Below are 115,343 nucleotides of genomic sequence, written 5' to 3' on the forward strand. Positions count from 1 at the left end.
TCACATCGGTGTTCTCCGCAGTGTTCACATCGGTGTTCTCCGCAGTGTTCACATCAGTGTTGTCCGCAGTGTTCACATCGGTGTTCGAAACAACGACCGTGAATGAGACTTCGTCTGTAGACTCTTCGTCGTCGTCGCCATCGGTGGCAACGGCAGTATGAGGGCCTTCGGTCAGGCCCTCAAACGTAGCCGTCCACTTGCCGTCGTCGCCAACAATGACTTCCTGAGCCGCTGCATCGTCGCCGTCGAGAGTCACAGTTATGGTCTTACCTGGCTCTGCCGTACCGGAAACATCGACAGGATCACCCTCGGTAAATTCCTGTCCATCAGTTGGTGTTTCAATGACCACGGGGGCTTCAGCTGGCGCTTCGTCCGCTGCGCGGACTTCCGAACGGGCGAAAGATACCTTGTTCGCAGCTTCGCCCATTGCTGGCAATAGCTCTACTGACAAAGCAGTGACAAAGTCACCCTCCTCAGTGGAGTCAGGATCGCTATTTGGATCGTCAATTACCGTGGTTCCCTGCTCGTTGACGGTAATCTCAACGATTTCGTTAAGCACACCCTCGATAACTGGTTCCAAAGGATCCGTAACGCCATCAACTACTCCGGTAATAACTCCTGGCAATCCGTCGATAACTGGGTTAACTACGGTACCCAATGCGTCGCCAACTACGCTTACAACACCTGCAGTCAATGGGGTGATCAGCGAGCCTAGATTCAAGCCGGCCAGTGTCAAGTCAACATTGGTAGTAGGTTCTTCTGGTACCAGCCCCAGGAAGCTGGCAACGCTGCCTTCCACCGTCGCCGTACCGTCGGCGAGTGGAACGAGCAAGCTAGCTTCCAGACCGAGGTTGACCACAATGTCAATCTGATCAAGTGAAGCAACAAGGCTATCGCGAAGATCAGTGACCAAGTTCGACAGTGCGAGAGTAATCTCGTCTGCGATTTCTTGAACAGCCGTGGCGCTTAGCACTTCATAGTTGGCCGGCTTGCCGTTGAGCCCACCGGTGGTGATCTTGGACAGATCGACGCTGATGTCACCCGTACCGAGGTCAATGCTCACCAAGCCGGTATCCGAGGTAATAACACCCGTGAGGATGTCATCCTTGACTTGCTGCAGTGCAGCGTCGACGCCATTGAGCGCAACCGTGGAATCGGTGACACCAATGCGGGCCAGCGGGCGCAAATCAATATCGATCGCGTCAAGACCCGAAGTGATGGTGCCAAGCACACCATCGGAGGACAGAGCCGTGTTGAGCGTAGTGCCCAGACCATCAACGACAGTTCCCAACGAACTGGTCAGACCGCCAACAGCAGGGCTGCTAACGGTTGCAGTGGCACCAGCAACCAAGTAGTCAGTCGACAGGGTTCCGTCAGTCTTGTCGGCCTTGGACCCGAGGGCGCCGATTTCCAATGATGCTTCATCTACAAGCTGGTCAGTTAGCCCGCTGACTTGCAGCTGATCCAAAAGCCTAGTTAAATCAACATTTGCAGTCATCGCGCCAGAATTTGCCGAATCGACGGCAATCGTTCCGTCCGAGCTAACTGCACCAGCTGCTGATTTTGCGCTTGTGGAGCTAGGTGCCTCAGCATACGAGCTGAGCAATCCGGCTTCGCCCAGTGTCAGAAGTCCTGACCCATCGGCATTTATGAGCGGAAGTGCGCTTAGCCCCGAACCCAGGTTCAGGTTCAAGGCTCCCAATGCCTCAACATTCAGCGGGTTATGCTTTGCATCTGGTGAGCTCGGATTACCCGCGTACGCGAACCCCGCATCCGCAACAGGAATGTCTAGAAGATTTAGATCGAGAACTCGTCCAAGAGCCTCGGAGTCATCGGTCGGTGCCGCATACGCGGCTGTCACGGTCGGCGCCACGAACAGGCTGGCCACTACCGCCCCAGAAAGTACGCGCCGTGCCGTGCGGCGGCCGGTTCCATTCGATGGTGGCAAATTATGTGTTTGCACCAATGTCCTCCAAAAGTTGGTTGTGATCTTGAAACCCTTGTTAAAGTCCCTATTTGACTCTACGGAAGGGGCCCATCTACTCACAGGGTTCTTTCAGCTATTTCTTGGCATACTCAGGTCAAATTTTTTGACCAAACGGCCATTTTTGTTAGCTTTCAGGTCATACCGGCCAGTAATTTATTATCTAATTTTTGTATGAATTCATGTTGATACCGGACTTGACCTATGAATTTACCAAAGGTTCCTATCCGAACCATCCTGATTGTTGTCAAATTGTTACCTATCAAGCAAAACAACTTGGCTAACTGGTTATAAACTGGGCTCACCTGCAGACGACTAGCTAAGCAGGGGTACGGTTGGGGTTTCCGACCAGGTTTGTAGCTCTGTTGAGGACGAGGTTTCTTGAATGTCGCGCATTCGCGTTCATCTGGCCGATAGTGATTATTTCTCGCGCGCGGGCATATCCGCAGTTCTATCCACCACGGAGGACTTCGATCTAGAAAAAGTCACAGACACTCTGGGGGACGCCGTCACTGGTGCGCTCGAACAGAAGCCAGACGTCATCCTGCTCGAGTCGACGTTAGAAGGCCAGGACCTGTACAGCGCCATTCGCGAGATAACTGAAGCAACGCCAAAAACCAAAGTCGCCGTCATGGCTGCGCGCTACAAGCGCAGCGAACTCGCCCAGGCCTACGATGCCGGTAGTGCTGCTCTCATTTCCAAGAGCTCAATTAGCTCAGAATTGCCTTGCGCACTGCGAATGCTTGTTGCGGGCTACCAGCTTTTTGCAGCACCAACCGATGGTTGGGAGCCGCCCTCACGAGTGACTCGCCGCTCAATTCATCAAGAGGCATTCCGTGAACTGGGAGACCGGGATCGCGGATTAGTTCGCCACGTTGCGGCGGGCCTGACCAACGCTCAAATTTCGCGTCTTGCCCATATCTCCGAGGGATCGGTCAAGCTTCATCTTGCCCGTGTCATGGACGAGCTCAGCGTTTCAAATCGCGTTCAGTTGGCAGTCATTGCGGCCGAAGCGGGCCTCGTTACGTCGGCTGATCTCAAAATCGCTTAATACACCGTACGCAGCTGGCTGGCGGGGATCCACATTTCTTCGCCATCGCGATCAATCCGGCGCCAAGCACCCTGACGCGCCACGATAACAACTGCAGTGTCCGCAGGAAGAATGCGTACGAGCGAGTAGTGGTCGCCCGGTCCGCGACGGGCATTAAGACGAATTGTGGTGAGCGCCCGCTGATTGGGTACGGCGATCAAACCGCCCTTGGCAGGTCGCGAAGGGATCTCCTGCAAATACATGCTGGGAACCCAGCCTAAAAGCTTGCCTGCCTGAACCTGCGACCATAGACCTTGCTGAAGCATGGAACGTACCTTGCTTCCCTGGTCAATGACCTTGAGAACCGGGTAACCGGTCCCGCTGCCCTTGCGCAAGTTCAGAGTGGCCGTGGTGACATGAGTGGCCTCAATCAGTGAATAACGCGAGAGCACAGGTTCTGCATACTCGGCGTCTTCGTCGGCAACGACCGGTTCATCAAAAACCTCAGGAATTGGCTCCAGGTAAATCTCCGGCAGCCAACCGTAGGTTGCGTGAACAAAGACATGAGCCCATGAGCCTTTGACTTCGATGAGGGCAAGTTCAGTACCGTGGGCAAGATTGCTCTGAACAACATAGTGCCGACCTGCGCCTTTGCGCAGTTTGAGCGAGGCAGTCGTCCGATGCGTAAGTGCTACTGACGACGTCAAAGCCGATTTTTGTGGTAAGCCCACTTGGTTCACGACCACCTCAAATGAAAACTTAGGGAAGCAACCAACGGTTGCTTCCCTAAGTTTATTCCATTTTTAGAAGATGCGTGCTTCTTAGTCCGCTAGTCGCCGGAAGAACGCGAACCGAGCTCTGCATCCAGACGCAGGAGGCCACTTCCATCGTTGCCAATTAGCTTCACGCGATCCAGAATTTCAGAGACGGTTGCTTCTTCCTCAATCTGCTCGTCGATAAACCAGTGCAGCAATGGCAAAGAGTCGATGTCGCCTTCGGTCTGAGCCAGTCGGTACAGTTCGCGAATTGCTTCGGAGACTTTCTGCTCATGAGCCAGCGAAGCGGCAAATGCGTCGGCGACGTTCTTGACATTCACTTCTGGCGCTGGCTGTTCGCCAATCTTCGGGTGAGCTGAACGGTCGGTCATGTGCGTGATGAACTTTTCTGCGTGGACGATTTCCTCGCCAGCTTGCGCACGGAACCAGCCAGCAATGCCGGGAAGGCTCATGACGTCCATTTCAACTGCCAGCTGACGGTACACCGTCGCTGCGGTTAGTTCGAGAGTTACCTGGGTGCTGAAGGCTTCTGCCAGTTTTCCTGTAAGATCCATGTCTTTAGACTAGGACTCTTTTGCCAACTTGTCACCGAAGTTTGGACACACTTAGTCCAACTTGAATTAGGGAATCACCCCACGTTGACAGCAGGTTAACCTAGCCGATGCTAAAAAAGGTTAGGTAAACCGAAGCCAGCTTAATTACCGGTTCAGCCCAGCACGACGCAGCGCTTCTGCCATCGCAGTATTGCCCGATGCCGCAGATTTAGGTTCTTGATTCCCCTGCCTGCGGTTTTGGCCGCTGCGATTCTGCCCATTGCGAGCGCCAGAAGCGCCGCCGCCTGCATGCCGACGCTCTCGCGGGGCAGCACCTTTGGCCGATTCACCGGCCACCGGCAATTCATCATCCAGACGCAGGGTTAGTGAAATGCGTTTGCGTGACGTATCGACTTCCAGGACCTTTACCTTGACGATCTGCCCGGAACTGACCACTTCGCGTGGATCAGAAATGAAATTGGTGCTCATCGCCGAGACGTGAATGAGTCCGTCCTGATGAACGCCCAAGTCAACGAAGGCGCCAAATGCAGCGACGTTGGATACGGTGCCTTCCAGAATCATTCCCGGCTTGACGTCGCTGATGGTTTCAACACCTTCCTTCAGCGAGGCCGTGACAAACTCGCCACGAGGATCTCGAGCTGGACGACGCAATTCAGAAATCACATCTCGAATGGTGGGCTCCCCGAATTGCTCGGTCACAAAGTCCTGGGGCTTCAGCTCTTCCAGCCTGCGCCCCTGCTCCTCGGCGGTTTGCTGCAGAGTCTTGGCCAATGCATAGGCTTCCGGGTGCACCGAAGATGCATCCAGCATTTCCTTGCCTCCGGTGATACGCAAGAAGCCGGCGCACTGTTCAAATGCCTTCGCGCCCAAACGTGGCACCTTCAGCAGGTCCTTGCGCGTGGCAAACGGACCATTAGCATTTCGGTGATCAACAATATTCCGGCTCAACAGCGGTCCAACTCCGGCGACCCGCGACAGCAACGCTGGCGATGCCGTATTCACGTCAACGCCCACCGCGTTTACACAGTCCTCAACCACAGCATCCAACGCACGATCCAGCTTCGACGCCGTGACATCATGCTGGTACTGGCCGACACCAATGGACTTCGGATCAATCTTGACCAGCTCCGCCAGCGGATCTTGGAGGCGGCGTGCAATCGACACCGCTCCGCGCAGGGAAACATCCATTCCGGGCAGCTCCTGGCTGGCCAGCTCGGATGCGGAGTAGACAGATGCTCCAGCCTCGGAAACGATCACCTTGCTGATCCCGGAGCCGCCGAGCACCTTGATGACTTCAGCTGCCAATCGATCGGTTTCACGCCCAGCTGTTCCGTTGCCTACGGCAATCAGGGTTGTGCCATGCTTCTTAGCCAGCTGGGCCAAGGTGGCCACCGACTCATCCCACTTCTTGGCAGGGGCATGCGGGTAGATCGTGGCTGTCTCAACAGGCTTTCCGGTGAGGTCGACTACCGCAACCTTCACACCCGTACGCAGTCCCGGATCCAATCCCAGAACGGCCTTGTTTCCCGCGGGTGCTGCCAACAAGACGTCGCGAAGATTCGCCGCAAAGATCTTAACCGACTCGTCTTCCGCTGCTTCAAACAGCCGTGAACGCAGGTCTGACTCGAAGCGCGTGAGCAAACGGGCCTTCCAAGCCAAGCGAACGGTTTGGGAAATCCAGGACGCCGTGGCCGCACCCGCTGGTACGTTCAGGCCCAATGAAGCGGTTATGGCGTTTTCGAAACCCTGGCGTGCCTGGGCCAGAGCATCCTCGTCACGCGGATCTGCTTCAGCCAGCTGGAGGTTCAGGACTCCCTCGCGTTCACCGCGCAAGAGCGCCAAGACTCGGTGCGAAGGCAGTCGATCCAGGCTAGCAACATAGTCCAAGTAGTCAGAGTATTTCCCCTGGCCTTCTGCGGTGGCAGTGCTGGAAACGCTGGCATTGATCTTGCCCTTGTTCCAAAGGCGTTCGCGAAGTTCGCTTGCGAGCACCACATCCTGGGAAACTCGTTCGGTCACGATGGAGCGTGCACCGGAAAGAACATCAGCTTCGGTAGCGAATCCTGCCTCTGCATTGAGGTATCCGGCGGCAGCCTGCAGCGGATCAGTGTCCGGGGTGGAAAGCAATAAGTCCGCCAACGGTTCCAAGCCTGCTTCGCGGGCAATCTGCGCCTTGGTGCGACGCTTGGACTTGAATGGCAGGTAAATGTCTTCGAGTTCAGCTTTAGTGGTGGCTGCGGCAATCGTGGCGGAAAGCTGCTCGCTCAGCTTGCCGGACTCATTGATCGCGTCGAGGATTGTGGCGCGGCGATCTTCTAATTCACGCAGGTAGCGCAGGCGTTCTTCGAGCAAACGCAATTGGCTGTCGCTGAGCATGCCGGTTGCTTCTTTGCGATAACGGGCAATGAACGGAACCGTTGATCCCGAATCGAGTAGTTCTACGGCTGCCTTGATCTGCCAGACGGCGACCGTGGATTCAATGGATAGCTCCTGAGCCAGCTGGGCGACGATTCGCTGTTGGATGGCACGGTCATTGCTGGTGTTCTTCTGCTCGCTGCTCACCGATCCATTGTGCCTCACTGGTTACAAAGTTCAGATGATCGACTCGGTTGGCATTCAGCAGAAATTCAACATTAATGGTTAGGATTTAGTTCCATGGGGAAAGTTAAAGTTCGTAAGGCAGCAACACTGTTTGCCATCACATCGGTGGTGGTGCTCAGCGCCGGATGCTCCGTCGTCCAGGACACGGCGTCGAGCGCAGCCAATCAGCTCACGGATGCCGCTAGCAAGGAGATTGTTCGCCAGGCCTGCGCTCCAATACAGGATGGCACCATTGACTCCAGCGAGCTGCGTGTCTTGTCTTCCATCGTGAAATCAGTCGATGGCGGCGGACTGCCCGAAGAGATGGTCCAGGTACTTAACGACCTCGCTGATTCCGGCGACCAGGCTCCTGTCGCTTTGCAGGACCGGCTCAAGGAAGCTTGCGACAACGCTGCAGCTGAAAGCAACTGACTGCGCCCCGGCCACTATTCCGGTGTTCTAGACTTTTCTCATGGTTGAGATTCCCACCAGCGGCAAAGTCAGACTCGATGCCTGGTTGTGGTCCGTGCGAATTTACAAAACACGATCCGCAGCGACGGCTGCGTGCCGCGCAGGTCACGTGCGTTTAAACGGCGACCCCGTCAAGGCTTCGCAGACTGTCGCTGCAGGTGACCGCGTCCGTGTGCGCAAAGATGGATTTGACCGTAACCTTGAAATCACGGGCCTGCTTTCCAAGCGCGTTTCAGCTCCGGTGGCCACCAAGTGCTACTTGGACCATACCCCGCCCCGAGAACGCGTCGTCATACCGCAGGTTCCGGTGCGCGAACGCGGCGCCGGGCGCCCCACCAAGAAGGATCGCCGCGAAATGGATCGCTTGCGCACTTCCTGGCAGGAGCCCGACACCGAGCTGTAGTTCCCCACAGCACCCGCGTCTAGGATAATTCGATGGCTGGAACCTCAGCCTCGAAATCAAAGATTTGCGAGTAGAACGCCAACGAGCTTTCCAGCGCCCGCACAATATTTTCAGACTTTCTGAAGCCATGCTGTTCGCCTTCAAAAAGGATGTACGCATGAGCGATGCCTCTTTCGGCGAGCGCATCAGCGACCACCTGCGACTGAGCTGGCGGAACCACTTTGTCTTCATCTCCCTGCAGGAGCAAAACCGGGCAGGAGATCTTTGAAACGTGGTTGATCGGTGCGCGCTTCTCGTAGAGATCCGCAGCCTCCGGATATGGGCCGACCAGCGAGAACATGTATTGGGATTCGAAGTCGTGCGTGTCTTGAACCAGCCCCACCAAATCGGAGACGCCGTACCGGCTGATGCCAGCGGTAAAAACATCCGAGAAGGTCAATGCGCACAGTACGGTCCATCCTCCGGCGCTTCCGCCTTCGATGCCAATGCGTGCCGGGTCAGCAATCTTTTGTCCGACCAAGGCATGGATTACGGCGACCGTATCAGAAACGTCAACAACGCCCCATGCTCCACGCAATCGGTTGCGGTATTCACGGCCATATCCCGTCGAGCCACCGTAGTTCACGTCCACCACGCCAATGCCACGCGAGGTGTAATAGGCCACCGCTGCACTCAAAGTCGCCGAGGCCTGGCTGGTTGGTCCGCCGTGGACAAAGGTGACGAAGGGTGGCAGTTCACCGTCCATCCCCGCCATGCCGTCTTGGGCTGGACGATAGAGCAATGCGTGCACCGACTGTCCGGCAAGGTTCTTGCATTGGAATTCTTCAACAGATGGCAGCATTCCTGCTTCTGGCAAGTTCTCCATGGACCGGGTCACCGCGTGGTGTTCCAAGGATTCGAGGTTGATCAGGGTGATCTCTTCGCCATGGGTCATCGATGAGGTTCCGGCCAACAGCCAGTCATCGTTGACGGCAAATGGCCGGACACGGGTGAAAGGCAATTCAAGATCGTCTAATCCCCCGGTGTCCGAATGCACACGGGCCAGGGACGTGGTTCCAGTTCCGTAGGAGCACAACAGGGTGTGTTGATTCTCGACCAGGTACCAGCTGGTCCCGACCTGCCATAAGGGTCCGGCGAATTCTGCCGGGCGGTCAACAAGGCGAGTGGTGCGCGAAGAACCGTTTTGGTACACATAAGGGTTCCACCAGCCGCTGGCATCGGAGATGAATGCCAGCCGGTCATCGTCCAGCCATTCGGGCTGCATGACAGATTCTTCTGCTCCGCCGGCAATCACTTCGCTCTCCAGCATTCCGGTTTCGGTGAATCCAGCCAGGTGCAGAGAGGTGGAATCCCAAGGCATGTTCGGATGCTCCCAGCTGATCCAGGACAGCTTCTGGCCGTTGGGGCTGAGCCGCGGGGCAGCCACAAATCGCGCAGGTTCGCTCAGGATCCTAATGCTGGAGAACTCTTGAGCTGCCCTGCCGTCTAGCGGGATTTGCACGATATGGCGCACGGGCTCGCCGCGAAGGTCTTCCATGATGGCAAGGATGCTGCCCTCGGGGCCGCGGGTGAATTCTGCAAAGCGCAGTTGCGGGTCGCCCTCGACCGTGCTGGCCGGGGTCAACGGCACCGGTTGATGCTCGCCAATGCCCACCGTGTACACACGTTGGTCGGCAAAGTTGGAGAAGATGATCTTGCCGGCTCCCGATTCGTCCAGCATCCAGCTGGAGCCGCCATATTCGTGAACCCGTGAGCGGACGTTATACGGTGCATTGACCAGTTCCTTGCCGTGTTGGCCATCGGTGCCGTATTCCACCAGCGTGATCCGGCCGCCTTCCGCGGGGCGCCCTTCCTGGACAATGACGTGGTCTTTGAAGAAGCAGGCGCCGCCTAATGGTTTAGTCCCCGCTGCGACGTCTTGAGCCGTGATTGATGAGGGCCAGGATCCATAAGGTAAGTGCATAGGCATATTCTTGATCCTAGCGATCTTTGGGTTGCAGAACGACCCTCCGAAAGTATGATTCCGACGAGCTGGGATAAAACGATGAGCAAATATGCCGTGTTCCTCCGGGGCGTGAATGTTGGCGGCGTCAAGGTGCTGATGAAAGACCTCGCGCTCCTGCTTCAGGACGGTGGGTTCAGCGACGTCAAGACGCTGCTGGCTAGCGGTAACGTGGTGCTCGCCTCCGACATTCCGGATCCGTTGATGATCCAAGGCCGGTGCAATGATCTCTTGCGCGCGTACTATCAGCGAGAAATCCCGACCCTTGTTTTCACCAAAAAGGAAATCGAGGACTTGGCTGGGCCATTCGGGCTGCCGTTGCCCGAACCCGTGGAGCAGCATCATGGTTATCTCACCTTGTGCCATACCGTGCACGATGCCCAGGAGCTGTGGCAGGCCATCCAGGCCCTGGATGATCCGCGCGACTTCTTGGTCACGGGTCGTGCAGTGCAGTGGATCGCATCCAAGGGAACCAGTACTACCGATCCCGTGGCGAAGCTGGTCCAGGCCCAGGCCAAGCTACGGGTTCTGACCACCCGGAACCACAACACCCTGGTCAGGATCGCTAAGATTCTTTGCTGATCGGCACTTCGGGTAATAATTGGTCATTGACCACACGTCGCCGACCCCGCTTGAGGCACTGGAATGTACATCCTGATTGAACTCGTCGGTATTTTCTTCTTTGCCGTGGCAGGATCCTTGATGGCCGCCCGCAGGGGATTCGATATTTTGGGATCTGCCTTCCTCGGCGGAGTGTGCGGCTTGGGCGGAGGGCTGGTCCGCGACGTGATTCTCAATCAGTCGCCGGCAACCTTTGAACACCCGATCTATTTTGTACCTCCGGTCTTGGCCGCGCTGTGCGTCTATGCGTTCACGCCCGCCGTTCAGAAGCTGCACCGCCTGGTTCAGCTTTTTGACGCTGCCGGGCTGGGCCTGTTTTGCGTGACTGGGACGTTGAAGGCCCTGGAGCATCAGTTCAATCCGGTGACGGCAGTGTTGCTGGGCGTGATCACCAGCGTTGGCGGTGGACTGCTGCGAGACGTCATTTCCAATGTGACTCCAGACCTCTTCAACCCGCGCGATATCTACGCGCTGGCTGCCATGGTGGGATCTGGGCTCACCGCCATTGCGTGGCATCTGGGATTCATGAGCGTTCCGGTGGGTGCGGCGATCGCGGCGTTGGCGTTCCTGATTCGTGTGGCGTCTCTGCGTTTTGGCTGGTCGGTTCCACTAGCTGCCGGCCACTGGCACCGTGCCCATCAGAATCCTCCGGCACCGGATGGTCCCCAACGACACTTCTAGGCGGGCAGCTGCGGATGCTTCTGGCTTCTCAGTCAATGCGCTCGAGCTTGCCCAGATCTTCGGTGCTCGGGGAATCGTCTTCGATAGTGTGTGGCGGGTTGATGATCACCGCGCCGATGAGCATCACAACAACACAGCCAGCGAGCATTGAGAATGCTGCGCCCCATGAATCCGTGGCCTTTTGCACCAGCCCAAAGAGCATCGGCACAATGGCCGCGCCGGCGTAGCCCAGGCCCTGGGCAAAGCCCGAGAGCACGCCCGAACCGTAGGTGGTGCGTGAACGCAGGTTCATCATCAGCAAGGCGATGGCAAACGTTCCCTGGCCCAGTCCGGCGGCGCAAACCCACAGTGCAGTGTTGTGGGTTGGCGACAGGAAGATACCCAGGTGTCCGATGATCCAGCAGACAGTGAAAATCAGCACCGCGACAATCGGGTTTTTCAGCCGGGGAATCCACAGTGGAACCAGTAGGCTTACTGGCAGGCCGAGGATGGCAAACAGGGCCAGCATATTTCCTGCGGTCAATTCGTCGAGGCCACGATTTTGCAGGTACGGCGGCAACCACGTGAAGTACACGTAGGTTTGAGCTGAGTTGCCGGCAAGGTAGATGGCAAGGCCCCAGGCGACTTTGGATTTCCATGGATTGATCTTGGCAATGGGGTGTGAAGCCCCGCTCGCATTGACCGGGTGTTCCGGACGTGTGACGCCACGATCGGCAAAGAGCTGCACCATCCACGGGATCAGCACGAGGCTGGAGAGCAGCGCCCAGGAACCGATGGAGATTTTCCAGTTGCTCAGGTTGGCCATCGGGACTGAGAATTGCGGCGCCATCCAGGTTCCGATGGCCAGCATCGTGACATAGCCGCTGGTGACCAGTCCGATTCGCTCTGGGAAATATTTCTTCACCAGCGGCGGCAGAACCACGTTGCCCATGCCGTAGCCGGCAAGGGTGACAATCGACAGCGCCAGGAATGAGTACACCTCAGGCATGAAGACACGTGCCAGCTGGCCCACCACAGCCAGCGCCAGCGAAATGATCAGCGTCTTTTCCAAGCCGAAGGATTTGATCAGCCTCGGGGTGAGCAAGCCGAAAATCGCAAAGGCGATCGGTGCCAGCATGGCCAGCAATCCCGTGGTGAATTCGGTGAAGGGAATGTCGGCTTCAATGCGGGCCAGCAGCGGTGACACCGAGACAACAGCGGCGCGCAGCGATAGGGCCAGCAGCAGGATGCCAAGTAAAGCCCCAATCCGTCCGCGGATGGAGGTAGCAACGCTGTCTTTCGCCATTGAAGTCTCTCTGCTCAGTGTTCGTTGAGATTTCCCAACTTTTTTAGTGTTGAGACCAACTGTAGTAACCGATCGAGCTCACCATCAAAATTACGCTGATACCACGTGCCCGGAAGCGAGAGTTCAGCATAGAGCCCTTCACCGGTGAGCATGACCAAATGAGCCAGGTCCTTGCTGCCGACGTCATCGAGAATGCCCCGGTACCAGCGCTCGTTGGTGCTTTCAATTTTCTCTGTGGCATTCACGACTCCTGCCTGAGCCAATCGGTGCAGGGCGACCAGATGACGGTCTAGTTCCGTGTCCACTTCCGCGCTCGTACGGATGAAGTAGGCGGCCCCTCCTTCCTCCGCGCTGCTCATGGCTTCCACGTCTCGCGCTATATGCACTTCAGTCTCTTCGATAACGGCTTCAGCCAGTGCATCTTTGGAAGCGAAGTGGTAGAGCAGGCCTCCTTTGGAAACTCCGGCACGAGCCGCGGTGGCATCCAGCGTCGCCGCGCGCTCCCCTTCTTCGCATAGCAGCGCAATATAGGCGTCCAGCACTTTGCCGCGGGCAGCTGGTGGGCGGGCCATGGTTCTCCGTTCTTTTAAGTGGTGAGCGATTTAACCTTATCGCCAATTGTAACTATACCGTCCGGACGGTATAGTTAACGGGAGTGGTCATCTCCACCGTCCAATCACGAAACCCCAAAGGGTGAAAGCCATGAGCTCAAACATCTCCGAACGCGCCACGGTTCTCAGCAAGCCGCGCCGCTGGGCGGCGTTAGCTGTTCTCATCTTCCCGGTCCTGCTCATTTCCGTGGACAACACCGTCCTGTCATTCGCAGTACCCGCCATTACCGCCGCGCTCTCCCCCAGCGGCAACCAGCTGCTGTGGATCATCGATATTTATCCTCTGGTCCTGGCTGGCCTTTTGGTTCCAATGGGTTCATTTGGCGACCGCATCGGCCGGCGCCGGCTGCTATTGATTGGCGCCACAGGATTCGCCCTGGTCTCGGCCGTCGCGGCCTTTGCCACCAATGCCGAACAGCTGGTCGCAGCCCGCGCACTGCTCGGCATCTTTGGTGCAATGCTCATGCCGGCAACCCTGTCGCTGATCCGCACCATCTTCCCGGACGCCACCGAACGCCGTGCTGCCGTCGCGGTTTGGGCGGCGGCATTCTCCGGTGGCGCGGTCCTAGGCCCGATTGTCGGCGGCCTGCTGCTGGAGCACTTCTGGTGGGGATCCGTCTTCCTGATGGCCGTGCCAATGCTATTGCCATTGCTGATCGGAGGCCTGATGCTGGTACCTGAATCCAAGGACCCGAATCCGGGACGCGTTGATCCGCTGTCAATTGTGTTGATCATTTTCGCCCTGTTGCCCTTCACCTACGCTATTAAGTCCTTCACCACCGCGCCATGGTTTGTCCTGGTGGCTGCGGTGGGCGTGTCTGTAATTTGCGGTGTGGCCTTTGTGCGCCGCCAGCTGAAGCAAGAATCTCCGATGCTCGACGTGCGCCTGTTCAAGAATGCTCCTTTTTCCGGGGCCTTGATGGTTAACCTCATCGGAGTATTCTCGCTGGTCGGTTTCATTTACTTCGTCTCCCAGCACCTGCAGCTGATCGCCGGTCTGAGCCCGATTGAAGCCGGGCTGTGGATGACTCCGGGGCTGGTGCTCACCATGCTCTTCGGGCTGGTCGCCGTCGCCCTCTCCCGCCGCTTCGGATCGCCGAACATCATGGCTGTGGGCCTGGTTTTCTCGGCCATTGCCTATTTGCTGGTCATGGTGGCTGGCGAAGGCTCCAACGCCGTCCTGCTCATGGTGGCGTTCGCGCTGCTGGGAACCGGCATCGGCATGACAGAGACGCTGTCCAACGACATGACCTTGGCTGCTGTTCCTGAGTCCAAGGCTGGGGCCGCATCAGCAATTTCGGAGACGGCGTATGAGATCGGTTCGGTCTTGGGCGTGGCAGTGCTGGGCACGATCTTGAATTCCGTGTATTCCTCGAAGCTGCTCGTACCCGGTTCGCTGACGCCGGAGCAAACCGAACTGGCCGGCGAAACACTCGGCGGGGCGCATCAGGTGGCTTCGTCCCTGAATGGCAGCGACGCGCAAGCGCTCATTGAGTCTGCCGCGCAGGCCTTCGACCACGGTGTATTACTCACCTCGAGTATCGCCAGCCTGTTGTCATTGGTGGCTGCAGTTCTCGTATTGCGCGTCATCAAACCGGCAATTCGGTGAACTCAACGAACCACTTAACCAAATTTTTGATTAATTGGTTCAAAGTTATTCAATTGTTGACGGCAAACACGTAGGCTAGGCAGAGTAGTTCCAAAGTAATTCGCGAAGTACCCGTTAGAAGTATGTGAATGTCGAACCACCTCGGTTGACGCGAGCCCCCTTCTAGACGTGAAGTGAATGACTTGGCTGCTTCGCAAGAATAGCTGTCCTCCACGGGCTGCAGCACTTGCGTAGATTACAACCAAGCTCGCCAATAAAACTGGCGAGGAACGTCTGAAAGGACCAAAAAGTAATATGGCAACCGGAATCGTAAAGTGGTTCAACGCTGAAAAGGGCTTCGGCTTCATCGCTCCAGACAGCGGAGACCCAGATGTCTTCGCTCACTTCACCGCCATCCAGACTCAGGGCTTCCGCACCCTGGACGAAGGCCAGAAGGTCGAGTTTGAAGTTGTAGAGGGTCCAAAGGGTCTGCAGGCTGCAGACATCCGCGCTCTCTAAAGAAGGTCTTTGGCTAACGCCTGACTTTTCAAATGATGGTCACCCGCGCTGTGGGTGACCATCTTTTTTAAATTGAGGCAGTCACTTCCCGGAATACTTTATTGCACACGCTGGTTACATTAAATGTGAAGCTTTCTATTCTGGATCTTGCCCCGGTCGCTCCCGGGCAAAGTATTTCCGACTCTTTCAAGTCCTCCGTCCGCCTGGCGCAAACTGCTGAACGCCATGGCTATGAACGCGTCTGGTATGCCGAGCACCACAACATGCCAACCATCGCCTCCAGCGCCACCTCGCTGGTCATCAGCCACGTAGCCCATCACACAGAAACCATTCGGCTGGGTTCAGGTGGCGTCATGCTGCCCAACCATTCTCCTTTGGTGATTGCTGAACAATTCGGCACCTTGGCCTCCATCTACGGGGATCGCATCGATTTGGGCCTGGGGCGCGCGCCGGGCACCGACATGACCACGTTGCGCGCACTGCGCCGCGAACCTTCGGCCGCCGATTCCTTCCCCCATGATGTTCTGGAGCTCCAGGCCTACCTGGCTGGCGAGTCGCGCATTCCCACGGTGCAGGCAACCCCGGGCGCAGGAACCAACGTCCCCCTGTACATCCTGGGATCCTCGCTATTTGGCGCAAAGCTCGCTGCCCAGCTGGGCCTGCCCTACTCCTTCGCCTCCCACTTCGCTCCTACAGCCCTGCATGAAGCGATCCGCGTCTACCGCGAGGAGTTCACCCCGTCGGCCCAGCTGGCCGAGCCTTACGTCATCGCTGGGGTCGGTGTAGCCGCAGCGGAAACCGCCGAGAAGGCCCATGAAGTGCTGAACGTTGCCAAGCGTCACCGCGTGGCCAGCTTCCTGGGCCGCAATGCCAAGAAAGACTTCACTGAAGCAGAAGTAGATATGCTCATGGACACTCCCCAGGCGGAGCAAATCCTCGACATGATGCGATACACGGCGGTGGGCACCGGCGAGCAGGTGGCAGACTACCTTCAGCACTTCGCCACAGCCGCTCAGGCAGATGAACTGATTACCATCCATTACCCCACTGAAGAGCAAGACCGGCTGGACTCGGTCATGATCACGGCTGAAGCCAGTGCGTTGGCCGCAGCCAAGTAGGTCGTTAAAGCACTATGTCCCGGCAATTTGCCGGGACACAGTGTTTTAAGGCTAGTTTTTGGTGCGCTGTGAGGCGATAGCCCACAATCCCAAGCCGGCAGCCAGCACCGAGCAGCACATAGCGAAAACCAGAATGCTGGCTTCTTGGCCGAAGACTCCCACAGCCCACCCCAGGGCAATCACGGGAACTGCGCTGCCAAGGTAGGTCACCAGGTAAATGGTCGACACCGTCTGGGCGTGTTGCCGGTCGCTAACGGCATCGACTGCCCGGCCAAAGGCCGTTCGGAAGCTCATTCCCTGGCCTAATCCAAGAATCACCAAGGCCAGCAATGCGAGGAACAACAGTTTGTGTTCAGCGGCTACCGCGAGCAAGACGGTTGATACTGCCATCAGGCCCAAACCTGCGGGCAATAGTTTTGCGCCGCCACGCACCACCACTTGCGAGAGCGCCGAGACGCCCAAAGGCAGCCCGGCAATTAGCCCGATGATCCACAGCCCATCCAGGTCAAAGGCTTGCGCAAAGTATCCCGGAGCGAGCGAGAGCACAAATCCGAAGATTGCGAAGCTCAAGAAGCCCACCATAGCGGCCAGCCAGAATTGAGAACGCGCGGTGCTGGGAATGCCCAAGCGCCGCGGCGCCAGCGCCTTGCCGCGCTGGCCGCGTTCAGCCATGGCGATTGCCGGTCGGGCCTGGAGTGTGCTCAGCGGAATCATCACCAGCACTAGGAGCACCGCCTGGAGCATGAACACGGTGCTGCGCCCACCAGGAAGGTCAGCCAGCAAGCCGCCCAGAACCGGGCCGAAGGCCACGCCGCCGGAAGAAGCCAGCAGGGTGAAGCGCGATGCCCACTCAGGCTTAGATGGCAGCAGCTCGCGCAGCGCGGCGGCACTGGCACCAGTTGCCAGGGCCACACCGGCTCCTTGCAGTCCGCGACCGATGCACAGCTCGAGAAGGCTGGAAGCCGAACCGAAGACGAAGGTTCCGGCAAGGGATACGAGCACTGCGATCACCAGGGCGGCACGGCGGCCGATGTGATCGGACCAGTGGCCCACGGTGCACAAGAAGAACATCAGCGAGCAGACGTAGCTGGCGAAAGCGATGGTCGTTCCCATCGCGCCAAGGTGCAGTTCTGCCTGCAGTGCCGGATACAGCGGGGTGGCGAGGTTGGCTCCCACCAACAGCAGGAAACTGACCGCTACCGTGATGACCAGCCGTGTGGTTAATCCGGGATTCCAGGATAGGGTGCGGTGTCGCATGGGCTGCATGCGCAGTTCGCTGATAACTGACACGTTCACTCCCGGTATCAAATTAGCTGAGGCCTCGGCGTCCAGGATCCTCCTGAAAAGTTTTTTACCGGTGGAGCCACTCGCTGCCCCACCGGTGAGTTGAGCGTTCTGCTTGAGTTTGTCTACTGCAACAGATCGTTCTTTCACTAATATCTCTGCTTTCAAAGCAAGCCGAGTGAATTCTTGCTAGAATTTGAGCAGTTTGGTCAAAATAGTGGCCTTCGAGAGCGCCTGGAGTGAGCATATAGTGCGATTAGACGACGTAGACCTCAAAGTACTTCTCGCCCTCATCAAGGATCCTCGCATCCAGATCTCTGAACTAGCTGATGAGGTTGGCATTGCCCGCAACACCGCACAGTCAAGGTTGCGCCGCCTGCAGCGTTCGGAAATTCTGCGTGATGGCGGACGGGACATCGACCTCGCCAAGCTGGGTTATGACGTACTCGCCTTTGTCACCTTGGAAGTTAATCATCGGGACCTCGATACGGTGATCACCGCGCTGCGGCAGATCCCCAATGTCCTGGAAATCCACGAGACCTCGGGGCGTGGCGATGCCTGGGTCCGGCTGATCGCCACCGACACCCACCAGCTGCAGTCTGCACTGCGTCAAATTTTGCGCATCAAAGGCGTCACCCGTTCGGAAACCACCTTCGCGTTGCACACTCATTTGGCCTATCGCGCCTCTCCGCTGCTGGAGCACTATTCCGAACACGATCATTAATAAGTCATTCACTCTCTGACTGATAAAACAAGACTTTCGTTTCGGGTTTTACGGTCCTACGCTGGTGCTACGAGAAGTCACGAGGAGAATCCCCCCGACTTCCTGGCGGATCCCTCGTATCAGCGAAGGAGTACGTCATGAGCAGGGAATTTGAACCGACAGAGTTCGCGCCGGAATTCGGCAACGACATCTATGAGCCAGATGACGGCCGTGATTCACAGGCCTACGAGGGCTCCAGCGACATGCCAGAGACCATGCGCAATCATGACCCGCTGGCGCAGCGCCAATACCTCTATGATGACGATCTGGAAACCGAAGAAGATCTGGATAATGAATTCCCCAGCGATGATTCGGAAGACGGTGAAGACGAGCGGTTTGAACCAGAGGACGAAGACTAGCGTCGCGGCTAAGCAAATCTTGGGCTAAAGGCCATAGACTTTAGAAGTGATTAATCCAGTTCACCTGCGCACCCTGCTTGAAGTAGTCGCGCATCGTTCCTTTGCCACGGCCGCGACACGCCTCGGCTACACGGCCAGCGCTGTATCCCAGCAGATGACAGCGCTGGAACGCAGCACCGGGACTACCTTGTTCGTCCGCGGTGCACGTTCAATCACCCCCACCCCGGGAGCCATGCGCATGGTCCGCCACGCAAAGCGCGTGCTGACCGACCTTGACGCACTCATGGCCGATGTCGCCACGATCTCTACCGATGCCACGGACCTTGAGGAAATCAAGCTGGGCATCTTCCCTTCGCTGGCAACCTATGCGCTGCCGCAGATTCTCAAAGCCCCCGATTGGGCCTCCCTGGGCGTCAACCTGCGCTTGTGGATCGGCGAACCGCAGCAGACCGTCGCCGGCCTGGGCACCGGTGGCGATCTCGATCTGGCCCTGATTTTCCAGGTAGGGCCTGGCGGGCTGTCCTGGCCGGCCTCGCTGGAACGCACCTGGCTGGGTGATGACCAGTTCCGCGTGGTGATCCCCGCTTCATGGCCCATTGCCGACGACTCCCAGCTCACCGTAGACCAGCTGGCAGAGTGGCCGTGGATCTTCCACCACCCGGGCACCTCGGATGCGACATTGATTTCCCGGCTGTTCTCCTCGTACAACATCCATCCCCAGGTGGCAGCCTACTGTGATGACTTCAACGCCTCGCTAAGCCTGGTCTCCTCGGGACTCGGTGCGGCACTGGTCCCAGACCTGGCCATGGCCAATGCCCCCCAGGGAATCCGCATTGTCGACGCCCCGGAAATCCGCCTGGCGCGTTCCATCTTTGCGTTGAAGCCAGAAAATTCGAAAAAGCCGAAAGTCGCACTGGTCCTGGACCGCCTAGCCCAAATCCTGGCCCAGTAGTTCTCGCCCGTTCCGCCGGCACCACAGGTGCCCGATCATCTACGAGGAGTCAACCGTGGAATCTCGTCGCGCGCCCGCCGACACGGCAACGAATGTTATTTCCCGCGTCTATGGCCCCATCGGCCACATCGAGCTGGATCGGCCGGCCAAGCTGAACGCGCTGACCCTGCAGATGCTCGCCGAACTGACCCGCGTGCTGGCTGCATGGGCCGAGGATTCCTCGATTTCCCTGGTCCTGCTGACCGGTCGCGGCGAACGGGCCTTCTGCGCCGGCGGGGATATTGCCGATTTCCATCGCGCCATCACCACCGGAAGCCATCAGGAATTCATCGACCTGCTGTCCATGGAATTCGATCTGGATTACCTGATCTCCAGCTATCCCAAACCACTGATCAGCTTGGCTCACGGCATCACCATGGGCGGCGGTGTGGGCCTGGCTTCCCATGCACCGGTGCGCTTGGCGACTTCCAGCGCCACCATGGGCATGCCAGAAGCGAAAATCGGTTATACCCCCGATGTGGGTGGAACACATTTGCTGGCTAACGCTCCCGGGCATTTTGGCGAGTACTTCGCCATGAGCGCAGCCTCCTTTACCGGCGCCGATGCGGTCTACCTCGGGTTTGCTGATGTCGTGGTCACCGATTCCTTCGCGGAAAATATCCTGGACGAGCTCGATGAGCTGGTGGGGCTGTCCGCCGCAGAAATCATCTCGGCCATCGAGGTACTGCATGGCGCCCCGGAATCCCATGCCTTGGAACTGAGCCAGGGCTGGGTGGATCACGCCTTCAGCGCCGATAGCCCGCAAGAGGTGCTCGAACGGCTGGAGCAGATGGTGCACCCGGCAGCACGGCAGGCAACCGGATTGCTCTTGGCCAACTCGCCCTCCAGCGTGAGCTCGGCGTTCTACACGGTGCGCCAGGCGCGCGCCGAGCAAGACCTCCGCTCGGCGCTCGACCGGGAATTGCGCATGGCCCGCCATCTGATGCATCAGCCCGATCTTGCCGAGGGCATCCGTGCCCAGGTGATCGACAAGGACCGCAACCCGCGCTGGTCACCTGCCGTCATGAGCGAAGTCGATCACCGCGGATTGCGGTTGCTGGCCGAAGGCTCGCAGGCCTAGCTATCGGCTCCGGGCTTGCCTTCGGGACGGGTGACATCTGCATGCACCGGGCGGACCTTGGCAGAATCCTTGGGCTCGACGCGTGGTGCGCTGACGGCATCTTGGGGTTCGCGCACCGTGGCCGGTTCGATGCCGACGCCCTGGGGCACTTCAAAGTGCAGTGGCGCGTGCTCGCCGAAGTGGTCGGCATCGGCTTCTTCCCAATCCTCTTTCCACGATCCTGGGGCGTTCTCCAGTAGTTCACCGGGGCGCAGCCAGTGGAAGAGCGTGGCGTAGGAGCGTGTGGACTGCAGGTTCACGCGTCGACGGAGCATTCTCGTATTCAGCTGGGTTGGGCTGCTCAGTCCCATGGACGCCATGATTTGCGCGCATTCGGTCACCGTCAAGCGGTGGTAGTTGTAGACTCGGTGCCCCTTGTCCTCGACATCCAAGGCACGCATCAGCCGCTTGTTCTGGGTAGCGACGCCTACCGGGCAATGGTTCGTGTGGCATTGCTGCGCTTGGATGCATCCGGTGGCCATCATCATGGAGCGCGCCGAGAACGTGAAATCCGCGCCCTGGATGAGCCTTTTGATGATGTCGGACCCATTGGCAACCTTGCCGGCTGCGGCCACTCGGATTTCATCGCGCAATCCGGCACCCACCAAGGTATTGTGCACCAGCATCAATCCCTCGGTCAGGGGTGCCCCCACATGGTCTTCATACTCCAGCGGCGCCGCTCCGGTACCGCCTTCAGCACCGTCCACAGTAATGAAGTCAACAAGAATCCCGGTCTCCAGCATGCCTTTGCAGATGGCCATCACGTCGGTTCGGGAACCAACGCAGAATTTGATTCCCACTGGTTTTCCGCCGCTGAGCTCGCGCAGCCGTGCAACAAAGTGCATCAGTTCGCGCGGGGTGGAGAATTCTGCATGGCTCGCCGGCGAGATGCAGTCCACGCCCATGGGAACATCCCGGGCTTCGGAGATTTCCGAGGTGACCTTGGCAGCCGGCAACACGCCACCCAACCCCGGCTTGGCCCCCTGGGATAGCTTGATGGTGATGCCTTTGACGTTCTCGTGTTGGGCTTTCGCGGCGAACGTCTCGGGATTGAATCGGCCTTCCGGTGTGCGGCAGCCAAAGTAGCCTGAACCGATTTCCCAGAACAGATCCGCCCCGTATTCCAGGTGGTATTTGGTCAGTCCGCCTTCACCTGTTTCGTGGACGAACTCGCCCATTTCTGCGCCCTTGTTCATTGCCAGGACGGCGTTGGCCGACAATGAGCCAAAGCTCATGGAGGAGATATTCATCAGTGAAATCTCATAGGGCTGGGTACATTGGCTGGAGCCGACCTTGACGCGAAATTGGCTGGTTGGCGGTGCCACCGGAGCGGCAGAGTGCAACAGGTATTCGTGGCCCACGGCATTCACATTGCGTTCGGTGCCAAAGGCCTTGTGGCTGTCGGCGCCCTTGGCCCGCGCGTAGACCAGGGAACGGGTGTCGCGGTCAAAGGGCTTGCCATCGGTGTTTCGTTCGATGAAGTACTGCTGGATTTCCGGGCGGATGAATTCGAAGAGATAACGTGCATGCCCGACAATCGGGAAGTTGCGCAGAATTGCATGCTTTTTCTGCACAAGGTCATGAACCCCCAGCAGAACCAGCAGTCCGGTCAGAGCCACCACGATCCACCAGACCCAGCCGCCAGAAGTACTGGCCAAGATCGCGGTGACGACAAACCCGGTAGCGAGCACGCCGAGGAACAGGAGAACCACACTTCGCATCATGATGCGAGCCTAGTAGTCCAGTGCGCCCTTGTCAGGCATTTAGCCCGGCAAGATCCGGTCCACCTCGCGAATGGCCATCTGGGAGAAGAGCGAATCTTCTTGGGCCAGCAGTTCGGCGGCATTGCCGCGTTCGGCAACAACGCCTTCATCGAGGACCACGATCTGCTGTGCCTGCCCGACCGTGGCGAGGCGGTGGCTGATCATCACCACGGCCATTCCATGTTGGCGGCGGCGTTCAACTGCCTCCAGCACACGTTGCTCGGTGGCGGCATCCAGCGCGCTGGTCGATTCGTCCAGGATCAGGACAGCTGGTTCGCGGATCAGCGCGCGGGCAAGCGCCAAGCGCTGGCGTTGCCCGCCCGATACTCGTGCGCCGCGGTCACCGAGCCGAGTGTCGAGACCAGACTTTTGCTGGGCTAGCCAAGTCCCCAGGCCCAATTCTTCCAGCACTGCCAGCAGCTGGTCGTCGTTGATCTCCTTCATGCCCAACAACAGGTTATCGCGCACGGTGCCGCGCACGGTCAGCGCCTCCTGTGAGACGAGGATGACCCTGCTGCGCAGTTCTTCAAGGCTCGTCGCGGTGATGTCGACACCGCCAAAGCTGATGGTGCCGGTGTATTCCAGTGCACGCACCAGTGCTGAGGCGACTGAAGATTTTCCTGAACCGCTGGCACCAACCAGAGCCACAGCTTCGCCGGGGCGCAAAGCCAGATCTACACCCTGCACCACGCTGCTCGAACCGTAGCTGATCCCGAGCCCCTGGATTAATAGCTCACCGGTTTCCGGCAACGCCTCGGGGCGTGCAGGGCCGGTGACCGCTGGCTTGCGGGTAGCTGTGGCGTGCAGCCGGCGAGCGCTTGCCAGCGAATCCTGCAACCCGAGGATGAATCCATCTACGGCGCGGACTGCTTCGAATGAAGGGACGAGTGCACAAGACAGAATCACCAGCACACCCAGTTGCCCCTGGGTGCCAAGGACAATGAACAGCGCAAGCAGGGTGCCCCACATGATCATCTGGGTCAGGGCAGCTCGGACAGCCGTGATCTTTCCCGTGCTCAGCGCAGCGGTGCCCGCTTCGCTGGTGCTGTCGCGTAGCCGTTGCATGGTCTTGTTGCCAGCGTGGAAGCCATGGAGAACCTCTACACCGGCCAGGGATTCGGCGAGTAGCTGGTTTTGCACACCGCGGGCCTCGGCGATGATAGTTGCATCAGAACGCAGGGTGCGCACGCCAAAGACGGGGATAATGACACCAATGAGCAGGTATGCGCCAAGCACAATCAGCGCTGGCTGCTCTCCAAACTGGGTCCATGTTGCCCACGTGGCTACGGCACTGACCACTACCGCTGACACCGCGGGCGGCAGTGTGTGGGCAAAGAATACTTCGACCTTGTCGATATCGCTCGTGGCTCGCGCTAGGAGGCTTCCAGAATTCTTGGTGGCTGCGCTAAAGGGTGCTTGGTGTTCGAAGGCGGCATACATTCGGCGGCGCAGGCGTGCCAGGGAGAGGAACGCAACCCGGTGGCCGACATATTGTTCCAAATAGCGCAGTACGCCTTTGGCCAGGCCCAGAATAATGATGAGTCCAGCCATCCATCCCGAGTCCAGGAACTGCAACGCCACGAGATCCTGCAAGTCGAGGATTTTGACCACCCCAGCGCCGGCCAGGACATAGATGCCAAGTGAAATCAACCTGGTCAGGCAGGAGAAGATGCTGGCCAGCGCCAGTGGCGCCAGCAGATCTTTGGTGGTTCCAATCAGCCAGAAGATGGTGGCAGCCGTGTGCTTCCTGTCGCTATTCATGCTTGCCCCTCCTCAATTGGATTCAGGCCGCTGGATTGCAACCTTGCGGTGCGCTGGTTCAGATTTTGAATGGCGTCCTTGAGATACCCTTCTCGCACAAGGAGCTCTTGGCGCGGGCCTGCTTGAATCACTCGTCCGTGGTCCATGACCACCACATGGTCATAATCGGCCAGTAATCCCAAACGATGGGTGACGGTGATGATCGTGGTGGATGGGTCCAGTTCACGCAGAGTCTGGATGATGCCGGCTTCGCTGTGCACGTCCAGTGCGCTGGTGGGTTCATCAAGCAGCAGAATCGGCCGGTCGGCTAGCAATGCTCGGGCCAGAGACAGGCGCTGGGCTTGCCCTCCGGAGAGCCGGGCGCCACCCTCGCCAAGCTGCTGGTCGAGGCCCTGCGGTTGTGCTGCGAGCCAGGTATCCATTCCAACCTGCTTGATGGCAGCGAGCAGCTGGCTGTCCGTGGCGGCCGGGGCTGCCAGGTGCAGGTTTTCGCGCAGGCTCACGCCAAAGAGCGTGGCCTGTTGTTCAACGACGGCACTGTTGGCCTTGAGAGTGGCTGGTCCCATGGGCTGGCGCCCATCATGGATTGTCCCCGAGGTGGATTCGAGTTGCCCTTGGAGCACGCGGATCAAAGTGCTCTTGCCGCTGCCCGACGCCCCAATGACAGCTGTGCGGGAACCTGCGGGGAATCGCAGATTGATGTCGTCCAAGGCAAGGTCGCTGCCGCTATAGCTGGCGCACAGATGTTCAATGAATAATCCGTTGCCAGCGAGGTTCACCCGCAGCGGGTTGGCCATGGACGGATGCATTGAAATGTCTTCAATTTCGGCCAGCTTTTTCTCCGCAGCTTTCCCGGTCATCCCGACGTAGAAGAAGCTGCCTACATAGTTCACCGGAGCCAACATCAGGTAGCTCAGGATGACGAGTGCTACGGCAGATCCCGGCGGGATGGCCCCGCTGCCCGCACGCCACCACGCCAGCAGCGAGGCGCTGGCCAATAACAGCACGGCAAAACTGGAATCAATGACCAGGAGGATCAGCTGGTTTCGGGCCAGCAATTTCATGACCTGTTGGCGCACCTGCTCGGTGGCCGTGTTAATGGCCTTGCCCATCCAGGAACTGCCACCGTTGAGTTTGAGCATGTTCAATGAGCGCAGCGCATCCAAGAAAGTGGCTGAGAGGATGCCTTGGGCCCTGCGGTATTGTCCGTTGGCTGAACCGAAGCGACGTTGAAAACCAAGTACGATCACCGGAACCAAGGCTGTGGGAATCACGAGGAGTATCGCGCTGAGCGGGTCGACAAAGAACGCGATGAACATCAGGATCAATACCGGGGTGGCCACGGCGGCACTGGCTGGCCCGATGAAACTCGAACGATACTTCACCGATCGTTCCACCGAATCCATGGCTGCGTGCACCAGCTCCCCTTCGCCGACACGGCGTACGGCCAAAGGGCCAATGGAGAGGTAGTGCTTGAGCAATTTGGAACGTTGAAAGCTAGTCAGTGCTTGGCTGTCATGGGAGATCACGACGGGGATCAAGAAGGTTGCGATAAGCAAAGCCAGCAGTTCACCGGCCACGCCGATATACCATTGGGCGTCTAATGATGAGCCGGTGTGCAGCCGGTCAAATCCCTGGCCCAGCAGGACCACAAACCCCGCGGTTCCAGCGGCGGCAATGAGGCTGAGCGCCACCACGATTGCAGTTGCTGCCGAAAAAATTCCAAAGACCCTACGCACATCACTATCCTAGGACAGATCCGGTCCTGCCTTGCGGAGCGCTTGTCACACATTGCCGGTGGCGCGGAAAGTAGGCGAAACTGTAAGGCATGAGCACTTCGGAGCTGAAACAGCGCCCCCATTCCGTCACCCTGCGATTCCTCGCGGCCCCGACTGACGTAGATGTCACCGGGATCGTTCCTGCAGGCACCGTTCTTGAATGGGTTGACAAGGCAGCCTATGCGGCCGCCGTGGGTTGGTCTTCCAGCTATTGCGTTACCGCGTACGTGGGCAACATACATTTTGCAGACCCTATCCATTCGGGCGACCTGGTGGAAGTCACCGCATCGGTGGTTTATACCGGTAGCAGCTCCATGCATATCCATACCGAAGTGTCCTTCCAAGACCCTCGTGAATTGCGCCCGGTGGCATCCAGCAACTGCCTGGTGATTTTTGTTGCCGTCGGTGACGACGGCAAGCCAACTCCGGTTCCCGGCTTCATGCCTGGAACGCCGCGGGAAATCGAACTGCGCGAGAACGCTTTGGCGCGCATCGATATCCGTGAACAAATTGTTGCCTCGATGAAGGACCAGCAGTACACCGATGAAGGCACCGCTGAACGCGTGACCCTGCGTTTCATGGCTTCGCCTACCGATGTGAACTGGGGCGGCAAGGTGCACGGTGGCATGGTGATGAAGTGGATCGACGAGGCCGCCGAACTGTGTGCCGCGCGGTACTGCCATCAGGAGACGGTCGCCGTCTTCTCCGGTGGAATTCGCTTCTACCGCCCGTTGCTCATCGGGCACTTGGTGGAAGTGGAAGCGCGCTTGGTCTATACCGGCAATAAGGGCATGCATATCGCTGTCCATGTGCGTTCGGGCGACCCCAAGACCCGGGAAATGAACCTGACCACCTACTGCCTGACCGTGATGGTGACTCGCGACGAGACCGGCACCGCGGTACCGGTGAAGCCATGGGTTCCGGTCAGCGCCGAGGACCAGCGTTTGTGGGATCACGCCCGTGAACTGATGGCCATCAGGGCCAATGCTCCTGGCGGGTATACCCCGGTCCACCTCGTGGAATCGAGCGCCTCGTGAGTGATCGCTTGCCCTTCGTAAAAGTTTGCGGTCTTTCCACCGCTCAGGATGTCCAGGTCGCGGTCCAGCACGGCGCCGATGCTATTGGCTTCGTGCTCACGACGAGCGCCCGAGAGGTGACTGCGCAACAGGCCGCACAGCTAGCTTTCCTGGTCCCAGAAGGCATCGCCACCGTTGCAGTGTTCCACACGGAGGATCTGCCAACGGTGCTCCAACGGGCCACGGAAGCTAAGGTAGGCTGGGTCCAGCTGCATGGCCAGCGTTCTGCCGAAGATGTGAATCTTGCCCATGCTGTGGGTTTCAAGGTCATCCGAGCAGTCCGCCGCGATGCAGTCGCAGAGGAGTTCGCCGATTGGGGCGAGGACCTCTTGCTCATTGATGCCTCGGTTCCCGGCAGCGGCAAGAGCTGGGATTATGCTGCGGTTCGTGAATTGGCAGCCGGTCGCCGCTGGCTGGTGGCTGGCGGGCTGAATCCGCAGAACGTCGTCGAGGCTTTGGCGCTCTCCGAGGCTACAGGAGCCGATGTCTCCTCGGGGGTTGAATCCTCACGAGGTGTCAAAGATCCTGCGCTGATTGCCCAGTTTATCGACGCCGCCAAGGGAGCCTAGGTTTCAATTGATCCAGTTGTGCGGGGCAGGCTTGCGCGAACCTGGCAGGGCGCCCTGCTCGCGCCACTGGTGAATCCACTCCGGCACCACGCGATCTTCAGGAACTTCGAGTCCCACCGCAGCCAAGATCTCTTCATTCGAAACGGCGCCCTTTTTAGAGGTCATGCGGGTGGCGATATACGCGCGGGCATAGATCTCGCCGTTGACGACGATGCGCTGTTCAAAGTAGATGCACTTGTCGTCCAGCCCCAGCAGTCGAGTCTCTTGAGAGAATTTGGCGCCCAGGCGCACCGATTTGCGGAAGGTGATAGTTTCGGTCTGCACCACCGGGGTCCATTTGTTCTTGCGCATGATGTCCCAGACGCCGGAGCGGAACATCAAATCAAACCGGCCCAGGTCGAAGATCGAGAAGTACATCCCGTTATTAATATGGCCGGCGAAGTCGATGTCGGTCAGGGTGGCTCGCATATTCACCGAGCTGGTGTCGAATATGGAGAGTCTGGTGGCTTTTTTGCTCTTCAAAAAGACCATGAGGATTCGGAAGATCATATGCATACCATCACATTACCGTTGGGTAACATTTCTGCCTAGCCCACTGGCGCATTCCCCTCGTCCATTGGCGTAAGTCTTGCGGATCATGCCTGCAGCGGGGCAACACGGTAGGGTCAAAGTGCTAGATCTGTTTAACTCCGCCTAGGATTTCGATGCGCAGACTTCCCGATATATTGCACCGACGCCTTTCCTCTTTGCCGCCGGCCGACTGGGAGCGCCCGGCACCGGAGCCCAAAGGGTTGCGCAGGGATGCGGTACTCGCACTGGCCTTCCTGCTTTTTGCGTTGCTGATGCAAGAGCTTGTCCTGTCATTGACCGAAAAGCAGGATGCAGTTCAGCGGCCGCTCGCCTTCCTCATCTTGGCTGCGTTGATTCTTCCCCTCATGTTCCGCCGACGTTGGCCCATTCCAATGATGCTCTTCAGTTCCGTCGCCTTCATTGCCAGCGGCACCTCGGAAACCTATACGGTCGGCATGCAGCTCTGCGCCCAACTTGCCTACTTCTTGGGGATTTACACAGCAGTGACGTGGGCAAAGAATCGGCGGGCGTTGTGGATATCGATGACGGTCGTGCTTCTGGCCATGGCTGTGTGGATTATCGTTTCGCTCTTCACCTCTGATCTCTTCGCGGCAACCGGGATGAGAATGGTCGATGATCCCGCGGGACTTTTGCCAGTGGACATCGCCTATTCCCTCTACAGCTTCCTCATGAATCTGATGTACTTCGGTGGCGCAATTTTTCTCGGCTTGATCAGCTGGTCCAATGCCTACTCCAACGAAATCGTCAAGGAACAAGCCCAACGCATAGCAGACCAGGCACAGCAATTAGCTGATCGAGCAGTCAACGAGGAGCGGCTCCGCATCGCCCGCGAACTGCACGATGTCATCGCCCATCACATCGCTTCGGTGGGCGTACAAGCCTCGGCCGCGCGCCTCGTTCACGACCGAGATCCCGACAAATCCCTGGAGCTCATGCGTGGCATCGAAACCTCCGCACGTAGCGCGGTGCAAGAAACTCGCTCATTGCTCGGGGTGCTGCGTGAAAACGACATAAATGAAGCCGCTCCAGAATCCGCAGACGGAATCCGGACCCCGGAACCCTCCATGGCTCGTATTGAAGAGCTGGTGACAGCCAACAAGCTTCACGGATTGACAGTAGTTCTTTCACGCGATGAACATGAAGCCGGTTTCGTTGATAGCTTGCCTGCTGGCCTCTCACTTGCTCTCTATCGCATCAGCGGTGAAGCGCTGGCTAACGTGCGTCGCCATTCCACGGCGCATACGGCCACACTGTCTGTGCGTTCAGGATCGGATAAAGAAGGCATGTGGGTTGAAGTCGAAGTGACCGATGATGGGCGCCCGCGGCCAGATTCGCCTGGCAGTGGATTCGGATTGCGAGGCATCAGGGAACGAGCGAACTTGCACCACGGGCTGGTAGAAATCGGACCGCGTATTCCGCGCGGCTGGCGCACCCGGGCAAGACTACGAGTTGTCACTCAAACAGATTCAAGGATGATGTCATGAGCAAGATTTCAGTAGTGATTTGCGATGATCAGCCGTTGATCGTCTCGTCCCTCAAACTCATACTGGAAACAGACGATCACATCGAAGTGGTGGGCACTGCCAATAATGGCGTAGCAGGTGTAAAGATGATCCAGTCGATGAATCCGGCTCTGGCACTGATGGATATTCAAATGCCGCAGATGGACGGCATCGAGGCTACAACCAAGATCATTGGCCATACTGACACCAAGGTCATCGTTCTGACGACCTTCAATCGCGACGATTATCTATTCGATGCCATGGATGCCGGAGCCAGCGGATTCCTGTTGAAGAATAGTGAGCCCGAGATGCTCATCAATGCAGTGCATCAGGTGGCAGCCGGCAACGGGCTGCTCTCCCCCGAAGTCACTTTGAAGCTCATCAAAGGGCGAACACCCAAGGCCCTCGACGCGGCCGAACAATCTTCAAATCCTGAGTCTGGACGGTTGAAGGAACTTACCGAACGAGAACTTCAGGTTCTCGGCGAACTGGCCAAGGGCAAAAACAATCAGGAAATAGCCGCCACGCTGTCGCTGTCCGAAGCCACGGTCAAGACGCATCTGTCTAATCTTCTAGCCAAGCTCCACCTGCGCGATCGTGTTCAAGGAGTTCTGTTTGCGTACCGTGCTGGACTCATCCAATAGTTTGAGCCTTCAGATTGATCACTCAGCCTGGCTCTTTTCCTAAGCTGATGAATACAAAGATTATTCGGCAGAGGAAATCATGCTTGAGTTGCACAACGTCTCACGATCATTCTCCGACCACCAGGTACTAGAAGATGTCAGCTTCACCGTACCCGGCGGTGCCCTAACAGGATTCGTTGGCGCCAACGGAGCCGGCAAAACCACCAGCATGCGCATCATCATGGGATTGCTGGCGGCCAATACGGGCACAGTCACCCTCAACGGCATAGAACTGTCCTCGGATACACGACCGAATTTCGGATACATGCCCGAAGAGCGAGGGCTGTATCCCAAACAGCCTGTTATAGATCAACTCGTGTACCTAGGACAGCTGCACGGATTAGGAAGAACCACCGCCCGTTCGCGCGCGATGGAGCTCTTGTCGCGGTTCGGCCTGGAGAACCGGGCCAAGGCCAAGCTGGAGTCGCTGTCATTGGGCAATCAACAAAGGGTTCAGGTAGCGGCATCGCTCTTGCATGAGCCTGATGTCCTGATTCTGGATGAGCCCTTCAGCGGGCTTGATCCCATCGCCGTGGATGCCATGAGTTCAATTCTGCGCGACTACGCTTCGCGCGGCGTTCCCGTTCTCTTCTCATCGCATCAGCTGGATTTGCTGGACGTATTAGTGGACCACTTGGTGATCATACAGAATGGGAAGATTCTGGCTGATTCTTCAGCCGATGACCTACGTGCTTCGCAGGCCTCACGCCACCGCATTTCTTTGGGTTCCGATGCAGGCTGGCTGCGCAACGAACCAGGTGTCAGCGTGCTCGACATTTCCGGGCCGGACGCCTTGGTCAATTTTAATTCCGAAACCACGGCACAACGAATACTCGCACGAGCCATGGAGCGCGGTCCCGTAGCCGAGTTCTCCATCTATCGTCCTTCATTGGCCGACATCTACAGGGAGATCATCCGATGAAATCCGCTACCCCGGCATGGCTGATCGTCACCCTGCGAGAAGTCGAAACGAAATTACGCGACAAAGCTTTCGTTATCACCACCATCGGCACATTGGTAATCATCATCGGATCGATTGTCGTCTCCAGCGTTCTCGGCAGCCGTGGTACAGAATTCTCGGTAACAGCTACCGACGAGTCCAGCTATCAAGTGCTCACCCAAGTCCAGAAAGACAAACCGGACGATGTCTCGCTGCGTATTGCCCAATTCACCGAACAAGAAGCACGGCAACAACTTAGCGATGGCGACCTCGACGCGATGCTGTCCAGCCGCAATGATGGGCAAGCCTATTCGCTGACCGGCTTTGACGAAGTTGATGACCAGCTTCGCCAATTGGTTGCCGACGGTGTCGACACTATGCTTACTGAGCAGGTCCTTTCATCCGCAGGGCTGAATGCTGCGAGCCTGCCTTCTGCAGATGCCTTGAAGGTGTCCCAGCTTCAAGGTGATGCCGGCCGCAATTCAATGGTCAAGGCCATGGGATTCCTCTTTTCCTTCCTTTTCTACATGGCCGCGTTGCTCTTCGGCATGCCTATCGCCAACTCCGTGATCGAAGAGAAACAGAACCGCGTGGTGGAGATCCTTGCCAGCACCATCCAGCTACGCCAATTGTTGGCCGGAAAAATCGTTGGAAATGTCATTCTGGCGATGATCCAGCTCTTGGTCTTCCTCAGCGTTGGGCTGTTGGCGGCGTATCTGTCGCCCTTGGAGATCCCGTTCCTCGGTGTTGTTTCCCAGGTTGCCGGATGGTTTGTGGTCTTCTTCTTTGGCGGATTCCTGGTCTTGGCCGGCATCTGGGCCGCACTTGGATCGTTGGCAACGAGAACCGAAGACCTGCAGCAATCCAGTGGCCCAGTGGTCACCGTTCTCATTGCGGTGCTGTTCATCGGTCTGTACGCCAAGGACGGCTTCTTGGTTGCGGCCTCCTACGTTCCTATCGCCTCCTCCGTAGCCATGCCCATCCGGTTGTTATCCGGCGAGGTTGCCCTGTGGGAGCCAATCCTTTCATTGGTCATCCTCTTGGCCACCTGCTGGGCAGTATTGCTCTTTGCAGAGAAAATCTATCGCCGGGCAGTGATGCACACCGGTGGTTCCCTGACTCTGCGCAAGGCAATGAAGCTGGAAGTCTAGAACCACAAGATTTATTGCCGGAGCCCAGACCGCTTCAGAACAGCGGGAACGAGAGCCTACCCAAAATTAGCCAATTCTGGGTACCTCGTATTCGTTCGGAACCCGATTAGCCGCTCCAAAAGCAATGCCGCTCCAAAAACCGTCTTCTCGTTCCACGGCTGTCCAACAATTTGGACGCCAACCGGAACGTTGCCGCGGCCAATTCCGCACGGAATATTCAAGACTGGCCGATGATTAGCCACATTGAATGGGCTGGTCATGTGCCCCTCCCAATAGTGCGCCAGATGTTTTCCAGACATGTCAAGGCCATGAAGGTAGTTCCCCTCCGCCGATAGATAATCAACTGCGTTTGTCGGGCAAAGCAGAATGTCGACTTCGCTCATGGCCGTAGAGAGCTGCGAGTTGAGAAGAGCATCTTTCCGCAAGGATTCCAATAGCGGTACCGAACGTGCCTGGTCCAGAGCATCGCTGATGAACTGATCTGTGTAGGCGGCACGGGGCTTGCTGGAATTACCGATCGCTTCAACCATCGCCGGGGCAAGAATATGCCCAAAGTGGGCAAATGTAGTTTCGCGTATTTGCCCAGTAGACCATGGCAGTTGAACTTCGAGCAGATTGAAACCGGAGTTCTTGAGGTTCTCAACCAGTTCGTCAAAAGCAGCTAGCACGGATTCAGCTACTGGGTAATCACCTAAATTGCAACTGAAGCCGATGCGCAACTGCGAAGTTTGGAGCTCGCCAACCTCAATAGGAATTCCAGATGGGCCCCAGGAGTTGGCATCCGCGGCATGCGTTCCGCTTATCGTGGCAGCCATCAGCATGACATCAGCTACGGTACGCCCCATCGGTCCATCGCCACGATAGCGGTCTGACGCGAGCTCACCAACGCCCGGAATACGTCCATAAGGAGCCTTATACCCGACTGTTCCTGTAAATGCCGCTGGAATTCTCGTTGAGCCAGCGATATCCGAAGCCGTTGCAAGAGTAGTGAAGCCAGCTGCCAATGACGCACCAGCGCCTCCGGATGAACCGCCTGGTGAAGTTTGGCGATTCCACGGATTACGGGTGACTCCCCACATCGGTGAGTGAGTGACCGTAGCGCAACTGAATTCCGGGCTCGTGGTTCGCGCATGAATTATTGCCCCAGCGGCCCGCAACCGTTCGATAATGGGATGGTCAGTATCCGAAACGACATCTTGATGGGACAGCAGCCCTAGGGACAAGGACTTCCCTTTGACTGCGTGTTTTTCCTTGGCCGCAACGCTCAGGCCAAGCAACGGCGGCAAATCGCCAAAGTCACCTGTCAAGCGCGCTCTCGCGTAGCTTTCAGTCGCTGCTTTGGCTTGCGCTCTGGAATCATCCCAGAAAATTTCGGTCAACGCGTTAACTCGGTCGTCGGCCAAGGCAATATCAGCTGCGCAATTTTCCAGTTGGTCTTCTAGCACCTCCGTCGGGGTAATAGACCCCTCGCGGAAAGCGAGTAATTGCTCAGTAGCGGAAAGAAGTGCTAACGGTTCATTCATGCTGTCACGCCCTGTGCATATTCATCCTTGCTGCGCTCCTGCAAGGCGTTTTCCTTCAATGCACCGAAGCTCATCTCCCAGCCAACGTCGGTCAAGACATCCAAACCATGAAGCATATCTTCGTCCGTCGAGAATTCACGTTCACAGTGGCTCACGCCGTCGATGGAAGGAATGAACAACATGACGGTAGGCACAATCCGATTCATTGCCACTGAATCATGGCCAGCCATGGTCCGAATCCTGCGAACGCTTTTTCCCAGATTTGCGGCCGATTTTTCTGCGAGTTCCAGGCCTTCCACCGGGTAGTACTGGATCTCCCTGACGTCGAAGTCCTGAACGTTGATCCTGATTTCATGTTCTTCGCCAATAGCGGCAATTTGCTCGATCAAGATGCGTCTGGCTTCAAGGACATCATGCTTGGTTTCCGCTCGTAGGTCGGCTACGAGGTGAACTCTACGGGCAACAACTATCGGTGAGTTCGGTTCAAGCGTCATGCGCCCCACTGAAGATACGATGCTTCCCTCAGAAAAATTCGCAGCAACATCGTGAACTTTGAGAATGACTTTGCTGGCAGCGACAAGAGCGTCGTGCCGATCTGCCATAGCTGTCGCTCCGGTGTGTGACTGCTCGCCGAGGACTTCAATATCCAGCTTTTGCGTATGCCACGAATAATCTACGGCGCCGATATTGATCTGCTCGCGTTCAAGGATTCGTCCTTGCTCGATGTGTATTTCCGCGTAGCCCGCGACCTCCGGCCGCTGGCCCTTCCCAAGATACCCAATTGATTCCAGCGCTTGCGCAACAGTGGTGCCTTCAAGGTCTTTCACTTTGAGCATTTCTGCTTCATCCATTGATCCGACGAAGACAGAGGATCCCATGATTGAGGGGGCAAATCGTCCGCCTTCCTCGTTGAACCAGTTCACAACACCCAAATTGAACTCTGGAACCAGCCCTTCATCATCCAGACGTCGTTTGATGTTCTTGGCTGCATGTAATCCGGCGATAACACCGTAGGCGCCATCGAATCGTCCGCCCAGCGGTTGCGAATCCAAGTGGGACCCGAGAAGAACGTATGGCGCACCCGGGTTGGATTCGATGAGGGCGAACATGTTCCCGATGCTGTCGACTCGTAGCTCCCACCCTTCGTTCTTTGCGAACTTAGCGAACCAGTCGCGGCTCAACCTGTCTTCCGGGGTTGCGGCTTGCCTATCGACTCCGTTGTGATCCGTTGCCCCGAATTCTGCAACATGGTGGAAGTCGGTGAGAAATCCTTGATTCAAGGTCATTTCCTTTCAGGGAAAAAGCTCGGCGTGGAATTTAGTTGGTCGTCTTCAGCGATACTTTGGCACCGTGCAAGGGATGCGTTTCCGGTACCGGGGTAAATACCAGCAGGCACAGAACGATCAAGGCTGCTGCAGCCATGTAGAAACCCGGGAACATCGAAATTCCAGTTGCCGATACCAGCCAGGTGCCCACGAACGGAGCAGTGCCACCAAAAATGGCGTATGCGACGTTGTAGCTAATGGCCGACGACGTGTAGCGCGTCTTCGTGGTGAAGATTTCGACGAAGAAGGTGTAGCAACCGCCACCGTAAATGCACATTGGAACGACGAAGATAAGTTGTCCAAGAATGGCCAAGCCAAGGGAACCACTGGTGACCAGCATGAAGCAAGGAACACTGAGTAATAGCAAGGCAGCTGAACCAGCGATCAGCATGGGCTTGCGTCCGAAACGATCACCCAAGCGGCCGCCGATCGGCAGGAGCACCGCATAGCTTGCCATGGCCAAAGCATTAGCTGCCAGAGACTTCTCTAGACTGAGGTTGCCGGTCACTTGTACATAGGAAACGAAATAACCTGAAAGGAAGTAAAAGCCCATGGCCGTCAGTGCCATGACGAAAATAACCTGGAGCATGCGCAGCTTGTTTTCCGCGAAGGTCTGCTGCAAAGGGCTGTATTCCTTGTGCTCGCTCTTTTTGAGCACCTCTTGGAACGCTTCGGATTCTTCGGTCTTAGCTCTGATCCACAATCCGAACATTGCCAGTGGCAAAGCCAGCAGGAATGGGATGCGCCATCCATATTCCTGGAAATTCTCGCTGTCCATAGTGCTGGAGAGCACCAGGATCAGTGTGCCTCCAACCACTGACGGCAACGCGGTTGCCGCCAAAGTGATGTTGAGCCAGAAGCCCCTGCGGTTAACCGGAGCATGTTCGAAAACAAATGCTGGTGCGCCGACAGATTCGCCGCCTGCTGAGAACCCCTGGATGAGCCTGCAGAGTACGAGCAGTATCGGTGCCAGCACACCGATCTGGCCGAAGGTAGGGAGCAAGCCGATGCTAAACGTGGCTAGGCCGATAGTCAACAGGGTAATGAAGAGGACTTTGCGACGTCCGACTTTGTCGCCGAGTACTCCGAAGAAGAGTCCACCAAGTGGACGGACGAAGAAAGCAACTCCAAAAGTCGCGAAAGTGGCCAATAGGCCAGCAAGGGTATTCTGTGACGGAAAGAAGAGGGCTGACAGCGTTACCGCTGACAAACCGTACAGCGTGAAGTCGTAAAACTCGATGAACTGGCCGACGCTACCCCCGGCGAGCACCCGACGCTTCATTTTCGTCTCTTGCAGAGACTCGACGGTTTTCGATTCGGTATTACTCACGGTCATGAGATTTCCTTTTTCGGAATTAGTGACGTGAACACTTCAGGAAGGTACTACTCAGTGAAGGGGGCAGACGTTTCGCCCGTTCTCTTAGTAGTCCACTTTCTGCGATCAGGCGCTTATCCGTCCAACGCAAATCTCTTATTAGGTTGATCGATAAAAACGATTAGAATTTATCTGTCGTTCAAGATTTCGCGGGCAAGCTCGGCAAATACCCTTGCCTTGCGCGTTATTGGCATTTCCTTGACATGAGCGACCACCACGGAAATCGGGACTACTGGATCTGCAATGGGCAATGGCACTACCGAGAAACCTGTGTAAGTCAGGTTGTGCGACATCCTTCTATTCAGAATGGAATAGCCCAACCCCATGGCCACATAGGATCTCACTGTTTCGTACCCTGATACCCAATAGGCAACGTTCGGTTCCAGATCAAGTGACGAAAAGAGTTTCAGAAAGTACTCTCGTGAATGCGCCTGATCAAGCAGCACCAGCGGCTCGTCAACAAGCTCGGAGAATGAAATTGGTTCCTTGCGCTGAGCTAGGCGGTGATTCTCTGCGACGATGATGTGCGCACCCAATCGTTCTACGGATTCCATCGAAAACTCCGCGCTCACACCCAAGTCGTACATCAACGCTATTTCGCATTCGCCTTTGCCCAAAGCCTCGAGAATCTGCTGCTGTTCGCCTTCTACAAATTGCAGTTCAATTTTGGGATACCGTTCTCGGAAATTGCTCAGCAGCCTCGGTGCGATGAACGGGGCGAGAGGCGCAAAAATGCCGACCCGCAGCTTGCCTCCAACTTGGTCATCGGTACCGCTCAACGATGTTTGAAGGGTTTCGGCATCCTCTAGGAGGATCCTTGCTCTTGCCACCAGCCGCTTGCCATCTTCCGACAGCTTCAACGCGCGGTTCGGCAATCGAAGGAATAGCTGCGCGCCTAAATCATGCTCCAACTGGCTCAGAGAAGAAGAAAGCGTGGATTGCGATACGTTCAGCGCGCTTGCGGCAGCCCGCATGTTTTCAAGTCTGGCGATTTCAATGAAATAACGGAGCTGTACCAATGTGAATGCGCGAGCCATGCTCTATTCTATCCAGCTACCGATTCGCCCCCTTTGAATAGGCCAAAATACCCAACCAAGCGGGCACACAGCCACTATTACTAGACTTGACCCAGTGAGCGAAGAAAAACCCCTCTTGCAATTGCCCGCCCGGTTGATCGGCGTATGGCTGCTTTTGATCGTCTGCATCGCAGGCTCCACCATGTTGGCAACCGCCCATTACATCACCGGCGGAAGCCTGCTGATCATTGTGGCGCTGTGGGCCACCCGCTGCCTCGCTATCGCCAGCCTGTGGTTCCTGCCCGGAAGCAGGGACACCAAGATCTTTGCCATGGCTTTGGTGCTGCTCGCGCAGATCCTGGACGTCGTGCTGAAACTGCCGGTGATTGACTCCGTCGAATATGGCGACTGGTTCATGGTGTCGGCACTGGACTTCACCGGCCAGTACTCCGGCTACTTCATGGTCTGGGGCCTGTTGCTGCCGGTCATGTCCTTGGCCGGCTGGCTTGTTTTGCGTTCGCGTTCACTCGCCGGGTGGGTCACCGGCCTTGTTTCGGCCATCGGCATGGGTTTTGTTGCACAGGCCGCCATTGCCTCGGAGCACGGCTCGCTGCCTGCCTTTGTCCTGGCAACATTGGGCCGTTACATTATTCCTGCACTTTTATCCGCTGTGGCAGACTTCCTGCTCCGCAAATACAAGAAATCCAAGAACTAGTTCCCCAGAGAACACAAATGCAGCCAGCATTCCTTATATAAGGAATGCTGGCTGCATTTGCTTTAGATGGAGACTAGACCAGTCCGTCGCTCAGGTGGTTAGGAGTACCAAAGCGGTGGGCGGTGATGGACACTGCCTGCTCGTGCAGGAACGGCAGCAACTCCACACGACCGGCAGCGGTCACCGGCGAAGCGTAGATGGCAACATCCGGCTTGCCATCGGTGGCTTCGGCGACGGCCTTCACCGATCCGCCAATCAAGCGGATGCGAGCGGCCGAGTCCGGGCCGGTCTTCGCAGCCAGCTTGGCTGCGTGGGCTGCGAACTGGTCGGCGCTTTCGCGGACCACGGTGACCGAGTTCTCGGCCAGCAAGGTGCGAAGTTCACGTGGAAGTTCAGCATCCAGGGACAAGCGGACACGCGAACCAGCGGTCACACCGGCAGCCACCACGCGCAAAGCCTCAGCCAAGCCATGGCCACTGGTCTCCTGCTCGAAGCGGACAGTGACATCCACCGAGCAGTAGCGGAAGACGTTTCGCTCCGAGATCAGTCCCGAACGGTCCTTGGCCTGGTTGAACTCGGTGTTCCACCAGAACTTGTCGCTGCCCAGGGCCGAGGTCAGCCACTGCGCCTGCGATTCATCAAGCTGCGCTGCACCCAGCAACCGCTCGTCGAAACGAGACAGAGCTGCAGTGTCCTTGACCGGTGCATCAACCCAGCTGCCCATGCCAATCAGGTAGTTCGGGCCGCCGGCCTTGGTGCCAGCGCCAATGGCCGACTTCTTCCAGCCGCCAAATGGCTGACGCTGAACGATCGCTCCGGTGATGCCGCGGTTGACGTAGATGTTGCCAGCCTGGATGTTATCCAGCCAGTAGGCCATTTCGCCGCGGTCCAGCGAGTGCAGGCCCGAGGTCAGTCCGTAGTCCACCTCGTTGACGATTTCTACTGCTTCTTCCAGCGTCGCAGCTGTCATCACGCCCAAGATCGGACCGAAGTATTCGGTCTTGTGGTATTCGCTGCCACGCTGCACGCCGTAGCGCACGCCTGGCGAGTAGAGCTTGCCCGAATCGTCGAGCTGCTTCGGCTCGATAGCCCAGCGCTCGCCCTCACCCAGGGTGGTCAAGCCGCGCTTGAGCTTTTCGCCTGGCTCGCCAATCAATGGGCCCATCTGGGATTCGGGATTCCATGGGTAGCCGACCTTCAGCGACTTCACCGCATCGATCAGCTGGTTGTTGAAGCGGCGCGAGTCGGCCACGGTGCCTACCAGGACGACCAGCGAGGCGGCCGAGCACTTCTGGCCGGCGTGGCCGAAGGCTGACTGCACAACGTCGCGGGCTGCCAGATCAAGGTCGGCGTGCGGGGTGACGATGATGGCGTTCTTGCCCGACGTCTCGGCCAGCAGCGGCAGATCCTTGCGGAAGGAGCGGAAGAGCTCAGCAGTTTCGTAGCCACCGGTGAGGATCAACCGGTCAACACGCTCATCGGAGACCAGCTGCTGGCCCAGGGTGCGATCGCCCACGAATACCAGCTGCAGAACATCCTTGGGAACACCTGCATCCCAGAGGCACTGCACCATGACCGATCCGACGCGAGCAGCCTGGGTTGCCGGCTTGATGATCACGGCCGAGCCTGCGGCCAAAGCCGAGAGGGTGGAACCGGCCGGGATGGCCATCGGGAAGTTCCATGGCGGGGTGACCACGGTCAGCTTCGATGGAACGTACTTTGCGCCGTCGACCTCATCGAGTTCGCGGCCCAGCTGCGAGTAGTAGTGGGCGAAGTCGATGGCCTCGGAGATTTCCACGTCTCCCTGGTCGATGGTCTTTCCGCATTCGGAACCCAGGACTTCCAAGAGGGTGGCGCGGCGTTCCTCGAAGAGCAGTCCGGCGCGGTGCAGGATCTCTGCGCGCTGCGCCGAGCCCATCGCCTGCCACGCCTGGGAAGCATCCACGCCCATGGCGATGGCTTCATCCAGTTCGCCGGCGGCGTTGATGGTGTTGGCCTTCACCAGGTCCTTGCCCAGTGCCGAGGCTTCCATCTTGGCCAGGATCTCGCGTCCCCAGGTGCGGTTCTGCATCAGGTCCGGGTCGGTGTCCGGGGTGTTGAAGAATTCCGTGGAGCCATCGGCGAATCCCTCAATGCGGGCCGCAAGTTCTGGATCCTGGACCTGGCGGTTCTGGATGCGGTGCGGGGCAGGGACCTTGTTGGTCAGCGCTTCGAGGGAAGCGAGGAAACGGTTCTTCTCGCGTTCGAAGAGCTGCTCGTTCTTGGACAGCTCGAAGACGGCGGACATGAAGTTGTCCTGGCTGGCGCCTTCTTCCAGGCGGCGGATCAGGTAGGCGATAGCCACATCGAATTCCTGCGGGTGCACCACTGGGGTGTACAGCAATAGCGAGCCGACTTCGCGGCGCACTGCTTCGGCCTGGCCGGTGGCCATGCCCAGAAGCATTTCGAATTCGATGCCGTCGGTGACGTTGCGGGCCTTGGCCAGCAGCCAGGCCAGCGCCACGTCGAAGAGGTTGTGTCCGGCGACGCCGATGCGCACGTTCTTCACATGCTCGGGGCGCAGGGCATATTCCAGCACGGACTTGTAGCTGGTGTCCGAGTCCTGCTTGCTGTGCCAGGTAGCCAGCGGCCAGCCGTGGATGTCGGCTTCCATGGTCTCCATTGGCAGGTTTGCGCCCTTGACCACGCGGACCTTGATCGGCGCGCCGCCGTCGGCCACGCGGGCTGCGGTGAACTCCTGCAATTCGCTCATGGCGGACAGCGCATCAGGAAGGTAGGCCTGCAGAACAATGCCGGCCGGCAAATCCTTGAACTCGGGCTTGGAGAGGATCTGGGTGAAGACCGCAATGGTCAGCTCCAGGTCCTTGTACTCTTCCATGTCCAGGTTGATGAACTTCTTCTTGGGGCTGCTTGCGGCCAGCTCGTAGAGCGGGCTGAGCTTCTCAACAATGTGCTCTACTGCCTCATCGAAAGCCCAGTGGTTGTGCGGGGCCACGGTGGAGGACACCTTGATGGAGACGTAGTCCACGTCGTCGCGGGCCAGCAGCGTGGTGGTGCCTTCCAAGCGGCGGGCGGCTTCGCCCTCGCCGAGGATGGCCTCGCCCAGGAGGTTGACGTTCAGGTTGACGCCTTCGCGCTTGATCTTCTTGATCGCGCCGCCGAGCTTCGCTTCGGAGGCGTCGATGATCAGGTGGCCCACCATCTCGCGCAAGACCTTGCGCGCGATCGGGACGACAACTTGCGGCAGAACCGGTGCCATGACGCCGCCGAGGCCCACAGCCTTGCGCATGTACCACGGAAGGAAGCTTGGAACCTTCGGGGCCAGCTGCTTGAGGTTGGCGGCGGCAACGCGCAGGTCTTCTGGACGGATGACTCCGTCAACAAATCCCACGGTGAAGTCCAAGCCGTTGGGATCCTTGAGCACACCGGCCAGTCGGGCTGCCGCGGCATCAACAGGATAGCTGGAAGCCTCGGTGAGCCAGCGGCGCACCAACGCGATGACATCTTCGGCGACATCTGCCGGAGAGGTAAGCGGGTTGCCCGCAGCATCAACTGCTGCCGGCACGGTGTGCTGGGTGGAGATTGAAGACACTTATTGGTCCCTTCGATGCAAAGTTGTTCAGTCTGGGTTCGGCACCGAACGCTAATGTCGTTATGGCTTTCTGCACGGTGATCCCCGCGGAAAAAAGCTGTGTGCAAATTCGAGTATGACCCCAACTTGCGTTAAGCAAAAGCGAACAAAACCGAAGATATTTGTTCGGGTTTGCTAATGTATTGAGACACATCACATCCAACCCAATAGAACGGCGGAAAACCGGTGCTTGAATTGCGACGATTGCGGCTACTCCGAGAGCTCAGCATCCGCGGAACCATTGCCGAAGTTGCCGACTCGCTGAGGTACTCCCCCTCCTCGGTTTCCCAGCAGCTGAGCCAGCTGGAAGCAGAAGCCGGGGTGCCCTTGCTACGCCGCACCGGGCGCACCCTGAAGCTCACCGCCCAGGCCCAGCTGCTGGTCGCCCACACCGAAACCCTGCTCGAAGCCATGGAGCAGGCCGAAGCCGATTTGGCTGGCACCATGTCCACGGTTGCCGGCACCGTGAGGCTGGCCGTCTTCCAGACCGCGATGCTCGCCCTGATGCCGCCGGTCTTGCGGGAATTGCGCGAAAAATACCCGGAACTCCGGGTGGAAATGAGCCAGCAGGAACCGGCCGACGCGCTGCAGGAAACGAGCAGCCGCAGCTTTGATCTGGTGGTTGCCGAACAATATTCAGGCCATTCGGCCCCGCACTACGCCAGCCTTGACCGCCGCATGCTCACCCACGATCCCATCCGCCTGGCCCTACCGGCGCGGGGAGCGGCAGGCAATGACGATTTCGACCGGGTCACCCTGCTGGAACACGCCGCCACCTTGCCCTGGGTGGTGGAACCAGATGGGGCTGCCAGCCGGCATTGGGCCCTGCAGGCTTGCCGGCTGGCGGGCTTCGAACCGGACCTGCGCTACGAAACCGCCGATCTCCAGGCCCACGTGGAACTGGTCCAGACCGGAAATGCCGTGGCGATGCTCCCGGATCTGGTGCTGCGCTCGAATCACAGCGCCTTGCGCACCGTAGATTTGCCCGGCGCCCCGGCGCGCACCATCTTCACGGCAATGCGTCATTCTTCGACCAAGTCACCGGGGATTCAGGCGGTGCGTAACATGCTGCACGCACAGCCGGGAATGAGTGATGCAGACGACTCCGTAATTTTGGCTACACCCAAAGACTTCGATACGGTCGATTAGGAAAACAAACCATCCTGAAATTTTCGGCACTTGCGACAAACTGCGCAATTCGTGTCATAGTGGTGACTCGCACCACTTGAATCCGCGTCCTGGATCACCCCAGCGATCCGGGACAGCAACGGTAATGAGGAACTATGTCCGACCAGACTTTCCAGATGATTGCGATTGCGATCTACATGGCCGCCATGCTTGGCATCGGCTATGTGGCGTATCGCCGAACCAACAATATCGACGACTACATGCTGGCCGACCGCGGCCTGAAACCCTGGGTTGCCGCGCTCTCTGCCGGCGCCTCCGACATGTCCGGCTGGCTGCTCATGGGCCTTCCCGGCGCCATCTACCTTGGCGGCCTGCATGAGGCATGGATCGCCATCGGCCTGCTCATTGGTGCGTGGCTGAACTGGAAGTATGTCGCTCCGCGACTACGTTCCTACACCGCCATCTCCGAGAACGCGATCACCATTCCCAGCTTCTTCGAGAAGCGGCTGAAGGACAAGGCGCACTTGCTGCGCATCGGTTCTGCCGTGATCATTCTGGTGTTCTTCACGTTCTATGTCTCTTCGGGCATGGTGGCTGCTGGCAAGTTCTTCGACGCATCCTTCGGCTGGCCCTACCTCTCGGGCATGTTCTTCGTCGCCTTCATTACCTTGCTCTACACCCTCTTTGGCGGCTTCCTCGGCGCATCGCTGACCGACATGGTCCAGGGCGTCCTGATGCTCGTTGCATTGATCGCCGTGCCAATTGTTGCCGTGATCAACATGGGCAGCATCGGAGATATCAGCACCAAGATCACCACCATGAACCCGGATGCTTTCAACCTGTTCTCGTCGTTCAACGACAACAGCGCAATCCTGGCGGCAGTCGCCATCTTCTCCACCGCCGCGTGGGGCCTGGGCTACTTCGGCCAGCCACACATCATCGTGCGCTTCATGGCCTTGCGCACCCCAGGCGAGGCAAAAACTGCCCGCCGCATCGGCGTTGGCTGGATGCTCCTGACTACCTTGGGCGCCATTCTTACCGCATTCATTGGAGTCGCGTACTTCGTCGAGAAGCCGCTGGACAAGTCCAGCAGCGAAACCGTCTTCTTGCTGCTGAGCCAGACCTTCTTCCACCCGCTGATTGCCGGCCTGGTGCTCGCCGCTGTTTTGGCAGCGATCATGTCCACCATGTCATCGCAGCTGATCGTTTGCTCTTCGGCACTGGTAGAAGACCTGTACAACATCACCGGCCGCAAGGCTTCGCCGAAGGCACTGGTCAACCTTGGACGTTCCGGCGTGCTGCTCGTGGCTATCGTTGCCGCAGTACTGGCGCTGAACCCGAACTCCTCCATCTTGGAGCTCGTGTCCTTCGCCTGGGCAGGCTTCGGCGCCGCCTTCGGCCCGATCGTCCTGTTGTCGCTGTACTGGCGCAAGCTGACTGCTGTTGGCGGATTCGCCGGCATGGTTTCCGGTGCCGTTGTGGTCTTCATTTGGGGAAACATCAAGCCGCTGTCTTCGGCCATGTATGAAATCGTTCCTGGTTTCATCGTTGCCCTGCTGGTCGCCTGGCTGGTCTCCCGAGCCACCTTCCGGCCAAACCCGACCATCGATGCGGAATTCACCGAGATGGAAAAGGAAGTCGGTTCGAAGGTCACTGCCTAGGAATCCACTGATCAAGCTTCCCGCAGCTGCAACCCGCAATGGTGCGCAGCTGCGGGAAGCTTTTTTCATACCCCACGGGCCTTGATGTCGCACCTGCATAACCGTCCCGGGCGCAGTAGCCTTGAGCTATGCCCGATGTCCCGAGCTGGAAGGAACTTTCACGATGAGCACCCAGAATAAATTCACCCACTGGCAGCGCACCGAAACCCAGTTCCTGGCCGCAGATCCCAAAGCTGTCTACTCCATCGTCGGCAACCTGTCCCAAACCGGCCTGTGGATGAAAAGCTTCGAGGGCTTTGTCGTCCATGACGACCAGCGTGGAGTTGGCACAAAGGTAGATCTCCTGCCACCTGGCAAGCTGTTTGGCCCCCTGCACCGGAGCACCGCACCGTCCGGAACCATCACCCGGCGAAATCATCAAACCCGAATGGTCGAGTTCACCCAGCCGCAGCCGGCAGGCGAAATGGCCCTGCGCTGGCAAGTTGACGATCATGAAAACGGCTGCCTGGTGCACTTCACCGTTCGCCTCTCCGGCCCGGGCACCGCAGCCTTTAAATTCACCGTGGCCAATGCCCTGTGCAAGGACTTCGCTGTTGCCGCAGCACGCCTGTACAAGATCGTGGCTCCGACCGCGCACCGCAAGCGCGATGCCCAGATTGTCATTTCCGGCGGCCGCGGATTCCTTGGCCGCAACCTCGCTGCCGACCTTGTCTGCCGGGGAATGTCGGTGGCTGTCCTCACCCGCAAAGTCGAGACCGATTTCCCTGCCGAGCAATTCATCTGGGATGGCGTGCATCAAGGACCATGGACCGGTGTGCTGCGCAGCGATCTCCCGGTTCATCTGATCAACTTGGCTGGCGAGCGTGTGGACAAGCGCAATACTCCACAGAATATAGCGGCCCTCACCGATTCACGCGTGACCTCCACACAGACCTTGGCGCAGGCCGCAGCGGCAGCACCAACGCTGGCCACCTGGATCCAGTCGAGCACCACAGCGATCTTTGGCGATGCCGGTGAAGCCGAGCTGACCGAGTCCAGCCCCATCCCCAGCGACCACCGAGCGCTTCCGGAAATGACCGGCGTCGCCTCGGCCTGGGAGCAAGCCTTTAATGAGGCCGAGGTGAACGCCGCCCAACGTTACATCCTGCGCACCTCCCTGGTAATGCACCCGGATGCCCCCTTGCTCGGGCCGCTGAACATGCTGGTCAATACCGGCTTGGGCGGCCCCATGGGCAATGGCCAGCAGTGGTTCAGCTGGATCGGCTTGCAGGATTGGCTGCGCCTGATTCGTTGCATGCTCGGAATTGAATCACCGCAGATTCCCGCAGGTTTGGTTCATGGAACCAGCCCCGTGCCCTTGCGCAATGCCCAGGTCATGGCTGCACTGCGTTCAGTCGCAGGACTGCCGGGGCTGCCCACCGGCTCGGTACTGCCCAAGATCGGCGCGGCCGTCATGGGTTCGAATGCGCGCGTCGCATTGACCGGGCGAAAGGTCACCAGCGAGGTTCTGGACAAGGCGGGATTTGAATTCCAGGAAACGGATTTCGCTGCCACCATCGCTGGCTAGACTCTCGAAATAGTCGGTAACGTTGCCTGCTTATTGGCCCCGTATTTTTATCTTTCTCCTAGTCATAGGTCAAAGACGAAGATCCGGGGCCAATGTTCACCGCGCGTTCACCGCAAAAGCCACTGTTGCTCACGATGGGACTTGAGCATGAAACTGTCACGCATTCTCTCGTGCCATCGCCCCTCCTTCAGACAGTTTCAAAGGACAGCAACACATCATGGCCAATATCCTTGAAGCCCACGCCCCGGCTTCTCGTCCCCGCATGCCCAAGCCAAGCGATTTGGACAAACTGCGCCATAAGGCGCGCACCGCTACAGATCATCTGAGCGCCAACGTCGCTGTTGATGCCGCCTACAATCAGGAATTGCCTGAGGAGATCTCCTCCAGGGTCCTGCCCTTTGAACGCAAGCTTAAGAACATGAGCGAAGTGCGCCATTTCTTCCGCACCAACAAGACTCCGATTTTTTTCCTCGGTGCTACCCCGGTCAATCTGCTGGGACTGGACCGGTGGGTCCGCAAATTCAGCTACATCACCTACTACGACGGTTGGGATGGCCACCATCCCCGGGTCTTCACACCAGCTGAGAAGCCCTACATCGAATTCCAAAGCGCTGAGGAAATCAACAACTGGCTGCTGGAAAACCCCGAGGTACGCGAATACATCGACTCCCAGTGCACCCCCGGCGGGCCACGCCCCAAGATCGCCATGGTGTTCTTCGACGAGGACACCGAAGCGATCTGCGAAGAACTCGGATACGACCTGATCCTGCCTTCAGCCGCCCTGCGCGAGGAACTGGATTCAAAGATTGTCACCACCAAGCTTGGCAACGCCGCAGGTGCTCCTTCGGTTCCCAACGTCCTGGGCACAGCATCCAGCTATGAAGAGCTCATGGAGTTGGCCGATGAAGCCGGACTCGGCGATGACCTGGTAGTTCAAACCCCATATGGCGACTCGGGCAAGACCACGTTCTTCATTGATTCCAAGCAGCAGTGGAAGCAGCACTCCAAGAACATCATCGGCGAAGAGCTGAAGGTCATGAAACGGATTAACAACCAGCCGGTTGCTGTGGAAGCAGTGCTCACTGGCTGCGGCACCGTGGTGGGGCCGATCCTGACCGAACTCGCCGGCTACAAGGAATTGACCCCGTACAAGGGTGGCTGGTGCGGCAACGAGATGCACCCCGATGTGCTCACCGATTCGCAGCGCTCGCGCACCATCGATCTGGTCCGCAAGGTGGGCAACGGCTTGCAAAGCGCGGGCTACCGCGGATTTTTCGAGGTTGATGTCCTCGTTGACACCGATACGGACGAGGTATACCTCGGTGAGCTGAACCCGCGAATCTCCGGTGCCAGCGCCATTACCAACGTCACTGCTGGCGCCTACGCGGATGTCCCGCTGTTCCTCTTCCACCTCCTTGAATTCTTGGATGTCGAATTCGACTTGGATGTTGATGAGATCAACGCACGCTGGGAGGAGATGAGCGGGGCCGATATCTGGAGCCACATGATCATCAAGGAAACCGATGACATTCTCCAGTACATTACCCATGCACCGCGCACGGGAAAGTACTTCCTTGATTCACGAGGCAAGCTGCAGTTCTCCCGCGCTGCGCTGGACTGGCACCAGCTCCAATCGCATAAAGAAGCATTCTTCCTGCGCATTTACGGCGTAGAAGACTATCGCTGGAAAGGGGCCGACCTTGGGGTCCTGGTCACCAAGGCCAAACTTCAGTACGAAGGCAAGAAGAAAACCAAGCTCAGCATTGATGCCAAGCACTTCATCGCCTCGATCCGCTCCCAGTACAAGGGCATTGACGTTCCAACGGCAGAGCATGGCAACTGAGGCCACCGATGCCGCCGCACCACAGTCGGCCAACACCTCCGGCAGCTCCAGCACTGCGCTGAACATTGCCACCTGGCAGTACCCGCAGAACATCAAGCGCTCCTTCCAGAACATTGCCCGCATCCACCCCACCGTGAAGGTCTCCCGCGGCGACGGGCCGATTGTGAAACTGCATTTAGCCGAAGAAAAAATGGGAAAGCTGGAAGTAGCCAAGGCCAGCATTACCGACCCGGCGCTGACCGTGCGCGGGGTGATGCACGCGACCAACACCGACGCGGTGCTGATCATGCACAATGGCAGGATTCTCTGGGAAAAGTACTACAACACCATGACCTCGCTGACCGATCATTTGCTGATGTCCGTGAGCAAAACCCTGGTCGGCACCTTGGCAGGAGCGCTGATTGATGCGGGGCGCCTGGATCCCGAGCAGGAAGTCACCACCTACGTGCCAGCGCTGGCTACCAGCGGCTATGCCGGAGCACGGGTGCGCGACATTCTGGATATGCGCTCGGGCATCAAATTCTCTGAAGAGTACCTGGACCCGGGCGCGGAAGTCCGGTTGCTCGAAGAGGCCATCGGCTGGGCACCCGACCACGGAACTGTCGGCCCCATTGGCATGTACGAATTCTTGCGGACCTTGCAGGCCAAGTCGGCTCACGGTGGCGCTTTCGAGTATCGCTCTTGTGAAACTGATGTTCTGGGCTGGGTACTGGAATCTGCTGGTGGTGCGCCGATGCAGGAACTGCTCGCGGAGAGCATCTGGTCAAAAATTGGTGCACAGCAGGACCTGGTCATGGGCGTGGACCAATTCGGAACCGGAATGTTCGATGGCGGTTTTAATGCCACTCTTCGGGACCTCGCGCGCTTCGGGCATATGTACGTCAACGGCGGCAGGGCCTTGACCGGAAAACAGGTCGTTTCCGAAAACTGGCTGGCCGACACCTTCGCTGTGGACCCGTTGCAGATGCAGGCCTTTGCCCAATCCCCCACCGACAACATGATGCCTGGCGGCCGATATCGCAACCAGATCTGGTTTCCCAACCCTGCCACCAATGCCGCGGTGGCCTTGGGAATCCATGGCCAGATGATCTATATGGATCCGGCAACGAAATTGGTGGCCGTGAAGCTGTCGAGCTGGCCCTTGCCGCAGGATGCGTCCAAGCTCTTCCCTACCATCAGGGCTTTTGAAGCAGTCTCAAATCATTTGGCTGCCCAACAATAACGGCTCAATCCACAGCCTGAAAGGCACCCGCTTTCGCGGGTGCCTTTCAGGCTGTGGAGCCTATTCCATTGAACCGGCTGGTTTCAGCTCTTCCAGGGATTCATGGGTAAACACCTGATAGCCGAGATCCTGGTGATACCCATGGATCTCGCGCGTATCCAGCCGGTCCATGTAATCCAGGATGTTCAAGGTGACTACCTGGCCTGGCACCAGCACCGGGAATCCTGGCGGATATGGAGTGACGAACACGGCCGAAACGATCTGCTCCCCCGCGATAATCCTTGTGCGGATCTGTGCCGAAGACAGGAAGTGCGTCGCCGGGTCCTGATAGGTCAGGTAGTAGGCCTTGCGCAGATCGCCGCTGCCGCCTCCGGTATCGAATTCCGGCGCGAAGAAACTGAAGTCCGGAAGGCAGACCTGTTGCTGAGCGGCAGTCTTGCCCATGGCCAGTACTCGCCCGTCAAGACGCTTTTTCCGTTCCAGCTCCTCGACGATTTTGACCAGGACCTCAATCAGGTGCGCCACGGCGGAACGCGTGGTTCCGATATTGGTCATCAGCAGCACCGAGGTGCGGCTGGTCTTGTTGACCTGGATGGAATGCCCGTCCATCAGGTACTGGTGCTTGAAGGTATCCCCGTCGACGCCAGTTCTGCTGATGTCCAAGGTCAACCGGGACGGATCCACCACGAACTCGTCGTTTTTCCAGGCCTCGTCCCATGCGGCCAAGCCGTCGCGTACCGGCGTCGCACTGGTGGAGTGCCGGTATTCGTCAGGAATCAGATCCTTGGAGTCCAGGATCCGGAAGTACTTGCCCAGCAGCGCGTTGCGGGCCATGGCCCGGCAGATGGACTGCGCCAAATCCACCTGGCGCTGCACCAGGGCATAGCCTTCCAGTTCCGCTTGGCGTCGGCCGATGTCCAATGATGCCAAAATCTGATAGTTCGGCGAGGTTGACGTGTGGGTCATGTAGGCCTCGCGGAATGCGTTGAGATTGCGCATCGCAAAGTCTTGGTCAAAGACGTGGATCATGGAGCCCTGGCGCAGCGAGGTCAGCGTCTTGTGCGTAGATTGGGTGGAGTACACGCGCAAACGAACCTGTTCGGGATCAGGAATCAAACGCGTGTTCAGCCATGCCTCATCATTTTCTGGCCGGTCGCTGGTGCCAGGCGCTGGCAGGTCCTTGGCTTGCCGGGCATGGCGCTGCCGGTACTCCTGCGTTTCCATGTCCTCTTCCAGCACCTTGGCAACGCTCATGGCGGTGCGCTGCCGGTAGACCGGATGGAAGCTGGCGAAGGCAAACCACGCTTCATCCCATAGGAAGACAAGGTCTGGTTTGATGGCCAGGCACTCTTCCATGACCCTGCGCGGGTCGTAGATGATGCCGTCGAAGGTGCAGTTGGTCAGGGTCACCATCTTGACCTTGTGCAGCAGTCCTTCGCGCCGCAATTGCAGCAGCCGGGCTTTGATGTCCCGCAGTGGCACGGCTCCATACATGGAGTGCTCGTTCAGCGGGTAGGCCTCAAGGTAGCTCACGTGGGCCCCGGCGAGCACTAGTGAATAGTGGTGGGACTTGTGGCAGTTGCGGTCCACCAAGACAATGTCGCCTGGAGCCAGAATCGATTGGTGAACGATCTTGTTGGCCGTCGAGGTTCCATTGGTGACGAAGTAGGTGCGGTGGCTGCCAAAGGCACGGGCCGCCAATTCATGGGCTTTCTTGATCGAGCTCTGCGGATCCAGCAACGAGTCCAGGCCTCCGGAGGTCGCGGAGGTTTCTGCCAGCAGCAGGTTCTTGCCGTAGAAATCAACGAGGTCGCGGGCCCACGGCGAATTCTGCACCGATCCCGCTCGAGATATAGGCATGGCGTGGAATACTCCGCCAGGCCGCTTGGCGTACTTCTGCAGGGCATTGAAAAACGGTGTGTGATACCGCTCGGTCACCTCGGCGATGATCGACAAGTGCAAATCCATGCCGTCATTGCGCGAGAAGATGCGACGGAACCGCCCTGTGATCTCATGGGCAATGGATTCCAATGCGACACCGGCCATCAGGTACACCGGGATCTGCGGATGCAATTTATCCATGATCTCTTCCAGATCCAGCAGGCGCTGGATCTGCCGGGTGGATTCGAAGTAGCCGGCGGTGCGGTTCACAATGAATTTATGCAGCGTCGATGAGAGCCTGCGTCGGGTGGCCAGTTCAAAGCGCGCGGTGAGTACCACGCCCTGGATGCTTGGATTGATCAAGACGGCAGCGAGGGCATCTTCGACGCTGGGCACCACAATGAAGTTGTAGTGGAATGGATCGGTACGCTGGCGTTGTGCTGCCAGTTCTTCGGTGAATTGCCCAATTTCATCGGTCGGCCCATTATCCAGAAGGAGGATCTCCACCATTGGCACATGGGGTTTGGCTCCGCCCGCAGCACCGCCGCCCAGGTCTTCGGGGTCTGTCCGGACGCTGTCGTGGCCGTCCAGATCCATATACTGAGTGATAGTCCTGAACGACTGGTTGGCCTGGTAGACCAGCTGCATGGCATCGGCGTAACGGCCGGTGGACATGAGCCCGGCTACATCGTTGAAATAGTCCAGTCCCGGGTTAGCCCAATAGGGTTCAATGGAAGCCAAGAGGCCCAGCAGCCGGCCAGCTTCCAATTCATGTTCCTTGCGGCCGGGTTCATCTTGATGTTCCGAGGAAATCTCGCTCAGCATGTAGCCGAGGTGCTCCCACGCGTCTTTGCGTTTTCGCCATGCGCTTTCCGGAGTGGCGACGGCTTGGTTCTTCCCGTAGGTCAACCTCTTGCTCACGGTTGCCGGTATTCCTTTCACCCTGCATGGTTAACTGGTTGTTAACCTCCTGGGTGGTTTTCAGCGCACCCAGTACGGCGAGAGTATGTCACTACCGGGCAGTAGCAGGGCCAAAATCAGCATGTTACGCAGTTTGATTGCGGCCATGCCTAAGATTCATCCGGCATTCACCCATTCCTCTGCCACGGTGAATACCAGTCGCAGGAGATCTGAATCCCAGTTGAACTCCTGGTGTCCCGACGCAGCAGCATGGCCATCGCACTAGCCGCTGATCAAGCGTCCGCCGCGTTTCCGGGCGCTCACCACCAGCGAAGTCTTGACCTGCAGCATCGAGTCGCCCCACGAGCTGTGGGAGATGAATTCATAGAGCTCGGCCTGGCTGGCAACCGTCACGTCGACCACCAGCTGGCAGTCTCCAGCCACCGCCGCCGCATAACGCACTTCCGGGCGCAGGGCCAGTCGCTGGCCCAATTTCTCGACTTGGGACGGCGCCGTGGATACCCAGAGCAAGGCCTCGACCGGAAGCCCCACGGCCAGGGGTTCCACCACGGCGCGGATGGCGATCTGGCCCGTTGACAGCAGCCAATCGATCCTCCGCGCAACGCTGGTCTCGCTCATCGCCACCCGGCGGGCGATCGATTCATAGCTGGCCCTTCCGTCCTCCTGCAAGGCGGCGATGATTTGCTCGTCCTTCGGTGTGAGCCCAGGCTCGATGCGCCAAGTGGTGATATCCGGGCTGGCTTGCAGAGCCTGCTCTTCGGCAGGCTTGAGTGAACCCAGGCGCCACCCGCGAATGGTCTTGAAGTATTTCAGAACCGGAAAGACCACGATCGAGGCGACCCCCGGGGTCGCTGGCAATTCTACGGAGAGCATCTCGGTCACATCGCCGCTGTAGTGCATTTCAACAACGAGGTCCTCCCTGCCGGTGACCTGGTAGGAGAAACTGGTATCCGGCCGGGTAGACAATGATTCACTGGCAATTCGGCCGGTCCCCGGTGCACAAGTGCAAGCGATCAGCAGCGAATGCTCGCGGTGGCGAATCGCTGCCACGGTCACCAGGCCCTGTTCCAGGAGCCACGCCCCGTGGCGGGCGACCGAGCGCTCAGGCAAATCCAGTGCTGCGGAAATTTTCCGCCACGTGGCCCGGCCATCAACCTGGAGGGCGGCAATAATGCGGCGCTGCACAGTGCTCAGTTCTGTCATCCGTTCCCCTCTGCTGGTCTTTTGGCGGCGCCCGCGCGAGCCAAGCTCAGGCTGCGGATACTGCACCCCTGGCCTCCACACCAGGTGCACCGGAGCAGTGCTCACATCATACTCTGCCGGGCCCATGACCAGCGCTGGGCCCGCACTTCGAGCCGAAGGCTCAGGCGCTGGCGGTCTTGACGGGACTGGCTGCCACCGAGGCCGGATCCGTGGCCAGGGCCGGCGCCTGGTCGGCAAAACGGGTCATCTGCTCGTAGCCGGCCGCCCAATTCAGAAGCTGGACGTCCTGGTAGTGGTTGGCCGCCAGCTGCCATCCCACTGGGAGCCCGGACTCGGTGAAGCCGCCAGGCATGGCGATGACCGGCAGGCTGGTGGCCGAGAGCAGGCAGGCCGAGCGCATCCAGTCCAGATAGGTTTCGGCCTGGGTACCCGCGATTTGCTCAGGCCAGCGCTGCGTGGCGTCGAAAGGCAGCACCTGCGTCGCCGGGGAGAGGAACAAATCGAAGCGCGAGAAGAAGCCCTGCACCGCGTGCTCCAGCCGGGTGCGGGCCGCCACGGTTGAAATCATGGCCGGACCGTCAAGGTCCATTCCCTTCTTGACGTTCCAGAGGACTTCCGGCTTGATCAGCGCGCCGTGGCTGCGCACCAAGCCGCCCAGATTGGTGGCGAAATCGAAGGCCCGGGTATTTCCGAAGACCTCGTCGGCATCTGCGAAATCGATGCTTGCTTCTTCCAGGATGGCGCCGGCAGCCTCGAAGACCGAGAGCTGGCGCTGCAGGACCTCGATCACCTCTGGCTCCACCGGGACGCCGATCCCGAAGTCGAAGCTGTAGCCGATCCGGACCCCGCGAAGATCAGGTACTGGAGTTCCGAAGTCGCTGGCGGCCAGCGTGTTCGGGGTCGGGAGCCTGTCATCTCCCGCGCTGGCGCGCATGAACAGCGCAATATCTTCCACCGTCCGGGCGATCGGGCCGGAGCGGGCCAGCCATGAGTAGGCATTTCCCTTGGCCTCCAGGGGAATTACTCCGTAGGAGGGCCGGAAGCCGATGACATTGCAGAAGCTGGCCGGGATGCGCAGCGAACCGCCCATATCCGATCCATCGCCCAGCGGCTGGATCCGGGCGGCGACCGCGGCGGCTACGCCGCCCGAGGAGCCTCCGGCGGAGCGGTCCACCGCGTAGGGATTGGTCGTCGTGCCGAAGAGCTCATTGAAGGTGTGCGATCCGGCTCCGAATTCCGGGACATTGGTCTTGCCGCTCCTGATCGCTCCCGCAGATGCCAGACGGGCGATCTGCAGGTCGTCCTGCTCGGGGACGTTGTCCTTCAAGGCCAGCGATCCCTGGGTGGAGAGCAGGCCGGCAGTGTTAAAAGTGTCCTTGTGCGTCATGGGCAACCCATGGAGCACGCCGGTCGGCTCATTTCTCGCCGTGGCTTCGTCGGCCTCTGCCGCCTTGATCCGTGCGCGCTCGAAATCCTTGATGACCACCGCATTGATCTGGCTGTTCACTTCATCGATGGCCTGGATGTGGCTCTCCAGGGCTTCGCGGGCAGAGAGGTCGCGGCTGCGGATCTTGGCGGTCAACTCAGTGGCGCTCAGTTGCTGGATCTCATTCATGGAAGTGCCTTTCTGGCGGATAACTGCAGTGCGATATATGTCACAATCCTCCATCCTTCCTGACCGCAAATGGAATAGTTCCCATGAAAACTCACCATTTTGGAGGATTTGGCCAGATTCATGGCCAGATCCGGCATTCCTTGCCATCGACGTTTTTCAGGAGGACTCTTGTATCAAACGAGACCTGCATCACACCATGCTGGTCCACATCAAAGGAGTTCCGATGCACTTCCCGCTTTCGGCCGGCGATCCAGGCTCTACGGACATCTGGGCCATCGCCAACAGCCCCTTCCTATGGTTCTGTGCACTGGGCGTCTTCGCCGTGATCTTCATCCAGACCATCCTCTACGTCCGGGCCGCCAAGGCTGCGGCTCCCCATATCGACATGCCGGTGCGCGAAGTCAAGGAGGCCTTCCGCGCCGGCGCCGTCGCCTCGATCGGCCCCTCGCTCTCGGTGGTACTGGTGGCCATCGCGCTGCTGGCCCTGTTCGGCACCCCGGCGGTGCTCGTGCGCATCGGGCTGATCGGCTCTGCTTCAACGGAAACGGCCAGCGCCAACCTGGCCGCCCAATCCATGGGCTCCATGCTCGGCGGGGATACCTACACCCAGCAGGTCTTCGCCGTGGCCTTCATGGCCATGAGCCTCTCGGGCGGCATGTGGATGCTATGCACACTGCTGCTGACCCCGATCCTGAAGCGCGGCGGAAAGACCCTGGCCAAGCGCAACCCTGCGGCCATGGCCTTGATTCCAACCGCGGCCCTGCTCGGAGCCTTCAGCATGCTGACCATCGCCGAGATCCCCAAATCCAGCATCCACATGACGCTGGTGCTGATATCGGCCACCTCCATGGCCTTGTTCCTCTTCCTCGCCAAGGTGCTCAACGCCAAATGGCTCAAGGAATGGGCCCTGGGTTTCGCGATCCTAATTTCGATCGCCGCCGGCTACCTGATGCACACCGCATAGCGGAATTGAAAGGACAGAACCCATGAGCTCTCCAGCAATGACCCAAGCAGACGCCTCGATGGCCCGCTTCGAGCAGCAGACCACGCGCTACGGCTCGCTGACCATGGCCGCAGGCCTGGTCTTCTCGCTGCTCGGCCCGATCTACCTGGTCTTCTTCGCAGGACTCGATATCAGCCCTTCGATGATCTGGGTGGCCTTCGCCGCTGTCGCGGCCACGTTCGGGATCTTCTGGTTCGTCGAGCCGCTGACCTACTTCCCGATCCTGGGCTCGGCCGCGATGTACCAGGCCTTCATGATCGGCAATATCTCCAACAAGTTGCTGCCCGCGGCCATCGTGGCCCAGTCGGCCATCAATGCCAAGCCCGGCACCCGGCGCGGCGACCTGGCCTCGGTGATGGCCATCGGCGGCGCGGCTACCGTCCACCTGACCAGCCTCCTGGTCTTCGTCGGCATATTCGGATCATGGCTGGTCTCGATCATCCCCGCCGAGATGATCGAAGTCGCCCGCCTTTACATCCTGCCCGCCTTGATGGGAGCAGTGCTGGTCCAGGCCATCGTCGCCATGAAGCAGGTCCGTCCAACCATCGTCGCCATTGCCCTGTCGCTGCTCATGTACTTCGTGGTGATTCCGCTGGTTCCATCCCTTGCCCTGTTTGGCACGGCGCTGGTTGTGCTCTTCTCCATCATCGTTTCGTGGATCGTACGCGACCGCAACGCCGTCCACGCCCCAGCTGCCGACTAAGAGGAATCACCATGACTACAGAACACGCCGCCGCCCTGCGAACCGTCCTGACCGACGAAGAAGCCGGGATCATGCACGAGATGTACCGCCACCTGCATGCCCATCCGGAGCTGTCAATGCAGGAACACCAGACGGCCGCCTATATCGGCCAGCAGCTCGATGCCCTGGGCATCGAAAACTTCCTCTGCGGAGGAACCGGAGTGGTCGGCATCCAGCGCAATGGCGAAGGCCCGGTGGTCGCATTCCGTGCCGACACCGATGGCCTGCCAATTGCCGAGGATACGGGGGCCGACTACGCCTCGACGGTTCGCGGCGAGCTGGCCGATGGTACCGATGTGCCTGTGATGCATGGCTGCGGCCATGACACCCACGTCACCGCGGCCCTCACGGCAGCCGCCCGGCTGGCCGAGCAGACTGCGGCATGGGGCGGAACCATCGTCTGGATCTTCCAGCCGGGCGAGGAAACCAGCGCCGGGGCCAGGGCCATGCTCGATGACGGGCTCTGGGACAAGGCCCCGATGCCCTCCATCATCCTCGGGCAGCATGTCTTCCCCTTCGCCGCCGGATCCATCGGGCTCACCAGCGGCCCGGCCATGGCCATGGCCGATTCGTTGAAGGTGACCCTGCATGGCAAGCAGTCCCACGGCTCACAGCCGCAGGACTCGATTGATCCGATCGTCCAGGGCGCCCACACCATAACGCGCCTGCAGACTCTGGTCTCGCGCGAAGTGCACCCGCAGAGTCCTGCGGTGCTCACCTGCGGGTCCTTCCATGCCGGGCTGAAGGAGAACATCATTCCGGACCGGGCGGAATTCACGCTGAACATCCGGACCTTCGACGAGCCGACCCGTGCGCAGATCCTGGACGGGGTCAAGCGCATCGTGCAGGCCGAAGCAGTCGCATCCAACGCCCCGGAGCCGGAAATCGAAGCCCTGAATTCCTTCCCCAAGCTGCACAACAACCCCGAGCACACCCAGCGTGTCAGGCAGGCGCTCATCGGCGAACTGGGCGATGCGCAGGTCGTCGACCTGCCAGCGGCGATGGGTTCGGAGGATTTCGGTGCGCTGGGCGACGACATCTCGGTTCCCTACGTGTACTGGTTCTTTGGCGGGTTTCTCCCACGAGAAGACGCTCCGCCGGTCAACCACTCGCCCTTCTTCCTGCCGGACTACGAGCTCTCCTTGGCCACCGGGGTGCGTGCCGCCTTGGCCGGGCTGGGGCACTACCTGGTTCGGTAGCTAGCCGGAAACTGCTGCCTGCTATAGCTGCGTGCGCCCATCGAGGTAGGCGCGCAGCACCTGCAGGACACCGTGATCGGTGTTGGCTGGCGCAGTGAAGTTCGCTGCGGCTGCCACCTCGGGATGGGCATTGGCCATGGCGAAGGAATAGGTGGCAGCCTTGATCATTTCCAGATCATTGGGATAGTCGCCAAACACCACCGTTTCGTCATCGCTGATGCCCAGTTCGCTTTGCAGGGCGCCTAGTGCCAGTCCCTTGTGCACGCCGTGGTTCATGGCATCCACCCAGTGGCTTCCGGAGATGACCACCTGCAGAGGGACATCGAGCGCAGCCGCCATTTCCTGGACCTTGCTGGTGCCCACGTTCACGGCCATCTTGATGATCTCGTCCCCAACGTCATTGAGGTTCTGAACCACCTGCACCGCCCGGTAGTACGGCGCGACAGCGTCGGCGAACTTCTGGTCCTGGCGCTCCACGTAGGCCGTGCGGCGACCGCACAGCACCAGTCCGGCATCCAGCCCGCCCTGCTGGCGCACGGTCTCGATCACCGCGTTCACCGAATCGCGATCAATGATGTTGGAGTAGATTTCGTTCTCCCCATCCATGACAACGGTGCCGTTTTCGGCGATGATGGCGATCTCTCCGAGCTGGGCGAATTGTTCGCGCAAGGTGGCGAACTGCCGTCCGGATGCAGGCACGAACTTGATGCCACGGGTCTGCAGCTGGTCGATCACGCCCCAAGCCTCATCGGGGATTTGACCGTCACCGTCCAAAAAGGTGCCATCCATGTCGACGGCAACGAGTTTGATCTGGGCGTTCGGGTCAATCGTATGCATGTGGTTCCTAATTGCCCGGATGCATAGCGCGTTGCGCGGCGCCCAACACCCCGGCGGCGTTGTTGAATTCTGCGGGAACGAGCTTTGCTCGCAAGTCCAGCTTAGGCAAGAAGTGCTCGTGGTCCTCGGAGATTGCGCCGCCGATGACAATCAAGTCAGGGCTGCACAGGAATTCCACGTGGGAAAGGTAGCGCTGCAAGCGGGCGATGTAATCGTCCCAGCTCAAGTCTTCTTCGCGCATTACGCGTGCGGCGGCTTTGCTTTCTGCATCGAATCCGTCGATCTCCAGGTGCCCGAATTCCACGTTGGGGAAGAGCACCCCGTCGCGGAAGAAGGCCGAACCGATTCCGGTGCCTAGGGTCAGCAGCAAGGTGCTGCCTTTCAGCGGCGCACCGTCCTTGGAGCCGGCGCCAGCGTACACCTCTGCCATGCCGGCAGCGTCAGCGTCATTAAGCAGGTAGACCTCGCGGTCCAGCACCTTGCTGAACATGGCGGTGGCATCCAAGCCGATCCAGGCCTTGTCGATATTCGCGGCCGAATGCACCACTCCGTCGATGACGATTCCGGGCACGGCAACCCCAGCAGGGATGCCCGCCAGATCCTCGCCAGTGGCCTCTTGCAGGTCGTGGACAATCTGCGCCATGACTTCGGCGACGGCCTCAGGATGCGCGCCCTCTGGGGTGATCGCCTTGTTCAGTGTGCTTTCGACAAGTTTTCCGTCAGTTCCGACCAAGGCGTACTTGATCGATGATCCGCCCATGTCAAGGCCGATGGCAGCGAACTGCGACTTGGATGCCGGTGCGGCAGATGATGCCATCAGGATTCTCCCCAACGTTGCAAAGAAATTTTAAGGACTCTTTACGATATATAGCTTCCGGCGTTTGGTCAACGTTCCCGGTAGTTTTCCCAAAGATTTTCCAAGGCGATGTCCCGGGCACCGGCCACCGCGCCGTGGGCGGCCGATTGCACTCCAAGGGATGAGGGGCGCACGGTCACTGGCACCAGCAATCTGCCATTGACCTCTTCAGCCAGCGCCTCGCATAATTCCTCGGTCACTGCCGGGCCGGTGACAACCAGTTGCTGCGGATCGACAAACCCCACCAGATTTGCGAGCACCTGGCTCAAGGGCTTCAAGAACGCCGGCCACGTTCGCTGGTCTGCAAGTCGCTCCCAGAGGATGCGGGTCCGGAACATGCCCACCTCGCCCAGCACCTCGCGCAGGTTCTTCTCCCCCAGCAGCTGGTTCTCCAGCTCGCCGGCCGTGCCATGGCGTCCGCGGTGAAGTTTTCCGTCGATGACCAGCCCGGCCCCCAAACCCGCTCCGATGTACAGCATCATCAACGACCCGTCGGTGCTTTCGGCCTCGGCTACGGCCATCCAGTTCACGTCGTTATCCAAGACCACCGGAACGCTGGCATCAAACAGCCCAGCCAAATTGGCGCCGGAGGCAGGGAAAATCACGGTGGGAACCACGCGTTCTGCTTCCTCGCGCAACACCGGGGCAGCTTGGCTGACCGCGGCGGCCAGCAGCGGAGATTGCAGCTGCTTGCGCACCCGGGCAATTTCGGTGGCCGCCATCTTCTCCACTTCCCCGGCGCTGCTGTGCGGGGTCAACGGGTAAAGGCGATCAACCAAGATCGCTCCCGATAGATCGGTGGCCCGAACCTGCAGGGATTCGGCTTGCAGGCACAAGGCCAGCACATGCCCGTACTCGCTGCGCAGCGCGTAGCGCTCGGGGGTTCGGCCGCGCTTGGTCTCCGCCGGACGGTCAATGGCGATCGCCAGTCCGTTCTCCTGCAGGCGGGAGATCGCCTGGGATGCCGTGGGCTTGGAAATTCCCAGGTCCGCGGAAATCTGGGTGCGTGTGGCCGGAGCGGCACACAAGTAGTCGAACACCCGGATATCGGTCAGAGTTGCCAGTGCCCGTGGGCCGGCGGTCGAATCAGTCACCCCTCGATTCTACTAGTCACGGCAGCAGCACCTGGCGCACCGAGCGTCCTTCGGCCAGTTCGTCCAGCGCCTCGTTGATCTGTTCCAACGGCCGGGTGCGCACCAGCTTCTGCACCGGGAGCCTGCCCGACCGCCAGAGGCCCTCATAGTAGGGAATGTCGTTCGCTGGCAGGGCCGAACCCATATAGCTGCCGATGATGGTGCGCGCCCCTGCGGTCAAGGACAGCGGCTCGATAGCGCTCATTGCCCCGGGCGTCGGCAGCCCGACGGTCACCAGCGTTCCGCCCGCGGCCGTGGCAGCCAGCGCGGTTTCAAAGGCCCGTGGGTGCCCGGCGGCTTCTATGACAATTTCTGCGCTGCGACCAGCCAGATCTTGCGGTGTGCAGGCCGCGTCGGCGCCCAGTTCAAGGGCCACGGCCAGCTTGTCCTCATTGGCGTCGATGGCCAGGATCCTCCCAGTGGTGCGTTGCCCCACGGCCACCAGCAAGGCGGCCATGCCCACTCCGCCGAGCCCGACGATGGCCACATCCTCGGACCCGCTGGCACCGGCGGCGTTGCGCAACGCCCCGCCACCGGTGAGCACCGCGCAGCCCAGCACAGCAGCAACTTCCGGCGGCACGTCGCTGCCGACGGCCACCAGGCTGCGCGCATCCATCACCGCGTAGTTGGCGAAGGCCGATACCCCCAGATGATGGTGGACCGGCTGGCCATCCATGCGCAGCCGGCGAGCGCCGGAAAGCAGCGATCCTGCCGTATTGGCTTCGGTTCCGGCGGTGCACGGCAGCTTGCCTCCGGTGGCACAGGCAGCGCACTTTTCACAGCGTGGCAGGAACACGGAGATGACCTGTTGCCCCACGGCAAGACCCACCCCGGGCCCAGTCTGTTCCACAATGCCTGCCGATTCATGGCCCAGGACCATGGGAACCGGCCGCGGCCGGTTGCCGTCAATCACCGATAGGTCCGAATGGCACAGCCCCGCCGCGGTGATCCGCACCAGAACTTCGCCGGGACCCGGTTCCTGAAGCTGCACTTCGCGCAGGGTTAGCGGACGGTGCTTGGCATAGGGTCGCTGATTCTCCTGCTGTTCAAGGACGGCAGCTTGGATCTGCATGCTAGCTGGCCTTCTCGGGATCCCACCCTCGGACCGATTCATCGGGCAACAGGTTCTTGACGATCAGCGAGCAGTCCCTATCCCCCAGCCCTTGGGCGATCAGCTCATCAAAGTGATCCTTGGCCAAGGTTGCCGCGGGCAGGCGCACCCCGGTGCTTTCTCCAGCATCCAGTGCCAGGCCCACATCCTTGCGCGCCAGATCGGTGCGGAAGGTGGCCTCAAAGTTGTTGTTGGCCGCGGCGGTATCGATGACATCCGGGACCGGGTACCAGGTCTGCTGGGCCCAGGACCGCCCCGAGGAGACCGAAGCGATCTCCCAGAACACCTTGGGATCCAATCCGAGCTTTTCGGCCAGTTGCGACCCCTCGGCGCTGGCCATCAAGTCGATGAAAAGCATCATGTTGTTGCAGATCTTGGCGGCAATGCCCATGCTGGCGGCCCCGGCGACGATGGTCCGCCCGCTCATCGGCGCTATGTAGCCGGTGGCTCGCTCCATGAGCTGCGCGTCCCCGCCGAGCATGAACGCGAGGGTTCCTGCCTCGGCGCCGGAAATTCCGCCGGAAACTGGGGCGTCCACAAAGCCCAGTCCGCGCTGCGTCGAGCCGTCGTGGATGTACCGGGAGGTTTCGATGTCCACGGTGGAGGAATCGATCAGCAGCATCTGGTCCGTGGCGTGGGCCCAAATGCCTGCTTCGCCCTCATAAACCGCGCGCACGTGCTCGCCCTTGGGCAGCATGGTGAAGACCGCATCGACACCCTCCATGGCCTCGGCGATGGATCCGGTGATCTGAACCCCGCCCTGCGCTGCCGCTGCGCAGGCTTGTTCGTTGAGGTCAAAGCCTTTCACTGTGTGCCCGGCTGATACCAGGTTGGCAGTCATTGGCCCGCCCATATTGCCCAGTCCGATCCATGCGTAGCTGCTCATCGGTTTTCCCCTCGCCATCGAGTTTTGTCTTCTCAGGCCAGCGTAGGTTCTTGGATGCCGGGCGCTCAATGGTTCGAAGCATGCCAATTGCGCAAGTGCGGTGTGCGCCAGCGCACATCGTGCATGTCAGACTGGTTCCATGGAACGCCAGATCGATTACCGCCACCTTGAATCCCTGATTGCCTTGCTCACCGTGGCCCGCTTGGGCCGGTACACCGCAGCGGCAACGGTTCTCGGGGTGAACCACTCAACGATCTCCCGGCGTATTGACGCGCTGCAAAAGGCCATGGGCGGCCACCTCCTGGCGCATACCCCCAATGGCTGGGAGCTGACGGATTTGGGCCGCCGGGCCATGGCCAGTGCCGAAGCTATCGAGCAGGCGGTGGCCGCCATCAGCACCGAGGAGGATTCCCCCACGTTGGCCGGGCATGTGCGGCTGGCAGCGCCCGATGCCTTCAGCGCGCATCTGGCGGCGCCCGCATTGGCGAAGCTGCAGGCAAAGCACCCGCAGCTGGTGTTCGAAATTGTCTCGGAAACCACCCGCGCCCGGCAGACGCGCACCGGCATGGATTTGGAGATTGTCATCGGGCAGCCCAGCGTGCGCAAGGCAGCCTCCACCAAGCTCATGGATTATGAATTGCGGCTTTACGCCACGGCCGAATATCTTCAAGCCCACGGAACCCCACACCAGCTGTCGGACCTGGCAGGCCACAGCTTGAATTACTACATTGATACGGCATTGACCGTGGATAAGCTGGACGAGGCGACCAGCCACCTGCCGCCGATGCACCGTGCGATTTCTTCGACCAGCATTGCGGTCCAGTACGCGGCAACGATGAACCATGCGGGGCTCGGGCTGCTCCCGGTCTTCCTGTCCAAGCACTATCCGAATCTGATTCCGGTCTTGCATGACCAGTTCAGCTACCTCTCCGAATATTGGCTCGTGGGCCGCGAGGAGGCGCTGCGCAGCAAGGCGGTTCAGGCGACCGTGCGGGCTCTGAATGATGCGGCCGCCAATGGGGATTGGTTCATACTCCCCTTCGGCAACCAGGTTCCCAGCTAAGCACCGCGTCACGCAGCTCTTGCACGTTGCTCGAGCTGTCCAGGCGCAGCACCGGTCGATCTAAGGTTTTCAGCCAAGCTTCGTGCCGCACCCGGCTGCGCCCGCTGAATTCTGGATCATCATAATTGCTGGCCCAGGCCAGGAATTCGTCGAAAGCCCCGGATTTGATCTCCTCGCCGGCTCTTCGGATGATTTCTCGCTGCTTAATGCGCTGCAAGCGTTCTGGTGCACTGAGCGTCAAGAACACCACGGCATCGCATCGTTGCAGGATCTTGTCTCCCCAACCGCTAATCGCGCCGGAAAGCACCCAGGCCGAACGCCGCGCAAAAATCTCCAGCATCAATTCCACCCGTCTGGCAGGGTTTCGCTGCTGCGTGTAGGGCGGGTCGGTAGGCACCCAGAAGTAATCGTCCGAATCCGCATGGGGAACAGACCAGGCATCGGCGATGGAACGGCCCAGTGTGGTGGTTCCGCTCCTGCTGCCACCCACAATATGCAGTCTGCACGGTTGCATGGATGCTCCTGCCCTGCCATATTGCTGATGGCCAAAGGAAACAAAGAGGAAATGCGAATCTACCGGATAAACAATTTTGGAGACAAAGCACTACATTCATGAATCAAGTGGCTGGTATATGACTGCTCATACCCACAGAAATACTAAAGTCCACCTCAGACACAATATCCACCTATCAAACCATGCCACCAAACAAGAAAACCCGTAAACGACGCCCACCCGATTTCAAAGATATTCCATGCGGCCTCGCTTATTGCTCAAATATTTCCGCTCGAAGTGTCGCACCAACTTGCCACAAACACTACAGTCAATCGCATTTTTGGAGCAACGAACCAGAGGAGTCAGAAATAGCCTCTTAAGTCATCCTAAGGCCACATGCAACGCGACACTAAGGGAGTTGATCTGCATGCTGATCCGTTTGGCGAAGATCGAAGGCGGAAGGACCCCAAGCGCGTCCCAGTGTAAATGACCTAACTTCTAATTGCATTTCTAACATGAGTGTTGACTTCTCTGCTTTACACAACCTGAGAGAAGATTATTCAGCGTGTTATTAATTTGACCAATGGATCATCGTTAACTAACGTGGTCAAAGGTGGTTTAGACCCCATTCATTCACACGCATCTCAAGGTAGGGAAAATGACAAAAATTCTATCAAAAGGGTCAGCAAGACTCGCAACAGTCGCTATAGGCTTGGCGCTCCTCATTCCGGCTGCAGGCGCGGCGCAGGCAGCTCCAATTTGGAACACGGGAACGGTTGACGCTCCTGGTTGGAACACACGATACGTTTGGTCAAGCTTCGACGACACCACGCGAAACCACGGCTCGAGTGCAGACGGGGACATCTCAGGCCTCGTTAGATCTACGTGCAAGTCACCGAACAATCGGGCTTACTCAGAAGCTATGTATTCGCCGACCGGTGGTTACCACCACGCCTACTATCGCTACTGCTAAACAAGTGGGATTTGGGTTGGGAGCTGCCGGACGGTAGCTCCCAACTTCGCTTCATGAGAAAGTGAAAATGAGAAATAACGGGCTTCGCTTAGCCATTTTCATCGCGGCAATTTACGCGATGTTCGCCGGGTTCATGTCTTCCATGATTCTTGAGGAATCCACCCTTCCCGGATCAACTCAAATTCTGGTCAGTGGCTCGACCGTCTCCACCAACGGCCTGGGACTACCCGCGCTTACACAGGAAATTGCAGATTCCTCCAGATCAGTCCTAATTAAGCAAGTTAGGGATTTGAATGACACCAAGGTAAGAAACCTATACATTGCAATTGGCGATAAGAATGCAGTCCAAGCGCGTTGGCTAAAGGACGGATACCCTTCGTTCAGTAAAAATCTCGACACCAACACTCTGCCAGTTCAGGAATTAAGGGGGCTAGATCCTAGGGGACGGTATTTCATTTACGGATCGGATGATGCTACCCGCGAAGTATCAACGGAGTTTCAAAAACTCGGGTACACAACCGAAGAAGTGACTGTTTCCGCCGGCCAAAATATTAGTCTTTTATTCCAAGGATTACTTAGTGCGCCGACATTCGTTACGCTTCTGTTAGTCGTACTTCTGGCGGGCATTTCAGTGCTTGCGCAAATGAAACACTATGCAATTCAACGACTTCACGGCGTAACCAAAAGTGGTGCAGCTTGGAGTGACATATCGAGCATCCTCCCGAGCACCCTGCTCTCGATCCTAGCCCTCGCGGCTTTGGCCATCACATGGCTTTATTCATATAATGGCCTAAATCAAGTGTGGCGACTTACTGAAACTACAGTCACAATATTCACACTCGCAATTCTATTAGTCGCATGCGTACATTTCTGCCTATTGGTAATAATTTGGAACTCTGCGATTCTTCCCGGACTAAAAGGGCAACTTGGATTCCAAGTGGCGGTGCCGATATCCTACCTTATTCGAATCCCGGGAATAGTTTTAGCAGTATCATTAATTGCTTCAAGTTTTTCCGCGGCATCTAGCGTCCAAGAGGCCGCAGCGGCCCGTTCTGAACTTAAAGCTGCGGGCAACGCCTCAAGAATCATTTTCGAAGGACACATGTCATCCCAGGAAATGGACAAGCTGGCATTCGAATCGGGTGCATGGTTGAAACAACAGGACCAAGGCGGCAGCACAATACTAGTTGCTCCTTATGACATGCAAAACGATCTCGAGAATTCCCACGACAATAGTTCACAAGATATTCTCCTGGTGAATAATACTTATATCCGCGAGAATCCAGTGCTGGATGCGGAAGGTGTTCCGGAAAAAGGGGTCAAATCGAATGAAATTAAAATATTACTCCCGACTGACAGTATCGCTGCTAAAGATGATGCTCTTGAGTTCCTCGATAATTTTTCGACTGGTTCCGAAGCAAAAATTAAATACGGGGAGATCCAACCATCTCAGAAGCATTTCTTGTATGAACCACAACCTATTTATCCTCGCCAGCCCCAGTGGGCAACGAACTCAATAATTGTCGTCGTTGGCGCCGAAAGTGGATTAATTCGAGATGACGATTACATGGCTCTTGCCAGTAGCGGTCACGTTCTCCTGATCGACCCTAAGCAAGCTACGTTGAACACACCAGAAAATCTAATGGGCTCGTGGATAGCAGCCTACATACCAGTCGCTCAAGTAGCCGCGGATAATTTCAACACTCAAATATCCGAGCTGAGAGTCAAAGTTGCTAGTGCCCTGATGGCACTCGTTGTATTAATGGCGACAGCTATTGGGCTTGCTCAAATTCACGTGCAAGGAAACGCGCAGGAGATCCTTGTTCGTTTCCTTCATGGATGGCGCTTCTATGCAACACACCGGTGGCTGATCCGTGCTGAATTAGTAGTGTTGTTGGCAATTTTTGCGTGGTCGATTGTTAGATGGCTACTAGTATTTACGAATGAGAAGATCGGGTACTCGCCTTGGGCAACCAACAGTGACCTTGGCTTGATCTCGTCATGGCAACTCTACTCCCTGCTAATCGTTGCTGTATTTAATTTTGTCTTGTTATTTAGCTTGGTTCAATTCAAAACACAACGTATGGTTCGCACCCAAAGTGAGGAAACAACATGAGCCCTATAATCGTTGATAATGCAAGCAAGGCATTCAACAACGAACCACTCTTTACAAATTTGTCATTCACCGTACCAGACGGCCAGCTGACTGCCTTAATAGGCGCTTCTGGTTCAGGGAAATCTACCTTATTGAATTGTATTGGAATGCTTGAACGACTAGATTCCGGTCAGATTACTGTCGACGGTCGAGCAACTTATCGATTGAATAACCCAGCACGGCGAAAATTTAGACGTGACATATTGGGTTACATGTTTCAAAATTATGCCTTGAGCGAGAATGCGACGATTGAACACAATCTGCGGATTTCAATCGCTGCTAGGGGGCGCCGAGCCGTTGCAGGTGCAGATTTCGAGGGAGCATTAGAAAGAGTTGGTTTGGCAGGACGCGGAAGGGAGAATGTCTTCACGCTGTCTGGAGGTGAACAACAGCGAGTCGCATTAGCACGGATCATTCTTAAGAAGCCTTCCGTGATTCTTGCTGACGAGCCAACTGGCGCTCTGGACGCATCAAATTCCGACATGGTTTTGTCGGAGCTACAGCAAATTGCGAGCGAGGGCGCTACAGTCCTCATAGCGACTCATTCCGAGCAAGTTGTCCAGGCCTGCGATCAAACCATCTCACTGACATGACAGCTGACAATTTGAACTGGTGTGCGGGAACCTGGTACATGACCTCAAAGGTTCGTTTGGGAACTCGATTATGGCGACTTGTGCTCAACGCATAGATGAGTATGACAATTTAGTGTTTTAAATTTTTAGACCACAATTAGGCAAGGGTTACGACTTAAGTAGCTTTCCGGCCACCGCGGATGCACTTGAGCCGCAAGTCATTAGAAATCAGACATAACTTCACAATAATGGCCAGCCCGGTTGGGCTGGCCATTATTGAATGATTAGCTACTACAACTACTTCTGCGCCTTCAGCTGCTTTGCCGCTTCGATCTCGCCGCTGGTGGACAAGCGATCGGCCTCGTCAATGGCGCCCAAATCGGCGCCCTTGGTTTCCTTCATGAAGTACACGGCTACCAGAGTGACCAGTGCCGCGAAGACAATGTAGCCAGCCACCGGCACCCACGAGCCATAGACCTTCAATAGCCAGGTGGCAATGATAGGTGCCATGGAACCGGCCACGATCGAGGTGACCTGGTAGCCCAGCGATACGCCCGAGTAGCGCATCCGGGTCGGGAACATTTCGGCCATGATCGCCGGCTGGCCGGCATACATCAGGGCGTGGACCGCCAGGCCGAGCACGATGGTGGACAAGATGATCGCGTGGTTGGCAGTGTTGAACAGCGGGAAGGCCACCACGCCCCAGATCATCATGAGGATCACGCCCGTGCCATAGACCGGGCGGCGTCCGAGGGTATCGGTAAACCGGCCCACCAGCGGAACCAGGATCGCGTGGATCACGTGGGCGATCAGCATCAGCCCGAGAATCGTGGAGGTATCCATCTTCAGCTGCGTGGCCATGTAGGTAATGGAGAAGGTCACCACCATGTAGTACATGATGTTCTCGCCAAAGCGCAGGCCCATCGCGGTGAAGACGCCGCGCGGGTAGCGCTTGAAGACTTCCTTGACGCCATATCCGGCGGCGGCATTCTGTTCCAACTCCGCCTTGGCCTCCTTGAAGATCGGAGCATCGGAAACGCGGGTGCGGATGTAGTAGCCAACGATCACGATCACGACCGAGAGCCAGAAGCCCACGCGCCAGCCCCAGGCCAGGAAGGCCTCGTTGCTCAGTGTCGAGGACAGCACCAGCAGGACGATCGTGGCCAGCAGGTTGCCCACCGGCACCGCGGCCTGCGGCCATGAGGCCCAGAAGCCGCGCTCCTTGTTCGGCGCATGCTCGGCCACCAGCAGCACCGCGCCGCCCCATTCGCCGCCGACGGCGAAACCCTGGGCGAAGCGCAGGACGATCAGCAGGATCGGTGCCGCGTAGCCGATGGAGTTGAAAGTGGGCAGGCAGCCCATGAGGAAGGTGGTGGCGCCGACCAGCACGATGGCCACCTGCAGCAGGTGCTTGCGCCCGTACTTGTCGCCGAAGTGGCCAAAGACAATGCCGCCGATCGGCCGGGCGATGAATCCCACCGCGTAGGTCAGGAAGGCCTTGATGATGTTATCCAGGTCGTTGCCGTTATCCGGGAAGAAGATCTTGTTGAACACCAGGGTGGCAGCGGTGGCATAGAGGAAGAACTCGTACCACTCGACGACGGTGCCGGCCATGGAGGCCGCAACGACCCTGCGCAATCCTTTGCGTTCAGACTTTGATGAGGTTTCACTGACCACAGTGGGTTCCTTCCGCCCATGCTAGTTGCCCCGTTGGAACTAGCCTTCAACAGCGAGTATGGCGCGGATCACATCGCCAAAGATACCCGAAACGGTGCATAGTGGGACACAGATTGTGCACAATCGGCGTGCTTTTTTGCACAAGCGCAATAGATTCGGCAGGAGGCTCCATGGAAATAGGCGTGAAATTGCGCGGGGTGCAGATGGACGGGCAAACCCGCTGCGCGCACTACCACCAGCTGCGCGACGTGATTGCGCTCAAGCACTTCTGCTGCGGCACCTACTACCCGTGCCACCTGTGCCATGCCGAATTGGCCGGCCACCAGGCCCAGCCGTGGCCAGCGCAATTATTTGACCAGCCCGCGGTGCTTTGCGGCGTCTGCCACAGCGAGCTGACCGTCAACGAGTATCGCAGCGCCTCCTGTTGCCCGCACTGCCAGGCGCTGTTCAACCCGGGCTGCGCCGCCCACGCGCACCTGTACTTCGAGATCTAGTGCGAACCGAGCAGCGGAACCACAAGCACCGGGCGCTGCTGCTTCTGGGCCAGGGCCAGCGCAATGGAGCCATCGAGCAGTTCTGCAACCTTCTGGCGCAATCCCGAGCGCCGGGTGCCCACCACGATCATCCGCGCGTCCTGCTGTTCGGCCACCGCGGCCAAGACCTTGGCGGGGTCCCCTGCCACGGCATAGCTTTCGAAGCTGGTGCCGGTAATCGACAGCGACAACTCCCAGGCCAAATCCTCGCCGACCGGCTCGGCGGAGTCCAGCAGGTCCCCTTCGGCGAGCTTCTCGGTCACATATCGGCCGCTTTGCGCGTGAACGCAGATCAACCGGGCCTTCAGATCACGGGCCAGCTCCGCGGCGGCGACCAGCACCCCCGACGGCATTCCCAATTCAACACCCACCACAACGGTACTCATCAGCCGCACCTACCCCTTCTCTTCGCCGGCATTACAGGTCAGCGAGCTCGATCCGCGGGTCGGCCAGGCGCTCGGCCGGGATTTCCCGCCCCACCAATTCCCGCAGGCCATCATTGACATCCCAAATATTCACATTGGCGGCCGCGGTGATCCTCTGCCCGTTCTGCCAGAACACTAGGAACTGGCCGCTCTCGACATCCCCGCGGATCACCGTCTCGTCCCCCGGATCGCTGTACCCCACATATTCCATGCCCAGATCGAACTGGTCCGTGAAGAAGTAGGGCAGCCAGTCATAGGACTTCCCCTGGCCCAGCAAGGTGGCGGCCGCCAGCTTGCCCTGGCGAATGGCATTGTCCCAATGCTCCACCCGCACCCGCCGGCCCAAAACCGAATGGGCGGCCTGCGCGATATCCCCGATGGCCAGGATCCGGGGGTCGCTGCTGCGCAGCGCGGCATCCACCAGCACCGCCTGGTCCACTTCGAGCCCCGCCGTTTCAGCCAGCTGCACATTGGGCACAGCGCCGATGGCCAGCAGGACCACATCGGCCCGCGAGGAACCGGCATCGGAGAGCACCTGCAGGTGCCCGTCCACCTGCTCGATGCCCTGGACCTTGGCGGTGCGCACATCAACCCCGTGGCGCTGATGCAGCTCCAGCAGATGGTGGCCGAAGCGCTCGCCGAACACCGAAGCCAGCGGAACCTTGGAGGAGGAATAGACGGTCACCCGCGCCCCGAGCTGGCGGGCGCTGGCGGCAACTTCCATGCCGATCCACCCCGATCCCACAACGGAGACCCGTGCCCCGTCGGTGATTTGCGCACGCAGCGACTTGGCATCGGAAAGCTTGCGCAGGGTATGCACCCCGGGCAGGTCGTAACCGGCAAGGGGCGCATCGCCGCCGAGATTCGCCCGCGATCCGGTAGCCAGAACCAGCCGATCGTAATCCACAAAGCTGCCATCGGCGAGCAGCACCTGGCACCGAGCGGTCTCGATGCTGATGGCTGCCACCCCCAGCCGCAGGGCGATGTTGTGCTCCTGGTACCAGGTGGCATCATGCACCGTGAAGCCTGCCGGCTCCTCGCTGCCTTGCAGGAACCCCTTGGATAGCGGCGGGCGCTCATAGGGCAGGTCGGTTTCGTCGCCGATCAGCGTAATCGGCCCGGCAAATCCCTGGTCGCGCAACTCGGTGACGGTCGTGGCGCCGGCCAGCCCGGCACCCAGGACAACGATCGATTCTTCAGCCAAGAGAACACCCCTTTGCTTTGGTCCACGGCCAATGGGCAGTACCTGTCCTCTGATACTCACACCCCGGGGCCATCTTTGGCAAGCAGCTTTTGCGCCGTTCACCATCCGTGGAGGAACGTGGCCGGAACCACGCTTGACTTAAATATCTGAGTACACTCATAATTGACTTGAGTCACCAATTTCGCAGGAGATCAGCCGATGAAAGCTTTTGTTGTCCGGAAGTACAAGGAACCACTGCAGCTGGCGGAGGTCGCCGAGCCTGGCGTGGGCGAGAACGATGTCCTCGTGAAAGTTCTGGCCGCCGGAGTGAACCAGCTCGACGAGAAGATCCGCGACGGCGAATTCAAGGCCATCTTGCCCTACAAGCCCTCCTTCATCCTGGGCCACGATGCCGCCGGAACGGTGCTGGAGGTCGGCTCCAAGGTCATTGGGTTCAAGGCCGGCGACCTGGTCTATGCCCGCCCGCGCGATCACCGCATCGGCACCTTTGCCGAGCGCATTGCGATCCACCAGGATGATGTCGCCCTGGCGCCGGCCACCCTCAGCGCCACCGAGGCCGCCTCGCTCCCCCTGGTCGCCCTGACCGCGTGGCAGGCGCTCGTGGTGCGTGGCAAGGTCCAGCCGGGCCAGAAGGTCCTGGTCCATGCCGGGGCCGGCGGAGTGGGAACCATCGCCATCCAGCTTGCCAAGCACCTCGGCGCGCACGTGGCCACCACCGCTTCGGCAAAAAATGCCCAGTTCCTGCAAGATCTGGGCGCCGATCAGGTGATCGACTACCGCAGCGAGGACTTCGAAAAGGAACTGTCGGGATTTGACCTGGTCCTCGACAGCCTCGGCGGCGAGAACCTGGAAAAGTCGCTGCGCATCCTGGCACCGGGCGGGAAGGCCGTGGGCATCACCGGCCCCCCGGATCCGGCATTTGCCCGCAAAGCGGGGATGAATCCCCTCGCCCGATTGGCCATTGCCGCGATGAGCGCCAAGATCCGCAAGCAGGCCAAGAAGCTCGGCGTGGGCTACGAATTCCTCTTCATGGATGCCAGCGGAGAACAGCTGCGCGAGATCGCCGCGCTCGTTGATTCCGAGGTGCTGCGTCCGATCGTGGGCAAGACCTTTGGCTTCAGCCAAACGCCACAGGCCCTCAGCGCGCTGGCCCAGGGCGGCTTCCGGGGAAAAGCGGTGATCACCGGTGCCTAGCTGCTACGCCGAAGCCCCAACCAGCTTTGCGACGGCCAATGGCGTGCGCTTCGCCTACCGCGAGCTCGGGCCCCGGGGCGGGATTCCGGTGGTGTTCTTTGTCCATCTGGCCGCCAATCTGGACAATTGGGATCCGCGAATCATTGAGGCCATCGCCCAGCACCGCCATGTGATTGCCTTCGACCAGCGTGGCATCGGGGCCTCTTCGGGCCGCGTCGCCGGGACCATCGAGGCCGCGGCCGATGATGCCTATGAGTTCATCCGGGCACTGGGATACGGGCAGATTGACGCTTTCGCCTTTTCCATGGGCGGGTTCATCGTCCAGGATCTGATCGTCAAGCACCCGAAACTGGTGCGCAAGCTGGTGCTCACGGGCACAGGGCCTCGCGGCGGCCGCAATATCGACAGGGTTGCGGCAGTGACCTGGCTGGATATTCTCCGCTCGGCCATGGCCCGCGCGGACCCAAAGGAATTCCTGTTTTTTGAGCGCAACCAGGCCGGAAAGCGGGCGGCAAAGGACTTCATCCAGCGCATTAATGAGCGCACCTCACATCGCGATGCCAAGGTCGGACTCAAAGCCCTTCGCACGCAGCTGAAGGCCATCGAGCGCTATGGCCGCTCCGCCCCCTCGGATCTTTCGGTGTTCACCGGAACCGCGTTGATCGCCAATGGGGACCGGGACCGGATGGTCCCCTCGATCCTCTCGGTGGATCTGCACCAGCGGATCAAGGGCTCCGAGCTGATCATCTACCCGGATTCGGGGCATGGCGGAGTTTTCCAGTACTGGGAAAAGTTCGCCCCTCGGGCCGTGGAATTCCTCGCGGGCTGATTAGCCAGGCAGGATCGCTTCGACCTGCGCCCGGATGCCCTGCAGAATCTCCCCGACCGCAGCTGGAGCATTAGCGGATGCGGCCATGGAAAGGAACATGATCGACGAGACGACCTGGGCCAAGGTGGCCGCGGCGCGCTCATCCAGCTTTTCGCGTTCGCACAGCAGGCCGGTCATGGCCTGCTGTGTTTGCGCAACAATCTCCAGCGCTTCTCCATGGCGCGGCTCGCTGGGGTCGCCGAACACCATTTCCCGCAGGTAGGTGCGGCCATTCTCGGTGTGGACCCGATTGCACTCCACGATCGGCTCCAGCAGCGCAATCAGCCCGTCCAGGGTCTTCGTGGTGGCGGCCGCGGCCTGCACTCCGCGCTCCAATGCTTGCGCGTAGTGGATGTTCTGCACCAGCAGCAGCAGTTCGCCCTTGGTCTTGGCATAGAGGAACAGCGTGCCGGTTCCGATATCGGCGGCTTCGGCTATTTGCTGCGTGGTGACCTCATCGACACCGTACCGGGCAAAAAGCTCGCTGGCGGCTTGGGTAATGCGCTCGAGCTTTTCTAGCTTGTTGCGCTCGCGCCGCCCGGCGGGTTGGGGCACCACAGGCATTGATGTTCCTCCAGCAATAAACGATGACTACACTCACTTCTGATTGTAGTCACCATCTGGCGGGTTGGGAATTCCCCTGGCGCGACGCTCCGGCAAGCCGCTGGGCGGCGCCAGGTAAAAGCTTGCTGGAGTTTGTGCCCGAGCATGGTTAATTGTCCCGGGCCCCTTGTACAGTGCGAAGTACCCGCAAGGGCCGCGTCCCCGAACCAGCAAGGAGCCAGCCATGTTCAGCACCCACTCACCCGGCACGGCAGCCACCGAAGTTCCCGACCGTTTTGTGCTCATTTTCGATGCCCCCGATGCCGCCACTGCCGGCATCGCCGCCCAGGCGCGCGAGCAGGAAGTCCCGCAGCTGTTGCGCGAACAGGGCTATTCGATCAGCGAGTACTACCCGGCCCTGGGCATCGCGGTAGTCACCAGCAAAGCCGATCAGCTCGAGGACTTCCGCCAGCGCTGTGCCGGGCACCATTTGCCGCCGGCGATCGTGCCGGAACTGGTCTACCGGATCCTGCCCGAAGCCGGCGCCAAGGATTCCTACGCGGACACGGAGCAGTTCACCTGGGGCCTGCAGGCGGTAGGCGCGGATTTGAGCTCCTTCACAGGCCGGGGCATCAATGTGGCGGTGCTGGACACCGGCTTTGATGCCGCCCACCCTGACTTCGCCGGGCGAACCATCACCGCCAAGTCCTTTGTCGAGGGCGAAGACGCCAGCGACGGCCACGGCCATGGAACGCACTGCATCGGCAGTTCCTGCGGACCGCGCACCCCGGAACAAGGACCGGGCTACGGGGTCGCCAGCCAAGCCAATATCTTCGCCGGCAAGGTCCTGGGCACCGATGGCTCGGGATCCGACTCGACGATCCTGGCCGGCATCAACTGGGCGCTGGAAAACAAGTGCGAGATCATCTCGATGTCCCTGGGCGCGGACGTGAAAACCGTGCACCCGCCCTATGTCACCGCCGGGCGGCGCAGCCTGGAACTGGGTTCGCTGATCATTGCGGCAGCCGGCAATAATGCGCAGCGCTCAGCCGGCAACCCCGGCTTTGTCGGCGCCCCGGCCAACAGCCCGTACATCATGGCGGTGGCGGCGCTGGATTCGAAGCTGGCCGTGGCCGACTTCTCGGCGCAGGCGCTGGCCACCGAGGGCGGCGAGGTGAATATCGCCAGCCCAGGAGTTGATGTCTACTCCTCGTGGCCCGGCGCCCAGCGATACAACACCATCAGCGGCACGTCCATGGCCACCCCGCATGTGGCCGGCGTAGCCGCCCTGCTGGCAGAATCCACCGGGCTGCGCGCCCAGGAACTGTGGGACAAGCTGGTGGCCGATTCCCGCGACGTGCAGCTGCCCGCCGCGGACGCAGGAGCCGGGCTGGCCCAAGCCCCAGCCAGCGCGGAAGGCTAGCGGAATGTCCAGCACCCAAGTGCACATCTACGTGGTCACCCTAGTGGCCACTGTCCGGCCCGAAGACATCGTCGATGAGCTGGCCGCCCACGGCTTACGGGTTAAGCAAGTGCTCGCTGCCCTGGGCCAAATCATTGGCGAGGGCAGCGAGCAGGTCGCCGCGCAGCTGCGCGGCCTGGACGCGGTGGTCTCGGTGGATGCCCAGCGCACCTATCGGGCGCTGGGCGACACGTCCTAGTCCACCGGGTCCGAAGCGAATTCCAGCATCGCGTCGATCATCCAGTGCACGGTGTGCTCGGTGAAGGAGGCGCGCGGCATGATCCGCCAGCTTTCCTCGCCGGTGCGCCACAGCAGCACCGGAATGCCGGCCAGCGAGGTGGTGATCGCCTGGTTCACGCCGAAGCTGCGCGGGTGCAGATCTGCCGGGCAGCTCTTGCGCAGCACCAGCGGCGCGTTGGCTCCGGAGAGCTCGAGCACGCTGCGGTTGGCCGAGAGGTCAACGACCTGCCCCGGCTCTTGGCCCAGGGCTGCCTCCAGCTTGGATGCCAGGGCGGCATCTTCCGGCGCGGTCACCAGGAACTCATCGGGCCCCAGCCATAGCACCGCCACGCCGCCTGCTTCGCCGGCGACCTGGCCGACCTTTTCCGGCAGGCCCACGCCGGTGGCCTCGGCCAGCGCGCCGTAGCCGGCGCTGCCGGGCGCGCAGCGCACCGAGACCTGGGTGGTGAAGGCGACTTCGCCCAGGCTCAATCCCCCGGCGACACTGGCCTCGGCCATCAGCTGCTGCAGGTGCGCGGCGGGCGAACGGCGGGCTTCAATCAAGGTGTTGCTAGCCATCTCGACGGCTTCCTTCCGGGTCAAAGAGGACGGTTTCTGCGATGGTGACCTCGGCCAGCTGGCCGTTGATCGGGGTGCGCAGGGTTTCACCAATGCGGTTGCGCCCATTCTTGATCAGCGCCAAGCCGAAGGTCCGGCCCAGGGCCGGCGAATTGTACGAGCTGGTCACCCAGCCTTCCATCGGGGTGATGCCCTCGGCGCCAAGTTCTTCCACCGCGACCAGCGCGGCGCCCTCTGGCAGATGCAAGGACTTGTCCACCGGCAAGACCGAGACCAGGTGCTTGCGGTCTTCGCGCTGGTTGTCGACACGAGAGTAGGAGCGGGAGCCCACAAAGTCCTTGACCTTGGAGACGACCCAGTCCATGCCGGCATCCTGCGGGGTCACCGTGCCGTCGGTATCCTGGCCGACGATGATGAAGCCCTTCTCGGCGCGCAGCACGTGCATGGTTTCGGTGCCGTACGGGGTGATGTTGAATTCCTGCCCGGCGGCAAAAACATCCTCCCAGACCTTCAGCCCGTGCCAGGCCGGGATCGCGATTTCGAAGGCAAGCTCGCCGGAGAAGGAAATGCGCGAGATGCGCGCTTCGATCCCGGAATCCAGCACCACGTCCTGGAAGGCCATGAACTTGAAGGCCTCGTTGGACACGTCCACCGAGGAGGCGACCTTGGCGATCACTTCGCGCGAGCGCGGTCCCACCACGGCCACGGTGGCCAGCTGCTCGGTCACCGAGGTGCACACGACATCGAGCTCGGGCCATTCAGTCTGCAGCCACTCCTCCAGCCAATCCAGCACGGTGGCCGCATTGCCGGTGGTGGTGTGCATCAGGAAGCGGTCTTCGGCCAGGCGCAGGGTCACGCCGTCGTCGAAGATCATGCCATCGGCCTTGCACATCACGCCGTAGCGGCCCATGCCGACCTTCAGCTTGGTGTAGCCGTTGGTGTAGATGCGGTTCAGGAACTCGGCCGCATCCGCCCCGCGGATTTCGATCTTGCCCAGCGTGGTCGCATCGAGCATGCCGACCGATTCGCGCACGGCCTTGGCTTCGCGGTAGACCGCTGCGTCCATGTCCTCCCCGGCCTGCGGGTAGTACCACGCGCGCTTCCACTGCCCGACATCCTCGAATTGCGCCCCGTGGGACAGGTGCCAGGAGTGCATGGCGGTGATGCGCGCCGGGTCCAGCTGGTCCCCGCGGTTGCGCCCGGCCAGGGCAGCGAAGGCCACCGGGGTGTAGGGGGCGCGGAAGGTGGTGGTGCCCACCTGTGCCGGGTTCTCGATGCCCAGCACCGCGGCAATCACGCCGATCGCTGCCACGCCGGAGGTCTTGCCCTGGTCGTTGGCGGTGGAGATCGAAGTATACCGCTTGATGTGCTCCACCGACTGCATCCCGGCCCCGGTGGCGCGCAGCACGTCGGCCACACTCTGGTCGCGCTGCAGGTCGACGAAGTGGAACTTGTAGTTCGCGGCGTCGTCGCCGAAGCGCGAAGGCACCAGCCACACCGGGCGGGTTTCGCCGGCGGGAACCGGCAGCGCCTCGGGGGTGCGGGCGATGGTGCTGTAGCCGGCGGCGGTGGCTGCCGCCGCTCCGGTGGCGGCACCGGTGGACAGGGCGCTGGCGGTATCCAGCCGCCCGGTCAGCGCACCGGCCAGATGCTGGTTGGCAACAGCATCAGCAGGCACGAAGGCGTGGATGGCGGTGTCCCAGTTCAACTTGCCCTGGCGCTGGGAGTGCAGGTGCACCACCGGGTTGAAGCCGCCGGCCACGGCCAGCACGTCGGCCTCGATCCGGGACACTTCGCCCAGCTCGCGCTGTTCGTCCAGCTCGGCCACGAAAATCGCTGCGAGATCCCCGGACTCGTTGGCCTCGGTGTCCACCACGGCGGATCCGGAGATCACCTGGACGCCGTCGGCCACGGCCTGGGCGGCCACGGCGGAAATGCTGCGGCGCGCATCGATCACCGCGACCACCGAACCGGAGGCAGCCAGTTCGCCGACCAGCTCGTAGGCCGAGTCATTGGTGGTGAATACGGCGATCTTCTGCCCGGCGCGCACGCCGTAGCGGTTCAGGTAGCTGCGCACAGCCCCGGCGAGCATGATGCCCGGGCGGTCGTTGTTCTCGAAGACCACCGGACGCTCATGCGCGCCGGTGGCCAGCACCACCTGGCCGGCACGGATGTGCCAGATGCGTTCGCGGGAGACGCCCGGGGCCGCTGGGCCGTCGTGGTGCGCGGTGCGGCGCTGGACGGCGACCAGGTAGTTGGCGTCGTAGGAGCCGAAGACCGTGGTGCGCTGCAGGTGGGTGGTTTCCCCGGCCTGCGCCAGTTCTCCGACCACCGATTCGATCCAGGCGGTGGAATCCACGCCGTCGATCTGCTCGCCGGCGGTATCCAGCAGGGTGCCGCCGGCCTCGGCCCGCTCATCGAGCAGCATCACCCGGGCGCCGGAGCGCGAGGCTTCGCGGGCCGCGGCCAAGCCTGCCGGTCCTGCGCCAACCACCAGGACATCGGTGTGCACATGCACGTGGTCGTAGTACACCGAGTCGGTGCCTGGATCCAGCACGCCCAGCCCGGAGAGCAGGCTGGCCGAAGTGCCCTCGGCCACCGAAACGGTGGTGGCAGGCAGCATGGACTCATTGACCTCGCCCTTGTGGCGGGCGGCCACGGTGATCAGCGCGTTGGGCTCTTCCACGCCAGCGGCAAGGATCCCGCGCGGGCGCTTCAGGTAGAGCGAGGGGCCGCACTGGCGGATCTGGTTGGCCAGCATGGCGCTGGCGACGGTGTCCCCGCGGAAAGCGGAAAGCTGCTGCCCGTCGATGCTCAGGGCCAGAGGCTGATCGCTGTCGATCCGGGCGCGTGAGCGCAGTTCAACAGGTAGTCGCTGCGGCTTGCTCATCGGGTGCCTCCTTGAAGTGTGTCGATCTGCGGTTGCGCCTCGCCGGCGCCGTATACGGCCAGGAATTCGTAGCTGACGGTGTCGCGCAGGGCGTTGAACCACTTGCGGCAGCCGCCGGCGTGGACCCAGCGCTCGGCGAAAATGCCTTTTTTATTGCCCCGGTAGAACAGGTAGCGGGACCATTCCTTGTCGGTGAGTTCCGCCGGATTTTCCGGGTAGGCCACGTGGGCTTCGCCGCCGTAGCTGAATTCGTTTTCGTTGCGTGGCCCGCAGTGCGGGCAGTCAATTAGCATCATGATGGCTGCTCCTAGTGTGCGACGGCTGCGGCGCCGTGTTCGTCGATCAGGTGGCCGGTTTCGAAGCGCTCCAGGCTGAATGGGGCATTGAGCGGGTGCGCCTCGTCGTGGGCGATGGTGTGCGCCAGGGTGAAGCCGGCGCCCGGGGTGCCCTTGAATCCGCCAGTGCCCCAGCCGCAGTTCACGTACAGGTTCTGGATCGGGGTCTTGGAGATGATCGGCGAGGCATCCAAGGTGGTATCCACGATGCCGCCCCAGGTGCGCAGCACGTGCGCCCGGGCGAAGATCGGGAAGAGCTCCACGGCCGCGGCCATCTGCTCTTCGATCACGTGGAAGGCGCCGCGCTGGCCGTAGCCGTTGTAGCTGTCGATCCCGGCGCCCATCACCAGTTCGCCCTTGTGGGCCTGGGAGACGTAGACGTGGATGTGGTTGGACATGACCACCGTCGGGTGGACCGGCTCGAACAGCTCGGAGACCAGGGCCTGGAGCGGGTGGGACTGGATCGGCAATTCGAATCCGGCCATTTCGGCCAGCACCGAGGAGTGCCCGGCACCTGCCAGGGCGACCTTGCCGGCGTTGATGGTGCCGCGCGTGGTCTTCACGCCAGTGACCTTCTCGCCGTCCTTGATGAAGCCGGTGACTTCGCAGTTCTGGATGATGTCCACGCCCATTTCGTTGGCCTTGCGGGCGAAGGCCCAGGCCACATGGTCGTGCTTGGCGATGCCGGCGCGTGGCTGCCAGGTGGCGCCCATGACCGGGTAGCGAATGTTGTCGCTGGTGTTGATGATCGGGCAGGCTTCCTTGACCTGGGAGGGGTCGAGCCATTCGGCGTCCACGCCGTTGAGCTTGTTCGCCTCCACACGGCGCACCGATTCGCGCACGTCGCCCAGGGTGTGGGCCAGGTTCATCACGCCGCGCTGGGAGAACAGGAAGTCGTATTCCAGGTCCTCGGGCAGCTGCTCCCAGAGCTTCAGCGACTTCTCGTAGATGCCGGCCGATTCATCCCACAGGTAGTTCGAGCGGATGATGGTGGTGTTGCGGGCCATGTTCCCGCCAGCCAGCCACCCCTTTTCCAGAACTGCGACATTGGTGATGCCATGGTTTTTCGCGAGGAAGTACGCGGTAGCCAGGCCGTGGCCGCCACCGCCGACGATCACAACGTCGTAGGACTTCTTGGGGTCCGGATTTGCCCACAGGAACTCCGGGTGTTCAGGCAGCAGATCAGCCACAGTGAATCTCCAATCTTCGACAGTACCGCCTGCAATGTATGAATTGCCGACAACTGATATATCAATCTGCGATTCACTGTATGATAGAAAGCGAAACCCGGTCAATGGGTACGCGAAAATTACTTTGATGCTACGCACCGCAGGAGGAGTCCCCATGAGCGAATCCCTCTCAGATCGCGCCTACCAGATACTGCGCGACCGCCTGATCATGCTGGATATCGCCCCGGGCGAGCCGATCAACGAAGCCCAGCTGGTCCAGGAGCTCAATATCGGCCGCACCCCGCTGCGCGAAGCGCTCAAGCGGCTCGAAGTCGACCATCTGGTCCATTCCTACCCGCGCCGCGGAACCTTCGCCACGCGCGTGGATATCACCGAGCTCGCTGCCATCACCGAAGTGCGCCTCGCCCTTGAACCTCTTGCGGCCGATCGCGCCGCCGCGCTGGGTGGCGGATCCGTTCGAGCCGAAATCGAGCAGACTCTCCACACCATCTCCCACCTCACCGGCAATGAGACCCGGCGCAGCCTCATGGAAAACGACTTGGCCGTGCACCGCCTGATCTACCAGGCAGCCGCCAACCACCACCTGGAAGAGACCCTCATCCGGCTCGATAACCTCGCCACACGCATATGGTGCCTCACCCTCGACCGCCTGCCGAGCATCGACGCGCATATCTCCGAGCACCAGGCACTGCTCAAAGCAGTCCTCGATCAAGCCCCTGAAACTGCCAGCACCCTGGCTCGCGACCACATCGCAAGTTTCGAAGCTTCGGTCCGCGCAGTGCTCTAGCTCCGCGCCAAATCACTCACTCGCACCCCGGCCACCCCATCCAGAAACACGATAAATCAGCTTCTGACCTGCAATATTGCTGTGTCCTAAAAGTTATCCACCTGTAGCCAAATGATCGAAGACATCTTCGATTTAGCGGCGTAAAATTAGAATATGTCCGAAACAATAGTCCCTTCCTGGGACCGGCCCAACCCACCGGACCACGGCAGATTCACCGCCGTGGTCACAGCGTTGGAAACTGATCTGACATCACTTGAGGAAGACGGCAACAAGAACGAGTGCGCCACCGCCATCGCCGACATCGAATCCACGATCTCGTCCCTGCGCTACCATCAGGCAGCTCTCTCCCATCAACTGGAAATCGATCTGGTCCGTACCAATATCGAGAGCAACTCCCGCAGCAAGGCGCTCAAGCAACTGAACCGCGGGGCTGCCGCGGCCATTGCCCTTGCCCGGCGTACCGACTCCCATGGCTACGGTGCATATCTGGAGAACTGCCGGATCCTCTTTGAAAGCACTCCGCATCTGGCCGCAGCCTACAGCCGCGGTGAATTCACCGAAGATCAAATGCGGGCCATCCTCACCCCGCTGCGCTCCGTAAAAGCGGAACGTCGCGCTGAGTTTGATGACCTGTACGCGAAGAACCCGAAAATGCTTGAGAATCTCGGTAACAAGAAAATCAGTGACACGGTCAAAGACTTCACCCTCGCCTATGCCTCGGATCAGCAGTGCAAGGAACAGAAGACCGCAGAGGAACAGCGCTTCATCAAGTTCACCCCGAATGCCGAGACAGGGATGATGCGCGTCAACGGGAACATTCCCATCACGGCCGGACTAGCGATGAAAAATGAGATGAAGGCCAAAGCCCGCAGCCTCAAAGCAAAAGGCGATCCCCGCACGAGGACACAGATCGAAGCGGACTACTTCGCAAGTTTCTGCACCCACCCGGAAGCAAAAATACCGGTCACTTTCACTCTGGGATTGGTCATGACCGATAAAACCCTGTTCCTCGGCGACCGGGATCCTGCCAACCTTGAGGGTTATGGCGCCATTGCGCCACAGTACGCTCGTGAACTAGTTGCGGGCCAGGAGATCCTGAACAATATGACTCTGGCCGAGATGGCCGCCACCCGGTCCCCCGCCTTTGTCGAGACCATGGAAGCCACCATTGAACTAATCAGGTTATATACGGCTCCAGGGGATAAAGACTTGATCGCGATGGACTCCAAAGCGCGGATCTTCCCTGAGAAAATGAAGAAGTTCATCAAGATGCGCGACCGGCATTGCCGGACGCCATTCTGCGATGGATTAATTGAAGAGATTGATCATGTCACCCAGGCCTATTTAGGTGGGCATACGTGTGTGACTAATTCCGATGGCCGGTGCAAGCTGTGCAATCAGGCAAAAGAAACCCCTGGCTGGCAGGAAATTGTCATTAAGCACGGGCCGCATTCCATGTTGATCAACACGGGAATGGGAACGGTATATCGATCCACGGCGCCGCCGGCGACGGGGTTTGCGCATAAACCCTATCCGCAGTGCATGAGTGAAGCTGACTGGGTGCGCTCTTTCGAAGAATGGCTCAACCGGCCACCGGACACGGGGAGCAGTCCGCGCAACGGCGATGAAAAACCACCGGATATCGAGGATATTCCCGCCTGATGGCGCTGATGAACTACCCACAAGGGAACAAGACACGGTTTGCAGCAATAGACGCCCGGGTACGGTCTGCCACGGCTGGAAACCTTGCGCATATTCCTGATGGCGGCATCGTGAAGAACTTACATATTCGAACTTCATGGCAGACTACCGGCAGCCACAGAGGCTAAGAAGATTCCGGATGCCAAAAGAAATTGCATGAGTCCACGCACTACAGATCATTAGCCAGCCCGCTCCTGATGCACAGGACTCAGTATCTGAAGAAAACAAAAACCTCCCGGCCACTGACCGGGAGGTTTTTATTCGATTTTGTGGAGGTAAGGGGATTCGAACCCCTGACCTTCTGCATGCCATGCAGACGCGCTACCAACTGCGCCATACCCCCAAAAGAGCTGGTCTCGCCGGTATTTCTACCGCCGAACCGAGATAAAACTCTACCGGAGGAATTGGGAAAATAACAAATCGACTATCCGAGATGCTGATCACATCCGCACTATTCTATTTGTCCGCCGGCGGTGGTAAGAATGGATTCGGGGCCGATCGGTTCCACTAAATCTTAAGTGAAAGGCGCGACCCCATGGCCATTGGATTGACCCCATACCTTCGCTTCGCCGGTGATGCCCGCGAAGCCATGGAATTCTACAATGCAGCATTCGGCGGTGAGCTATCGATGATGACCTTCCAGGAAGGCATGAACGACGGCAATCCTGCCACCGCAGACCTGATCATGCACTCATCGTTGTTCCTGGAACGCGGCATCCACCTGATGGCCTCGGACAGCACGCCAGAGATGACCGTCACCAGCAATGGCGCTGTCGCCCTGAGCAGCGATGCGACCGATGAAGCCGACAACGCAGTTCTCACCAAGTGGTGGGAAGCGCTGACGGCCGGCGCAACCATCGAGGTGCCGCTGGAGAAGGCGCCGTGGGGCGACTCCTTCGGCCAGCTTCGCGACAAATTCGGCGTGGTCTGGATGTTCAACATCTCCGCTGTACAGGGCTAGCAGCTAGTCGACAGCGGTGTGTTCGTGGGCTGCAATTGCATCGCGGCCCACGAGCAGGCCGACCTTCTTGGCTCGCACCTGGGTGATCATGGCGATCAGCAGGCCAAGAACCGCCAGGCCTGCGCCCACCATGGACGGGGCGCGATAGCCGAAACCAGCTGAAATCACCGCGGCCCCCAAAGCTGCACCCAAGGCGTTAGCGACATTCAAGGCCGAGTGGTTCAGCGAAGCAGCCAGCGACTGGGCGTGCGGCGCCGAGTCCATGAGCAGTGTCTGCAGGCTCGGGATCAATAGCGAACCGACGGCGCCCAGCACGAACACCATGATCATTGTCGGGATGATCCAGCTGGCCACCGCTGCGAATACGAGCATGGTGGCTGCCATCAGAACACTGGAAAGCTTGATGGCGCCAAAGACCGACCAGTCCGCGAGGCGTCCACCAATCAGCGAGCCGACCACCATTCCCAGCCCGTACAGCGCCAGGGCGATCGGCACCAAGGTGATCTTGAGTCCCGATTCTTCGGTCAGCGTTGGCGAGATGTAGGAATACACCGCAAAGAAGCCGCCGAAGCCCACGATGCCGGTGGCCATGGCCAGCCAAACCTGCGGGCTTTTCAGCGCCGTCAATTCGCGTCGGATGCTGGCACCCGGTTCAGCTTTGCGCCACGGAATAAACAGCGTGATCAGTACCGCGGTAATCAGCCCGATGAACGCAACGATGTAGAACATGGAGCGCCAGCCAGCCTGCTGTCCCAGCGTCGTAACCAGCGGCACGCCAATGACGTTGGCGACCGAAAGGCCGAGCATCACCCAGGCAATGGCACGACCGCGCATGGTTCCAGGAACCAGGCTTCCGGCCAGCACGCCGGCCAACCCGAAGTAGGCACCGTGAGGCAACCCGGCAAGGAAGCGGGTAATCAACATGGTGTTGTAGTCGGGCGCGAACGCCGAGGAAAGGTTCGCCAGGGTAAAGAAGAGGATGAGCAGCTGCACCGCTCGCTTGCGCGGGATTTTCGCGGCCATGGCGGTGAGCACCGGAGCGCCGACCACCACGCCGATGGCGTAGGCGCTGATCATCAGGCCCATCTGCGAGTTGCTGACGTCAAGGTCGAGGGCGCCTTCTTGGAGCAGGCCCATCATCGAAAATTCGGTAACGCCGATGCCAAAGCCGCCCATGGCCAAAGCGAGGATCGCCAATAGTAATTTTCCGCCGGATAGGTAGGCAGTCATTCAGTTCTCAATTCTAGGCAGGTGCATGATCGCGGCATCCTCGGCGCGCTATTTCCATCGTAGTGACTATGGAGAATCGCCGGGGCACTTCTCCAGCTGAAAATTACGAATCCCACAGTATTTTGTGACACTGTTTAAGTCCTATGTCTCATGCATCGCACCAACGCCTTTCGGCCCCGCTGATTATCGCGAGGGTCTTCTTTGTCCTGCTTTGCTTAGCGCTGGCAGGGCTGATGGTATTCCATCAGCAGGTCCCCGACATCCTGGGCCTCGGCCTGGTCGTGGATAACCTTGCGCCCTGGGCAGGCTTGGGGATCCCAGTCTTGCTGGCGATCGCATTGATGGTGCGCGGACGAGCCAGCTTCATCGGACTGCTGGTTCCCGTGGTGGTGTGGTCGGTGCTGTTTGGCAGCAGCTTCATTCCGCATGCAAAGTACGCGCCGCAAGCCTCGCTAGAGGTGGCCACGCAAAATGTCCACGAGTCGGCCGGGGTGCAGGCAGCCCGGGAACTCGCGGCCTCCGGGGCCCAGGTCATCACCCTGCAGGAGATCGGGCAGGGACAGGAAGAGCAGATCAGCCAGGAGCTGTCCGAAACGCACCCCTACCGGTACATGGTCAGCACCGTGGGTGTATGGAGCGCCTACCCATTGAAGAATGCGCAGCCACTGGACCTGGGGCTGGGCTGGAATCGGGCCTTGCGTGTTGATGTCAGCACCGAGCATGGCGACGTGCGGCTGTACGCGGTGCATGCCGCTTCGGCCCGGCCTACCGGACATCATGAACGCGATGCCATGCTCGCCTCGCTGGCCAGCTATGTCGAGGCCGATGATTCCGCAAAGATCATTGCCGCCGGCGACTTCAACGCCACCAGCACGGACCGGCACTTTGCCCCGGTCCTGGATGCCTTGGACGAGGCAGCCTACAGCGATTGGGGGCTGGCGATGACCTGGCCGCGCTCCCCCTTCCCGGTGCTCGGGATCGACCACATGATGCTGCGCGGAGTGGCCTCAGCCGATCTGAAGCGCCTGCCGATCGGCGATTCGGATCACTACGCCCTGCAAGCCACCATCGATCTGGACAACGCGCAGTAGCCCAGCTGGCAAGCCTAAATGGCCTGCAGCCCGGTTTGGCGCAGGGTGATGTTGATGCGCCCAGCACCCAGATGGCACCCGGCAGGGGCCGTTCCAGGGTGGATCCTGGTCACCCCGTGATAGGCAAAGCGTGCCGGGCCATCAAAGATGAGCAGGTCCCCGGAGGCCAGGCGCAGGTCTTGCCATGGCCGGTTCCGGTTCTCGGTGTTGCCCAGGCGGAAGGTTGCCGAGTCGCCGATGGACAGCGAAACCACCGGCGCGTTAATGCGCTCGTCGGCATCTTGGTGCATGCCCATGGTGGCCTGGTGATCGTAGAAATTCACGATGGCGGCGTCGGGAAGATAGGCTGCGGCGCGCTGGGCATCGCCGGTGGCTTCGACCACGGCGTTTTGGCCCAGTCGCACCAGCCATTGTTCCATCGGCGCCACCGGTGCGCCGCCGAGGTCGTCGGCGGTTTTTGAATAGCGGTTTGGGCTCCAATGCCAACCCAAACTCAGCGATTGCACACTCATGGGATGGCCATTGATATGCGTGCGGTGGGGCGGGACAGGTCCGTGTCCCCACTGGAAAAAGCGTGCAACGATCCAATCCTGCGCGGCGGGGCTGAGCCAACCGGGCAGATGCCACACCCCGGGTCGCACTAGTCCCCCGGCGCGGGCCAAGGCGCTGTCATCAAAAAGCGATTCCATGCACCCAGCGTGCCCGTTGCAGGCATCGGTCGGCAAGCTCCTGCGTATTCGCTCACTGAATTTTGCAGGTTGCCGGCCCAGCGCCTTGCAACACTACTGACATTAATGACCTAGTGTTTCATCCCGCCGACTCGAACATTTCCAGAAGGTTAACCTTTATTCGATTTATTACACCTGAAACATTTGCGATACCTACGGGAAAAGCCAGAGCCCTACGCTGGGTAGCACCACTTATTCCAAGGAGCATCCCATGTCATTCAGGAAAATCCAGCACGGATCGAAGCAATCATGATCGGCATAGACCTCGAGCTTTCCCAGTGCATGGTGCTGATCGCAGGCAGCCGATCGGCCAGCAAAACCACCGCCAACCGCTTGAGCGCCGAAGGCTGCAGCCTCCTGTTTGCCGAGGACGCGCAGCAGGCGCTGGGGCAGCTGGAACAGGCGGGCCTGCTGGTGATTTGCGATCACCGTCCCGAGCGCTTTGACCAGGTGGTCGCCGAGGCCAAGGTCCCGGTACTGCGAGCGGCCCCGTCCGCTGCCACCGGCTCGATCACCTTGCTCGGCGGCGGACCAGGCGCCTTGGACCTGATGACTCTTCGCGGGGTGCGCGCTCTGGCCGAGGCCGAGGTGATCTTCGCCGATCGGCTCGGTCCCAGCGAGCATCTTGCGGTCCTGGCGCCGCAGGCCACCATCATCGACGCGGGCAAGCTGCCCGGCCACCACAAGCTCACCCAGCGCCAGATCGAAGCGCGGATGATCGAGGCGGCGCAGGCCGGTGCCAAGGTCGTCCGGCTCAAGGGCGGGGACCCCTTTGTTTTCGGCCGCGGCTTTGAAGAAGTCGCCGCAGCCACCGCGGCCAAGATCCCGGTCAGCGTGATTCCAGGGTTGAGCTCCTGCATCACGGTGCCGGCCGCCGCCGGCATTCCGGTGACAGCCCGCGGGGTGAACACCATGTTCACCGTGGTCTCCGGGCACGATCCGCTCGGCGAGCAGCAGCTGGAGCAGTTGGCGAAGCTGGGGGGCACCATCGTGATCCTGATGGGCATGGGAACCATCGAGCAGACCGTCTCCGGGCTGCTGCGCGTGGGAATGCCCAAGGACATGCCCTGCGCCATCGTGCAGTCGGGCACCACCGATATCCAGCGCACCAGCCATGCGCCGCTCTCCTGCCTGGCCGAGGTGGCCCGCGCGCACTCGAATCCAGCCGTGATCGTCATCGGCGAGGTGGCGCAATTGCCGCAGTCCTTGCTCGATGCGGTGCCGGCCGCCAGTACCGAACTCGCTTTGGAGACCGCCTGATGAATATCGCGAAACCCTTGGCTGGATTCCGCATCGCCGTAACCAGCGATCGGCGTTCAGCCGAATTGATCGAAGCCTTTGAACGGCGTGGCGCTGAGGTTACCCACACCCCGCTGCTGCGCCTGGCCCCGCTGGATGACGAGCAGCAGCTGCTGGCGCAGACCCACAAGCTGATTGAGGCCCGGCCTCAGGTCGTGGTGATCACCACCGCCTACGGGCTGCGGCGTTGGCTGGATACCGCCGAGGCGGCCGGGATCGGCGACGAGTTGATCACCGCCTTCAGCCAGTCCGAGCTCTACGTGCGCGGGTCCAAGGCCCATGGGTCGGTGAGGGCGCTGGGCCTGGAGCCGGCCGGCGTGGCCAAGGACGGGCGCAGTTCGTCGCTGCTTGAGATGCTCAAGGGCACGCTTGCTTCAGCCACCGTCGCCCTGCAGCTGCACGCCGACTCGGATCATGGGCTGCCCCAGCAGATGCGCGAATTCGGGGCACGGCGGGTGATCAAGGTCGAGCCCTACCGCTGGCAGGACACCAGCAGCGACACCGGGATTTCGGCTTTGGTGGAGGGCTTGTGCGCGGCGCACTTCGACGCGGTGACCTTCACCAGCGCACCGAGCGTGCACGCGCTATTTGCCGCCGCCAACGCGCGCAATCGGCTCCCCGCCCTGCAGCGTTCCTTGGCCGAGCGCGTGGCCGTGGCCACCGTTGGGCCAGTGACCGCTTCCCCGCTGGAAGAAGCCGGCATCAACCCGCTGGTTCCCGAACGCCACCGCATGGGCGCGATGATCGGCCAGCTGGTTGAGCATCTGGGTTCGCTGGGCACCTTGCAGGCACAGACCGTGCATGGCCAGGTGCAGCTGCGCGGGCGCACCCTGTCCATCCAGGACCAGAATTGCGAGTTGACTCCGGGGCAGGCCGAGCTGGTGCGCGCGCTGATCGAGGCCGGCGGCAGCGTGCTCTCGCGCGATGAGCTCAGCGCCGCCCTGCCCGAGGTCAGCTCGCGGCACGCATTGGATATGACGCTGAGCCGGCTGCGCCGGGCCTTGCCCCAGCCGGAAATCATCAGCACGGTGATCAAGCGCGGGTACCGGCTGAACGTCTAGCGAGCATTTTCTGCCCGGGTTACGTAGGATCGAAACCATGGTTTCAATTCAGGTTGCCGGCGAGGCATTGGTGGACATCGTCAACTCCGTGGCCCATCCTGGAGGTTCTCCGCTGAATGTCGCGGTGGGCCTGGGCCGGCTGGGCCATGAGGTCACGCTGACCACGGATCTTGGCACAGATGAGCATGGGCAGCTGATCGCCGATCACCTGCAGGGCTCGGGAGTCGAGCTGGCTGAAGGATCGCAGTCGGATGCGCCGACCTCCACAGCCACCGTGGTGCTCGATGAGTCCGCCAATGCCAGCTACGAATTCGAGTTGAACTGCAGCTTGGGCAAGCTGGCCGCGAGCGAGGCGTCGCTGCTGCACACCGGGTCCATCGCCGCCTTCCGCTCTCCCAGCGCCCAGAAGCTGATTGACCTGTTCCTCGCCGCGCCGCCCAACCAGCTGCGCAGCTACGACCCGAACCTGCGTCCAGCCCTGGTTGGGGACCGGGCCAAGGCCATCAACTATATCGAGAAGCTGAGCTCCCTGGCCCATGTGGTCAAGCTCAGCGACGAGGATTCAATGTGGCTGTACCCCGGGTGGGATACCGACCGCGTGCTGGAGCATCTGCTGGGCCTTGGAGCTTCCCTGTCCGTGATGACCTTTGGCGCCCGCGGCGCCGAAGCGCGCACCCGGAATTGCGAAGTCGTGGTCCCTTCGCTTTCAGTGCCCACAGTTGACACCGTGGGTGCCGGAGATGCGTTCATGGCCGGGCTGCTGCATGGAATCGTTGATGGCCCGCTGGCCCAGAACCTGCGTGATGGCAGCACGCTGGATCGCGCCGAGCTGGAGGCGGCGTTGCAGATCGCGGCCGCTTGCGCGGCGATGACCGTTGCCCGCACCGGCGCCAACCCGCCGACGCTGAGCGAGCTCAACGAATTCATGGCCGGGGCCGGGCGCTAGAATTTGTCGCAGAACATGATCCGCACTGTGCCAAGGAGGCCACATGGGTAGCAAGGTCCCGGCATCGGATAACACCCTGAGGATCCTCCAGCTGCTGGCCAGCAGGAAGGCTCCTACTCCGGCGGCAATGATTGCCACCCTGCTCGATTTGCCCCGCTCCAGCGTTTACCAGCTGCTCGCGGTCATGAACGAGCGGGGATTTGTCACCCACTATCCGGAGGACAAGTCCTATGGCTTGGGGATCGCGGCTTTTGAGCTTTCCAGCGCCTACACCCGGCAGGAACCGCTGGCCCGGCTTGGTGCTCCGCTCATCGCCCAGCTGGTGGACAAGGTCGGCGAGAGCGCGCATCTGGCAATCCTGCATGGATCCGATGTCTTGTACATCGTGGAAGAACGCGCAAAAGGCCGCCCGTCGCTGGTCACCGATGTAGGGGTGCGCTTGCCTTCCCATCTGACCGCTTCGGGAAGGGCCATCTTGGCGGCCTTGCCCAAATCCCAGGTGCGCGCGCTGTATCCCAGCGCAGCCAATTTCTCGGATCGCGTGGAACGCTCTTCGATCACCGGCTACGCGCAATTGCGCCGCGAGCTGGAGCAGTGCTCGCAGCGCGGCTACGCAGTGGAACGCGGGGATGTCACTCCGGATTTCCACTCGCTGGCGGTGGAAATCCGGGATGCCGGCAACTGGCCGGTGGCCGCCGTTGCAGTCACCTTCCTGGCAGACCGGGTGCCCGAGGAACAGTGGGACAAGCTGCTCAAGCAGATTCGTTCGACCGCGGCACTGATCACCACGCGAATTCAGGGAAAGCGCCCGGCGGGCCCCTCGATGGCCGGCTAGAGAAAACGGCGCCGAAACATGATGATGCTGCATTGCCCGTGCGGCCCCTCCCGGCAGCCTGCCGCACAGGATCTCCGTGGGATGCGGCGCCACGCAGCACCACACTCAACCCGTGGATCTGAAATCCCAGACAAGTCCGGTGATTGCGCGGTACTCAGCGGCTGCTCGATGGCCAATGATGTAAGTAGTTAGCTAGATTACATCGTTAGGAATCTTCATGAGCCACGAACCACGAGTTGTCCGCGCACCACGCGGCACCGAACTGACCGCCAAGTCCTGGGCCACCGAAGCCCCACTGCGCATGCTGATGAACAACCTCGACCCCGAGGTGGCAGAACGCCCCGAGGATCTTGTGGTGTACGGCGGCACTGGCAAGGCTGCCCGGTCCTGGGAAGCATTTGACGCCATCGTTGAAACCCTCAAGGACCTGGAAGACAACGAAACCCTGCTCGTTCAATCAGGCAAGCCGGTCGGCGTCTTCAAGACCAACAAGTGGGCGCCGCGAGTCCTTATTGCGAATTCCAATCTGGTCGGCGACTGGGCCAACTGGGAGCACTTCCGCAAGCTGGAGGCCGAAGGCCTGATGATGTACGGCCAGATGACCGCTGGTTCATGGATCTACATCGGCACCCAGGGCATCCTGCAGGGCACCTACGAGACCTTTGCGGCAGTGGCCAAGAAGCGTTTCAACGGCACTCTGGCCGGCACCCTGACCCTGACCGGCGGTTGCGGCGGCATGGGCGGCGCCCAGCCGCTATCGGTCACCTTGAATGGCGGTGCTGTGCTGATCATCGACGTGGACGAGTCCCGTCTGCGCCGTCGCGTTTCCAAGCGCTACCTGGACGAGGTGGAGCTGGACTTGGACAAGGCGCTGGAAAAGGTATTGGCTGCCAAGGCCGAAGGCCGTCCGCTCTCCGTGGGATATGTCGGCAACGCCGCCGAGATCTTCCCGGCACTGCTCAAGCGCCACCAGGCCGGCGAGTTCACCATCGACATCGTCACCGACCAGACTTCGGCACACGATCCGCTGAGCTACCTGCCGACCGAATACACCATGGATCAGTGGGACGCCGAAGCCAAGGCAGATCCTATCGGCTTCACCAAGAAGGCCCAGGCTTCCATGGCAGCCCAGGTCCAGGCAATGGTCGAGTTCCAGGATGCCGGCGCAGAGGTCTTCGACTACGGAAACTCGATCCGCGACGAGGCCCGCAAGGGCGGCTACAACCGCGCCTTCGAATTCCCGGGCTTCGTTCCTGCCTACATCCGCCCGCTGTTCTGCGAGGGCCTGGGCCCATTCCGCTGGGTCGCGCTCTCCGGCGACCCGGAGGACATCCGCGTTACCGACGAGGCGCTGAAGGAACTGTTCCCAGAGAACGAGCACCTGCACCGCTGGCTGGATGCAGCCGCTGAGAAGGTCGAGTTCGAGGGCCTGCCGGCACGCATCTGCTGGTTGGGCTACGGCGAGCGCCACAAGGCCGGCCTGCTCTTCAACAAGCTGGTTGCCGAAGGCAAGGTTTCCGCACCGATCGTGATCGGCCGCGACCACTTGGACTCCGGTTCGGTAGCTTCGCCATACCGCGAAACCGAATCCATGAAGGACGGCTCGGATGCAGTCGCCGACTGGCCACTGCTCAACGCCCTGACCGCCACCAGCTCCGGCGCTTCCTGGGTTTCGATCCACCACGGCGGCGGCGTAGGCATGGGCCGCTCGATCCACGCTGGCCAGGTATCGCTGGCCGATGGCTCCGAGATGGCAGCTGCCAAGCTCGAGGCGCTGTTGACCAACGACCCAGGCATGGGCGTCATCCGCCACGTGGATGCGGGCTATGAACGTGCTGAGGAAGTGGCAGCGGAGCGTTCTGTGCGCATTCCAATGCAGGGCAAATAAGTCCATTTGGCGGTTCGCGCGTCTTGCCTGTTGATCAGCTGGCAAGGCGCGCGAACCACTTGCTTTAACCCTCCTTTAGTGATTGAAAACTGCCCCTGACATGGGTGCGGTGAACGTTGCATCAACTTGAAATGCCGAATGCCTCAGAGCTTCCAGTTAAGCCTTGTAGGCCATTTTCGCTTGCTTAGCGTGGAACATGTCAGAAACGACCGACCCACGGAGGACATCATGTCTGAGCAGGATTCAAACGAGCAGTTCGGTAATTTCGAGAACGTCCAGTCCGAGGAAAACGCCGGGTACGGCTCATCGGATGAGCAGCAGAACAACGAAGGACTGTCGTATGGCGGTAATAACGAAGGACAGTCCAGCCAAGACTCCTTCGGCGACCATAACGACAGCCAGTCCTACAGCGGCACCGAAGAATGGCCGTACGGCGACAGCAATGTGGGCGAGTCCTACGGCGACAGCAATGACAATGCAGGACTTCGGCAACCTGGGCCAAAGCGAGGGGTTCTAGTCTCCAACTCCGAGACTATTGGCGTTGCATAGCAATGCTCCCTGGTTATACAGAACTATCTTCTGCAGAATAAGTTCCACGCAGAGAAATCGCTGTTCCCATTGAACATGGGGAACAGCGATTTCCTTGCGTTCAGCGTGGGTCATTTGCACCGAATACGGATGTCCGTCTTCTACGGACGACGGGTTTCAGCACTGATGAACCATGCCTGCTGCTCAAGGTCAGCAATATACTGATGCAAGATGTCGGCCGTTGTCGGATCTTCTTCATCGACCGGATCATGCACGTCGCGGATAACACCTACGGTGGATTGAACCGCTTTTACAACCATGTCGACGGCGTCCTTGGTCAAAATTTCCGTAGTGGCCGGTTGCTCCAATTTTGAGTACTTGGTGATTGCGGACGCTAACCCATCTGGAGTAGCGTGCAATGCGCGCATGCGCTCGGCTATTTCATCGGACCCCTTACGAGCAATGCCGACGACCTCGTCCAAGTTTTGGTGCAGATCGCGAAAATTCGGTCCTACAACATTCCAATGAATCTGCTTGCCAACCAGCTGAAGGTCCAATAGCTGGATGAGCACCGATTGCAACGCGTCTCGAAGTGACTCTGAAGCCACAAAGCCGTGCTCGGCGTTTTCCTTCGTCGTTTTCTTCGCGGTGGTGGTCTTGATGTCCGCCATGGCATCCCCCTTGCATTGAAGTTGACGTTATCGGCACCGGCAGATTTCCGATGCACTTCTCCAAACGCTACTTCCGGGTAGATCCAATTCCGAATCAAGCTCAGTACTTTGAGCTGGCATTCAGGTCTCGGCCACGTGATGCATAGGTTGCAGAATTCTGGCGAGCACCATGCGCTCGCCAGAATTCCCTATGATCCCGCGTCGGTTCCACCATGAGGGTGGTCCAACGAAGATGGCCCGACAATCAACCTGAAGAGCCCCCAGCACATGGCAAGCCCGCCCCAGATGATTCCGAGCCACATGGGGGTCATTGCTTGCGCATCAGCAGCTGGTGTGATGAGTATGAACATGAGAAACAAGGCGACGATGATTCCGCCGCCAACAACGAGACCTAATCCAAGAGATTTCTTAGGCATCTTTCACTCCAGTGATCTTTTACAAACAAATGAACCGACCAGACTGCAGCGACTTGTCCACGTCTACTGCTAGCTGGCGAATTCTCTGACGCGTGATCCCACATTGCCTCCTAAACGTGCGCGCATCAGCACACGGTATTGTCGATAGATACAGAGTAGGCCTGTTTCATGCGCAACTCTAGTGTCTTCTGACCTCGGAATATGCGTGAATCCCCGGTCATTTTGGTGGTCTATTCCAGCAGTTGTTTCTGGGTGACCGTGCATTAGCGACCGCACTGCAGGACAATAGCCAATAGGTTCACGCGAGCCTAGGGACAATTTGCCGACACGACAGGATGGACATGTATTCTCACCTCGCCAAAGTCTGTGGGCTATTCCTTGCGACCGGGCTCCTGGCCGCTGCCCTCGCCGGGTGCGTGAGTATTGAATCCTCGAATGATGGGCAGAGTCCGTCAAGTTCATCCACGATGGCGCCCGCCGAAAGCACTCCACCCATTGACGGGACTGTCACCCCGAGCGCCAAGAATCCTGATGGTGAAGCAACAGGCAGTGGCACAGTACCGAAGGAGACTGCTGGGGATTCCTTCTCTCAGGCCTTCGGAATCATAGAAGCCAAAGCCACCGAGAAAAAGTGCACCGGAAAAATGACTCTCGACTCGGATGGCGAGATGGTCAAGCTCATCGGCAATTGCCAACAGGTGGAAATCACAGGCACTGGAAACATGGTCGTCGGCGGCCGCATTAAGGATCTGTCCATATCCGGAAACGGCAATATCGTGGCAGTGCACAATATTGAGGATGTCAGTGTCAGCGGGGTTGGCAACTCGGTAGCGTGGCGGAACGACAACGCTTCAGCCCACGACTCCGGCCAGTCGAACCGTCTTGGCCCGGATGTCCTTTCCGGCGTGGATACAGGCTACTGAATCGGCTGGCGACCGCGTCCGGTATTTCGGACACATCACCCGGTTATCGGCAACCAGCTAATCGCAACTGCCGAACAATGGAAGCTAGAGACTTCCTTGTACCGCAACGATTGGATTTGATTGCCATGGCTTCTGCTCCTCAAATAACACTTGGCCTAAGTGGCGCAACTGCAGACGACGTTATCGCCGTTGCCCGCCACGAAGCCCACATCAGCATTTCTCCGCAAGTACTTGAGGAACTGGCTTCCGTCCGAGCACACATCGATGCACTAGCATCCGCTGATACCCCGGTTTATGGCATTTCAACAGGCTTTGGCGCGTTGGCAACCCGCCACATCGCACCCGAGGATCGTGCGAAGCTGCAGCGCTCCCTTATCCGTTCCCACGCTGCTGGCATGGGTGAACCGGTGGAACGAGAAGTGGTCCGCGCATTGATGTTCTTGCGTGCAAAGACCCTGGCTTCCGGCCGCACGGGCGTTCGCCCGGTCGTCCTTGAGACCATGGTCGGCATGCTCAATGCAGGCATCACCCCGGTAGTCCGCGAATACGGTTCACTGGGCTGCTCCGGTGACTTGGCTCCGCTGTCGCACTGCGCATTGGTGCTGATGGGCGAGGGCGAAGCCACCGATGCCCACGGCAATATCCGCCCGGTACCGGAACTGTTCGCCGAGGCCGGATTGACCCCTGTCGAACTGGCGGAGAAGGAAGGTCTGGCTCTGGTCAACGGCACCGACGGCATGCTCGGCCAGCTGATCATGGCATTGGCGGACCTCGATGAGCTGCTGGACATCGCCGATGCCACTGCCGCCATGAGCGTTGAAGCCCAGCTGGGCACCGATCAGGTATTCCGCGCAGAACTGCACGAACCGCTGCGCCCGCACCCAGGCCAGGGCCGCAGCGCCCAGAACATGTTCGCTTTCCTGGCCGACTCGCCAATTGTTGCCTCGCATCGCGAGGGAGACGGCCGAGTGCAGGACGCCTACTCGCTGCGTTGCTCGCCGCAGGTCACCGGTGCCGCCCGCGACACCATTGCTCATGCTCGCCTGGTCGCCACCCGCGAGCTGGCTGCTGCCATTGACAACCCTGTGGTGCTGCCCAGCGGCGAAGTAACTTCCAACGGCAACTTCCACGGCGCACCGGTAGCCTACGTACTGGACTTCCTCGCCATCGCCGTAGCGGACCTCGGCTCCATCGCCGAGCGCCGCACAGACCGCATGCTCGACCCAGCCCGCTCCCGCGACCTGCCGGCATTCCTGGCCGACGATCCGGGTGTGGACTCGGGCATGATGATCGCCCAGTACACCCAGGCCGGCTTGGTGGCAGAAAACAAGCGGTTGGCAGTTCCTGCCAGCGTTGACTCCATCCCATCCTCGGCTATGCAGGAGGACCACGTTTCCCTGGGCTGGCATGCCGCGCGCAAGCTGCGCACCTCGGTAGCGAACCTCCGCCGCATCCTCGCAGTGGAAATGCTGATTGCCGGCCGTGCCCTGGACCTGCGGGCCCCATTGAAGCCTGGCCCAGCGACCGGTGCGGTGCTTGAAGTATTGCGCAGCAAGGTTGCCGGCCCCGGCCAGGACCGCTTCCTTTCCGCAGAACTGGAAGCAGCCTATGACCTGCTGGCCAATGGCTCGGTGCATAAGGCCCTCGAAGCTCACCTGCCTGCATAACCTGTAGCGCAGGTCGCCGCAAGGCGTCGTCAAGCGTCCCCGAAGAACCTACCGGTTCTTCGGGGACGCACTTTTTAACTACCGCCTATGGACACCCCGGATTCCAGTTGGCGGCTTCAGGCCTGATGGCACTCGCCGCGTTGTCCTGGCCACAAGGTCAAAGCGTAGACTTGATGTTCGAAAGACTACGCATTATCCAAGGAAGTCTGATTCCATGCAACGCACCATGTTCAAATCCAAGATCCACCGGGCCACTGTAACGCAAGCGGATCTGCACTACGTCGGTTCGGTGACGGTGGACTCCGACCTGCTTGCCGCCTCGGATATCCTGCCCGGTGAACTGGTGAGCATCGTCGACATCACCAATGGTGCCCGCCTGGAAACCTACACCATCGCTGGCGAACCCGGCAGCGGCGTGATCGGCATCAACGGCGCCGCAGCGCACTTGGTCCACCCGGGTGACCTGGTCATTTTGATCAGCTATGCGCAGATGGAGGATGCCGAAGCCCGCAGCTACGTTCCCAGTGTGGTTCACGTTGATGCCGATAACCGCATCATCCACCTGGGCGATGACCCTGCCGAAGCAGTCGCTGACGGCGTGCAGACTCCGCCATTTGCCCAGCTGCGCAGTAGCTAGCTGACAGCGCTGGCCCGTCCGGGCGGCTAGGCGGCAATGATTTTCCATGGCGGTCAAGCCGTTGTGCAGTTTCAGCGCTCCCGCGTTTCACCTGCGGCAGTCTTCTTCGGGGCATCCTTGCCAGGTTTTCGAGAAGTACCCGACGATCTCCAGGGTATGGCGCAGCGGGTAGATCTCGTCGATTCCCCCACGGATCGCCTTGGCAGCCTCCTCTACTGCGAGCTCGAAGAACCGGCAGACCTCGTCATACATCCATACGGCCGCGGTGAGCTCCGTGAGTTCGTCATGAGTCAGCATGCGGGAAGGCTCCAGGCCAATTTCAATCAAGGTCTTAAAAACAAAGTTTTCGGTCAGCTCATGGTCATCCCCGCAATCGCACCAGGCGAGACCGCGATTGGGCATGAACCACACATCCTCAGAGCCTTCCGAAGAATGGATCCAGCCGGGAAGACTGCCCCCGGAACTGTTTTCTTGTGCCATGGCCATCGCCTCTGTTCTCTCCTAGCCCAATGTGCCCAATGTAGCGGGCAGTGCCGACAGTATGGACGAGCAGGCCTTGGCAGTTGTTGCCAGATGCGCCTAGGGTTGGCATAGTTCGAGGCATCAGCCAATAGTCGCTTCCAGCCATGATCGCTTCAGGAGTTCTCCCATGAACACACAGTCCCACCCGGATACCGGTGATGGCGCCGCGCACCGGCAGTGGAACGAATTGCTCCAGGAAATGCGAGTCATGCAAACCGGCGTGCAGATTCTTGCTGCGTTCTTGGTGGTGCTGCCGTTTCAGGCACGCTTCGAGATGCTCAGCCGATCCGATGAAACGGTCTACATCGTCTTGTTGGTTGCTGCCACGCTGCTGATTTTGCTGCTGATCACCCCGGTAGCAGTCCACCGATACTTCTTTGGCCAGCGGCTCAAAGAGCAGACGGTGGCCCTTGGGCACATCGTGCTGAAAATAGTGGGCATCGGCGTTGGCCTGCTGGTCTCGGGTTGTGTGTGGTTTGTCTTGCAGGTGCTGTTCGGCTGGCAGCTGGGCGCGTGGATCGGTGGCGGGCTGGTGCTGGCAACCTTGTTCCTGCTCTTGGCATTGCCGCGCATCCTGCTTCCGGCCCGCGCGCAGGACGCTGGCTGATCAGCGCTGGCCCGGGTTCATCCGGTCGACGTGGCGAAGCATGATCCTCATCGGAAGATGCCTGATAGCGGTGGGCAAAACACGGCTCGCCATCCGGGCCGCGGCAATGGCCACCGCGTTGCGCCGATGGACCTTCTTGCTTAGTTCAAACCCGAATTGATCGCGCACCACCGCTGGCAGCTGGGCGATGGTGACATCCCGCATCAGCGGCAAGCAGGCGCGGATCCACCACGGCGCATTGCGCGCAGCAAAAAGGTCTTCGGCAAGTTGCCGGGTCCGGCCGGTGGTGCTGAGAGTTGCCAGCGTCTGCTCCAGGTACAGGTCGAAATCCTGGATCGTGGCTGGCCACAAATCCTTGGGCATCTGCAAGGCCTCGCCCAGCAACGAGTACTGCTGGTAGAGCTCTTCGTCGTGGGCGGCCTCGCCAGCCAGTACCTGTCTGCCAATGACACGTGCCGAGTCGAAAAGCGTGGCGGCAACCCACAATTGCAATCGCGGATCCAACGCCGAATAGGCTGGGGTTCCCTGTGCTTCGTTGCGCGTTCCGCGCACGGTTCGATGCGCGTCGTTGACGTAGGCGATCATGGTGCGCTGTTGTTCCGCGTTGCCGTTGCTCAAGGCATAGATGTAGCCGAGCGTGTGCATGAGCCGGCTCAAGGGATTGCTGGCGAAGTCAGAGTGCTGGGCGATGGCCTCGCCAATTTGCGGATGAGCCAGTTGCATCAGGATCGCCCGCCCGGCCCCGAGGAGCAGGCCGGCTTCTGGGGCAACGCGCGAGAATGCGCTTGGCTCACCAGTTTTTCGAACGTGCCTGCTCATGGCTTTGATCTTAGGCGGTGTGCCTGTGCCTCCGCATTAAACAGCGCGGAGGATGCCGCCACGCACTATGCTCCGTGGCAGCATCCGCCGTGTTGTCCGAGGTGCATCTCCTACCAGGGTGCCGAGGTGAACATCGATGGCTGGAGCTCGGTGACCTTCAGCGACTTCAGCCTCGCGGTGCCGCCATGGGCGAAGACTCCCAGCCGGTCAGCCCCCTGGTTCGGGAAGACCTGATCGGTCAAGGTGCGCTGGCCGTCCTGGGCAAATACCTCAACCGACGAACGGTCCAGGTATACCCGCAGCACCACCTCGCCATTGTTGTTCAGCTTCACTGGCATCTGCTCAACCGAGGCGAAACCGGGATGGAATCCGGCATTGCCCGAGTTCCGGCGGTCCACGTAGGCCTTCTTGCTTTCGGCGTCATAGCCGATCACTGTGGAGCTGGTGGCATCGCCGTGGACCGTTATGCCCGAGGTCTTGGCGGTGCCCGGGTCGAGAACCAGGTCCACCTGGGCCATGGAGCCTGCGGCCATCTGCGGCAGCGTGCGGGTTCCTTCGGTGATGGTTTTGTTGTGTTCCATGTACTTTGGCTTGCCGCCCAGCATGCCAACCTGCTCCACCGGCGCCTGGGTGAGGCGAGGCCCCTGTGCGGTCTGGGTCAATTCCACCTTTCGAGGCAGCGACATGGCGCTGCGCCATGGAGAAGTTGGAATGTCGTTGGCATAGTCCCAGTTGTTCATCCATCCGAGCATGATCCGCTGCTCCTGGGGCATGTTGGCGAAGGAAACCGAGGCATAGTAATCGCGCCCATAGTCCAGCCAGTCATAGCTTTCCAGCGATGATTGCGCGGCGGTATCGGACTGGGTGAACTCATCGGCCAGGATGTGCCCCCATCCTTCGCGGTTGTTATCGACAATCTCGATTTGGGCCTGCTTGCCGGCAAATTCCTTCACGTTCCATGAGGCGAAGTCCAGGCTCTCGCTGTTGGATCCGGTAATCGTGCGAACCGTTCGGTCATCGACCACGAGGTTGACTGTCGTTTCATCCGAGCGTGGAACTACTTCTTCGTCGGTTTGCACGATGTGGTCCAAGGTCAGGTGTCCCCATCCGCCGGTGGCTTGGTCGACGACGCGAATCCGGGCGTTCTGACCGCTATACGCCTCGGTATCAAACGACTTCCAGTTCATGGCTCCCGCATTGTCGCCAGCCAGGGACTCGACCACAGCGCCATTGACCAGAAGCTGGACTTCAAGTTTCTGGTTTGGATCATTGCGCCGGTGCCCGCCGCCAATGAGCATGCCGATTCGCTTCTTGGTGATGGCGAATTCGGGCGAGGTGACGGTACCCATTTGGTCATCGCCACCAGTTCCCACTTCGAAGGTGTTGACGACATGGCTTCCGATGGCCATGTTGCCGCCACCGGCGAAGGGCAGGTTTTCGGGGACCAGGGAACCGGTGCCGGTCCAGCCATAGCCCGACAGGTCGGAGCCTTCGGGAACTTCGAACCCGTCAAAAAGCAGCTCGCCTGCCGGGGCCTTGTTGTCCCTCTTGTCGCTGACACGTGGATGCTTTCCGCCGCCGACCAGGAAGTTCAGATAGTCCTGATCTACGGTGAATGGGTCCGACAGCATGGTGCCGGTCGGCTGGTCGAAGCCGAGGAAGGAGTTGACCAGCCCGGCGCCCTGGTAGCCGGTGACTTCCTGTTGTCCTGGAACCGTGCCAGCCACCGGCTTGGCACCGAACGGTCCCCCTTCTCCGCTGGTCGGATCATTGGCCACGGTCCAGCCGTTGTAGGTTCCGTCGTTGAATCCAGCCAGCAGCTTGCCTTCCGGCATTGTGGGTACTGGCTTGGTTGTTTCGGAGGTGAAGGTGGTTCCGTCAAAGTCGCCAACGAAGTACTGTCCCGCGGAGCCTCCCGAGACTCCTCCGGGGTTCATGTTGATAACCATGACCCATTTGACGTTCTCTGGGTCGCCGTCGACCGCCAGCGGGAACAGGTCAGGGCATTCCCAAATGCCGCCGGTGGCATTGGCCGGCCCGAATTCGCTGAGCTTGGTCCAGTCCTTGAGGTTCTTGGACTTGTAGAGCACGGCCTTGTGATCGGCGGCCTCCACTGCGGTCATGACCCAGTAGCCTTGGCCGTCATCGCCTGAGTACCAGAAGACCTTGGGGTCCCGGAAGTTGGCCGAATTGCGGTTGAGCACCGGGTTGTTCTTGTATTTGGTCCAGGTCTGCCCGTCATCCAGGCTGTAGGCCAATGATTGGGCTTGCAGTCCGGCGTATTCGGAGCCCTCCTTATACGCACTGGTGTATATGGCGATCAGTGGCGGGTTCTTGGCTGTGCCGAGTCCCGAGGTGTTGTTCGTGTCAACGACAACGCTGCCCGAGAAAATGTCCTCTTCTCCATCGCCCGCAATGGCCAGCGGCTGCTGTTCCCAATGCACCAGGTCCTTGGACGTGGCATGCCCCCATGACATGTTGCCCCAGACGTTGCCTTGGGGATTGTGCTGGAAGAACAGGTGATAGACGCCCTTGTAGTAGACCATTCCGTTGGGGTCGTTCATCCAGTTCTTTTCCGGAGTGAAGTGGATGCCCGGGCGGTAGGGCTCGTCGCCTAGTTCGGCGGCAGCAGCTGGCAGAGCGCCAGCTAGTCCTGCTCCCAAGCACAGGCTGGCGGCCGCGGCAAGGGAGATTGACTTCTTGGTTCGCGCAGTACATGGAGGCATTGCTGGACTCTCTGATTGAAGGGCGACGTTGTAGACAACGTTGTCGACAGCAAGGACTGTAGGCGAAGTCCAGCAGACAATTCAAGAGTCCCGAAAAAGTATTATTTTTACAGATCAGACAGGGTTTTAGGCACGGCAATTAGCCCCGCCGGGCAGTGCCAGCGAGGCCGTCTGTGCAGCTACTGCGAATTATTCAACCGGGCGAAGCCACGTCAGCTCCGAGGCGTCTGACTCAATATGCTCAGCAAGTTCGGCGTTGAAGACCGCTCCGTAGTCGGCGGTGATGTGCTCCTGGAAGGCTTGCTCATCGGCGTAGATCTCGAAGACGAAGTATTCGCGAGGCCGTTCCTCGCGCACGTAGGGAAGGAAGAGGACGTTCCCCGGCTCTTCGCGCACCTTTTGCGCAAGGTCATTCATCATTTCTGCCACGCGTTCTTCACTGCCTTCCTTGACGGTGAACTCTGCATAGAGGGTCTTCTGCTCCACGGATTTTCCTTCCATAGTGGGTGAGGCGCTTAGGCTGCGGGCGGGATTTCCCCGGAGCCGCGAATGATCATGGTGGTTTCAACGATGTAGGTTTTTGGCGGCTGGGCATCGCCTTCGATTCTGGCCATGAGCCGCTCGGCCGCCAGCGCGCCGATTTTCTCTGGGTGCTGGGCAATCACGGTGACACCGGGATCCACCATGTCCGAGAGCGTGAAGTCATCGAATCCCACCAGGGCCACCGTGTGGTTCAGCCCCAGTTCGCGCAAGGCTCGCATGCATCCGAAGGTGACGAGGTTCTGGCTGGAGAACAAGGCCGTAGGCGGGTCATCCGAGGTGAGGATGTCAATGGCCGCGAGCCTGGCGCTTTCAACATCATGCAGGTTTTCCCGGACGGGAATGCTGGCGGTCGAAACGCCGAGTTCGCTCAGTGCATCTACGAATCCCCGCCTGCGCTCGCGAGCGGTTTGGATATCCGTGCGGTCACCGAGATAGCCGATCTTCCGATGGCCCACCTTGAACAGGTGCTGGGCCGCCTTGGCGCCGCCGACTGCGTTGTCCGTGACCACCGCGTCCGCCTTGAGCCCCACCGGTTCGCGGTCAATGAAGACCACCGGCAAGTCCCTGGAGTGCTCCGGAATTACATGGGCCTGATTACTGGCAATTGGCGTGAGCACCATGCCATCAACGCGGCGCCCAAGGAACGCGCGGACCATGGATTCTTCCCGCTCGGGTTCATCGTCCAGGCTGGCGGCGAAAACCGCCACGCCTTTCAGGCTCAGTGCATCTTCCATGGCCCGGTGTATTTCGGCGCTGAACGGGTTGGAGACGCTGGGTAGCAGCAGGCCAACGGTTTGGGTCCGCCGGCTTGAGCGACGCAGGCTTCCCGCCGTGACGTCCAGTTCATAGTTCAGCTGATTCGAGGCCAGGAGAACTTTCTGCCTCGTCGATTCCGAGACTCCAGGTTCCTCGTTCATGACGCGTGAAACAGTTTTAATGCCAACGCCGGCCAAAGCTGCCACATGTCGCATAGTTGGGCGGGATTTGGCACCACCACCGACACCGGGGTTTGACATCGTTGTCAAATTCTTTCTTCTTTCTATTGACTACCACTTGTGATCCAGCTTACATTCTACATGATCACGTTGTCAGGGCTTCAGAAAAGCCCACTCGCAAAGGAGCACCAAATGGCAAGTTTCAGCACTCGTCGCACCCGCACCACCCGCATGCTGGCAGCAGGAGCAGTCTTGGGGCTCGCCGCCCTGTCGCTCTCGGCCTGCTCGGGTGATTCATCCACAGACGCATCAGGCGACGGCAATGTCGGTGTCTCGCTGATCGTGAAGACCACCACCAACCCGTTCTTCGTTTCCATGCAAGACGGTGCCAAGAAGGCAGCTGAAACCAGCGGTGTGGACCTGAAGCTGGCCGCCGGCAAATCCGATGGCGATGAAGCCACTCAGATCCAGGCCATCGAAAACGCCATCTCCGACGGCGACAAAGGCATTCTCATCACCCCCAACGGACCGTCGGTGGTTGACGCCCTGAAGAAGGCCCGCGATGCCGGCCTCTACGTCATCGCCCTGGACACCCCGCCGGATCCTGCCGACGCCGCCGACATCACCTTCGCGACCGACAACTTTGCCGCCGGCGAGCAGATTGGCCAGTGGACCGCAGAAAAGCTTGACGGCAAAAAGGCAGTGATCGGCATGGTCGACCTCTTCGACGACAAGCTTGTCTCCGTGGACTACACCCGCGATCAGGGATTCCTCAAGGGCATGGGCATCGACACCGCCGATGAAAAGGTCAATGGCGACGAAGCCAAGTCCGGAAAGTACACCGGCGGCAAGGGCGGCGACTACGAGATCGCCGGCAACCAGGCTTCCCAGGGCGCAGAAGACGGCGGCCGCACCGCCATGGAAACCCTGCTGGCCGGCAACCCGGATATCAACGTCGTTTACACCATCAACGAACCAGCTGCTGCCGGCGCCTACGAGGCCCTGAAGGCGGCCGGCAAGGAGAAGGATACCCTCGTTGTCTCCATCGATGGCGGCTGCTCAGGTGTCTCCAACGTGAAGCAGGGAATCATCGACGCCACCGCGCAGCAGTACCCGGTGAAGATGGCCGAGCTGGGTGTCGAGGCCATCACCACGCTGGCTAAAACCGGCGAAAAGCCAGAAACCACCGAGGGCCTGGACTTCTTCAACACCGGCAGCAAGCTGGTGACTGAAGAAAAGGTGAGCGGTGTGGAGAGCATCGACGCCGCCGAAGCGTCAAAGATCTGCTGGGGCAAGTAGCCCCCGAGGAACGCACCTACCAGAAGATCAGGATTTATCGTGACACAGCAATATACCGACAGTCCCCCGAACTCCGGGAAGGTCGACCTCGCCGAAGAATTCCTCGACCGCCAAACGGCACTGGGGAAAGTACGCCAAGCCCTGCACCGCTACCCCGCCTTGAGCCCGGCACTGGTGCTGGTCGTTTCAGTGATCGTCTTCGGGCTGCTCAACGAGCGGTTCCTGCGCGTGGAAAACCTGTCGTTGATCACCCAGCAGGTCTCCGTGGTGGGCACCATCGCCATTGCCCAGACCCTGGTGATCCTCACCGCCGGCATCGACCTCTCGGTGGGTGCCGGAATGATCCTGGCCTCCATGGTGATGGCACAGTTGGCAGTCAACCAGGGAATTTCCGCCCTGCTCGCCCTGCTGCTGGGCCTGCTCTGCGGCCTGGCTACCGGAGCGATCAACGGCTTCCTGGTCACCCGGTTCAAGCTGCCGCCGTTCATCGTCACCCTCGGCACGCTCAATGTCTTTGTGGCCTTGACCCTGTTGTACTCGCACGGCGCCACCGTGCGCGGCAGCGATATGCCAGGGCTGCTGACCTGGACCGGAACCACCTTCCCGATCGGCTCGGTACGCATTTCCGCCGGCGTGATCGTGATGCTGGCCCTGTACCTGGTGATCGCCTACATCCTGGGCAAGACCGCGTGGGGACGCCACGTCTACGCGGTGGGCGATGACAAGGAAGCAGCCCGCCTGGCCGGTATTCCGGTCAACCGCGTGCTGATGAGCGTTTACCTTGCCGCAGGCGCGGTGCTCGCCATCTGCGCCTGGCTGCAGATCGGCCGCACCAACTCGGCCAGCCCGAATGCGGGCCTGGACCTGAACCTGGACTCGATTACCGCTGTGGTCATCGGCGGGACCAGCCTCTTTGGCGGTCGCGGCTCGGTGTGGGGCACTTTGCTTGGCGCGCTGATCGTCGGCGTCTTCCGCAATGGCCTGTCGCTGGCGGGGCTGGACGTGCTGTACCAGACCCTGGCCGTGGGCATCCTGATCATCGTTGCTGTGTCCGTGGACCAGTGGATTCGAAAGGCAAAGTCATGACCATGACCGATTCAGCTGCTGCCCCAGCAGAAACCCGCGAACCCATCCTGCGGGCCCGCAATCTGGTGAAGACCTTCGGCCGCGTTGTTGGCCTGGATGGCGTAAGCCTGGACCTGTACCCCGGCGAGGTGCTGGCGGTGATCGGCGATAACGGCGCCGGCAAGTCCACCTTGATCAAATGCCTGACCGGCGCGGAGATCCCGGATTCCGGCGAGCTTCACGTTTCCGGCCAGCAGGTCTCGTTCAAGCGCCCGCAGGATGCCCGGGCCCATGGCATTGAAACCGTGTACCAGAACCTGGCGGTCTCCCCCGCCTTGGATGTGGCTTCCAACCTGTTCCTGGGCCGCGAAATCCGGAAGCCGGGGCTGCTGGGCAGCGTATTGCGGATGCTTGACAGCAAAGGCATGCGCCAGCAGGCCCGCGAAGAGCTGACCCGTCTGGGCATCTCGACCCTGCAGGATGTGACCGTTCCGGTGGAGAACCTCTCCGGCGGCCAGCGCCAGGCGGTGGCCGTGGCCCGCGCAGCGGCCTTCGGATCCAAGGTGGTGGTGCTCGATGAGCCGACCGCAGCACTGGGCGTGCGCGAATCCAACCAGGTGCTGCAGCTGGTGCGCGACCTGCGCGAGCGGGGCCTGCCGGTGATCTTGATCAGCCACAATATGCCGCACGTTTTCGACGTGGCCGACCGGATCCACATCCAGCGGCTGGGCAAGTGCGCTGCGACCATCACCCCGCAGTCACACAGCATGACCGATGCGGTAGCCATCATGACTGGTGCCGCCACCGCCTAAGGCCAGCTGGCGCCCAGGACTGTTCATGGGCACTGCGCACGGAACCACAAACCGTGCCCAGTGCCCATTTCTCCGCCATTTTCTTCCTCACGACACTTCATACAGTAAAGAGATCCCTGATGAATACCGCCAGCCCGCACACAGATTCCCACGAGATCCTGGTCATCGGCGAAGCCCTGATCGATATTGTCTCGACTGAGCAGGGAAGCATCGCCCACCCCGGCGGTTCCCCCGCCAATGTGGCCTTCGGATTGGGCCGGCTCGGGGTGGATGCCGGACTGCTCACCGCGCTGGGTGATGACGAGTTTGGCGCAAAGATCCAGGCCCATCTGGGCACCGCCAACGTCAAGCTGCTGCCCGGGTGCCTGAACCTGGAACGCACCGCTTCGGCCACCGCGGTGCTGGCCGCCGATGGCTCGGCCCGCTACGAATTTGATATCACTTGGGATCTTGCGCCCCATGAGCTGGACCCCATGCCAAAGATCGTGCACACCGGATCCATTGCCACGTTCCTGGAACCTGGTGCCGAAGCTGTGGCTTCCCTGCTGGCCCAGGCCAAGGGGCAGGCCCTGCTCACCTATGATCCGAATATCCGGCCTGCATTAGTCGGCGGGCACGGCAAGGCACTGGCAACTTTTGAGCGCGTGGCGCGCTTGTGCGACGTGGTGAAGCTCAGCGATGAAGATGCCCGGTGGTTGTACCCGCAGCTTGAACTGGTGCAGGTGGCCGATGTAATTCTGGAGCTTGGCCCAACCTTGGTTGTGCTCACGCTCGGTGCCGACGGGGCCCTGTTGGCCACGGGCAGCGACCAGGTGAGGATCGAGGGGGTGCGCAGTGAGGTGGCCGATACCATCGGCGCCGGCGACTCGTTCATGTCATCGCTGCTCTACGGCTTGCTGGCCCACGGGACCGCCGAGCTGTCGACAGCCGAGCTGGAGCATTTGGGCCGACGGGCGGTGGCCGGTGGGGCGCTGGCGGTTCGCCGTTCTGGCGCAATGCCGCCAACCCTTGAAGAGTTGACGGCATTGCTGGAGGAACAGCACTTGGCTGCAAACTAGCTCGGCCAGCCTAGAAGGCGACCCCGCAGTGCAGGATCACGTTGGCATAGGGGGTCGATTCGCCGGTGCGGACAATGATCTTGGCTGCCGGCAGTTCTGCTTTGAGTTCCTCGTGGGAAATGAACCCGGGTTCCAGTCCCCTGCTCGTGCACAGCTGAAGAACCGGGCCGTCCTTGGCTTCGGCGGCCAAGGTGCTGTGCTCGATCACCATATTGCGGGCCAGCACATCAAGCACCTGCTCGAAGCTGAGCAGCCCCTGCACCAAGGCCAGGTCGATCACTACCGGCCCTTCAGGAATGGGCAGGCCGCAGTCGGCGATGACCACGGTATCGGTGTGGCCACAGGTGGCCAGCGCGCCAAGCAATGGCGCGTTGAGAATTTCGGATTTCAGCACGAAGGCTTCCTTCTTGGTCTTGCCCAGTTGGTTCCTTAGAGGTTCTCAAGGGATCGAGGGTAGGATGCCTGGGCTCCGTGGGCCTGCACGGTCAGCGCGGCGAATTTGCCGGCGAATTCCGCTGCCTGGACCAGATCATCGCCATTGGCCAGCCGTGCAGCCAAGGCGCCAGTAAAGGCATCGCCGGCACCGGTGGTATCCACGGCCTTGACTTTGACTGCTGGCAACGGGCGCACTTGGGCTCCACCATTTTCTGCAGGGAATTTGTCAGCCACCAGGCACCCCGAAGCGCCGAGGGTAATGACCACGCTCGTGATTCCCTCCTCGATGAGCATCGCTGCAAGTCGCTCATAACGGCCGTTGAACCGAAGTCCAAGATGCGGGTTCAGCTGCTGTAGCACCGCTTCGGCCTCATGCTCATTGACCACCAGCGGGTTGGCCTTGAGCAGGTAGTCGCGATCCAGCTCGATCACCGGCGCCAGGTTCAGCACGATCCGATCGGTGGCCGCATCCATTGCGGCCTTGATGCCCGAGGCAGGGATTTCACCCTGCAGCACGAGAATTCCGTCGATGGCTCCGACGGCCTTGACCGCTTGGTCGGTCACCGTGGAATTGGCTCCCGAAACCACCGCAATAGAGTTCTCCGCACCGGAGTCCACCTGGATGATGGCCACCCCGGTCGGCTGGGAGCTGCGAGCCACGCGGTCAAGCTTGACGCCTGCCTCTTCCAGCTGGCCCAGCGCGACCTCGGAATGCGAATCCTTGCCCACGGCACCGATGAATTCGGTAGCCGCCCCGGCCAGCTGCGCGGCCAGCGCCTGGTTGGCCCCCTTGCCGCCGGGCGAGAGCTGGTAGGAATCTGCCAGCACGGTTTCCCCGGGTCCGGGCAGACGTGCCATCAACGCGGTGATGTCCACATTGCTTGAGCCCACGATGGTGACCTGGATGTCCTGCTGCATGCTTAGTCCTTCTGCTGCTCTTCGCCCGGCGGCCAATGGGTGCCGGTGCCTTGAATTGATACTGCTAGATGAAGATTACTCGGCTGCGTACTCGGCGATGTTCTTCTCATCGACGGTGTCCACGGCAACCTGCACGTTGGCTTCGACTTCTTCGCCCTTGATGGACTTGGACAGGATCTGCACCGACTGCTTGCCCAGTTCTGCTGGGTTCTGCGCGATGGTGGCCACCATGGTGCCAGCTTCTACTGCCTTGAAGCCGTCATCGGTGCCGTCGAAGCCGACGACCTTCACGTCCTTGCCGGCCTTGTCGCCCAGGGCCTGGATGGCGCCCAGGGCCATTTCATCGTTCATGGCCAAAACGCCCACGGCGTCAGGGTTGGACTGCATCAGGTTGGTGACTACGTCCAGGGCTTCGGCACGGTCGAAGTTCGCGGTCTGCTTGGACACCACCTCGATGTCCTTGAACTCTGCCAGGCCCTTGGTGAAGCCTTCACCGCGCTCGTTGGTCGCCGAAGCGCCGGGCACGCCTTCCAGCACGATGATCTTGCCCTTGCCATCGATGGATTCGGCCAGCGCCTTGGCGGCCTGCTCGCCACCGGCCACGTTGTCCGAGGCGACGAAGGAGGCGATCTTGGTGTCGCCCACCGCGCGGTCCACGGCAACGATAGGCAGCTCGGCCTTCACCACGGGGGCCAAGCCGGCTTCCGCGGTTTCGGTGTCCACGGCGTTGATGATCACGCCAGCCGAACCGTTGGTTGATGCGGTAGCCAGCTGGTTGGCCTGGGTGGCGGAGTCATTTTGCGCGTCAACTACCGACAGGTCGATGCCCTGGGCGTCTGCCTCTTTCTGGGCGCCGTCGCGCAAGTCGACGAAGAACGGGTTGTTCAAGGTTGACACGGCCAGGGTCACCGATGCCCCGTCGGCGGCGGTTTCGCCGCGGTTGCAGGCTGCCAGCGAAGCGGCAAGCCCCAGGGACAGGGTGATGGCGGCGGTGGTGCGGATCAGTTTTTTCATGGGATGTTCTCCTTTGAACAGGGGTGGTTGGTGGGGGAAATCAGTGCTTGACGTTCTTGCGGCGCAGCACGTCGAAGCCGACAGCGATCGCGATGACCGCGCCGATAACGACCTGCTGCCAGAAGGCGGAAACCGAGAGCAGGTTCAGGCCGTTGCGGATCACGGCCAGGACCAGTGCACCGATCAGGGTGCCGGAGATGCGCCCGACACCGCCGGAGAGCGAGGCTCCGCCGATGACTACGGCGGCGATGGCGTCCAGTTCATAGCCGGAGGCCAGGGTTGGCTGGGCCGAATCCAGGCGCCCGGCCAGGATCATGCCCGACAGCGCTGCAAAGAGCCCGGAGATCACGAAGACGGTGACCAGCACTTTTTTGACCGGGATGCCCGAGAGGCGCGCGGCCTCGGTGTTTCCGCCCACCGCGAAGGCGTTCTTGCCGATGACGGTGCGGTTCAGGACGAAGGCCGCGAGCAGGCCGGAGAGCAGCAGGATGATGATGGGCACCGGGATGGGGCCCAGGTCATCGCCGAGCCAGGACACCGACGAGCTGGTGGAAATCGGGCGGCCGTCGGAGATGACCAGGGTCAAGCCGCGCACCACGGTGAGCATGGCCAGCGAGGCGATGAAGGTCGGCAGCTTGCCGTAGGCGCTCATCGCACCGGTCACCCAGCCCGAGAGGGCGCCGATAGCCAGGCCGACCGGGATCGAGAGCCCATCGGGCAGTCCCGCGGTGGTGACGGCGTAGGAGGAGCCCATCGCGGAGAGGGCGGCGACCGATCCTACCGAAAGGTCGATGCCGGCTGCCACGATCACAAAGGTCATGCCGAAGGCCATCACCGCGATGGTGGAGACCTGGATGCCGATATTCAACAGGTTCGGCCCGGTCAAAAAGCGCGGCGTGGCGATAAATAGCGCCAAGCAGAGGATGACCAGGCCCACCAGAGCGCCGTTATTGGCCAGGAATGCCTTGAAGTCGAAGCCCTTCTTCGGGGCAGTAGCTACGCTGCTCATTTACTTGATTCCCATTTCTTCTTCACGATGCACATTGCTGATGGCCAGGGCCATGATGGCGTCCTGGGTTGCTTCTTGCGTGGCCAGTTCCCCGGCGATGCGCCCCTGGCTCATCACCACGACGCGGTCTGACATGCCCAGTACCTCGGGCAGTTCGCTGGAGGCCATCAAGACGCAGCCTCCAGAGGCGGTGATCTCATTGATCAGTTCGTAGATTTCCACCTTGGCGCCGACATCCACGCCTCGGGTCGGCTCATCGAGCAGCAGCACCTTGGCTCCTGCGGTGAACCAGCGTCCGAATACCGCCTTTTGCTGGTTGCCTCCGGACAGGGAGCGGATCGGTGCATCGATGCTGCTCATGCGGATGCGCAGGCGCTCTGCAACCTTTTGCGCGCGGGCTTTCTGTCCCTTGCGGTCCACCAGCCCGTTCTTGGCGGTGGCGGCCATGGTGGCGTAGCCGATGTTCTCTGCCACCGACGCATCCAGCACCAGGCCTTGGGTTTTGCGGTCTTCGGGCACGTGGCCGATCCCCGCGCGGGTGGCAGCCGCGACATCAAAGCTGGCCAGCTTCTTGCCAGCGACCTTGACGGTTCCCGAGCTGTACTTGTCGGCTCCGGCGATGGCGCGGATCAATTCGGTCCGCCCGGCCCCCATCAGGCCGGCCAGTGCCACGACTTCTCCGGGGCGGACTTCCAAAGAGATGTCCTTGAGCTGGTCATCGCTGAGGTTTTGAACGCTCAGCAGTGGCTGCTCGCCTGGTTCGGTGGCCACGCGCGGGAACTGGGCATCGATGTCCCGGCCGACCATGAGCCGGACCAGTTCGCTTTCCTCGGTGTCTGCCGGGACGGTGGCGATGAATTTTCCGTCACGCAATACGTTCACGAAGTCGCCGATGGCAGCGATCTCATCGAGGTGATGGCTGATGAACACCATCCCGACGCTCTGGTCCTTCAGCTGGTTGACTACCTTGAACAGGTGCTCGATCTCGGTGGTGGTCAACGCGGCCGTGGGTTCATCCAAGATCAGTACGCGGGCATCCAGGCTCAAGGCCTTGGCGATCTCCACCAGCTGCTGCTGGGCCAAGCCCAGTTCTCCGACCGGAGTGTTCACGTCCAGGTCGAGTTCCAGCTTGGCCAAGGCGTCACGGGCGATCTTGCGCATTGCACGGCGGTTGATGATGCCGAATTTGCGTGGCGCACGCCCCAGGGTGATGTTCTCGGCGATGGTCATCGACGGGACGAGGTTCAGTTCCTGGTGGATGGTGGCGATGCCCAGTGCTTCGGAGGTCTTGGTGTCACGGATCCTTACTGGCTGTCCGTTGAACAGGATTTGCCCGGCATCTGGTTCGTGCACGCCCGCGATCATTTTGATCAGGGTGGACTTTCCAGCGCCGTTTTCGCCAAGCAGCACCGAGACTTTTCCTGCATGCACTTCAACGGTGACGTCTTCGATGACCTGCACGGGGCCGAAGGACTTGCAGACCTTGTCCAGGACCAGCAGAGCGTCGTTACTCATTCTTGTTCCTTCCATCACCTAGGCACCGGCTGCTTCCGGAGCCTGGGCAAGGGATGCCCTGGCGGTGAATTGGCTGATAAATTCTTGGGGTTCTGGCTCGTTGCCGGCCATCACGGATTGCAATGCGGTGACAGCTGCACGGCCCATCGCGCGCAGGTCGTGGCTGATGGTGGCAATCGGCGGGTGGTGCATGAGCATCGCATCCACCGCGTCAAAGGCGATGACCGACAGTTCGGGGCCCACCCGGATCCCTGCTTCCCGCCAGACGGTCAGTGCGCCAATGGCCATCGGCGCATCGGCAATGATCGCTGCGGTTGGCCGCAGTTCATGCGCTAGCAGCCAGCGGGCGCCTTCGGCGCCGGAGGCGGCCTGGAAGTCGCCGGCGAAGTGCAGCTTCTGATCTGTCTCCAGCCCGTTGGACACCAGGGCCGCATCAAAAGCGCGGTGGCGTTCGCGCGCGGTGGAGGCATGAGCAGGTCCGCCAAGGAATGCGATATGTCGATGGCCCAGGGCTTTGAGCTTGCCAATGGCTTCATCCAGGGCGCTAGCGCTGGATGCCGAGATTGACGGGATCTCCAGTTGAGGCAGGGTTCTGTCGACAAAAACCATCGGCGTTCCGGAAGAAATGATTCGCTGCATCATTTCGCTGGGGTGGTCGGCGTCTTCGTCCAGGCCTTGCGGCACTACAAGCAACCCGTCAACGCGGCGCGAGAGCATCGCGGCGAGGAACTGGTCCTGCTGCTGGGTATCTTCGTTGGCGTTGCCAATAAAAGTCATCATGCCGGCTTCGTGGGCTTGCTGCTCTACGGCGTGCGCGAGGTCCGAGAAGTACGGGTTGCGGACATCGGAAATCAGCAAGGCGATGGTGTCGGTTTTGGTGGAGCGAAGCGAGCGGGCCTGGGCGTTGGGAACAAAGCCAAGATTCTTGGCGGCTGCTTCGACTTTCTCGCGGGATTCGGCCGAGGTGGCGGAGTGCCCGGAAAGGACGCGCGAGGCCGTAGCCGAAGATACTCCGGCGGCTAGTGCCACGTCTTTGATGGTGACGGCGTTCATCCCGATAAGCCCCTTTGCTTACGTGTAATCGATTCCATGGAATCGATTACACAGTTTTCACTACCTTGAAAATATTGTCAACACCGCAAAACGGCCACTCCACTATCGCCCATTAATTCATCTACTGATTTTGCGGTTTGACATGATAGTTCGTACAGAATGCCGGACAGTGAACCCAATAATTCAGATTTAAAGTTGGCAGCTATCCGGTGGATCTCCGGCCGCTTCAACACCACCCTGCTTCAGGTCGCTAAGATGGAAGGCGTGTCGGTTAATCAGCTCTCAGATAGTGCGCAAAACTATCTCAAGATCATCTACGGAC

At 59.9% G+C, this 115,343-nt stretch carries 103 protein-coding genes and 1 tRNA gene (1 of these 104 running past the window's edge); 54 read left to right on the forward strand and 50 right to left on the reverse strand.

The annotated features are described in order from the left end of the window. Positions 1-1,963, reverse strand: a 1,963-nt coding sequence (locus tag AC6CHO_RS14230; RefSeq protein ID WP_498215896.1) for a choice-of-anchor G family protein, incomplete at its 3' end; no start/stop codon positions are given. Positions 1,964-2,369: 406 nt separating this feature from the next. Here AC6CHO_RS14230 and AC6CHO_RS14235 point away from each other — a divergent pair. After that, the gene (locus AC6CHO_RS14235; protein WP_444662256.1) at positions 2,370-3,035 is read left to right on the forward strand and encodes a LuxR C-terminal-related transcriptional regulator; all 666 of its coding nucleotides are present in this window, start codon (positions 2,370-2,372) and stop codon (positions 3,033-3,035) included. Here the strand turns inward: AC6CHO_RS14235 and AC6CHO_RS14240 are convergent. From AC6CHO_RS14240 to AC6CHO_RS14250, 3 genes are all read right to left on the reverse strand, one after another. After that, complete coding sequence (locus AC6CHO_RS14240; protein ID WP_498215898.1) at positions 3,032-3,754, reverse strand: SH3 domain-containing protein; 723 nt, start codon at positions 3,752-3,754, stop codon at positions 3,032-3,034. The genes AC6CHO_RS14235 and AC6CHO_RS14240 overlap by 4 nt on opposite strands. 89 nt (positions 3,755-3,843) lie before the next feature. Next, positions 3,844-4,344 (reverse strand): ferritin, encoded by a 501-nt coding sequence (locus AC6CHO_RS14245; RefSeq protein ID WP_060702490.1) that lies wholly within the window; start codon positions 4,342-4,344, stop codon positions 3,844-3,846. Between the two features lie 144 nt (positions 4,345-4,488). Beyond that, complete coding sequence (locus AC6CHO_RS14250; RefSeq protein ID WP_498215900.1) at positions 4,489-6,906, reverse strand: Tex family protein; 2,418 nt, start codon at positions 6,904-6,906, stop codon at positions 4,489-4,491. Between the two features lie 93 nt (positions 6,907-6,999). Between AC6CHO_RS14250 and AC6CHO_RS14255 the strand changes: the two genes are divergently transcribed. Continuing rightward, positions 7,000-7,356: a hypothetical protein gene (locus tag AC6CHO_RS14255; RefSeq protein WP_498215902.1), complete on the forward strand. Its 357-nt coding sequence runs from the start codon at positions 7,000-7,002 to the stop codon at positions 7,354-7,356. A gap of 40 nt (positions 7,357-7,396) precedes the next feature. Beyond that, entirely contained in the window at positions 7,397-7,798 is a 402-nt protein-coding gene (locus tag AC6CHO_RS14260; protein ID WP_498215904.1) for an RNA-binding S4 domain-containing protein, read from the forward strand. 19 nt (positions 7,799-7,817) lie between these two features. On the opposite strand, the gene AC6CHO_RS14265 is transcribed toward AC6CHO_RS14260, so the two are convergent. Next, on the reverse strand, positions 7,818-9,767 hold the full coding sequence (locus tag AC6CHO_RS14265) for a S9 family peptidase (RefSeq protein WP_498215906.1): 1,950 nt from the start codon (positions 9,765-9,767) through the stop codon (positions 7,818-7,820). A gap of 75 nt (positions 9,768-9,842) precedes the next feature. Here AC6CHO_RS14265 and AC6CHO_RS14270 point away from each other — a divergent pair, with 75 nt between their 5' ends. Next, positions 9,843-10,382, forward strand: a complete 540-nt coding sequence (locus AC6CHO_RS14270; protein WP_498215907.1) for a DUF1697 domain-containing protein — start codon at positions 9,843-9,845, stop codon at positions 10,380-10,382. Between the two features lie 63 nt (positions 10,383-10,445). Next, a complete protein-coding gene (locus AC6CHO_RS14275) occupies positions 10,446-11,102 on the forward strand; it encodes a trimeric intracellular cation channel family protein (protein WP_060702496.1) in 657 nt (218 codons plus the stop codon). A 28-nt stretch (positions 11,103-11,130) separates the two neighbouring features. On the opposite strand, the gene AC6CHO_RS14280 is transcribed toward AC6CHO_RS14275, so the two are convergent. Beyond that, positions 11,131-12,387 (reverse strand): MFS transporter, encoded by a 1,257-nt coding sequence (locus AC6CHO_RS14280; protein WP_498215910.1) that lies wholly within the window; start codon positions 12,385-12,387, stop codon positions 11,131-11,133. 14 nt (positions 12,388-12,401) lie between these two features. Next, complete coding sequence (locus AC6CHO_RS14285; RefSeq protein ID WP_498215912.1) at positions 12,402-12,959, reverse strand: TetR/AcrR family transcriptional regulator; 558 nt, start codon at positions 12,957-12,959, stop codon at positions 12,402-12,404. A 130-nt stretch (positions 12,960-13,089) separates the two neighbouring features. Between AC6CHO_RS14285 and AC6CHO_RS14290 the strand changes: the two genes are divergently transcribed. The 3 genes from AC6CHO_RS14290 (at position 13,090) to AC6CHO_RS14300 (ending at position 16,223) form a co-directional block, all read left to right on the forward strand. Beyond that, complete coding sequence (locus AC6CHO_RS14290) at positions 13,090-14,607, forward strand: MFS transporter (RefSeq protein WP_498215914.1); 1,518 nt, start codon at positions 13,090-13,092, stop codon at positions 14,605-14,607. Positions 14,608-14,901: 294 nt separating this feature from the next. Next, on the forward strand, positions 14,902-15,105 hold the full coding sequence (locus tag AC6CHO_RS14295) for a cold-shock protein (RefSeq protein ID WP_028268826.1): 204 nt from the start codon (positions 14,902-14,904) through the stop codon (positions 15,103-15,105). Positions 15,106-15,230: 125 nt separating this feature from the next. Beyond that, positions 15,231-16,223: an LLM class flavin-dependent oxidoreductase gene (locus tag AC6CHO_RS14300; RefSeq protein WP_498215916.1), complete on the forward strand. Its 993-nt coding sequence runs from the start codon at positions 15,231-15,233 to the stop codon at positions 16,221-16,223. Positions 16,224-16,274: 51 nt separating this feature from the next. On the opposite strand, the gene AC6CHO_RS14305 is transcribed toward AC6CHO_RS14300, so the two are convergent. After that, complete coding sequence (locus AC6CHO_RS14305; protein WP_498215918.1) at positions 16,275-17,513, reverse strand: MFS transporter; 1,239 nt, start codon at positions 17,511-17,513, stop codon at positions 16,275-16,277. Positions 17,514-17,757: 244 nt separating this feature from the next. Here AC6CHO_RS14305 and AC6CHO_RS14310 point away from each other — a divergent pair, with 244 nt between their 5' ends. From AC6CHO_RS14310 to AC6CHO_RS14325, 4 genes are all read left to right on the forward strand, one after another. Continuing rightward, positions 17,758-18,231 carry an Lrp/AsnC family transcriptional regulator gene (locus AC6CHO_RS14310; RefSeq protein ID WP_171920380.1) on the forward strand — a complete coding sequence of 158 codons (474 nt, stop codon included), beginning with the start codon at positions 17,758-17,760 and terminating at the stop codon, positions 18,229-18,231. A 137-nt stretch (positions 18,232-18,368) separates the two neighbouring features. After that, a complete protein-coding gene (locus AC6CHO_RS14315; protein ID WP_444662236.1) occupies positions 18,369-18,629 on the forward strand; it encodes a hypothetical protein in 261 nt (86 codons plus the stop codon). Positions 18,630-18,675: 46 nt separating this feature from the next. Further along, positions 18,676-19,581, forward strand: a complete 906-nt coding sequence (locus AC6CHO_RS14320; RefSeq protein WP_060702501.1) for a LysR family transcriptional regulator — start codon at positions 18,676-18,678, stop codon at positions 19,579-19,581. A 55-nt stretch (positions 19,582-19,636) separates the two neighbouring features. Further along, positions 19,637-20,701 (forward strand): enoyl-CoA hydratase/isomerase family protein, encoded by a 1,065-nt coding sequence (locus tag AC6CHO_RS14325; protein ID WP_498215921.1) that lies wholly within the window; start codon positions 19,637-19,639, stop codon positions 20,699-20,701. Here the strand turns inward: AC6CHO_RS14325 and AC6CHO_RS14330 are convergent. From AC6CHO_RS14330 to AC6CHO_RS14340, 3 genes are read right to left on the reverse strand one after another with little or no spacing between them, the layout of a single operon-like run. Further along, positions 20,698-22,464, reverse strand: a complete 1,767-nt coding sequence (locus AC6CHO_RS14330; RefSeq protein WP_498215923.1) for an FMN-binding glutamate synthase family protein — start codon at positions 22,462-22,464, stop codon at positions 20,698-20,700. The genes AC6CHO_RS14325 and AC6CHO_RS14330 overlap by 4 nt on opposite strands. Before the next feature lie 39 nt (positions 22,465-22,503). Then, positions 22,504-24,264, reverse strand: a complete 1,761-nt coding sequence (locus AC6CHO_RS14335) for an amino acid ABC transporter ATP-binding/permease protein (protein ID WP_498215925.1) — start codon at positions 24,262-24,264, stop codon at positions 22,504-22,506. Continuing rightward, entirely contained in the window at positions 24,261-26,003 is a 1,743-nt protein-coding gene (locus AC6CHO_RS14340; protein WP_498215927.1) for an ABC transporter ATP-binding protein/permease, read from the reverse strand. Before AC6CHO_RS14340 ends, AC6CHO_RS14335 begins: the two co-directional genes overlap by 4 nt. Positions 26,004-26,092: 89 nt before the next feature. Here AC6CHO_RS14340 and AC6CHO_RS14345 point away from each other — a divergent pair, with 89 nt between their 5' ends. Together AC6CHO_RS14345 and AC6CHO_RS14350 are read left to right on the forward strand one after the other, a co-directional pair. Continuing rightward, positions 26,093-27,079, forward strand: coding sequence for an acyl-CoA thioesterase (locus AC6CHO_RS14345; RefSeq protein WP_498215929.1), 987 nt, complete (start codon positions 26,093-26,095; stop codon positions 27,077-27,079). Continuing rightward, positions 27,076-27,687 carry a phosphoribosylanthranilate isomerase gene (locus AC6CHO_RS14350; protein ID WP_498215931.1) on the forward strand — a complete coding sequence of 204 codons (612 nt, stop codon included), beginning with the start codon at positions 27,076-27,078 and terminating at the stop codon, positions 27,685-27,687. The genes AC6CHO_RS14345 and AC6CHO_RS14350 overlap by 4 nt, the downstream gene beginning before the upstream one ends. 3 nt (positions 27,688-27,690) lie before the next feature. Here AC6CHO_RS14350 and AC6CHO_RS14355 read toward each other — a convergent pair whose 3' ends face one another. Beyond that, complete coding sequence (locus AC6CHO_RS14355; protein WP_498215933.1) at positions 27,691-28,242, reverse strand: acyl-CoA thioesterase; 552 nt, start codon at positions 28,240-28,242, stop codon at positions 27,691-27,693. Positions 28,243-28,391: 149 nt separating this feature from the next. On the opposite strand from AC6CHO_RS14355, the gene AC6CHO_RS14360 reads away from it, so the two are divergent. The 4 genes from AC6CHO_RS14360 (at position 28,392) to AC6CHO_RS14375 (ending at position 32,554) form a co-directional block, all read left to right on the forward strand. Continuing rightward, a complete protein-coding gene (locus AC6CHO_RS14360) occupies positions 28,392-29,762 on the forward strand; it encodes a sensor histidine kinase (protein WP_498215935.1) in 1,371 nt (456 codons plus the stop codon). Further along, positions 29,759-30,424: a response regulator gene (locus AC6CHO_RS14365; protein ID WP_498215936.1), complete on the forward strand. Its 666-nt coding sequence runs from the start codon at positions 29,759-29,761 to the stop codon at positions 30,422-30,424. The genes AC6CHO_RS14360 and AC6CHO_RS14365 overlap by 4 nt, the downstream gene beginning before the upstream one ends. 79 nt (positions 30,425-30,503) lie before the next feature. Continuing rightward, on the forward strand, positions 30,504-31,385 hold the full coding sequence (locus AC6CHO_RS14370; protein WP_498215938.1) for an ABC transporter ATP-binding protein: 882 nt from the start codon (positions 30,504-30,506) through the stop codon (positions 31,383-31,385). Next, positions 31,382-32,554: an ABC transporter permease gene (locus AC6CHO_RS14375; protein ID WP_498215940.1), complete on the forward strand. Its 1,173-nt coding sequence runs from the start codon at positions 31,382-31,384 to the stop codon at positions 32,552-32,554. The genes AC6CHO_RS14370 and AC6CHO_RS14375 overlap by 4 nt, the downstream gene beginning before the upstream one ends. 56 nt (positions 32,555-32,610) lie before the next feature. Here AC6CHO_RS14375 and AC6CHO_RS14380 read toward each other — a convergent pair whose 3' ends face one another. From AC6CHO_RS14380 to AC6CHO_RS14395, 4 genes are all read right to left on the reverse strand, one after another. Next, on the reverse strand, positions 32,611-34,077 hold the full coding sequence (locus tag AC6CHO_RS14380; protein ID WP_498215942.1) for an amidase: 1,467 nt from the start codon (positions 34,075-34,077) through the stop codon (positions 32,611-32,613). Then, positions 34,074-35,363, reverse strand: a complete 1,290-nt coding sequence (locus AC6CHO_RS14385; RefSeq protein WP_498215944.1) for a M20 family metallo-hydrolase — start codon at positions 35,361-35,363, stop codon at positions 34,074-34,076. Before AC6CHO_RS14385 ends, AC6CHO_RS14380 begins: the two co-directional genes overlap by 4 nt. A 31-nt stretch (positions 35,364-35,394) precedes the next feature. Then, positions 35,395-36,738, reverse strand: a complete 1,344-nt coding sequence (locus AC6CHO_RS14390; RefSeq protein WP_498215945.1) for an MFS transporter — start codon at positions 36,736-36,738, stop codon at positions 35,395-35,397. 167 nt (positions 36,739-36,905) lie between these two features. Then, positions 36,906-37,814 (reverse strand): LysR substrate-binding domain-containing protein, encoded by a 909-nt coding sequence (locus AC6CHO_RS14395; protein ID WP_498215947.1) that lies wholly within the window; start codon positions 37,812-37,814, stop codon positions 36,906-36,908. A 94-nt stretch (positions 37,815-37,908) separates the two neighbouring features. Here AC6CHO_RS14395 and AC6CHO_RS14400 point away from each other — a divergent pair, with 94 nt between their 5' ends. Next, positions 37,909-38,508 (forward strand): hypothetical protein, encoded by a 600-nt coding sequence (locus AC6CHO_RS14400; protein WP_498215949.1) that lies wholly within the window; start codon positions 37,909-37,911, stop codon positions 38,506-38,508. A 73-nt stretch (positions 38,509-38,581) separates the two neighbouring features. Here AC6CHO_RS14400 and AC6CHO_RS14405 read toward each other — a convergent pair whose 3' ends face one another. Continuing rightward, on the reverse strand, positions 38,582-42,100 hold the full coding sequence (locus tag AC6CHO_RS14405) for a proline dehydrogenase family protein (RefSeq protein ID WP_498215951.1): 3,519 nt from the start codon (positions 42,098-42,100) through the stop codon (positions 38,582-38,584). Between the two features lie 225 nt (positions 42,101-42,325). Here AC6CHO_RS14405 and AC6CHO_RS14410 point away from each other — a divergent pair, with 225 nt between their 5' ends. From AC6CHO_RS14410 to AC6CHO_RS14430, 5 genes are all read left to right on the forward strand, one after another. After that, positions 42,326-43,288 (forward strand): LysR family transcriptional regulator, encoded by a 963-nt coding sequence (locus AC6CHO_RS14410; RefSeq protein WP_498215953.1) that lies wholly within the window; start codon positions 42,326-42,328, stop codon positions 43,286-43,288. 134 nt (positions 43,289-43,422) lie between these two features. Next, positions 43,423-44,928 carry a sodium/proline symporter PutP gene (gene putP / locus AC6CHO_RS14415; protein WP_498215955.1) on the forward strand — a complete coding sequence of 502 codons (1,506 nt, stop codon included), beginning with the start codon at positions 43,423-43,425 and terminating at the stop codon, positions 44,926-44,928. Positions 44,929-45,091: 163 nt separating this feature from the next. Beyond that, positions 45,092-46,495: an NAD-dependent epimerase/dehydratase family protein gene (locus AC6CHO_RS14420; protein WP_498215957.1), complete on the forward strand. Its 1,404-nt coding sequence runs from the start codon at positions 45,092-45,094 to the stop codon at positions 46,493-46,495. A 217-nt stretch (positions 46,496-46,712) separates the two neighbouring features. Continuing rightward, positions 46,713-48,338, forward strand: a complete 1,626-nt coding sequence (locus tag AC6CHO_RS14425; protein ID WP_498215959.1) for a biotin carboxylase — start codon at positions 46,713-46,715, stop codon at positions 48,336-48,338. After that, positions 48,328-49,560 carry a serine hydrolase domain-containing protein gene (locus AC6CHO_RS14430; protein ID WP_498215961.1) on the forward strand — a complete coding sequence of 411 codons (1,233 nt, stop codon included), beginning with the start codon at positions 48,328-48,330 and terminating at the stop codon, positions 49,558-49,560. Before AC6CHO_RS14425 ends, AC6CHO_RS14430 begins: the two co-directional genes overlap by 11 nt. A gap of 60 nt (positions 49,561-49,620) precedes the next feature. Here AC6CHO_RS14430 and AC6CHO_RS14435 read toward each other — a convergent pair whose 3' ends face one another. The 3 genes from AC6CHO_RS14435 to AC6CHO_RS14445 form a co-directional block, all read right to left on the reverse strand. Then, on the reverse strand, positions 49,621-52,362 hold the full coding sequence (locus AC6CHO_RS14435; protein WP_498215963.1) for an aminotransferase class I/II-fold pyridoxal phosphate-dependent enzyme: 2,742 nt from the start codon (positions 52,360-52,362) through the stop codon (positions 49,621-49,623). 261 nt (positions 52,363-52,623) lie between these two features. After that, the gene (locus AC6CHO_RS14440; protein ID WP_498215965.1) at positions 52,624-53,565 is read right to left on the reverse strand and encodes an Lrp/AsnC family transcriptional regulator; all 942 of its coding nucleotides are present in this window, start codon (positions 53,563-53,565) and stop codon (positions 52,624-52,626) included. Positions 53,566-53,725: 160 nt separating this feature from the next. Next, positions 53,726-55,180: an amidase gene (locus AC6CHO_RS14445; protein ID WP_498215967.1), complete on the reverse strand. Its 1,455-nt coding sequence runs from the start codon at positions 55,178-55,180 to the stop codon at positions 53,726-53,728. A 223-nt stretch (positions 55,181-55,403) separates the two neighbouring features. Between AC6CHO_RS14445 and AC6CHO_RS14450 the strand changes: the two genes are divergently transcribed. Genes AC6CHO_RS14450 through AC6CHO_RS14460 form a run of 3 tightly spaced genes read left to right on the forward strand, consistent with a single transcriptional unit; the run spans position 55,404 to position 58,124 of the window. Further along, positions 55,404-56,144 (forward strand): DUF5058 family protein, encoded by a 741-nt coding sequence (locus AC6CHO_RS14450; protein ID WP_444662188.1) that lies wholly within the window; start codon positions 55,404-55,406, stop codon positions 56,142-56,144. Between the two features lie 22 nt (positions 56,145-56,166). After that, entirely contained in the window at positions 56,167-56,886 is a 720-nt protein-coding gene (locus AC6CHO_RS14455) for a hypothetical protein (RefSeq protein WP_498215969.1), read from the forward strand. Between the two features lie 11 nt (positions 56,887-56,897). After that, positions 56,898-58,124, forward strand: a complete 1,227-nt coding sequence (locus AC6CHO_RS14460) for an amidohydrolase (RefSeq protein ID WP_498215971.1) — start codon at positions 56,898-56,900, stop codon at positions 58,122-58,124. A gap of 21 nt (positions 58,125-58,145) precedes the next feature. On the opposite strand, the gene AC6CHO_RS14465 is transcribed toward AC6CHO_RS14460, so the two are convergent. From AC6CHO_RS14465 to mmsB, 5 genes are all read right to left on the reverse strand, one after another. Further along, a complete protein-coding gene (locus tag AC6CHO_RS14465; RefSeq protein ID WP_498215973.1) occupies positions 58,146-58,961 on the reverse strand; it encodes an HAD family hydrolase in 816 nt (271 codons plus the stop codon). A 7-nt stretch (positions 58,962-58,968) separates the two neighbouring features. Beyond that, entirely contained in the window at positions 58,969-59,778 is an 810-nt protein-coding gene (gene ppgK, locus AC6CHO_RS14470; RefSeq protein WP_498215975.1) for a polyphosphate--glucose phosphotransferase, read from the reverse strand. 68 nt (positions 59,779-59,846) lie between these two features. Continuing rightward, entirely contained in the window at positions 59,847-60,911 is a 1,065-nt protein-coding gene (locus AC6CHO_RS14475) for an ROK family transcriptional regulator (RefSeq protein ID WP_498215977.1), read from the reverse strand. 16 nt (positions 60,912-60,927) lie between these two features. Continuing rightward, complete coding sequence (locus tag AC6CHO_RS14480; RefSeq protein WP_498215979.1) at positions 60,928-62,022, reverse strand: alcohol dehydrogenase catalytic domain-containing protein; 1,095 nt, start codon at positions 62,020-62,022, stop codon at positions 60,928-60,930. A gap of 1 nt (position 62,023) precedes the next feature. Then, entirely contained in the window at positions 62,024-62,947 is a 924-nt protein-coding gene (gene mmsB, locus AC6CHO_RS14485) for a 3-hydroxyisobutyrate dehydrogenase (RefSeq protein ID WP_498215981.1), read from the reverse strand. Between the two features lie 139 nt (positions 62,948-63,086). On the opposite strand from mmsB, the gene AC6CHO_RS14490 reads away from it, so the two are divergent. Beyond that, positions 63,087-64,010 (forward strand): LysR family transcriptional regulator, encoded by a 924-nt coding sequence (locus tag AC6CHO_RS14490; RefSeq protein ID WP_498215983.1) that lies wholly within the window; start codon positions 63,087-63,089, stop codon positions 64,008-64,010. Here the strand turns inward: AC6CHO_RS14490 and AC6CHO_RS14495 are convergent. Next, entirely contained in the window at positions 63,976-64,524 is a 549-nt protein-coding gene (locus tag AC6CHO_RS14495; RefSeq protein WP_498215985.1) for a P-loop NTPase family protein, read from the reverse strand. The two genes, AC6CHO_RS14490 and AC6CHO_RS14495, sit on opposite strands and share 35 nt — an antisense overlap. 1,019 nt (positions 64,525-65,543) lie before the next feature. On the opposite strand from AC6CHO_RS14495, the gene AC6CHO_RS14500 reads away from it, so the two are divergent. Continuing rightward, positions 65,544-67,592 (forward strand): bacteriocin-associated integral membrane family protein, encoded by a 2,049-nt coding sequence (locus AC6CHO_RS14500; protein ID WP_498215986.1) that lies wholly within the window; start codon positions 65,544-65,546, stop codon positions 67,590-67,592. Next, positions 67,589-68,224: an ATP-binding cassette domain-containing protein gene (locus AC6CHO_RS14505; protein ID WP_498215987.1), complete on the forward strand. Its 636-nt coding sequence runs from the start codon at positions 67,589-67,591 to the stop codon at positions 68,222-68,224. The genes AC6CHO_RS14500 and AC6CHO_RS14505 overlap by 4 nt, the downstream gene beginning before the upstream one ends. A 276-nt stretch (positions 68,225-68,500) precedes the next feature. On the opposite strand, the gene AC6CHO_RS14510 is transcribed toward AC6CHO_RS14505, so the two are convergent. Then, positions 68,501-69,880 carry an MFS transporter gene (locus AC6CHO_RS14510; RefSeq protein WP_498215989.1) on the reverse strand — a complete coding sequence of 460 codons (1,380 nt, stop codon included), beginning with the start codon at positions 69,878-69,880 and terminating at the stop codon, positions 68,501-68,503. 170 nt (positions 69,881-70,050) lie between these two features. Here AC6CHO_RS14510 and AC6CHO_RS14515 point away from each other — a divergent pair, with 170 nt between their 5' ends. After that, entirely contained in the window at positions 70,051-70,374 is a 324-nt protein-coding gene (locus AC6CHO_RS14515) for a CHY zinc finger protein (RefSeq protein WP_498215991.1), read from the forward strand. On the opposite strand, the gene AC6CHO_RS14520 is transcribed toward AC6CHO_RS14515, so the two are convergent. Next, positions 70,371-70,799 (reverse strand): universal stress protein, encoded by a 429-nt coding sequence (locus tag AC6CHO_RS14520; protein ID WP_498215993.1) that lies wholly within the window; start codon positions 70,797-70,799, stop codon positions 70,371-70,373. The two genes, AC6CHO_RS14515 and AC6CHO_RS14520, sit on opposite strands and share 4 nt — an antisense overlap. A 31-nt stretch (positions 70,800-70,830) precedes the next feature. Continuing rightward, positions 70,831-72,042, reverse strand: coding sequence for an NAD(P)/FAD-dependent oxidoreductase (locus AC6CHO_RS14525; protein ID WP_498215998.1), 1,212 nt, complete (start codon positions 72,040-72,042; stop codon positions 70,831-70,833). Positions 72,043-72,240: 198 nt separating this feature from the next. Between AC6CHO_RS14525 and AC6CHO_RS14530 the strand changes: the two genes are divergently transcribed. After that, positions 72,241-73,236, forward strand: a complete 996-nt coding sequence (locus AC6CHO_RS14530; protein ID WP_498215999.1) for an NADP-dependent oxidoreductase — start codon at positions 72,241-72,243, stop codon at positions 73,234-73,236. Further along, a complete protein-coding gene (locus AC6CHO_RS14535; RefSeq protein WP_498216001.1) occupies positions 73,229-74,065 on the forward strand; it encodes an alpha/beta fold hydrolase in 837 nt (278 codons plus the stop codon). Before AC6CHO_RS14530 ends, AC6CHO_RS14535 begins: the two co-directional genes overlap by 8 nt. On the opposite strand, the gene AC6CHO_RS14540 is transcribed toward AC6CHO_RS14535, so the two are convergent. Further along, positions 74,066-74,668, reverse strand: a complete 603-nt coding sequence (locus AC6CHO_RS14540) for a TetR/AcrR family transcriptional regulator (RefSeq protein ID WP_498216003.1) — start codon at positions 74,666-74,668, stop codon at positions 74,066-74,068. A gap of 223 nt (positions 74,669-74,891) precedes the next feature. Here AC6CHO_RS14540 and AC6CHO_RS14545 point away from each other — a divergent pair, with 223 nt between their 5' ends. Beyond that, positions 74,892-76,070, forward strand: a complete 1,179-nt coding sequence (locus AC6CHO_RS14545; protein WP_498216005.1) for a S8 family serine peptidase — start codon at positions 74,892-74,894, stop codon at positions 76,068-76,070. A 4-nt stretch (positions 76,071-76,074) separates the two neighbouring features. Continuing rightward, positions 76,075-76,308, forward strand: a complete 234-nt coding sequence (locus AC6CHO_RS14550; RefSeq protein WP_498216006.1) for a hypothetical protein — start codon at positions 76,075-76,077, stop codon at positions 76,306-76,308. Here the strand turns inward: AC6CHO_RS14550 and AC6CHO_RS14555 are convergent. From AC6CHO_RS14555 to AC6CHO_RS14570, 4 genes are read right to left on the reverse strand one after another with little or no spacing between them, the layout of a single operon-like run. Beyond that, positions 76,305-76,907 carry a sarcosine oxidase subunit gamma gene (locus AC6CHO_RS14555; RefSeq protein ID WP_498216008.1) on the reverse strand — a complete coding sequence of 201 codons (603 nt, stop codon included), beginning with the start codon at positions 76,905-76,907 and terminating at the stop codon, positions 76,305-76,307. The two genes, AC6CHO_RS14550 and AC6CHO_RS14555, sit on opposite strands and share 4 nt — an antisense overlap. Beyond that, positions 76,900-79,797 (reverse strand): sarcosine oxidase subunit alpha family protein, encoded by a 2,898-nt coding sequence (locus AC6CHO_RS14560; RefSeq protein WP_498216009.1) that lies wholly within the window; start codon positions 79,795-79,797, stop codon positions 76,900-76,902. Before AC6CHO_RS14560 ends, AC6CHO_RS14555 begins: the two co-directional genes overlap by 8 nt. Continuing rightward, a complete protein-coding gene (locus tag AC6CHO_RS14565; RefSeq protein ID WP_058256911.1) occupies positions 79,794-80,093 on the reverse strand; it encodes a sarcosine oxidase subunit delta in 300 nt (99 codons plus the stop codon). Before AC6CHO_RS14565 ends, AC6CHO_RS14560 begins: the two co-directional genes overlap by 4 nt. An 11-nt stretch (positions 80,094-80,104) precedes the next feature. Beyond that, entirely contained in the window at positions 80,105-81,322 is a 1,218-nt protein-coding gene (locus AC6CHO_RS14570; RefSeq protein WP_060702540.1) for a sarcosine oxidase subunit beta family protein, read from the reverse strand. Positions 81,323-81,476: 154 nt separating this feature from the next. Between AC6CHO_RS14570 and AC6CHO_RS14575 the strand changes: the two genes are divergently transcribed. After that, a complete protein-coding gene (locus tag AC6CHO_RS14575; protein WP_498216012.1) occupies positions 81,477-82,109 on the forward strand; it encodes a GntR family transcriptional regulator in 633 nt (210 codons plus the stop codon). 153 nt (positions 82,110-82,262) lie between these two features. After that, positions 82,263-83,771, forward strand: a complete 1,509-nt coding sequence (locus AC6CHO_RS14580; RefSeq protein ID WP_498216013.1) for a DUF222 domain-containing protein — start codon at positions 82,263-82,265, stop codon at positions 83,769-83,771. Between the two features lie 309 nt (positions 83,772-84,080). On the opposite strand, the gene AC6CHO_RS14585 is transcribed toward AC6CHO_RS14580, so the two are convergent. Then, positions 84,081-84,153: transfer RNA gene (locus tag AC6CHO_RS14585), tRNA-Ala, on the reverse strand. Between the two features lie 192 nt (positions 84,154-84,345). Between AC6CHO_RS14585 and AC6CHO_RS14590 the strand changes: the two genes are divergently transcribed. Next, positions 84,346-84,771: a VOC family protein gene (locus AC6CHO_RS14590; protein ID WP_498216015.1), complete on the forward strand. Its 426-nt coding sequence runs from the start codon at positions 84,346-84,348 to the stop codon at positions 84,769-84,771. Positions 84,772-84,774: 3 nt separating this feature from the next. Here AC6CHO_RS14590 and AC6CHO_RS14595 read toward each other — a convergent pair whose 3' ends face one another. Further along, complete coding sequence (locus tag AC6CHO_RS14595; RefSeq protein WP_498216016.1) at positions 84,775-86,001, reverse strand: MFS transporter; 1,227 nt, start codon at positions 85,999-86,001, stop codon at positions 84,775-84,777. Positions 86,002-86,144: 143 nt separating this feature from the next. On the opposite strand from AC6CHO_RS14595, the gene AC6CHO_RS14600 reads away from it, so the two are divergent. Then, entirely contained in the window at positions 86,145-87,092 is a 948-nt protein-coding gene (locus AC6CHO_RS14600; protein WP_498216017.1) for an endonuclease/exonuclease/phosphatase family protein, read from the forward strand. A gap of 14 nt (positions 87,093-87,106) precedes the next feature. Here AC6CHO_RS14600 and AC6CHO_RS14605 read toward each other — a convergent pair whose 3' ends face one another. Further along, on the reverse strand, positions 87,107-87,781 hold the full coding sequence (locus AC6CHO_RS14605; RefSeq protein ID WP_498216019.1) for an alpha-ketoglutarate-dependent dioxygenase AlkB family protein: 675 nt from the start codon (positions 87,779-87,781) through the stop codon (positions 87,107-87,109). 288 nt (positions 87,782-88,069) lie between these two features. On the opposite strand from AC6CHO_RS14605, the gene cobA reads away from it, so the two are divergent. From cobA to AC6CHO_RS14635, 6 genes are all read left to right on the forward strand, one after another. Next, positions 88,070-89,080: a uroporphyrinogen-III C-methyltransferase gene (gene cobA / locus AC6CHO_RS14610; protein WP_498216021.1), complete on the forward strand. Its 1,011-nt coding sequence runs from the start codon at positions 88,070-88,072 to the stop codon at positions 89,078-89,080. Continuing rightward, on the forward strand, positions 89,080-90,180 hold the full coding sequence (locus tag AC6CHO_RS14615; protein ID WP_498216022.1) for a uroporphyrinogen-III synthase: 1,101 nt from the start codon (positions 89,080-89,082) through the stop codon (positions 90,178-90,180). The genes cobA and AC6CHO_RS14615 overlap by 1 nt, the downstream gene beginning before the upstream one ends. Before the next feature lie 37 nt (positions 90,181-90,217). Then, positions 90,218-91,126, forward strand: coding sequence for a carbohydrate kinase family protein (locus tag AC6CHO_RS14620; RefSeq protein WP_498216024.1), 909 nt, complete (start codon positions 90,218-90,220; stop codon positions 91,124-91,126). Positions 91,127-91,169: 43 nt separating this feature from the next. After that, positions 91,170-91,961 (forward strand): IclR family transcriptional regulator, encoded by a 792-nt coding sequence (locus tag AC6CHO_RS14625; protein WP_060702549.1) that lies wholly within the window; start codon positions 91,170-91,172, stop codon positions 91,959-91,961. A gap of 217 nt (positions 91,962-92,178) precedes the next feature. After that, positions 92,179-93,849: a urocanate hydratase gene (gene hutU, locus AC6CHO_RS14630; RefSeq protein WP_498216026.1), complete on the forward strand. Its 1,671-nt coding sequence runs from the start codon at positions 92,179-92,181 to the stop codon at positions 93,847-93,849. 228 nt (positions 93,850-94,077) lie between these two features. After that, on the forward strand, positions 94,078-94,398 hold the full coding sequence (locus AC6CHO_RS14635) for a hypothetical protein (protein ID WP_498216028.1): 321 nt from the start codon (positions 94,078-94,080) through the stop codon (positions 94,396-94,398). Between the two features lie 140 nt (positions 94,399-94,538). On the opposite strand, the gene AC6CHO_RS14640 is transcribed toward AC6CHO_RS14635, so the two are convergent. Together AC6CHO_RS14640 and AC6CHO_RS14645 are read right to left on the reverse strand one after the other, a co-directional pair. Further along, positions 94,539-95,048, reverse strand: a complete 510-nt coding sequence (locus tag AC6CHO_RS14640; RefSeq protein ID WP_498216030.1) for a Dps family protein — start codon at positions 95,046-95,048, stop codon at positions 94,539-94,541. 188 nt (positions 95,049-95,236) lie between these two features. Then, positions 95,237-95,464, reverse strand: coding sequence for a hypothetical protein (locus AC6CHO_RS14645; protein ID WP_146276224.1), 228 nt, complete (start codon positions 95,462-95,464; stop codon positions 95,237-95,239). Positions 95,465-95,931: 467 nt separating this feature from the next. On the opposite strand from AC6CHO_RS14645, the gene AC6CHO_RS14650 reads away from it, so the two are divergent. The 3 genes from AC6CHO_RS14650 (at position 95,932) to panD (ending at position 98,691) form a co-directional block, all read left to right on the forward strand. Further along, complete coding sequence (locus tag AC6CHO_RS14650; RefSeq protein WP_498216032.1) at positions 95,932-96,387, forward strand: DUF3060 domain-containing protein; 456 nt, start codon at positions 95,932-95,934, stop codon at positions 96,385-96,387. Between the two features lie 125 nt (positions 96,388-96,512). After that, positions 96,513-98,054, forward strand: coding sequence for a histidine ammonia-lyase (gene hutH, locus AC6CHO_RS14655; RefSeq protein ID WP_498216034.1), 1,542 nt, complete (start codon positions 96,513-96,515; stop codon positions 98,052-98,054). 214 nt (positions 98,055-98,268) lie between these two features. Next, positions 98,269-98,691 (forward strand): aspartate 1-decarboxylase, encoded by a 423-nt coding sequence (panD, locus tag AC6CHO_RS14660; RefSeq protein ID WP_146276230.1) that lies wholly within the window; start codon positions 98,269-98,271, stop codon positions 98,689-98,691. A gap of 87 nt (positions 98,692-98,778) precedes the next feature. On the opposite strand, the gene AC6CHO_RS14665 is transcribed toward panD, so the two are convergent. Further along, on the reverse strand, positions 98,779-99,177 hold the full coding sequence (locus AC6CHO_RS14665; protein ID WP_498216036.1) for a hypothetical protein: 399 nt from the start codon (positions 99,175-99,177) through the stop codon (positions 98,779-98,781). A gap of 163 nt (positions 99,178-99,340) precedes the next feature. On the opposite strand from AC6CHO_RS14665, the gene AC6CHO_RS14670 reads away from it, so the two are divergent. After that, positions 99,341-99,820 (forward strand): DUF6328 family protein, encoded by a 480-nt coding sequence (locus AC6CHO_RS14670; RefSeq protein WP_498216037.1) that lies wholly within the window; start codon positions 99,341-99,343, stop codon positions 99,818-99,820. On the opposite strand, the gene AC6CHO_RS14675 is transcribed toward AC6CHO_RS14670, so the two are convergent. The 4 genes from AC6CHO_RS14675 to AC6CHO_RS14690 form a co-directional block, all read right to left on the reverse strand. Then, a complete protein-coding gene (locus AC6CHO_RS14675) occupies positions 99,821-100,639 on the reverse strand; it encodes an oxygenase MpaB family protein (protein ID WP_498216038.1) in 819 nt (272 codons plus the stop codon). It abuts the gene before it with no gap. Between the two features lie 110 nt (positions 100,640-100,749). Beyond that, positions 100,750-103,365 carry a GH32 C-terminal domain-containing protein gene (locus tag AC6CHO_RS14680; RefSeq protein ID WP_498216039.1) on the reverse strand — a complete coding sequence of 872 codons (2,616 nt, stop codon included), beginning with the start codon at positions 103,363-103,365 and terminating at the stop codon, positions 100,750-100,752. A 189-nt stretch (positions 103,366-103,554) separates the two neighbouring features. Further along, complete coding sequence (locus AC6CHO_RS14685; protein ID WP_498216040.1) at positions 103,555-103,851, reverse strand: putative quinol monooxygenase; 297 nt, start codon at positions 103,849-103,851, stop codon at positions 103,555-103,557. 29 nt (positions 103,852-103,880) lie between these two features. Next, a complete protein-coding gene (locus AC6CHO_RS14690) occupies positions 103,881-104,879 on the reverse strand; it encodes a LacI family DNA-binding transcriptional regulator (RefSeq protein WP_498216224.1) in 999 nt (332 codons plus the stop codon). Between the two features lie 156 nt (positions 104,880-105,035). Here AC6CHO_RS14690 and AC6CHO_RS14695 point away from each other — a divergent pair, with 156 nt between their 5' ends. From AC6CHO_RS14695 to AC6CHO_RS14710, 4 genes are all read left to right on the forward strand, one after another. Then, positions 105,036-106,142 carry a substrate-binding domain-containing protein gene (locus AC6CHO_RS14695; RefSeq protein WP_498216042.1) on the forward strand — a complete coding sequence of 369 codons (1,107 nt, stop codon included), beginning with the start codon at positions 105,036-105,038 and terminating at the stop codon, positions 106,140-106,142. 39 nt (positions 106,143-106,181) lie between these two features. Then, on the forward strand, positions 106,182-107,228 hold the full coding sequence (locus tag AC6CHO_RS14700) for an ABC transporter permease (RefSeq protein ID WP_498216044.1): 1,047 nt from the start codon (positions 106,182-106,184) through the stop codon (positions 107,226-107,228). Further along, entirely contained in the window at positions 107,225-108,019 is a 795-nt protein-coding gene (locus tag AC6CHO_RS14705; protein ID WP_498216046.1) for an ATP-binding cassette domain-containing protein, read from the forward strand. The genes AC6CHO_RS14700 and AC6CHO_RS14705 overlap by 4 nt, the downstream gene beginning before the upstream one ends. A 119-nt stretch (positions 108,020-108,138) precedes the next feature. Next, positions 108,139-109,077, forward strand: a complete 939-nt coding sequence (locus tag AC6CHO_RS14710; RefSeq protein WP_498216048.1) for a carbohydrate kinase family protein — start codon at positions 108,139-108,141, stop codon at positions 109,075-109,077. A gap of 10 nt (positions 109,078-109,087) precedes the next feature. On the opposite strand, the gene rbsD is transcribed toward AC6CHO_RS14710, so the two are convergent. The 6 genes from rbsD to AC6CHO_RS14740 form a co-directional block, all read right to left on the reverse strand. Next, positions 109,088-109,471 (reverse strand): D-ribose pyranase, encoded by a 384-nt coding sequence (rbsD, locus tag AC6CHO_RS14715; RefSeq protein ID WP_498216050.1) that lies wholly within the window; start codon positions 109,469-109,471, stop codon positions 109,088-109,090. A gap of 35 nt (positions 109,472-109,506) precedes the next feature. Continuing rightward, positions 109,507-110,430 (reverse strand): ribokinase, encoded by a 924-nt coding sequence (locus AC6CHO_RS14720; RefSeq protein WP_498216052.1) that lies wholly within the window; start codon positions 110,428-110,430, stop codon positions 109,507-109,509. Positions 110,431-110,505: 75 nt separating this feature from the next. Then, positions 110,506-111,444, reverse strand: coding sequence for a substrate-binding domain-containing protein (locus AC6CHO_RS14725; RefSeq protein ID WP_498216054.1), 939 nt, complete (start codon positions 111,442-111,444; stop codon positions 110,506-110,508). A gap of 40 nt (positions 111,445-111,484) precedes the next feature. After that, positions 111,485-112,453, reverse strand: a complete 969-nt coding sequence (locus AC6CHO_RS14730) for an ABC transporter permease (protein ID WP_498216055.1) — start codon at positions 112,451-112,453, stop codon at positions 111,485-111,487. Then, a complete protein-coding gene (locus AC6CHO_RS14735; RefSeq protein WP_498216057.1) occupies positions 112,454-113,968 on the reverse strand; it encodes a sugar ABC transporter ATP-binding protein in 1,515 nt (504 codons plus the stop codon). 18 nt (positions 113,969-113,986) lie between these two features. Continuing rightward, complete coding sequence (locus AC6CHO_RS14740) at positions 113,987-115,021, reverse strand: LacI family DNA-binding transcriptional regulator (protein ID WP_498216059.1); 1,035 nt, start codon at positions 115,019-115,021, stop codon at positions 113,987-113,989. Between the two features lie 264 nt (positions 115,022-115,285). Between AC6CHO_RS14740 and AC6CHO_RS14745 the strand changes: the two genes are divergently transcribed. Continuing rightward, positions 115,286-115,343, forward strand: partial view of a metal-dependent transcriptional regulator gene (locus tag AC6CHO_RS14745; protein WP_498216061.1) — the 5' portion only. The gene runs 620 nt beyond the window's last position; the window shows 58 of its 678 coding nt (coding positions 1-58); the start codon lies at positions 115,286-115,288; the stop codon falls past the right edge of the window.

The sequence above is a fragment of the Glutamicibacter sp. GQ173 genome (genome assembly GCF_059759215.1).

Bases quoted from the DNA above. Each gene is read 5' to 3' on its own strand.
- AC6CHO_RS14235 (WP_444662256.1), top strand. From the start codon at position 2,370: ATGTCGCGCATTCGCGTTCATCTGGCCGATAGTGATTATTTCTCGCGC.
- AC6CHO_RS14245 (WP_060702490.1), bottom strand. From the start codon at position 4,344: ATGGATCTTACAGGAAAACTGGCAGAAGCCTTCAGCACCCAGGTAACT.
- AC6CHO_RS14255 (WP_498215902.1), top strand. From the start codon at position 7,000: ATGGGGAAAGTTAAAGTTCGTAAGGCAGCAACACTGTTTGCCATCACA.
- AC6CHO_RS14260 (WP_498215904.1), top strand. From the start codon at position 7,397: ATGGTTGAGATTCCCACCAGCGGCAAAGTCAGACTCGATGCCTGGTTG.
- AC6CHO_RS14265 (WP_498215906.1), bottom strand. From the start codon at position 9,767: ATGCCTATGCACTTACCTTATGGATCCTGGCCCTCATCAATCACGGCT.
- AC6CHO_RS14270 (WP_498215907.1), top strand. From the start codon at position 9,843: ATGAGCAAATATGCCGTGTTCCTCCGGGGCGTGAATGTTGGCGGCGTC.
- AC6CHO_RS14275 (WP_060702496.1), top strand. From the start codon at position 10,446: ATGTACATCCTGATTGAACTCGTCGGTATTTTCTTCTTTGCCGTGGCA.
- AC6CHO_RS14280 (WP_498215910.1), bottom strand. From the start codon at position 12,387: ATGGCGAAAGACAGCGTTGCTACCTCCATCCGCGGACGGATTGGGGCT.
- AC6CHO_RS14285 (WP_498215912.1), bottom strand. From the start codon at position 12,959: ATGGCCCGCCCACCAGCTGCCCGCGGCAAAGTGCTGGACGCCTATATT.
- AC6CHO_RS14290 (WP_498215914.1), top strand. From the start codon at position 13,090: ATGAGCTCAAACATCTCCGAACGCGCCACGGTTCTCAGCAAGCCGCGC.
- AC6CHO_RS14295 (WP_028268826.1), top strand. From the start codon at position 14,902: ATGGCAACCGGAATCGTAAAGTGGTTCAACGCTGAAAAGGGCTTCGGC.
- AC6CHO_RS14315 (WP_444662236.1), top strand. From the start codon at position 18,369: ATGAGCAGGGAATTTGAACCGACAGAGTTCGCGCCGGAATTCGGCAAC.
- AC6CHO_RS14330 (WP_498215923.1), bottom strand. From the start codon at position 22,464: ATGATGCGAAGTGTGGTTCTCCTGTTCCTCGGCGTGCTCGCTACCGGG.
- AC6CHO_RS14335 (WP_498215925.1), bottom strand. From the start codon at position 24,264: ATGAATAGCGACAGGAAGCACACGGCTGCCACCATCTTCTGGCTGATT.
- AC6CHO_RS14345 (WP_498215929.1), top strand. From the start codon at position 26,093: ATGAGCACTTCGGAGCTGAAACAGCGCCCCCATTCCGTCACCCTGCGA.
- AC6CHO_RS14355 (WP_498215933.1), bottom strand. From the start codon at position 28,242: ATGCATATGATCTTCCGAATCCTCATGGTCTTTTTGAAGAGCAAAAAA.
- AC6CHO_RS14360 (WP_498215935.1), top strand. From the start codon at position 28,392: ATGCGCAGACTTCCCGATATATTGCACCGACGCCTTTCCTCTTTGCCG.
- AC6CHO_RS14365 (WP_498215936.1), top strand. From the start codon at position 29,759: ATGAGCAAGATTTCAGTAGTGATTTGCGATGATCAGCCGTTGATCGTC.
- AC6CHO_RS14370 (WP_498215938.1), top strand. From the start codon at position 30,504: ATGCTTGAGTTGCACAACGTCTCACGATCATTCTCCGACCACCAGGTA.
- AC6CHO_RS14375 (WP_498215940.1), top strand. From the start codon at position 31,382: ATGAAATCCGCTACCCCGGCATGGCTGATCGTCACCCTGCGAGAAGTC.
- AC6CHO_RS14380 (WP_498215942.1), bottom strand. From the start codon at position 34,077: ATGAATGAACCGTTAGCACTTCTTTCCGCTACTGAGCAATTACTCGCT.
- AC6CHO_RS14385 (WP_498215944.1), bottom strand. From the start codon at position 35,363: ATGACCTTGAATCAAGGATTTCTCACCGACTTCCACCATGTTGCAGAA.
- AC6CHO_RS14390 (WP_498215945.1), bottom strand. From the start codon at position 36,738: ATGACCGTGAGTAATACCGAATCGAAAACCGTCGAGTCTCTGCAAGAG.
- AC6CHO_RS14395 (WP_498215947.1), bottom strand. From the start codon at position 37,814: ATGGCTCGCGCATTCACATTGGTACAGCTCCGTTATTTCATTGAAATC.
- putP (WP_498215955.1), top strand. From the start codon at position 43,423: ATGTCCGACCAGACTTTCCAGATGATTGCGATTGCGATCTACATGGCC.
- AC6CHO_RS14420 (WP_498215957.1), top strand. From the start codon at position 45,092: ATGAGCACCCAGAATAAATTCACCCACTGGCAGCGCACCGAAACCCAG.
- AC6CHO_RS14425 (WP_498215959.1), top strand. From the start codon at position 46,713: ATGGCCAATATCCTTGAAGCCCACGCCCCGGCTTCTCGTCCCCGCATG.
- AC6CHO_RS14430 (WP_498215961.1), top strand. From the start codon at position 48,328: ATGGCAACTGAGGCCACCGATGCCGCCGCACCACAGTCGGCCAACACC.
- AC6CHO_RS14440 (WP_498215965.1), bottom strand. From the start codon at position 53,565: ATGACAGAACTGAGCACTGTGCAGCGCCGCATTATTGCCGCCCTCCAG.
- AC6CHO_RS14445 (WP_498215967.1), bottom strand. From the start codon at position 55,180: ATGAATGAGATCCAGCAACTGAGCGCCACTGAGTTGACCGCCAAGATC.
- AC6CHO_RS14450 (WP_444662188.1), top strand. From the start codon at position 55,404: ATGCACTTCCCGCTTTCGGCCGGCGATCCAGGCTCTACGGACATCTGG.
- AC6CHO_RS14455 (WP_498215969.1), top strand. From the start codon at position 56,167: ATGAGCTCTCCAGCAATGACCCAAGCAGACGCCTCGATGGCCCGCTTC.
- AC6CHO_RS14460 (WP_498215971.1), top strand. From the start codon at position 56,898: ATGACTACAGAACACGCCGCCGCCCTGCGAACCGTCCTGACCGACGAA.
- AC6CHO_RS14465 (WP_498215973.1), bottom strand. From the start codon at position 58,961: ATGCATACGATTGACCCGAACGCCCAGATCAAACTCGTTGCCGTCGAC.
- ppgK (WP_498215975.1), bottom strand. From the start codon at position 59,778: ATGGCATCATCTGCCGCACCGGCATCCAAGTCGCAGTTCGCTGCCATC.
- AC6CHO_RS14480 (WP_498215979.1), bottom strand. From the start codon at position 62,022: ATGCAGATCCAAGCTGCCGTCCTTGAACAGCAGGAGAATCAGCGACCC.
- mmsB (WP_498215981.1), bottom strand. From the start codon at position 62,947: ATGAGCAGCTACGCATGGATCGGACTGGGCAATATGGGCGGGCCAATG.
- AC6CHO_RS14490 (WP_498215983.1), top strand. From the start codon at position 63,087: ATGGAACGCCAGATCGATTACCGCCACCTTGAATCCCTGATTGCCTTG.
- AC6CHO_RS14495 (WP_498215985.1), bottom strand. From the start codon at position 64,524: ATGCAACCGTGCAGACTGCATATTGTGGGTGGCAGCAGGAGCGGAACC.
- AC6CHO_RS14500 (WP_498215986.1), top strand. From the start codon at position 65,544: ATGAGAAATAACGGGCTTCGCTTAGCCATTTTCATCGCGGCAATTTAC.
- AC6CHO_RS14505 (WP_498215987.1), top strand. From the start codon at position 67,589: ATGAGCCCTATAATCGTTGATAATGCAAGCAAGGCATTCAACAACGAA.
- AC6CHO_RS14515 (WP_498215991.1), top strand. From the start codon at position 70,051: ATGGAAATAGGCGTGAAATTGCGCGGGGTGCAGATGGACGGGCAAACC.
- AC6CHO_RS14520 (WP_498215993.1), bottom strand. From the start codon at position 70,799: ATGAGTACCGTTGTGGTGGGTGTTGAATTGGGAATGCCGTCGGGGGTG.
- AC6CHO_RS14530 (WP_498215999.1), top strand. From the start codon at position 72,241: ATGAAAGCTTTTGTTGTCCGGAAGTACAAGGAACCACTGCAGCTGGCG.
- AC6CHO_RS14540 (WP_498216003.1), bottom strand. From the start codon at position 74,668: ATGCCTGTGGTGCCCCAACCCGCCGGGCGGCGCGAGCGCAACAAGCTA.
- AC6CHO_RS14545 (WP_498216005.1), top strand. From the start codon at position 74,892: ATGTTCAGCACCCACTCACCCGGCACGGCAGCCACCGAAGTTCCCGAC.
- AC6CHO_RS14550 (WP_498216006.1), top strand. From the start codon at position 76,075: ATGTCCAGCACCCAAGTGCACATCTACGTGGTCACCCTAGTGGCCACT.
- AC6CHO_RS14555 (WP_498216008.1), bottom strand. From the start codon at position 76,907: ATGGCTAGCAACACCTTGATTGAAGCCCGCCGTTCGCCCGCCGCGCAC.
- AC6CHO_RS14560 (WP_498216009.1), bottom strand. From the start codon at position 79,797: ATGAGCAAGCCGCAGCGACTACCTGTTGAACTGCGCTCACGCGCCCGG.
- AC6CHO_RS14565 (WP_058256911.1), bottom strand. From the start codon at position 80,093: ATGATGCTAATTGACTGCCCGCACTGCGGGCCACGCAACGAAAACGAA.
- AC6CHO_RS14575 (WP_498216012.1), top strand. From the start codon at position 81,477: ATGAGCGAATCCCTCTCAGATCGCGCCTACCAGATACTGCGCGACCGC.
- AC6CHO_RS14580 (WP_498216013.1), top strand. From the start codon at position 82,263: ATGTCCGAAACAATAGTCCCTTCCTGGGACCGGCCCAACCCACCGGAC.
- AC6CHO_RS14590 (WP_498216015.1), top strand. From the start codon at position 84,346: ATGGCCATTGGATTGACCCCATACCTTCGCTTCGCCGGTGATGCCCGC.
- AC6CHO_RS14595 (WP_498216016.1), bottom strand. From the start codon at position 86,001: ATGACTGCCTACCTATCCGGCGGAAAATTACTATTGGCGATCCTCGCT.
- AC6CHO_RS14600 (WP_498216017.1), top strand. From the start codon at position 86,145: ATGTCTCATGCATCGCACCAACGCCTTTCGGCCCCGCTGATTATCGCG.
- AC6CHO_RS14605 (WP_498216019.1), bottom strand. From the start codon at position 87,781: ATGGAATCGCTTTTTGATGACAGCGCCTTGGCCCGCGCCGGGGGACTA.
- cobA (WP_498216021.1), top strand. From the start codon at position 88,070: ATGATCGGCATAGACCTCGAGCTTTCCCAGTGCATGGTGCTGATCGCA.
- AC6CHO_RS14615 (WP_498216022.1), top strand. From the start codon at position 89,080: ATGAATATCGCGAAACCCTTGGCTGGATTCCGCATCGCCGTAACCAGC.
- AC6CHO_RS14620 (WP_498216024.1), top strand. From the start codon at position 90,218: ATGGTTTCAATTCAGGTTGCCGGCGAGGCATTGGTGGACATCGTCAAC.
- AC6CHO_RS14625 (WP_060702549.1), top strand. From the start codon at position 91,170: ATGGGTAGCAAGGTCCCGGCATCGGATAACACCCTGAGGATCCTCCAG.
- hutU (WP_498216026.1), top strand. From the start codon at position 92,179: ATGAGCCACGAACCACGAGTTGTCCGCGCACCACGCGGCACCGAACTG.
- AC6CHO_RS14635 (WP_498216028.1), top strand. From the start codon at position 94,078: ATGTCTGAGCAGGATTCAAACGAGCAGTTCGGTAATTTCGAGAACGTC.
- AC6CHO_RS14640 (WP_498216030.1), bottom strand. From the start codon at position 95,048: ATGGCGGACATCAAGACCACCACCGCGAAGAAAACGACGAAGGAAAAC.
- AC6CHO_RS14645 (WP_146276224.1), bottom strand. From the start codon at position 95,464: ATGCCTAAGAAATCTCTTGGATTAGGTCTCGTTGTTGGCGGCGGAATC.
- AC6CHO_RS14650 (WP_498216032.1), top strand. From the start codon at position 95,932: ATGGCGCCCGCCGAAAGCACTCCACCCATTGACGGGACTGTCACCCCG.
- hutH (WP_498216034.1), top strand. From the start codon at position 96,513: ATGGCTTCTGCTCCTCAAATAACACTTGGCCTAAGTGGCGCAACTGCA.
- panD (WP_146276230.1), top strand. From the start codon at position 98,269: ATGCAACGCACCATGTTCAAATCCAAGATCCACCGGGCCACTGTAACG.
- AC6CHO_RS14665 (WP_498216036.1), bottom strand. From the start codon at position 99,177: ATGGCCATGGCACAAGAAAACAGTTCCGGGGGCAGTCTTCCCGGCTGG.
- AC6CHO_RS14670 (WP_498216037.1), top strand. From the start codon at position 99,341: ATGAACACACAGTCCCACCCGGATACCGGTGATGGCGCCGCGCACCGG.
- AC6CHO_RS14675 (WP_498216038.1), bottom strand. From the start codon at position 100,639: ATGAGCAGGCACGTTCGAAAAACTGGTGAGCCAAGCGCATTCTCGCGC.
- AC6CHO_RS14680 (WP_498216039.1), bottom strand. From the start codon at position 103,365: ATGCCTCCATGTACTGCGCGAACCAAGAAGTCAATCTCCCTTGCCGCG.
- AC6CHO_RS14690 (WP_498216224.1), bottom strand. From the start codon at position 104,879: ATGCGACATGTGGCAGCTTTGGCCGGCGTTGGCATTAAAACTGTTTCA.
- AC6CHO_RS14695 (WP_498216042.1), top strand. From the start codon at position 105,036: ATGGCAAGTTTCAGCACTCGTCGCACCCGCACCACCCGCATGCTGGCA.
- AC6CHO_RS14705 (WP_498216046.1), top strand. From the start codon at position 107,225: ATGACCATGACCGATTCAGCTGCTGCCCCAGCAGAAACCCGCGAACCC.
- AC6CHO_RS14710 (WP_498216048.1), top strand. From the start codon at position 108,139: ATGAATACCGCCAGCCCGCACACAGATTCCCACGAGATCCTGGTCATC.
- AC6CHO_RS14720 (WP_498216052.1), bottom strand. From the start codon at position 110,430: ATGCAGCAGGACATCCAGGTCACCATCGTGGGCTCAAGCAATGTGGAC.
- AC6CHO_RS14725 (WP_498216054.1), bottom strand. From the start codon at position 111,444: ATGAAAAAACTGATCCGCACCACCGCCGCCATCACCCTGTCCCTGGGG.
- AC6CHO_RS14730 (WP_498216055.1), bottom strand. From the start codon at position 112,453: ATGAGCAGCGTAGCTACTGCCCCGAAGAAGGGCTTCGACTTCAAGGCA.
- AC6CHO_RS14735 (WP_498216057.1), bottom strand. From the start codon at position 113,968: ATGAGTAACGACGCTCTGCTGGTCCTGGACAAGGTCTGCAAGTCCTTC.
- AC6CHO_RS14740 (WP_498216059.1), bottom strand. From the start codon at position 115,021: ATGAACGCCGTCACCATCAAAGACGTGGCACTAGCCGCCGGAGTATCT.